99 protein-coding genes and 1 pseudogene (2 of these 100 only partly in view) are annotated in these 115,343 nt (G+C 72.5%); 48 read left to right on the plus strand and 52 right to left on the minus strand.

Features of this window, described 5'->3' with window-relative positions; all coding sequences use genetic code 11:
- The 3 genes from ACSMX9_RS19635 to ACSMX9_RS19645 all read right to left on the minus strand — a co-directional run.
- Positions 1-317: the 5' portion of a carbon-nitrogen hydrolase family protein gene (locus ACSMX9_RS19635; protein ID WP_445395623.1), read on the minus strand. The gene continues 394 nt to the left of window position 1, outside the view; only the first 317 of its 711 coding nucleotides appear in the window; its start codon is at positions 315-317; its stop codon lies beyond the left edge, outside the window.
- Between the two features lie 12 nt (positions 318-329).
- Positions 330-839, minus strand: a complete 510-nt coding sequence (locus ACSMX9_RS19640) for a hypothetical protein (RefSeq protein ID WP_445395625.1) — start codon at positions 837-839, stop codon at positions 330-332.
- Between the two features lie 294 nt (positions 840-1,133).
- A complete protein-coding gene (locus ACSMX9_RS19645; RefSeq protein ID WP_445395627.1) occupies positions 1,134-2,873 on the minus strand; it encodes a chitinase in 1,740 nt (579 codons plus the stop codon).
- Positions 2,874-3,584: 711 nt separating this feature from the next.
- On the opposite strand from ACSMX9_RS19645, the gene ACSMX9_RS19650 reads away from it, so the two are divergent.
- The 13 genes from ACSMX9_RS19650 to ACSMX9_RS19710 all read left to right on the plus strand — a co-directional run bounded on the left by ACSMX9_RS19650 (position 3,585) and on the right by ACSMX9_RS19710 (position 15,063).
- Complete coding sequence (locus ACSMX9_RS19650) at positions 3,585-4,586, plus strand: hypothetical protein (protein ID WP_445395629.1); 1,002 nt, start codon at positions 3,585-3,587, stop codon at positions 4,584-4,586.
- Positions 4,587-4,644: 58 nt separating this feature from the next.
- The gene (gene cpaB / locus ACSMX9_RS19655; RefSeq protein ID WP_445395631.1) at positions 4,645-5,367 is read left to right on the plus strand and encodes a Flp pilus assembly protein CpaB; all 723 of its coding nucleotides are present in this window, start codon (positions 4,645-4,647) and stop codon (positions 5,365-5,367) included.
- Positions 5,364-6,983 carry an AAA family ATPase gene (locus ACSMX9_RS19660; RefSeq protein ID WP_445395633.1) on the plus strand — a complete coding sequence of 540 codons (1,620 nt, stop codon included), beginning with the start codon at positions 5,364-5,366 and terminating at the stop codon, positions 6,981-6,983. The genes cpaB and ACSMX9_RS19660 overlap by 4 nt, the downstream gene beginning before the upstream one ends.
- Positions 6,980-7,363: a TadE/TadG family type IV pilus assembly protein gene (locus ACSMX9_RS19665; RefSeq protein WP_445395635.1), complete on the plus strand. Its 384-nt coding sequence runs from the start codon at positions 6,980-6,982 to the stop codon at positions 7,361-7,363. Before ACSMX9_RS19660 ends, ACSMX9_RS19665 begins: the two co-directional genes overlap by 4 nt.
- A gap of 46 nt (positions 7,364-7,409) precedes the next feature.
- Positions 7,410-8,756, plus strand: a complete 1,347-nt coding sequence (locus ACSMX9_RS19670; RefSeq protein WP_445395636.1) for a CpaF family protein — start codon at positions 7,410-7,412, stop codon at positions 8,754-8,756.
- 31 nt (positions 8,757-8,787) lie between these two features.
- Positions 8,788-9,726: a type II secretion system F family protein gene (locus ACSMX9_RS19675; protein ID WP_445395638.1), complete on the plus strand. Its 939-nt coding sequence runs from the start codon at positions 8,788-8,790 to the stop codon at positions 9,724-9,726.
- A gap of 13 nt (positions 9,727-9,739) precedes the next feature.
- A complete protein-coding gene (locus tag ACSMX9_RS19680; protein WP_351249358.1) occupies positions 9,740-10,636 on the plus strand; it encodes a DUF5936 domain-containing protein in 897 nt (298 codons plus the stop codon).
- The gene (locus tag ACSMX9_RS19685) at positions 10,636-11,982 is read left to right on the plus strand and encodes a sensor histidine kinase (RefSeq protein WP_445395640.1); all 1,347 of its coding nucleotides are present in this window, start codon (positions 10,636-10,638) and stop codon (positions 11,980-11,982) included. Before ACSMX9_RS19680 ends, ACSMX9_RS19685 begins: the two co-directional genes overlap by 1 nt.
- Positions 11,972-12,775 carry a response regulator gene (locus ACSMX9_RS19690; protein WP_445395642.1) on the plus strand — a complete coding sequence of 268 codons (804 nt, stop codon included), beginning with the start codon at positions 11,972-11,974 and terminating at the stop codon, positions 12,773-12,775. The genes ACSMX9_RS19685 and ACSMX9_RS19690 overlap by 11 nt, the downstream gene beginning before the upstream one ends.
- A 105-nt stretch (positions 12,776-12,880) precedes the next feature.
- Complete coding sequence (locus tag ACSMX9_RS19695) at positions 12,881-13,084, plus strand: hypothetical protein (protein WP_351249352.1); 204 nt, start codon at positions 12,881-12,883, stop codon at positions 13,082-13,084.
- Positions 13,081-13,683 (plus strand): pilus assembly protein TadG-related protein, encoded by a 603-nt coding sequence (locus ACSMX9_RS19700; RefSeq protein WP_445403036.1) that lies wholly within the window; start codon positions 13,081-13,083, stop codon positions 13,681-13,683. The genes ACSMX9_RS19695 and ACSMX9_RS19700 overlap by 4 nt, the downstream gene beginning before the upstream one ends.
- Before the next feature lie 15 nt (positions 13,684-13,698).
- Positions 13,699-14,310: a hypothetical protein gene (locus ACSMX9_RS19705; protein ID WP_445395644.1), complete on the plus strand. Its 612-nt coding sequence runs from the start codon at positions 13,699-13,701 to the stop codon at positions 14,308-14,310.
- Between the two features lie 3 nt (positions 14,311-14,313).
- Entirely contained in the window at positions 14,314-15,063 is a 750-nt protein-coding gene (locus tag ACSMX9_RS19710; RefSeq protein WP_445395646.1) for an OmpA family protein, read from the plus strand.
- 693 nt (positions 15,064-15,756) lie between these two features.
- Here ACSMX9_RS19710 and mgrA read toward each other — a convergent pair.
- Positions 15,757-16,794: an L-glyceraldehyde 3-phosphate reductase gene (gene mgrA, locus ACSMX9_RS19715; RefSeq protein WP_445395648.1), complete on the minus strand. Its 1,038-nt coding sequence runs from the start codon at positions 16,792-16,794 to the stop codon at positions 15,757-15,759.
- 111 nt (positions 16,795-16,905) lie between these two features.
- Between mgrA and ACSMX9_RS19720 the strand changes: the two genes are divergently transcribed.
- The 4 genes from ACSMX9_RS19720 (at position 16,906) to ACSMX9_RS19735 (ending at position 22,243) form a co-directional block, all read left to right on the plus strand.
- Entirely contained in the window at positions 16,906-17,667 is a 762-nt protein-coding gene (locus tag ACSMX9_RS19720; RefSeq protein WP_351249662.1) for an isoprenyl transferase, read from the plus strand.
- A 359-nt stretch (positions 17,668-18,026) separates the two neighbouring features.
- On the plus strand, positions 18,027-19,349 hold the full coding sequence (locus tag ACSMX9_RS19725) for a PhoH family protein (RefSeq protein ID WP_351249664.1): 1,323 nt from the start codon (positions 18,027-18,029) through the stop codon (positions 19,347-19,349).
- 509 nt (positions 19,350-19,858) lie between these two features.
- Positions 19,859-20,635: a lytic transglycosylase domain-containing protein gene (locus ACSMX9_RS19730; protein ID WP_445403037.1), complete on the plus strand. Its 777-nt coding sequence runs from the start codon at positions 19,859-19,861 to the stop codon at positions 20,633-20,635.
- Positions 20,636-20,833: 198 nt separating this feature from the next.
- Complete coding sequence (locus ACSMX9_RS19735; protein WP_445395650.1) at positions 20,834-22,243, plus strand: AI-2E family transporter; 1,410 nt, start codon at positions 20,834-20,836, stop codon at positions 22,241-22,243.
- A 62-nt stretch (positions 22,244-22,305) separates the two neighbouring features.
- On the opposite strand, the gene ACSMX9_RS19740 is transcribed toward ACSMX9_RS19735, so the two are convergent.
- The 4 genes from ACSMX9_RS19740 to ACSMX9_RS19755 form a co-directional block, all read right to left on the minus strand.
- The gene (locus ACSMX9_RS19740) at positions 22,306-22,839 is read right to left on the minus strand and encodes an alkyl hydroperoxide reductase (protein ID WP_351240675.1); all 534 of its coding nucleotides are present in this window, start codon (positions 22,837-22,839) and stop codon (positions 22,306-22,308) included.
- A 2-nt stretch (positions 22,840-22,841) separates the two neighbouring features.
- Positions 22,842-23,396 (minus strand): peroxiredoxin, encoded by a 555-nt coding sequence (locus ACSMX9_RS19745; protein ID WP_366117860.1) that lies wholly within the window; start codon positions 23,394-23,396, stop codon positions 22,842-22,844.
- 345 nt (positions 23,397-23,741) lie between these two features.
- Positions 23,742-26,276, minus strand: coding sequence for an ABC transporter permease (locus tag ACSMX9_RS19750; protein ID WP_445395652.1), 2,535 nt, complete (start codon positions 26,274-26,276; stop codon positions 23,742-23,744).
- Between the two features lie 106 nt (positions 26,277-26,382).
- Entirely contained in the window at positions 26,383-27,153 is a 771-nt protein-coding gene (locus ACSMX9_RS19755; protein WP_445395654.1) for an ABC transporter ATP-binding protein, read from the minus strand.
- A gap of 336 nt (positions 27,154-27,489) precedes the next feature.
- Between ACSMX9_RS19755 and ACSMX9_RS19760 the strand changes: the two genes are divergently transcribed.
- Positions 27,490-28,473, plus strand: a complete 984-nt coding sequence (locus ACSMX9_RS19760; protein WP_445395656.1) for a hydrogen peroxide-inducible genes activator — start codon at positions 27,490-27,492, stop codon at positions 28,471-28,473.
- Between the two features lie 86 nt (positions 28,474-28,559).
- Here ACSMX9_RS19760 and ACSMX9_RS19765 read toward each other — a convergent pair whose 3' ends face one another.
- The 5 genes from ACSMX9_RS19765 to ACSMX9_RS19785 form a co-directional block, all read right to left on the minus strand.
- Entirely contained in the window at positions 28,560-30,950 is a 2,391-nt protein-coding gene (locus ACSMX9_RS19765; protein ID WP_445395658.1) for an ABC transporter permease, read from the minus strand.
- Positions 30,947-31,633, minus strand: a complete 687-nt coding sequence (locus ACSMX9_RS19770) for an ABC transporter ATP-binding protein (protein WP_445395660.1) — start codon at positions 31,631-31,633, stop codon at positions 30,947-30,949. The genes ACSMX9_RS19765 and ACSMX9_RS19770 overlap by 4 nt, the downstream gene beginning before the upstream one ends.
- A complete protein-coding gene (locus tag ACSMX9_RS19775; RefSeq protein WP_351240689.1) occupies positions 31,630-32,154 on the minus strand; it encodes a PadR family transcriptional regulator in 525 nt (174 codons plus the stop codon). The genes ACSMX9_RS19770 and ACSMX9_RS19775 overlap by 4 nt, the downstream gene beginning before the upstream one ends.
- Before the next feature lie 131 nt (positions 32,155-32,285).
- Positions 32,286-32,609, minus strand: a complete 324-nt coding sequence (locus tag ACSMX9_RS19780; RefSeq protein ID WP_445395662.1) for a hypothetical protein — start codon at positions 32,607-32,609, stop codon at positions 32,286-32,288.
- Complete coding sequence (locus tag ACSMX9_RS19785; protein WP_445395664.1) at positions 32,606-33,550, minus strand: SPFH domain-containing protein; 945 nt, start codon at positions 33,548-33,550, stop codon at positions 32,606-32,608. Before ACSMX9_RS19785 ends, ACSMX9_RS19780 begins: the two co-directional genes overlap by 4 nt.
- 253 nt (positions 33,551-33,803) lie before the next feature.
- Between ACSMX9_RS19785 and ACSMX9_RS19790 the strand changes: the two genes are divergently transcribed.
- Complete coding sequence (locus ACSMX9_RS19790; protein WP_445395666.1) at positions 33,804-36,161, plus strand: transglycosylase domain-containing protein; 2,358 nt, start codon at positions 33,804-33,806, stop codon at positions 36,159-36,161.
- 59 nt (positions 36,162-36,220) lie between these two features.
- Here ACSMX9_RS19790 and ACSMX9_RS19795 read toward each other — a convergent pair whose 3' ends face one another.
- The 6 genes from ACSMX9_RS19795 to ACSMX9_RS19820 all read right to left on the minus strand — a co-directional run bounded on the left by ACSMX9_RS19795 (position 36,221) and on the right by ACSMX9_RS19820 (position 45,059).
- On the minus strand, positions 36,221-37,684 hold the full coding sequence (locus ACSMX9_RS19795; RefSeq protein WP_445395668.1) for a catalase: 1,464 nt from the start codon (positions 37,682-37,684) through the stop codon (positions 36,221-36,223).
- A 152-nt stretch (positions 37,685-37,836) separates the two neighbouring features.
- Complete coding sequence (locus ACSMX9_RS19800) at positions 37,837-40,056, minus strand: SpoIIE family protein phosphatase (protein ID WP_445395670.1); 2,220 nt, start codon at positions 40,054-40,056, stop codon at positions 37,837-37,839.
- 89 nt (positions 40,057-40,145) lie between these two features.
- Entirely contained in the window at positions 40,146-40,838 is a 693-nt protein-coding gene (locus tag ACSMX9_RS19805; protein WP_445395672.1) for a class I SAM-dependent DNA methyltransferase, read from the minus strand.
- A 117-nt stretch (positions 40,839-40,955) separates the two neighbouring features.
- Entirely contained in the window at positions 40,956-41,624 is a 669-nt protein-coding gene (fomD, locus tag ACSMX9_RS19810) for a cytidylyl-2-hydroxypropylphosphonate hydrolase (RefSeq protein ID WP_351240701.1), read from the minus strand.
- A 145-nt stretch (positions 41,625-41,769) separates the two neighbouring features.
- Positions 41,770-43,209, minus strand: coding sequence for a class II fumarate hydratase (locus tag ACSMX9_RS19815; RefSeq protein WP_445395674.1), 1,440 nt, complete (start codon positions 43,207-43,209; stop codon positions 41,770-41,772).
- A gap of 185 nt (positions 43,210-43,394) precedes the next feature.
- Positions 43,395-45,059, minus strand: a complete 1,665-nt coding sequence (locus ACSMX9_RS19820; RefSeq protein WP_445395676.1) for a fumarate hydratase — start codon at positions 45,057-45,059, stop codon at positions 43,395-43,397.
- A 210-nt stretch (positions 45,060-45,269) separates the two neighbouring features.
- Between ACSMX9_RS19820 and ACSMX9_RS19825 the strand changes: the two genes are divergently transcribed.
- The gene (locus tag ACSMX9_RS19825; protein WP_445395678.1) at positions 45,270-45,974 is read left to right on the plus strand and encodes a DUF1707 SHOCT-like domain-containing protein; all 705 of its coding nucleotides are present in this window, start codon (positions 45,270-45,272) and stop codon (positions 45,972-45,974) included.
- A gap of 187 nt (positions 45,975-46,161) precedes the next feature.
- Positions 46,162-46,533: a WhiB family transcriptional regulator gene (locus ACSMX9_RS19830; protein ID WP_351240709.1), complete on the plus strand. Its 372-nt coding sequence runs from the start codon at positions 46,162-46,164 to the stop codon at positions 46,531-46,533.
- Positions 46,534-46,657: 124 nt separating this feature from the next.
- On the opposite strand, the gene glpX is transcribed toward ACSMX9_RS19830, so the two are convergent.
- Positions 46,658-47,692: a class II fructose-bisphosphatase gene (glpX, locus tag ACSMX9_RS19835; RefSeq protein ID WP_366117333.1), complete on the minus strand. Its 1,035-nt coding sequence runs from the start codon at positions 47,690-47,692 to the stop codon at positions 46,658-46,660.
- 179 nt (positions 47,693-47,871) lie between these two features.
- On the opposite strand from glpX, the gene ACSMX9_RS19840 reads away from it, so the two are divergent.
- Positions 47,872-48,399, plus strand: a complete 528-nt coding sequence (locus ACSMX9_RS19840) for a DUF4245 domain-containing protein (RefSeq protein ID WP_445395680.1) — start codon at positions 47,872-47,874, stop codon at positions 48,397-48,399.
- An 86-nt stretch (positions 48,400-48,485) separates the two neighbouring features.
- Here ACSMX9_RS19840 and ACSMX9_RS19845 read toward each other — a convergent pair whose 3' ends face one another.
- The 4 genes from ACSMX9_RS19845 to ACSMX9_RS19860 all read right to left on the minus strand — a co-directional run bounded on the left by ACSMX9_RS19845 (position 48,486) and on the right by ACSMX9_RS19860 (position 52,276).
- Positions 48,486-49,073 carry a malonic semialdehyde reductase gene (locus ACSMX9_RS19845; protein WP_445395682.1) on the minus strand — a complete coding sequence of 196 codons (588 nt, stop codon included), beginning with the start codon at positions 49,071-49,073 and terminating at the stop codon, positions 48,486-48,488.
- A gap of 157 nt (positions 49,074-49,230) precedes the next feature.
- Positions 49,231-49,452, minus strand: a complete 222-nt coding sequence (locus ACSMX9_RS19850) for an exodeoxyribonuclease VII small subunit (protein ID WP_351240717.1) — start codon at positions 49,450-49,452, stop codon at positions 49,231-49,233.
- Positions 49,453-49,519: 67 nt separating this feature from the next.
- On the minus strand, positions 49,520-50,758 hold the full coding sequence (gene xseA / locus ACSMX9_RS19855; RefSeq protein WP_445395684.1) for an exodeoxyribonuclease VII large subunit: 1,239 nt from the start codon (positions 50,756-50,758) through the stop codon (positions 49,520-49,522).
- Positions 50,759-50,878: 120 nt separating this feature from the next.
- On the minus strand, positions 50,879-52,276 hold the full coding sequence (locus ACSMX9_RS19860) for an APC family permease (RefSeq protein ID WP_445395686.1): 1,398 nt from the start codon (positions 52,274-52,276) through the stop codon (positions 50,879-50,881).
- 120 nt (positions 52,277-52,396) lie between these two features.
- Between ACSMX9_RS19860 and ACSMX9_RS19865 the strand changes: the two genes are divergently transcribed.
- The 4 genes from ACSMX9_RS19865 to ychF all read left to right on the plus strand — a co-directional run bounded on the left by ACSMX9_RS19865 (position 52,397) and on the right by ychF (position 56,301).
- On the plus strand, positions 52,397-53,413 hold the full coding sequence (locus ACSMX9_RS19865) for a 4-hydroxy-3-methylbut-2-enyl diphosphate reductase (RefSeq protein ID WP_366117337.1): 1,017 nt from the start codon (positions 52,397-52,399) through the stop codon (positions 53,411-53,413).
- A gap of 70 nt (positions 53,414-53,483) precedes the next feature.
- Entirely contained in the window at positions 53,484-54,245 is a 762-nt protein-coding gene (ppgK, locus tag ACSMX9_RS19870) for a polyphosphate--glucose phosphotransferase (protein ID WP_351240725.1), read from the plus strand.
- Positions 54,246-54,388: 143 nt separating this feature from the next.
- Entirely contained in the window at positions 54,389-55,081 is a 693-nt protein-coding gene (locus tag ACSMX9_RS19875) for a DUF6542 domain-containing protein (RefSeq protein ID WP_445395688.1), read from the plus strand.
- Between the two features lie 131 nt (positions 55,082-55,212).
- Entirely contained in the window at positions 55,213-56,301 is a 1,089-nt protein-coding gene (ychF, locus tag ACSMX9_RS19880) for a redox-regulated ATPase YchF (protein ID WP_366117339.1), read from the plus strand.
- 133 nt (positions 56,302-56,434) lie between these two features.
- On the opposite strand, the gene ACSMX9_RS19885 is transcribed toward ychF, so the two are convergent.
- The 7 genes from ACSMX9_RS19885 to ACSMX9_RS19915 form a co-directional block, all read right to left on the minus strand.
- Positions 56,435-56,698, minus strand: coding sequence for a type II toxin-antitoxin system RelE family toxin (locus tag ACSMX9_RS19885; RefSeq protein ID WP_445395690.1), 264 nt, complete (start codon positions 56,696-56,698; stop codon positions 56,435-56,437).
- Positions 56,691-56,960 (minus strand): type II toxin-antitoxin system Phd/YefM family antitoxin, encoded by a 270-nt coding sequence (locus ACSMX9_RS19890; protein WP_007266282.1) that lies wholly within the window; start codon positions 56,958-56,960, stop codon positions 56,691-56,693. The genes ACSMX9_RS19885 and ACSMX9_RS19890 overlap by 8 nt, the downstream gene beginning before the upstream one ends.
- 368 nt (positions 56,961-57,328) lie before the next feature.
- On the minus strand, positions 57,329-58,615 hold the full coding sequence (locus tag ACSMX9_RS19895) for an IS701 family transposase (protein WP_445395692.1): 1,287 nt from the start codon (positions 58,613-58,615) through the stop codon (positions 57,329-57,331).
- Positions 58,616-59,961: 1,346 nt separating this feature from the next.
- Complete coding sequence (locus ACSMX9_RS19900) at positions 59,962-60,381, minus strand: isochorismatase family protein (RefSeq protein WP_445395694.1); 420 nt, start codon at positions 60,379-60,381, stop codon at positions 59,962-59,964.
- A 22-nt stretch (positions 60,382-60,403) separates the two neighbouring features.
- On the minus strand, positions 60,404-61,204 hold the full coding sequence (locus tag ACSMX9_RS19905; protein WP_445395696.1) for a 2,3-dihydro-2,3-dihydroxybenzoate dehydrogenase: 801 nt from the start codon (positions 61,202-61,204) through the stop codon (positions 60,404-60,406).
- Complete coding sequence (locus ACSMX9_RS19910; RefSeq protein WP_445395698.1) at positions 61,201-62,403, minus strand: 3-deoxy-7-phosphoheptulonate synthase; 1,203 nt, start codon at positions 62,401-62,403, stop codon at positions 61,201-61,203. The genes ACSMX9_RS19905 and ACSMX9_RS19910 overlap by 4 nt, the downstream gene beginning before the upstream one ends.
- Before the next feature lie 304 nt (positions 62,404-62,707).
- Positions 62,708-63,376 (minus strand): flavodoxin family protein, encoded by a 669-nt coding sequence (locus ACSMX9_RS19915; protein WP_445395700.1) that lies wholly within the window; start codon positions 63,374-63,376, stop codon positions 62,708-62,710.
- Between the two features lie 292 nt (positions 63,377-63,668).
- Here ACSMX9_RS19915 and ACSMX9_RS19920 point away from each other — a divergent pair, with 292 nt between their 5' ends.
- Complete coding sequence (locus ACSMX9_RS19920; RefSeq protein WP_445395702.1) at positions 63,669-64,064, plus strand: YybH family protein; 396 nt, start codon at positions 63,669-63,671, stop codon at positions 64,062-64,064.
- A gap of 53 nt (positions 64,065-64,117) precedes the next feature.
- Here ACSMX9_RS19920 and ACSMX9_RS19925 read toward each other — a convergent pair whose 3' ends face one another.
- Positions 64,118-64,918 carry an arylamine N-acetyltransferase family protein gene (locus ACSMX9_RS19925; RefSeq protein WP_445395704.1) on the minus strand — a complete coding sequence of 267 codons (801 nt, stop codon included), beginning with the start codon at positions 64,916-64,918 and terminating at the stop codon, positions 64,118-64,120.
- Between the two features lie 13 nt (positions 64,919-64,931).
- Positions 64,932-65,939, minus strand: coding sequence for an amidohydrolase family protein (locus tag ACSMX9_RS19930; protein ID WP_445395706.1), 1,008 nt, complete (start codon positions 65,937-65,939; stop codon positions 64,932-64,934).
- A 278-nt stretch (positions 65,940-66,217) separates the two neighbouring features.
- Between ACSMX9_RS19930 and ACSMX9_RS19935 the strand changes: the two genes are divergently transcribed.
- The 4 genes from ACSMX9_RS19935 (at position 66,218) to ACSMX9_RS19950 (ending at position 70,726) form a co-directional block, all read left to right on the plus strand.
- A complete protein-coding gene (locus ACSMX9_RS19935) occupies positions 66,218-67,225 on the plus strand; it encodes a 3-oxoacyl-ACP synthase III family protein (RefSeq protein WP_445395708.1) in 1,008 nt (335 codons plus the stop codon).
- Between the two features lie 97 nt (positions 67,226-67,322).
- A complete protein-coding gene (locus ACSMX9_RS19940; RefSeq protein ID WP_445395710.1) occupies positions 67,323-67,862 on the plus strand; it encodes an SRPBCC family protein in 540 nt (179 codons plus the stop codon).
- 48 nt (positions 67,863-67,910) lie between these two features.
- A complete protein-coding gene (locus ACSMX9_RS19945) occupies positions 67,911-69,488 on the plus strand; it encodes a class I adenylate-forming enzyme family protein (RefSeq protein WP_445395712.1) in 1,578 nt (525 codons plus the stop codon).
- Entirely contained in the window at positions 69,485-70,726 is a 1,242-nt protein-coding gene (locus ACSMX9_RS19950) for an FAD-dependent monooxygenase (RefSeq protein ID WP_445395714.1), read from the plus strand. The genes ACSMX9_RS19945 and ACSMX9_RS19950 overlap by 4 nt, the downstream gene beginning before the upstream one ends.
- A 105-nt stretch (positions 70,727-70,831) precedes the next feature.
- Here ACSMX9_RS19950 and ACSMX9_RS19955 read toward each other — a convergent pair whose 3' ends face one another.
- The 6 genes from ACSMX9_RS19955 to ACSMX9_RS19980 form a co-directional block, all read right to left on the minus strand.
- Entirely contained in the window at positions 70,832-71,899 is a 1,068-nt protein-coding gene (locus ACSMX9_RS19955; protein WP_445395716.1) for a hypothetical protein, read from the minus strand.
- Positions 71,900-72,112: 213 nt separating this feature from the next.
- Positions 72,113-72,841: an NAD(P)-dependent oxidoreductase gene (locus tag ACSMX9_RS19960; RefSeq protein WP_366114378.1), complete on the minus strand. Its 729-nt coding sequence runs from the start codon at positions 72,839-72,841 to the stop codon at positions 72,113-72,115.
- A 52-nt stretch (positions 72,842-72,893) separates the two neighbouring features.
- Entirely contained in the window at positions 72,894-73,655 is a 762-nt protein-coding gene (locus ACSMX9_RS19965) for a class I SAM-dependent methyltransferase (RefSeq protein WP_351240765.1), read from the minus strand.
- A gap of 62 nt (positions 73,656-73,717) precedes the next feature.
- Positions 73,718-74,716, minus strand: a complete 999-nt coding sequence (locus ACSMX9_RS19970) for an isopenicillin N synthase family dioxygenase (protein ID WP_445395718.1) — start codon at positions 74,714-74,716, stop codon at positions 73,718-73,720.
- A gap of 224 nt (positions 74,717-74,940) precedes the next feature.
- A complete protein-coding gene (locus ACSMX9_RS19975) occupies positions 74,941-75,954 on the minus strand; it encodes an isopenicillin N synthase family dioxygenase (protein ID WP_445395719.1) in 1,014 nt (337 codons plus the stop codon).
- 32 nt (positions 75,955-75,986) lie between these two features.
- Positions 75,987-77,477 carry an MFS transporter gene (locus ACSMX9_RS19980; RefSeq protein WP_445395721.1) on the minus strand — a complete coding sequence of 497 codons (1,491 nt, stop codon included), beginning with the start codon at positions 77,475-77,477 and terminating at the stop codon, positions 75,987-75,989.
- A 351-nt stretch (positions 77,478-77,828) separates the two neighbouring features.
- Between ACSMX9_RS19980 and ACSMX9_RS19985 the strand changes: the two genes are divergently transcribed.
- Entirely contained in the window at positions 77,829-78,524 is a 696-nt protein-coding gene (locus ACSMX9_RS19985; protein WP_445395723.1) for a TetR/AcrR family transcriptional regulator, read from the plus strand.
- A gap of 22 nt (positions 78,525-78,546) precedes the next feature.
- On the opposite strand, the gene ACSMX9_RS19990 is transcribed toward ACSMX9_RS19985, so the two are convergent.
- Both ACSMX9_RS19990 and ACSMX9_RS19995 read right to left on the minus strand, forming a co-directional pair.
- A complete protein-coding gene (locus tag ACSMX9_RS19990; protein ID WP_445395725.1) occupies positions 78,547-78,876 on the minus strand; it encodes a DUF4326 domain-containing protein in 330 nt (109 codons plus the stop codon).
- 51 nt (positions 78,877-78,927) lie between these two features.
- A complete protein-coding gene (locus ACSMX9_RS19995) occupies positions 78,928-80,163 on the minus strand; it encodes an MFS transporter (RefSeq protein ID WP_445395727.1) in 1,236 nt (411 codons plus the stop codon).
- Positions 80,164-80,333: 170 nt separating this feature from the next.
- Between ACSMX9_RS19995 and ACSMX9_RS20000 the strand changes: the two genes are divergently transcribed.
- The 8 genes from ACSMX9_RS20000 (at position 80,334) to ACSMX9_RS20035 (ending at position 89,718) form a co-directional block, all read left to right on the plus strand.
- A complete protein-coding gene (locus tag ACSMX9_RS20000; RefSeq protein ID WP_351240779.1) occupies positions 80,334-80,846 on the plus strand; it encodes a MarR family winged helix-turn-helix transcriptional regulator in 513 nt (170 codons plus the stop codon).
- A 296-nt stretch (positions 80,847-81,142) separates the two neighbouring features.
- Entirely contained in the window at positions 81,143-82,744 is a 1,602-nt protein-coding gene (locus ACSMX9_RS20005; protein ID WP_445395729.1) for a S8 family peptidase, read from the plus strand.
- A 394-nt stretch (positions 82,745-83,138) separates the two neighbouring features.
- Positions 83,139-84,206, plus strand: a complete 1,068-nt coding sequence (locus ACSMX9_RS20010; RefSeq protein WP_445395731.1) for a DUF4190 domain-containing protein — start codon at positions 83,139-83,141, stop codon at positions 84,204-84,206.
- 150 nt (positions 84,207-84,356) lie between these two features.
- Positions 84,357-85,109 (plus strand): GntR family transcriptional regulator, encoded by a 753-nt coding sequence (locus ACSMX9_RS20015; protein ID WP_366114369.1) that lies wholly within the window; start codon positions 84,357-84,359, stop codon positions 85,107-85,109.
- A gap of 343 nt (positions 85,110-85,452) precedes the next feature.
- On the plus strand, positions 85,453-85,623 hold the full coding sequence (locus ACSMX9_RS20020) for an SPOR domain-containing protein (protein ID WP_351240787.1): 171 nt from the start codon (positions 85,453-85,455) through the stop codon (positions 85,621-85,623).
- Between the two features lie 45 nt (positions 85,624-85,668).
- The gene (locus ACSMX9_RS20025; protein WP_445395732.1) at positions 85,669-86,058 is read left to right on the plus strand and encodes a (deoxy)nucleoside triphosphate pyrophosphohydrolase; all 390 of its coding nucleotides are present in this window, start codon (positions 85,669-85,671) and stop codon (positions 86,056-86,058) included.
- 299 nt (positions 86,059-86,357) lie between these two features.
- A complete protein-coding gene (locus ACSMX9_RS20030; protein WP_445395734.1) occupies positions 86,358-86,792 on the plus strand; it encodes an ATP-binding protein in 435 nt (144 codons plus the stop codon).
- A 163-nt stretch (positions 86,793-86,955) separates the two neighbouring features.
- The gene (locus ACSMX9_RS20035; RefSeq protein WP_445395736.1) at positions 86,956-89,718 is read left to right on the plus strand and encodes a SpoIIE family protein phosphatase; all 2,763 of its coding nucleotides are present in this window, start codon (positions 86,956-86,958) and stop codon (positions 89,716-89,718) included.
- A 24-nt stretch (positions 89,719-89,742) separates the two neighbouring features.
- On the opposite strand, the gene ACSMX9_RS20040 is transcribed toward ACSMX9_RS20035, so the two are convergent.
- Positions 89,743-91,827, minus strand: coding sequence for a TPM domain-containing protein (locus ACSMX9_RS20040; RefSeq protein ID WP_445395738.1), 2,085 nt, complete (start codon positions 91,825-91,827; stop codon positions 89,743-89,745).
- A gap of 436 nt (positions 91,828-92,263) precedes the next feature.
- Between ACSMX9_RS20040 and ACSMX9_RS20045 the strand changes: the two are divergent.
- A pseudogene (locus tag ACSMX9_RS20045) lies at positions 92,264-92,462 on the plus strand (hypothetical protein); the annotation flags it as partial.
- A gap of 61 nt (positions 92,463-92,523) precedes the next feature.
- On the opposite strand, the gene ACSMX9_RS20050 reads toward ACSMX9_RS20045, so the two are convergent.
- The 5 genes from ACSMX9_RS20050 to ACSMX9_RS20070 form a co-directional block, all read right to left on the minus strand.
- Positions 92,524-93,960: a glucoamylase family protein gene (locus tag ACSMX9_RS20050; protein WP_445403038.1), complete on the minus strand. Its 1,437-nt coding sequence runs from the start codon at positions 93,958-93,960 to the stop codon at positions 92,524-92,526.
- A 173-nt stretch (positions 93,961-94,133) separates the two neighbouring features.
- Positions 94,134-95,330 carry a glycoside hydrolase family 1 protein gene (locus ACSMX9_RS20055; protein WP_445395740.1) on the minus strand — a complete coding sequence of 399 codons (1,197 nt, stop codon included), beginning with the start codon at positions 95,328-95,330 and terminating at the stop codon, positions 94,134-94,136.
- Positions 95,331-95,374: 44 nt separating this feature from the next.
- The gene (locus tag ACSMX9_RS20060; RefSeq protein WP_351240801.1) at positions 95,375-96,259 is read right to left on the minus strand and encodes a carbohydrate ABC transporter permease; all 885 of its coding nucleotides are present in this window, start codon (positions 96,257-96,259) and stop codon (positions 95,375-95,377) included.
- Positions 96,256-97,236 (minus strand): carbohydrate ABC transporter permease, encoded by a 981-nt coding sequence (locus ACSMX9_RS20065; protein ID WP_445395742.1) that lies wholly within the window; start codon positions 97,234-97,236, stop codon positions 96,256-96,258. Before ACSMX9_RS20065 ends, ACSMX9_RS20060 begins: the two co-directional genes overlap by 4 nt.
- A gap of 5 nt (positions 97,237-97,241) precedes the next feature.
- Positions 97,242-98,486: a sugar ABC transporter substrate-binding protein gene (locus ACSMX9_RS20070; protein WP_445403039.1), complete on the minus strand. Its 1,245-nt coding sequence runs from the start codon at positions 98,484-98,486 to the stop codon at positions 97,242-97,244.
- 401 nt (positions 98,487-98,887) lie between these two features.
- Between ACSMX9_RS20070 and ACSMX9_RS20075 the strand changes: the two genes are divergently transcribed.
- A complete protein-coding gene (locus tag ACSMX9_RS20075; protein WP_445395744.1) occupies positions 98,888-99,925 on the plus strand; it encodes an acetylxylan esterase in 1,038 nt (345 codons plus the stop codon).
- Between the two features lie 12 nt (positions 99,926-99,937).
- Here ACSMX9_RS20075 and ACSMX9_RS20080 read toward each other — a convergent pair whose 3' ends face one another.
- The 5 genes from ACSMX9_RS20080 to ACSMX9_RS20100 form a co-directional block, all read right to left on the minus strand.
- Positions 99,938-101,050, minus strand: coding sequence for a LacI family DNA-binding transcriptional regulator (locus ACSMX9_RS20080; RefSeq protein WP_445395746.1), 1,113 nt, complete (start codon positions 101,048-101,050; stop codon positions 99,938-99,940).
- Between the two features lie 170 nt (positions 101,051-101,220).
- Positions 101,221-102,006, minus strand: a complete 786-nt coding sequence (locus ACSMX9_RS20085; protein WP_445395748.1) for a succinate dehydrogenase/fumarate reductase iron-sulfur subunit — start codon at positions 102,004-102,006, stop codon at positions 101,221-101,223.
- Complete coding sequence (locus tag ACSMX9_RS20090; protein WP_445395750.1) at positions 102,003-103,934, minus strand: fumarate reductase/succinate dehydrogenase flavoprotein subunit; 1,932 nt, start codon at positions 103,932-103,934, stop codon at positions 102,003-102,005. The genes ACSMX9_RS20085 and ACSMX9_RS20090 overlap by 4 nt, the downstream gene beginning before the upstream one ends.
- Entirely contained in the window at positions 103,934-104,755 is an 822-nt protein-coding gene (locus tag ACSMX9_RS20095; protein ID WP_445395752.1) for a hypothetical protein, read from the minus strand. The genes ACSMX9_RS20090 and ACSMX9_RS20095 overlap by 1 nt, the downstream gene beginning before the upstream one ends.
- A 60-nt stretch (positions 104,756-104,815) precedes the next feature.
- Positions 104,816-105,160, minus strand: coding sequence for a hypothetical protein (locus ACSMX9_RS20100; RefSeq protein ID WP_445403040.1), 345 nt, complete (start codon positions 105,158-105,160; stop codon positions 104,816-104,818).
- A 494-nt stretch (positions 105,161-105,654) separates the two neighbouring features.
- On the opposite strand from ACSMX9_RS20100, the gene ACSMX9_RS20105 reads away from it, so the two are divergent.
- The 6 genes from ACSMX9_RS20105 to ACSMX9_RS20130 all read left to right on the plus strand — a co-directional run.
- Entirely contained in the window at positions 105,655-107,967 is a 2,313-nt protein-coding gene (locus tag ACSMX9_RS20105; RefSeq protein ID WP_445395754.1) for an ABC transporter family substrate-binding protein, read from the plus strand.
- Positions 107,968-108,305: 338 nt separating this feature from the next.
- The gene (typA, locus tag ACSMX9_RS20110) at positions 108,306-110,213 is read left to right on the plus strand and encodes a translational GTPase TypA (protein ID WP_445395756.1); all 1,908 of its coding nucleotides are present in this window, start codon (positions 108,306-108,308) and stop codon (positions 110,211-110,213) included.
- Between the two features lie 653 nt (positions 110,214-110,866).
- A complete protein-coding gene (locus tag ACSMX9_RS20115; RefSeq protein ID WP_445395758.1) occupies positions 110,867-112,483 on the plus strand; it encodes a peptide ABC transporter substrate-binding protein in 1,617 nt (538 codons plus the stop codon).
- Positions 112,484-112,636: 153 nt separating this feature from the next.
- Positions 112,637-113,569 (plus strand): ABC transporter permease, encoded by a 933-nt coding sequence (locus tag ACSMX9_RS20120; RefSeq protein ID WP_351240839.1) that lies wholly within the window; start codon positions 112,637-112,639, stop codon positions 113,567-113,569.
- Positions 113,562-114,506 carry an ABC transporter permease gene (locus ACSMX9_RS20125; protein WP_351240841.1) on the plus strand — a complete coding sequence of 315 codons (945 nt, stop codon included), beginning with the start codon at positions 113,562-113,564 and terminating at the stop codon, positions 114,504-114,506. The genes ACSMX9_RS20120 and ACSMX9_RS20125 overlap by 8 nt, the downstream gene beginning before the upstream one ends.
- Positions 114,507-114,517: 11 nt before the next feature.
- Positions 114,518-115,343, plus strand: the 5' portion of a protein-coding gene (locus ACSMX9_RS20130) for an ABC transporter ATP-binding protein (RefSeq protein WP_445395760.1). 230 nt of this gene lie beyond the right edge of the window; only the first 826 of its 1,056 coding nucleotides appear in the window; the start codon lies at positions 114,518-114,520; the stop codon falls past the right edge of the window.

Genomic DNA, 115,343 nt, shown 5'->3' on the forward strand with positions numbered 1-115,343 from the left:
ACGGTCAACAGGGCCCCGTCCGGGCCGTGGACCAGGGTGCCCAGGGCGGGCCGGGGGCCGCCGGTGGGCAGGGCGCCGCCGACGACGGTGGCGATGCCGACGGAGCGAAGCGGGTCGAGGCGGGGGTCGTCGGGCGCGGTCCACAGGGCCGGGTCGGCGGCCAGGGCGTCCGGGACGTACCCGGTGAGGGCCAGTTCGGGCAGCACCAGCAGCGCGGCGCCCTGCGCGCGGGCCGAGGCGGCGAGCGCGGTGATCCGGCGGACGTTGCCGGGCACGTCACCGGGAAGGCAGGTCAGTTGGGCCGCGGCGATCCTCATGGGCCGAGCCTGTCACACCGCCCGCGGCGGTTCGTCGTCGCCGGCCGCGGCCGCGTGGACGAGCGCGAACGCCCGGGTGGACTCCAGGACGGTCCCGTCCGGGTGCCGTCCGAAGGCGGCGGCGAGGACGACGGGGAGGTCGGCCGCGGGCACGACGGCGCGGACCTCGGCGAGGACGGCGGGGAAGTCGGCGTCCGAGACGATGCCCGAGTGCTCCCCGCGCAGCCGGTGGACGACCGCCACCAGGTCGGGGCGCAGCCGCATCCAGGTGCGGGAGGTCCGGATCTCCTCGTCCACGTGGTGCAGGAACCACCGCAGCACCTCGTACGGCACGTCCAGGTGCCGTCCCCGGGGGTCGAAGCACACCGTGGGCTCCCGTGCCGGGTCCTCGTCCGGGACGATCGCGGTCACCAGGGCCCGCTGCCCCCGGACGACGTCGAGTTCCAGGTACCAGGCGTCGTCCGGAACGGAGTGCAGCACGGTGATCGCGTAACCGAGGGTCGGGTGCCTCAGGGGCGTCATCGGACCCGCCCGTCGGCCGGGGGCGCGGTTGTGGACTCGGCGTCCTTCCCGGGGTTCTCGGGGGCGGGGCGGGTGTCGTCGTCGGGCATCCGTCGATGCTCGCACGTCCGGCCCGCCACGGGCACCGGTGCCGCGGCCGGTCGACGGGGCCGGAACGCACCGCTGCGCCGCCCGGGGACGGGCGGCGCAGCGGGGGGTGAGCGTCGTGCGCGTGGGGGTGCACGGTTCACCCGGAGGGGCGGTTTCCCGGGCGGTCACCGGTGTGGGGCCCGATGACCGCCGACGGTGAGCCCGTTAGGGCAGGGTGCGGATGTGCGGACCGACCGCGTTGGACCAGGCGTTGCCCGCCGTGGCGTCCCAGTTGGTCGACCAGGTCATCGCGCCCCGCAGCGCCGGGTAGGCCCGGGCGGGCTTGAAGGAACCGCAGTTGGTGAGCTTGGTCAGGCAGTCCAGGGCGTTGTTGACCACCGAGGGGGCCACGTAGCCGCCGCCCGCCGCGCGGGTGGAGGCCGGCAGGCCGATGCCCACCTGCGAGGGGTCGAGGCCGTTCTCGACCTGGATGCAGGTCAGGGCGGTGATGAAGTCGACCGTGCCCTGGCTGTAGACCTTGCCGTCGCAGCCGAGCATGGCGCCGCTGTTGTAGTACTGGGTGTTGACGACGGTGAGGATGTCCTTCACGTTCAGCGCCGTCTTGAAGTACTCGCCCGCGGTGGACTGCATGTCGATCGTCTGCGGGGCCATGGTGAGGACGAGCGAGGGGCCCGCCTTCGCCGACAGCTGGCGCAGCGCCTGGGTCATGTAGGTGGCGTTGAGGCCGTTCTCCAGGTCGATGTCCACGCCGTCGAAGCCGTACGACTGCATCAGCGCGTGCACGGAGTTCGCGAAGTTGGTCGCGGAGGCGGCGTCGTTGACGCGGACGGTGCCGAGTTCGCCGCCGACCGAGATGATGACCTTCTTGCCCGCGGCCTGCTTGGCCTTGACGTCGGCGCGGAACTGCGCGTCGGTGTAGCCGCCGAGCTGGGCCGAGTTCAGGGTGAAGGACACCGCGCCCGGGGTGCTGGTGGCGTCCGCGAAGGAGACGGCGATGATGTCGTAGGCGTCCTGGACCTGGGCGAGCGTCTGGACGGTGGCCTGGTTGTTGAAGTTCTGCCAGTAGCCGGTGATGGCGTGCTTGGGCACGCCGCCCCCGTTGCCGCCCTCCTTGAGGGTCCGACCGCGCACCACGGGCGTGGACTTGACCGACTCGCCGGCCGCGTTGGCCGCCGAGACCTGGAAGCCGTACTCGGTGTCCGGGGCGAGCCCGGTGACGACCGCCGAGGCGCCCGACACGGTCTGCACCTTGGTGCCGTCCTCGCGGTAGACGTGGTAGCTCGCGGCGTTCGGCACGGGCTTCCAGGACACGTCGAGGGAGGTCTTGGTGGCGCCGCCGACCGCGACGCCGGTGGGCGGCACCGGGATGACCGGCTCCTCGCCGTTGCCGCCCCCGCCGTCCGGGCCGAACACGGAGACGTCGTCGACGAGGTAGGCCGCGGCGCCGTACCAGCCGTGCGTGTACACGGTGACGGACGTGGTGGTGGCGCCGGTGGTGAAGGTGGTGGTCAGCTGCTTCCAGCCGGCGGAGTCGGCGGTCCAGGTCGACACGTCGGTGGTGCCGGTCCCGCTGGCCCCGAGGTAGGCCAGTCCGCCCTGCACCCAGGCGCTCAGGGTGTAGGTCGAGTTGGGCTTCACGGCGACGGCCTGGGTACAGCGGGCGTTGTCGTGCCCGGCGGGGGACGCCTTCAGGGCGCCGGTGCCGGTGCGGACCGGGGAGGACACGGCGGAGCCGGTGGTCGAGGAGCAGGCCCAGTTGGCCAGGCCCGACTCGAAGCCGGGGTTCTTGGCGTTGTTGACGTCGGCCGCGGCGGCCTCGGTGGCCAGGCCGGTCAGGGTCAGCGTGGACGCGGCGAGCGCCGCGGACAGGGCACCGGCCCAGGCCCGGCGGGGGATGCGGGAGCCTCTGCCCGCGGACGCGGCGAGGGGGGAGCGACGGATCACTGGCTGCCTCCGGTGGGGGTGGTGGCGAAACGAGTAAGCCGGGTGGGCACGGGTCACTCGACGCCGGGTGTGGGGGCGTGCTGCGGACGGTCGGAGCTTGTGGGACGGCGGAACCTGGTACGACGCGTGACGTGCGCGGTGCGAACGTGCGAACGACGGGTGGGGCCCGGACGGGTGGGTGTCCGTCCGGCGGTCGGCGCTGCGGAGCGGTCGCCGTTCCCGTCCAAGTTGGTCCAGACCAATCGGAGTTGTCAATACCTCCGACATGGCCCCGTGCCAGCTGAGAATGTCCCAAAAGCCGTAGGGGTAAGGGGTGTTATGCCTGGCTTGAACTTCTCTTATGGCTCGCTTATGGATGCCGGGTGCGCTGGGTGGTGCCCCGGTCCGGGCGCGCCGACGGTAGCGGGCCGGGGCCGCCCCGCGGCGGCCTTCGGCGGCGTGCTGGATTCCGCTTCCGGGTACCGTCGGACGCGGTGGTGCCGTACGGCCCGGCAGGGCGGGGTCGGCGCGCTGGAACAATGAATTCCGCTTCACCCTGCGTCAAGGCGGTCCCACCGGTCGTGAACTCATCTGGTGAGATCGGGTGTTGAGTGGGCCGTGCCGTGGATATGGTGCAGAAGCAGTCGGGATAGTGGGTAGGGGAGTGGCGTCACAGTGGTGCGTGAGAGCGGCCGGGCGACCACGCCGCCGGGCGGAAACGGGGGTGTGCGGGTGCCGACCGCGATAGCCGTCACCAGCCCTGACCTGGTGCTGCCCGCCCCGGACCGACACACGCCCGCCGCCGTCGTCCTCCCGTGCGCGGCCCGGCCCGACCGGCGCCGCGGCGAACGGGCCGTGGGGCGGGTCGCCCGACGGGCCCGCGCCGCGGCCGGGCACGACCTCGAACGCTCCCTGACCGAACTGCACGCCCTGATCGAGCACCACGGCCACGTCATCGTGCTGTGCCCGGCCTCCGCGCCGGCCGCCGTGGTCCACCGGCTGCACACCGTGCGCTCCGTCCTGGAGACCGACCGGGTCGCCCTGCTCCGTCCCGACCTGCCGCCGCTCGGCCTCGCCGCGCTCGCCCTCCAACTCCGTCAACTCTCGCTGTGCGACTTCAGCCCCGGAGTGCTCGCCTCCGCCGCCCGGTTACTCGCGCACTACATCTACGCCGGTGCGCTGCTCGGCTCCGTCGCCCGGCTCGACCGGGTGCCCGTCGACCTCACCTCCCACACCAGGTCCTGGGTGCCCGGCTCCCAGTTCGCGGTCCTCGCCACCCCCCAGGCCGAACTCGTCCGGCTGGGCGCCGCCCCGACCGCCGGCGACGCCCCCGCCCTCACCGGGCCCGCCTTCGGCACCCGCATGGTGACCGCCGCCGGCCAACTCGCCTCCGACTGGGTCTCCGGCACGCTCGCCCCCTCCTGGCGCGTCCAGGGACTCACCGAGACCCGGCTGCCCGCCGACTCCGCCCGCTGGTGGGGCACCGGCAAGGTCGTCGAGTTCGCCGCCGCCATCGGGGACGTCTCCGTCCTCCACCAACTCGTCTCCTCCGTCCGCCGCGAACGGTGCCACTGGTGCGGGCTGGAGCTCATCGGCGACCGCTGCGGCTTCTGCTCCGCGCCCCTCGTCCCCCCGCCCGACCCACGCCCCCGGGCCGTCCGCGGCGCCCCCCGGGCCCCCGCCCTGGGCACTCCGGCCGCCGCCCGGGCGGCCCTCACCGGCCGCCCCGGCTGAACCGCCCCGCCCGCCCCGTCGTCCGCTCGCCCCCGTCCCCGATCGAGGTAGTCCGGCCATGAACTCACGCCAGCGCCGCGGCGTCATCCTGCTGGTCCTCTCGGTGCTGTGCGCCCTCGGCGCCTTCGCCGGGGTGCTGGCCGTGATCCGCGACGTGCAGACCAAGGTCGGACCCGAGCTCACCGCCTACCGCCTCAAGGACGACATCGCCCCGTACAAGACGCTCACCGACGACCAGTTCGAACGGATCAGCATGCCGGAGCGGTGGCTGTCCAAGAACGCCGTCACCAACCTCGCCGCCATCCGCGGCAAGATCGCCGTCACCCGACTGAAGGCCGGCTCCCTGCTGCAGAGCGACATGATCGTCGACCGGCCGGCGCTGGCCCGCGGACAGCAGGAGATCGCCATCCTGATCGACGCGGCCACCGGGGTCGCCGGCAAGATCACCCCCGGCGCCAGCGTCAACATCTACGCCACCTTCGAGGGCGAGGACGACAAGACCCCCGACCAGTCCCGGCTCATCGTCGAGAAGGCCAAGGTCATCGACGTCGGCAAGCTCACCGCCCTCGACCCGGACGCCCGCGACCGCACCCGGCGCACCGCCGAGGCCGTGCCCATCACCTTCGCCCTCGACACCGCCGACGCCCAACGCGTCGCCTACGCCGAATCCTTCGCCACCCACGTCCGACTCGCCCTCGTCGCCCCCGGCGGCGGCACCGACGCGGCACCCGGCGACCGCAGGTACGTCCTCGACGAGGAACTCCAGGAGCCTTCGCGATGAGCATCCGTGTGCTGCCCGCCGTGGGCGACCTGGAATCCGCCCGCGCCCTGACCTCGCTGCTCGGCCAACTCCCCGACACCGACGCCGCGCTGCCCGTCGGCGACACGGCCGCCCTCCTCGACACCCTCGGCCGGCTCGCCGCGGAATCCCTCGACGAACTCCCCGAGGTCGTCCTCGTCCACGAACGCATCGGCCCCGCGCCCGTCCCCCAACTGATCCGCGAGATCGTCGGACGCTACCCGTCCGTCGGCGTCCTCCTCGTCACCGCCGACACCTCTCCCGGCGTGCTGACCGCCGCCATGGACTCCGGGGTCCGCGGGATCGTCGGCCTCCCCCTCGACCACGACGCCCTCGCCGAACGCGTCCAGGCCGCCGCCGCCTGGGCCAGCGGAATGCGGCGCCACCTCGGCACCGGCGACACCCCCCACGGCGGCCCCGGCGGCACCGTCGTCAGCGTCACCGGCGCCAAGGGCGGCGTCGGCACCACCCTCACCGCCGTCCAACTCGCCCTCGCCGCCCGCTCCGGCGGACGCTCCGTCGCCCTCGTCGACCTCGACCTCCAGGCCGGCGACGTCGCCGCCTACCTCGACGTCCAGTTCCGCCGCTCCATCGCCGACCTGGCCGCCATCAAGGACATCAACGCCCGCGTCCTCCACGAGGCCGTCTTCACCCACGAGAGCGGGCTCGCCCTGCTGCTCGCCCCCGCCGAAGGGGAACGCGGCGAAGAGGTCACCGACCGGGTCGCCCGCCAGGTCGTCGCGGCCCTGCGCAGCCGCTACGACCTGGTCGTCATCGACTGCGGCACCCAGATGAGCGCCGCCGGCGCCGCTGCCGTCGAACTCTCCGACCGGGCCCTGCTGCTGGTCACCCCCGACGTCATCGCCGTCCGCGCCGCCAAACGCATGGTCCGCCTCTGGGACCGGCTCCAGATCCGCAAGGCCGAGGACACCACCACCGTCATCAACCGCCACGGCCGCGGCACCGAGATCCAGGCGTCCCTGGTCGCCCGCGTCACCGACACCCGGGTCGCCCGCACCACCGTCCCCGCCCAGTTCAAGGAACTCCACGCGGTGGTGGACGCCGGCCGGGTGCACGACCTCGACCACAAGTCCACCGTCAAACAGGCGCTGTGGACCCTCGCCGCCGAACTCGACCTGATCGCCGCCGACACCCCCGGACCCGGCCACCGCAGACGCCGCCCCGGCGGCGACCGCGGTGCACTCGCCCTGCGCCGCCGCGGCGCCGCCGGCGACCGGGGCGCGGTCACCCTGGAGTTCGCCGGCACCTTCCCGCTGCTCCTCGCCGTCCTCGCCCTGCTCTGGCAGTGCGCGCTGTACGGGTACACGTTCTCCCTCGCCGGCAACGCCGCCGACGAGGCCGCCCGGGCCGCGACCGCCGCCGCCGCGTTCGGCGACGGCGGCCAGGACGCCTGCGTCGCCGCCGGCAAACAGCACCTCCCCGCCGCCTGGCAGGACGCCGACGTGTCCTGCTCCCGCGACGGGCTGGTGTGGCGGGCCGACGTCACCGCCCCCGTCCCCGTCCTCTTCCCCGGCGTCGCCACCGGCTGGACCGTCGACGCCGAAGCCGGCGCGGCGGCCGAGGACGGCACCCGGTGACCGCGCCCGGCCGCCCCGCCGCCCCGCCGCGCCCACCCGCGGGCGACCGGGGCGTCAGCACCCTGGAGTTCGCCGGGTTCCTGCCGATCCTGCTCCTCGTCGGCCTCGCCGCCGTCCAACTCGGCCTCGTCGGCTACGCGGCCGGCCAGGCCGGCTCCGGCGCCCGCGCCGCCGCCCGGGTCACCGCCCAGGAGGGCAGCGCCGCCGGCGAGGCCGCCGGACACGCCGCCATGGACGACGGCCTCGACGCCGACGTCGCCCCCAGCGAGGAGGGCGAGCTCTCCCGGGCCACCGTCACCGTGAGCGTCCCCCTGCTCGTCCCGTTCGCCGGCGACGGCTGGCACGTCACCCGCACGGTCACCATGCCCACCGACGAGTGACCCGCACCCCACCCGCCACGCACCCGAACGGAAGGAGGAACAGCCCATGAGCCTGAGGTCCCGCCTGGCGATCACCCCCAGGGAACCCGGCACCCCGCGCGAGGACGGCCACCTCGTCGCCGTCTACCGGGCCAAACTCCTCGAAGAGATCGACCTCGCCGAGATGTCCTCGCTGACCGCGGCGGACCGCCGGCTCCGCCTCGAACGCGTCCTCGGCCACCTCATCAGCCGCGAGGGGCCCGTCCTCTCCACCGCCGAACGCACCCAGCTCATCCGCCGCGTCGTCGACGAAGCCCTCGGCCTCGGCGTCCTCGAACCCCTCCTCGCCGACGCCACCATCACCGAGATCATGGTCAACGGGCCCGACGCGGTGTTCGTGGAACGGGGCGGACGCGTCGAACAGCTCCCGCTGCGCTTCGCCTCCGAGGAACAGCTCATGCAGACCATCGAGCGCATCGTCTCCACCGTCAACCGACGCGTCGACGAGTCCCACCCCATGGTCGACGCCCGCCTCCCCACCGGCGAACGCGTCAACGTCATCATCCCCCCGCTCTCCCTCACCGGCCCCACCCTCACCATCCGCCGCTTCCCCCGCGCCTACGCACTCCCCGAACTCATCGGCCTCGGCTCCCTCGACGAACCGATGCTGATGCTGCTCTCCGCGTTCGTCCGCGCCCGCTTCAACCTCATCGTCAGCGGCGGCACCGGCTCCGGGAAGACCACCCTGCTCAACGCGCTCTCCGGCCTCATCCCCAGCCACGAACGCATCATCACCATCGAGGACTCCGCCGAACTCCAACTCCAACAGGACCACGTCATCCGACTGGAGTCCCGCCCCCCGAACGTCGAGGGCAAGGGCCACATCACCATCCGCGACCTGGTCCGCAACAGCCTCCGCATGCGCCCCGACCGCATCATCGTCGGCGAGGTCCGCGGCGGCGAGACCCTCGACATGCTCCAGGCCATGTCCACCGGCCACGACGGCTCCCTGGCCACCGTCCACGCCAACAGCGCCGAAGACGCCCTCATGCGCCTCCAGACCCTCGGCTCCATGTCCGAGGTGAGCATCCCCTTCGAAGCGCTCAAGGACCAGATCAACTCCGCCGTCGACGTCGTCGTCCAACTCGCCCGACACGCCGACGGCTCCCGCCGCATCGTCGAGATCGCCCTCCTCGTCTCCCACGGCCGCGAAGCCTTCCGCACCGCCACCGTCTCCCGGTTCGTCCCCCGACCACCCGGCCCCGACCGCACCGTGCACGGCCACTTCGAACATCTCCCGCTGCCCCGCGCCGTCGCCGAGAAGCTCTACGTCGCCAGCGAACCCGTCCCGCCCGCCTTCGGCGTCGCCTCCGACGGCCTCGCCACCCCCCACACCCGGCAGGCCCTCGCATGAACCACGCCCCGCACACCCCGGGGAGGCCGGCGTGACCGACCCCGCCCTCCTCGCCCTCGGCGCCACCCTCCTCGGCTGCGCCCTCGCCACCGCCGGACTCCACAGCTGGGCCACCGGCCGCGCCCAACGCCGCGCCCTCGTCGACCGGCTCTCCGGCGGCCCCGTCCACGGCACCGGCAGCCGCGCCCGCCGCTTCGCCGCCGTCGACCGCCGACTGCGCCGCACCCGCCTCGGCCGCTCCGTGGGCCACCGGCTCTCCGCCACCGGACTCGACCTCACCCCCGGCGAGTTCCTCAGCCACGCCCTCGCCGCCACCACCGCCCTCTGGCTGATCGCCGCCTCCGCCCTCGCGCCCTTCTTCGGCCCGATCGCCGCCGCCGTCGGAGTGTGGGGCGCCGCCCTCTTCCTCAACTGGCAGCGCCAGAAGCGCATCGAAGCCTTCATCAACCAACTCCCCGACGTCGCCCGACTGCTCGCCAACGCCACCGCCGCCGGACTCGCCCTGCGCACCTCCCTGGCCATGGCCGCCGAGGAACTCGAAGCGCCCGCCGGCGAGGAACTCTCCCGCGTCGCCGACCAACTCGCCCTCGGCCGCTCCGTCGACGACGCCCTCGGCGAACTCGCCCGCCGCCTGCCCTCCCGCGAACTCGTCGTCCTGGTCACCACCCTCGTGCTGTCCAACAAGGCCGGCGGCGCCGTCGTCAGCTCCCTGCGCAACCTCACCCAGACCCTGGAGGACCGCAAGGAGACCCGACGCGAAGTGCGCACCATGCTCTCCGAGGTCAACGCCACCGCCTTCACCGTCCCGCTGCTCGGCCTCGGCTCCCTCCTCCTCGTCAACTCCTCCAACGAGGGCGCCCTCACCCGGGTGACCTCCTCCCCGGTCGGCCAGGTCCTGGTGCTGATCGCCCTCGGCCTCTACGCCGTCGGCTTCTTCGCCATCCGCCGCCTCGGCAAGATCGAAGTGTGAGGTACCCGCCCCGATGCCGCTGACGGCCCTGCTCCTCGCCGCCCTCGCGGGCACCGCCGTGCTCGGCGCCCTCCTCGGCCTGCGCATGTACCGCAGCGAGACCGAACTCCCCGGCGACCTCGCCCTCGCCCTGGAGGTCGGCGGCAGCCGGGTCTCCACCCCCGACGCCGCCGTCGACCGGCTCGGCATGCGCCTCGCCCCGCTGGTGCTGCGCCTGATGGGCCCCAAACGCGTCGCCGCCAAACGCCGCCGCATCGACATGGCCGGCAACCCCGGCGGCCTCACCCTCGACCGCTACGCGGCCCGCCGCGCCGTCTACGGCGTCTTCGGCGTCGTCCTCGGCACCGTCTTCCTCACCAACGGCCAGACCCTCTTCGCCGCCCTCACCCTCGCCTTCGGCGTCCTCGCCGCCGACCTCCTCATCTGGCAGGCCGTCCGCGACCGGCGCGCCGTCATCGACCGCACCCTGCCCGACTTCCTCGACGTCCTCGCCGTGGTCGTCTCCGCCGGACTCGGCTTCCGTCAGGCCCTCGACCGGGTCGCCGAACGCTACGAGGGCCCCTGGGCCGACGAACTGCGCATCGCCCTGCGTCAGATGGACATGGGCGTCAGCCGCCGCCAGGCGTTCGACGAACTGCGCCGCCGCAACGACTCCGAACAGGTCGCCCAGTTCGTCTCCGCCCTCCAGCAGGGCGAGGAACTCGGCTCCCCGATCGCCGAGACCCTCATCCAGATCGCCGCGGACATGCGCCGCACCGACGCCCAGAACGCCCGCCGGCGGGCCGCCAAGACGATCCCCAAGGCCACCGTCGTCACCCTGGTCTTCATGCTCCCCGCCACCATGATCCTCATCGCCGCCGGCATGTTCCTCGGCTCCGGCACCGACTTCGGCTCCCTCCTGGGCCCCTGATGCCGCCCGCCCGGCCCCCGCGCCCCCTCCGCCGCCCCGGATCCCCCCTCGCCACCCGGCCCGGCCCCTGGCCGTCCGCCATAGAGGACGACGCCCCGCCGCCCAGTCTCCGCATCCAACTCAGCGCCCTCCAGGCCCTGTGCCGCCAGGTCTTCGGCGCCCGCCTCGCCGTCATCGCGCTCGGGGTGCCCTTCGCCATGAGCGGGGCCGCCGACGGCGCCCCCCGGTACGCCGTCCTCGCCGCCGGCGTCCTCGGCTTCATGGGCTCCTACGCCATGCTCCGCGACTGGGAACGCTTCGGCCCCCGCGTCCTCGCCCACCCCACCCTCATGGGCCTCGACCTGCTCGTCGGCTCGATCCTCCTGCTCACCGCCTCACCCGCCTCGCCCCTCGGCTACGTCGCCGTGTGCACCCCGCTGCTCGCCGGCCTGCTCTACGGCTGGCGCGGCGCCGGCGTCTTCACCGGCCTCCAGATCGTCGCCCTGCTCACCGCCTACCGCGCCTGGGAGACCCGCCCCGGCAGCGCCTCCAGCACCGCCCTGCTCGCCGGCTTCTGCGTCGCCGCCGGCATCATCGGGGTGACCCTGCGCAACCTGATGTTCCGGTTCGGCTCCGCCACCCGGGCCCTCGCCGAGGCCCACGCCGACCTCGCCGTCCGCGACGCCGTCGAATCCGAACGCGCGCGCCTCGCGCGCGAGATGCACGACTCCGTCGCCAAGACGCTGCACGGCCTCGCCCTGTCCGCCGAAGCCCTCGCGGCCACCGCCGACCGCACCGACCCGCAGACCCTGCGCCACCGCGCCGAGGAGGTCGCCCGCGCCGCCCGCCGCGCCGCCGCCGAGTCCCGCACCCTCCTGCACGACCTGCGCGGCACCACCGGTCCCGGAACCGACCTCGTGGCCGAACTGGGCGCCGTCGTCGAGGACTTCCGCACCCGCACCGGGCTGGCCGCCACCCTGCGCACCGACCCCGACCCCCTGCGGCGCCCCGCCTTGGCCGACCGGGTCGTCCACGAGACGGCGACCATCGTCGCGGAGGCCCTGGAGAACGCCCACCGGCACGCCCGCGCCACCCGCGTCACGGTCACCGTCACCCTCGCCGTCGAGGCCCTCGCCGTCTCCGTCACCGACGACGGTTCCGGGCTGGGTACCGGCCCCGTCACCCCGGACAGCGCCCGCCTCGCCGCGCTCCGGGCCCGCGGCAGGTTCGGCCTGTTGGGCATGGCCGAGCGCGCCGCCGCGCTCGGCGCCGCCCTGCGCATCGCCCCGGCCCCCGCCGGGGCGCCCGGCACCACCGTGCACCTGACCCTTCCCCGTCCGCTCCCGGAGGCCGACCATGCCCGTTGAGCAGCAGCCCGCCGTACGGGTCGTCGTCACCGACGACAACCCCGTGGTCCGGGCGGGGCTCGCCGCCCTCCTCGGCGCCCACCCGGACGTCACCGTGGTCGCCGAGGCCACCAACGGCGCCGAGGTCCTCACCGTGGTCTGCCGGCACCGCCCCGACGTCGTCCTGTTGGACGTCCGCATGCCCGACACGGACGGGCTGGCCGCCTTACCGGACCTGGCCCGGCTGGCCCCGGTCCTGATGCTCACCTACAGCGCGGAGCCGGAGACCATCCGGGCGGCCCGCCACCTGGGTGCCCGCGGCTACCTGGTGCACGGGGAGTTCACCACCGAGGAACTCCTCACCGCGGTCCGGGAGGTGCGGCACGGCCGGGGCACCTGCACCCGGTCGGCGCGGGACGTGTGGTCCGGGACCGGGGCCCCCACGGGGCCGGACGTCTCGAATGCGCCGCCCCCGCCCACCCGGCCGTCCGGAACCTCCCAACTCCCTTCGCGCCTGCAACGCTTTGTGGGACAGTCATGGCGGGCCCGGGGCAGCCACGGACCCGGGCCCCGCGGTGACGGGCCCGCCCCGTTCGCCTTCGGTCTCAGCTCCAGGGAGGTGGAGGTCATGGACCTCATCGCGTCCGGCATGAACAACCGCCAGATCGCCGCCGCCTGTTTCATCAGCGAGAAGACCGTCAAGAACCACATCAACCGCATCTTCGCGAAGCTGCACAGCACGAGCCGCAGCGAGGCCATCGCCCGTTGGCTCGGCATCGCTCCCGCCACCCCGGGCGAGGGGTGGTCCCGTTGACCCGCCCACCCGCGAGTTGGGCCCCAGGGCCCACGAGCCGCACCGCCCCCGTCCCGTACCTTTCCGTGGTCGGCCGTGCACAGCACCCGGAGGGAAGGACCCACCATGAAGACCCGCCTGGCCACCTGGCGCCACCTCGCCCCGTCCCGCCTCCGCGGCCCCCTGCACGACCGCGGCGCGGGCTTCGTGGAGTACGCGGGCCTGCTGATCATCATCGCGGGCATCTTCACGCTGATCGACGGACTGGGACTGGACGGGAAGATCTCCGACCGCATCCTGAAAGCAGTGAGCGACGTCCTGGGAGGCTGACGAGCAGCGACCGCAGTGACCGGGGGCAGACGCTACCGATCTACATGTGGTTGACGGTGATCGTGTTGTTCGCCGCGCTCGCGTTCTTCGCCTTCGCGCAAGCGGCGGCTGCTCGCAACGGCGCACAATCGGCGGCCGACGCGGCGGCCCTGGCCGCCGCCCAGGAGGCGCGGGAGGAACTCCTCGTCGGCCTTGAGGAATCAATTGGCCAGGACGAGAACTGGCTGGAGTGGTTGAACGGAGCACCCCTTCGCGGTGCGGGAGCTCAGGCAGCAGCGGATCGGCTGGCAGCTCAGAACGATGCCACTGTCACAGGATTCGGGCACGTGATGGTCAACGGGTTCTCCGGATACCAGGTGGAGATCGAGACGAACTACGCGGCAGGGGACTCCATCGTTCCCGGTACGGAATCACTGCACGCCAAGGCTCGGGCGACTGCCGTACTGAAGCCCCGTTGCGATGTCGATCCAGATGCCGAGCCCGCGCAGTTGGTTGAGCTCAACTGTGACGGCGAACTGTTCGCTGTTGATCCAGACCAGTTTCACGTTGGCGATTTGCCGGATGCCTCTCTCTTCTTCTCCGTGCATCTGGCCGAATGAAAGGGAACTCCACTCATGAACCTCCGGTGTAATGGGACCGGCGGAAGAGTCGTGGCCACGATTGTGGCCACGACTCTGCTGACCTTCGCTGTGAGTGGCTGCGGTGGAGGAGACGGGGGTGAGAAGACCGGGGACGGAAAGGGGCCGGCGAGCCAGCCCGCTGCCAGCCCGCGGCAGGGGGACGACCCCGACGAGGGCGGAACCCCCACCCCGGGGCGATCCGCGAGGGAGGACCTGGCTGAAGTCAAGGGAGGAGGGCTGACGCTCACCGTCACTTCCGCGGTCCGTGGCCAGGGCGGATTCGTCACCGTGCAAGGCAGGGTGGTGAATGGCTCCGGCGAGCCTTGGTCGGCTGGCGAGTGGCGAGGAGATGAGAGCGAGTTGGTCAAGAACGGAGGCTCCATCGCCGGAGCCAGTCTGGTGGACAACAAAGGAAAGAAGAAGTACCTGGTCCTCCGTGACACGGAGGGCCGCTGCCTGTGCACCCGGTTCACCGGCGGCGTCGGATCCGGTGAGACCGTGGACTGGTTCGCCCAGTTCCCCGCCCCGCCCGAAGGCACCACCGAGGTCGACTTCCAGGTGGGCTCCATGCCCCCCGCCGCCATCGAGATCAGCGGGGGAGAATAGCCGATGACCGACTCCGCCCCCACCTCCGAAGCCACCGACCGGGCCCCCGGAGGCCCTCCCCGCCGCACACCCGGCCGACGTGCGGGCACGGGCTCAGCGGCCCTCACCGCCCTGCTGGCCCTGCTGCTCACCGGCACCCCCGCCGAGGCCGCCCCGGAGGATCCGAGCGCCCCGCCCGGCAGCGTCTCCGAGGCGGCTCCGCCGCCGGAGGTGGACGCCGGCAGTCCGGGGCTGCGCCTGGCCGGCGGAGCGAGTCTGGCGCCGGTCAAGGTGTTGGACATCAAGTCGGTGGTCGAGGAACTCGGCGGCCAGGAGCGTCGCGAGGACACCAACACCGACGTGAAGTTCGCGCTCCAGGCGGAGGTGCTGTTCCCCAAGAACAGCCCGAAGCTCAACCCGGAGGCGTTGTCCCGGATCGAGGCGATCGCCGACGAGGTCGAGGCGCAGAAGGCGACGACCGTCCGGGTCTTCGGTTTCACCGACGACCTCGGTTCCTACGAGCACGGCAAGCTGTTGAGCAAGCGACGCGCGGACTCCGTCCACGACGCCCTCGCCTCCCACCTGGGCCCCGAGGTGACCTACGAGGTGCGCGGCTACAGCGAGGACTACCCGATCGCGGACAACTCCTCCGAACAGGGCCGCCGGAAGAACCGCCGGGTCGAGGTGTCCTTCCCCCGCCCCGGTGCGGACCCGGCCGAGACGGGCAAGGGCACGGAGAGCGGGAACAAGCCCGCCGGTTCGGCCTCGCCCTGAGGGCCCGCCGGTCCACGGCTCACCGGCGGTCACCCGTCAGGTGAGCCGTGGGCGCGGCCGGCCGGCCCCGCCCCCGCTTCGACGCCCGTGCGAGGTCCCGGGCCCGGCAGGTTCTCCACATCGTTATCGACGTCGGCTCGCCCTGAAGATAAAATTCACGTAAGTTCAGACCAAGGTAAATTCGCGTGAGCAAAGCTGCGCGGGGCGGTACCGCGCAGTGGAGGGGGCTGCGCGGCACCGGGCCCCCGCGGGTGCGCCCCGCCCCCGGAGGGCGTCAACGCGCGTCGAGGGCGCCCCTCACCCACCCGGGGGATGCGGGGTGGGGAACCCCGGGAGGGGCCGCCGAGGCCCGGAGGGTCCAGGGTCCTTCGAATGTGGCCGCAAACCCCTGCGTACCAGCTGTTTCCGGCCCCAGCTCCGGGCTCTCCGGGCCGTCAGGGGCGTGTGGGGGTAGGGCAGGGGTGGACCCCAGAGGACTGCGGAGAGTAGCGATCGGCGCGTGATGCACGCAGGAGCGCATACGAAGGGTTATGGTGGAGGCCCCCCCTCGGGCCGGTCCGTATCCCCCCCCCACGGACCGGCCCGTTTTCCGTACCGGCCCGGCCTGAGGAAGCGCCTCGGCGGACCGGCGGCGGTCCCGGTGCGCCCCCTCCCCGAGGAGGTGGCGGGGGAACCGCCGTCGGACCCGGCGGCTCAGCTCCGGGCGGCCCAGATGTTCGCGCCGGGCGTCGACACCGCGTACGTGTCGATCTCCGCCAACTCCTCCGCGGTCAACGGGGGGCCGTCCAGGGCGGCCACGTTCTCCTCCAGTTGCCGCACGCTCGACGCGCCGATCAGCGCGGACGTCATCCGCGGGTCGCGCAGCACCCAGCTCAGGGCGAGCTGTGCCAGGCTCTGGCCCCGCCGCCGGGCGATGGCGTCGAGGGCGTGCAGCCGGTGCAGCACCTCCTCGCTGAGCAGGCCCGGGTCCAGGGACTTGCCCTGGGCGGCCCGGGAGTCCGTGGGCACGCCGTTCAGGTACCGGTCCGTCAGCAGGCCCTGGGCCAGCGGTACGTACGCGATGCAGCCCATGCCCTCCCGCTCCAGGGCGTCCAGGAGCCGGTCGTCCTCGGTCCAGCGGTTGATCATCGAGTACGAGGGCTGGTGGATCAGCGGGCGCACCCCCATCTCCCGCAGCAACCGGGCGGCCTCGGCGGTCTGCTCGCTGCTGTACGAGGACACACCGACGTACAGGGCCTTGCCCTGCTGGACCGCGGACGCCAGGGCGCCCATGGTCTCCTCCAGCGGGGTGTCCGGGTCGAACCGGTGCGAGTAGAAGACGTCGACGTAGTCCAGCCCCATCCGGCTCAGGGAGGCGTCCAGGGAGGACAGCAGGTACTTGCGGGAGCCCCACTCGCCGTACGGGCCGGGGTGCATCAGGTAGCCGGCCTTGGTGGAGATCACCAGCTCGTCGCGGTACGGGGCGAAGTCCTGCCGCAGCAGCTTGCCGAAGTTCAGCTCGGCCGAGCCGGGCGGGGGGCCGTAGTTGTTGGCCAGGTCGAAGTGGGTGACGCCCAGGTCGAAGGCGCGGCGCAGGATCGCCCGCTGGGAGTCCAGCGTGCGGTCGTCGCCGAAGTTGTGCCACAGCCCCAGGGAGATCGCGGGCAGTTTCAGCCCGCTCCGGCCGGAACGCCGGTACTCCATGGAGTCGTAACGGTCCGGTCGCGCTCGGTAGAAAGTGGTGTCGTTCATGCACCCGAAACTACTTCAGCCGGGCATCGCCCCCGGCTCGGCGCATCCCACGCACACCGGTAGGGTGGCGCCCCTCGGGGACGGCTATTTCCACCTAGGGGCTGAACAGACGTGAACCTGCGCGACCTGGTGTACCGACTCTACGCACGCCGGGTGGAGGGACGCCTCGACCACGCTCAGGTGCCCAAGCACATCGGGGTCATCCTGGACGGGAACCGGCGCTGGGCGAAGGCTTCGGGGGAGACCACCGCGCAGGGCCACCGGGCCGGGGCCGACAAGATCTCCGAGTTCCTCGGGTGGTGCGCCGAGACCGAGGTCGAGGTGGTCACCCTGTGGATGCTGTCCACGGACAACTTCGACCGTCCGCAGGAGGAACTGGTCCCGCTGCTCGGGATCATCGAGGACGCGGTGCGCGGTCTGGCCCGGGACGGCCGCTGGCGGGTCCACCACGTGGGCACGATGGACCTGCTGCCCGACCGGACCCAGCTGGTGCTGAAGGAGGCGGAACAGGCCACCGCCGACAACCCGGGCATACTCGTGAACGTGGCCGTGGGGTACGGGGGGCGGCAGGAGATCGCCGACGCGGTGCGCTCCCTGCTGCTGGACCACGCCCGACGGGGCACCAGCTTCGAGGAACTCGCCGAACTGGTCGACATCGACGTGATCTCCGAGCACCTCTACACGCGCGGCCAGCCCGACCCGGACCTGGTCATCAGGACCAGCGGTGAGCAGCGGCTCTCCGGGTTCATGCTCTGGCAGTCGGCGCACTCCGAGTACTACTTCTGCGAGGTCTTCTGGCCCGCGTTCCGCAAGGTCGACTTCCTGCGCGCGCTGCGCGACTACGCGGCCCGGCACCGGCGCTACGGCGGCTGACGCAGGGCCCCGTACCCCGACCGTCCCCCCGGTCGTCATCGGCCGTTCCGCCACGCGCCGTCAACTGGTGTGGCATGACGGTGGGTTTTGGAGGGAATAAGCCACCCAGGTCGGCATCCGAACGGTATCGGTCGGCGGTACCGGGAGGGATGCCGGATCGCAGCGGACGGCATGCCCGTCCGCCCGGGAGGCTCTTTGCACCAGGTGCACCGCACGTGTCGTGCGGACGAGGCGGAGGGCCGGAGTCCGGCCCGCGCCCCGCGGCCCGAACCCGGTTCGTTCCTTCCCTGTGGGGTGGTGGCCGGGGCCTCCTGCCGCCCGGTCGCCCCCCGACCTCATCCGAGGGGGTACGTCCTTCCGTGGTGACCAGCTCGAAGCGCCGCACGCCAGACCGGCGCACTTACGTCCTCGACACCAGCGTCCTGCTGGCCGACCCCAACGCGATGACCCGCTTCGACGAACACGAAGTCGTCCTGCCGGTCGTCGTGGTCACGGAACTGGAGGCCAAGCGGAACCATCCGGAGCTGGGCTACTTCGCCCGGCAGGCCCTGCGGCTGCTGGACGACTACCGCGTCCGGCACGGGCGGTTGGACGCCCCGCTCCCGGTGGGGGAGCTGGGGGGCACGCTGCGGGTCGAGCTGAACCACTCCGACCCGGGCGTCCTGCCGGTGGGGTACCGGCTGGGGGACAACGACTCGCGCATCCTGGCGGTCGCCCGCAACCTCCAGGCCGAGGGGTACGACGTCACCGTCGTCTCCAAGGACCTGCCGCTGCGGATCAAGGCGTCCTCCGTCGGTCTGCTCGCGGAGGAGTACCGGGCGGAGCTGGCGATCACGGACTCCGGGTGGACCGGGATGACGGAGCTGTCGCTCCCCGCGGAGCAGGTGGACCTGCTCTTCGAGGAGGACGCGCTGTACGTCCCCGAGGCGGCCGAGCTGCCGGTGCACACGGGGCTGACCATCCAGTCGGAGCGGGGCCGGGCCCTGGGCCGGGTCGCCGCCGACGGTCGGGTGCGGTTGGTGCGCGGGGACCGGGAGGCGTTCGGGCTCAAGGGGCGCAGCGCGGAGCAGCGGGTGGCCCTGGACCTGTTGCTCGACCCGGAGGTGGGCATCGTCTCGATGGGGGGCCGGGCCGGCACCGGCAAGTCGGCGCTGGCGCTCTGCGCCGGCCTGGAGGCGGTCCTGGAGCGCCGGCAGCACCAGAAGGTGATGGTGTTCCGACCGCTGTACGCGGTGGGCGGCCAGGAGTTGGGCTACCTGCCCGGCACCGAGGCCGAGAAGATGAGCCCGTGGGCGCAGGCGGTGTTCGACACGCTGTCGGCGGTGACCAGTCGTGAGGTGATCGAGGAGATCACCGCGCGGGGCATGCTGGAGGTGTTGCCGCTCACCCACATCCGGGGGCGTTCGCTGCACGACGCGTTCGTCATCGTGGACGAGGCCCAGTCGTTGGAACGCAACGTCCTGCTGACGGTGTTGTCCCGGATCGGCGCGGGCTCCCGGGTGGTGCTCACCCACGACGTGGCGCAGCGGGACAACCTGCGGGTCGGGCGGTACGACGGGGTGGTGGCGGTGGTGGAGAAGCTGAAGGGGCATCCCCTCTTCGCACACGTCACGTTGACCCGTTCGGAGCGTTCGCCGATCGCCGCGCTGGTGACCGAGTTGCTGGAGGACGCCGTGGTGTAGGGCGGCGCGCGTTCTCCCGGTATGACCGGTGTAGGTGGAATGGGCCGGTGGGGGAACGTTCGTCCGTCAAGCGGGTGAAGCGCTGGACGGTGCACCTTTCGGGGGGTGTTGGGCGTCGCCCGGCCGGGTTCCTGGTCCGAAGGGGCCGGGAATCCTAGCCGGGCGACGCCGCCGTGTGGGGGAGTTCGACGGGAAGCACGGGAACGGGCGAGGTGTGACCTATCCCACTCAACCCGGAATTGCCTTGCGGTGCACGGCTGCGGCAGAGTCTCTGTCCTGTCAGGCCCTGCATACGACACACCGTGCCGCACGGTCGCCAAGCCTCCATCGGTGCCGTGGCACACTGCCGTACACGAGAATTCCATAACGCCCGTCGTATGCCGCCCGAGCGCCACCGGGCCCTCCCGTCAGGGGAGTTGCCCATCGGGTCCGTGCCTCCCGTGACGTCGCAGTACCGGAGGCCAGCGCCAGGGGCACGATCGCGTCCGCGAGGGTCACCCGTGCGGGCGATGCTGGAAGGAAAACGTGTGAGCCGGATCTCCGTCCGCGGGTTCGCGGTGGCCTCTGCCACTGCGGTCACCACCGTCGGCGCCGTCGTGGGCGTCGCCTCGGGCACCCCGCAGGAGTCCTCGAACGACTTCGAGGCGACGGCGGGTGACTCGACGCTCCTCGCGGACATTCCCGCGGGCCAGCAGGCCCAGGTCATGACCGCCTCGTTGACGCAGCAGGCCGACGCCCAGGCGATCGCCGCCGACTCCGTGGCGAAGAAGAGCGCCGAGGAGACGGCCCGCATCCAGGCCGCCAAGGACGCCGTCGCCAAGCAGCAGGAGGCGAAGGCAGCCAAGGAGGCCGAGGCGAAGGCCAAGGCCAAGGCCGAGCAGGAGGCCAAGGAGCGCGCGGAGAAGAAGGAGAAGGAGGAGGCCGCCAGCCGGTCCGCCACCCGTACCGCCTCCGCCTCCGGCAGTCTCCCCACCACCCCCGCCAAGGGCTCGTACACCATCGCCGAGATCCAGGCGATGGCCCGGGCCGTGGTCCCCGCCGACCAGTTCCAGTGCTTCAGCAACATCGTGGACCACGAGTCCGACTGGAACTACAAGGCCGTCAACCCGTCCTCGGGCGCGTACGGCCTCTTCCAGGCGCTGCCCGCCTCCAAGATGTCCTCCGCGGGCTCCGACTGGCAGACCAACCCGGCCACCCAGATCAAGTGGGGCCTCAGCTACATGGAGGGCCGCTACGGCAGCCCCTGCGGCGCCTGGGACTTCTGGCAGGCCAACCGCTGGTACTGAGCCGTCCCGCCGGCCGGCGCAACTCCGCCCCGCACCGGGGCAGCTCAACCTTTCCGAGCCCCTCACCGTCCTTCGGCGAGGGGCCTTCGGCATGTACCGTTGGGGGGCTCCGGGACACCGGGGGGAGTCGTGAGCGGCGAACGCGAGGCACCCGTCGGACGCGAGCGGCACGGCGGACGGCGGAAAAGGGTACGGATCATGTCGCGAGTACCGGGCTGGCTGGGCCGGTGGGGAGCCGGGCTGACCCGCCTGGGCGAGAGTTGGGAGGCGCGGCGCGCCGCGGCGGAACGACGCCGCGACCCCGACGACCCGCCGCCCCGCGAACCCCCGCGCGACCGGCCCGCGTTCACGACACCGCCCCCCGCACCGGAACCCGTGGCGGAGGGCCCCGCCACCCCCGTCACCTACCTGCCCGCCGTGTCCGCCCGGCCCGACCCGGCCCGGGCCGTGCCCTGGGGGCTGCGGGTCGCCGCCGAGGCGGGATGGCGGCTGCTGGTGCTCGCCGGCACGGTCTGGGTGCTGATGCGGGTCATCAGCGCCGTCCGGCTGGTGGTGCTCGCCTTCGTCGCCTCGCTGCTCATCACCGCACTGCTGCAACCCACGGTGGCCAAGCTCAAGCGCCACGGAGTGCCCCGGGGACTGGCCACCGCGCTCACCGCGGTCCTCGGCTTCGTCTTCCTCGGGCTCGTCGGCTGGTTCGTGGTGTGGCAGGTGTTGGAGAACGTCGACCACCTGTCCAGCCAGGTGCAGGACGGCATCGAGGAACTGCGCAAGTGGCTCCTCAACAGCCCCTTCCACGTCACCGAGGACCAGATCAACGACATCGCCAAGACCCTGCGGGACGCGATCGGCGCCAACACCGACTCGATAACGTCCGCGGGCCTGGCCGGGGTCACCGTCATCGTGGAGGTCCTCACCGGTGTGCTGCTGACCGTGTTCTCCACCCTGTTCCTGCTCTACGACGGCCGACGGATCTGGGAGTGGCTGTTGCGACTGGTGCCCGGCGCCGCCCGCGAGGGCATCGCCGGCGCCGGGCCGCGCGCCTGGCGGACGCTCACCGCCTACGTGCGGGGCACGGTGGTGGTCGCCCTGATCGACGCCGTCTTCATCGGCCTCGGCATCTACTTCCTCGGGGTGCCGATGGCGGTGCCGCTCGCCGTGTTCATCTTCCTGTTCGCGTTCATCCCCCTGGTCGGCGCGGTGGTGTCGGGAGCGCTCGCGGTGGTCGTCGCCCTGGTCACCCAGGGCGTGTTCACCGCCGTGATGACGCTGGTGGTGGTGCTCGCGGTGCAGCAGATCGAGGGGCACGTGCTGCAACCCTTCATCCTGGGCCGCGCCGTGCGGGTGCACCCCCTGGCGGTGGTGCTCGCGGTGGCCACCGGCGGACTGTTCGCCGGGATCGGCGGTGCGGTGGTCGCGGTGCCGCTGGTCGCCGTCACCAATACGGTCGTCGGCTATCTGCGCGCCTACTCGGGGGAGTACGCCCTGCGCGGCTCGCCCGCTCCGCACGGCGCCACCGCGCACGGCGTCGCCCCGGTGCTCCCGACGACCGCCGAACCCGCCCCGCCGCCGGCGCGGGACCCCGAGGCCCCCGACGGGCGGGGCTGAACCGCAGGCACGACGAAGGGCCCGTACGGCAGTGCGGTACGGGCCCTCGTGTGGGTGCGGGATCAGCCGGCCAGAACGGCCTCGGAGTCCAGCGTGACGCCGACCGCCTGGATCACCGCGGCGATCTTGAACGCCTCCTGGATCACGTCGCGCTCGACGCCGGCCTTGCGCAGCACCTGCTCGTGCGAGTCGAGGCACTGGCCGCAGCCGTTGATCGCGGAGACCGCGAGGGACCACAGCTCGAAGTCGGTCTTCTCGACCCCGGGGTTGCCGATGACGTTCATCCGCAACCCGGCGCGCAGCGTGCCGTACTCCGGGTCCGACAGCAGGTGCCGGGTGCGGTAGAAGACGTTGTTCATCGCCATCACCGCGGCGGCCGACTTGGCCGCCGTGTACGCCTCGGGAGAGAGGTTGGCCTTCGCCTCGGGCTCCAGCTCGCGCAGCACGATCGGCGAGCGGGACGCGATCGCGCAGGCCAGCACCGTGCCCCACAGCTGCTGCTGCGGCAGGTCGCTGTTGCCGATCACCGAACCGAGGTTCAGCTTCAGGTCCTTGGCGTAGTCCGGTATCGCGGACTTCAGCTCATCGAGGGCCACGGTCACTCACCGGCCAGGAGCTGGACCGGGTCGAGGGTGTTCTCGCCCTTGTTCCAGTTGCACGGGCAGAGCTCGTCCGTCTGGAGGGCGTCGAGGACCCGCAGGACCTCCTTGGGGTTCCGGCCCACGGAACCCGCGGTCACCATGGTGAACTGGATCTCGTTGTTCGGGTCGACGATGAACACCGCGCGCTGGGCGAAGCCGTCCTCGCCCTGGACGCCGCAGTCCTTCATCAGCTCGTGCTTGGAGTCGGCCAGCATCGGGAAGGGCAGGTCACGCAGGTCGGCGTGGTCCTTGCGCCAGGCGTGGTGCACGAACTCGGAGTCGCCGGAGACGCCGAGGACCTGCGCGTCGCGGTCGGCGAACTCGTCGTTCAGCTTGCCGAACGCGGCGATCTCGGTCGGGCAGACGAAGGTGAAGTCCTTCGGCCAGAAGAACACCACGCGCCACTTGCCCTCGTAGGACTTGTGGTCGACCTGGGCGAACTCCTTGCCGCTCTCCAGCGAGACGCAGGCGGTCAGGTCGTAGGTGGGGAACTGGTCACCGACAGTGAGCACGGTGCTACTCCATGGTGCTGAGAGGGTTGGACGAGTGCACCCTGTCACACGGCGCGACCCCCGGTGAAATCGATCAGTGCGGTCAATGTGATCCGGTTGCCCGATCAATGCGCTCGGGTGGTGCATCTGGGGGAACGGCCTGTTCAGGGGCGGTCCGGAAGTGTTCGAACACTGGCTGGATCGGTCAGGATCGGTCGGTGAACGAGACGGGCGTGGCGGAAGGGGCACGGCGCGCGGTCGGTAGGGCGGGCGGCGCCGGACCCGGTTGCCCGAGGGCCGGCCGGGGCGGGTACCTCGGCCTCTCCGACTCCGTTCCTGGCCCCTCCGTCGCCCCCCGGGCCCGGGCTACTCCGTCTTGACGGCCGTGAGCACGTCGAGTCCGGCGGCGCTGCGGGCGGGCCACAGGGCGGCGAGGACGCCCACCGCTCCGGCCAGCAGCAGGAAGAGTCCGATCCGGTCCCAGGGGAGGGTCAACGCGTAGTCGGGGATGTTGTTCCTGAACGTCTCGCCGATGGCCCAGCCGAGGAAGGTGCCCAGCACGATTCCGACGGCCGCGCCGAACACGGAGATCACGAGGGCCTCCAGCCGGATCATCCGTGTGACCCCGCGGCGGTCCAGGCCGACGGCCCGCAGCATGCCGATCTCCTGCTGACGTTCGAACACGGACATGGCCAGGGTGTTGACGACGCCGAGGACCGCGATGACCAAGGCCATGCCCAGCAGTCCGTACATGATGTACAGCATGGTGTTGATCATGCCGCCGAGCTTGGTGCGGATGTCCTGCTTGTCGGAGACGGTGATGCCGGGATCGTTGCCGAGGGCGTCGATCAGGACCTGCTCGTTGGCGGGGGTCGCGCCGCCGTCCATCGTGACCCAGACCTCTCGGATGTCGGGCTTCTCCTCGTAGGGGGCGAGCATCTCGCGGGGCAGGACGACCCCGGAGACGAACTCGTTGTCCTCGACGACCGCTCCGACCGTCAGCTGTTTCGTGTCCTTCTGCCCCCTTCCCTCGAAGGTGACGGCGAGCGTGTCGCCCGTCTGCCAGCCGTTCTCGTCGGCGCTGGTGCGCGTGAGCGCGATCCGGCCCCGGCCGAGGGCGTCGAGGGAGCCGGAGACGACCGGCAGGTCGAGCACCCGGTGCACGTCGTCGGCGGAGACGCCGGAGACGGTGCGCACCTCGCCCTCGATCCGCAGCTCCGCCGCCTGCTGCGGGGAGAGCGCGGCGACGCCCTCGGTCCGCTCCAACGCGGTCAGCACCGACTCGTCCACCGGGTTGCCGCTGGCCGTGGCCACCGCGTAGTGGCCCAGGACGTTGTCGGTCGTCGCCCGTTCGATGGACGCGCCGAGGGTGGCGCCGATCACGGTCAGGCCGGTGATCAGGGTCAGGCCGATGGCGAGCGCCGAGGCGGTGGCCCCGGTGCGGCGCGGGTTGCGGACGGCGTTCCGTCCGGCGAGCTCTCCGGCCACCCCGAAACCGCCCCGGAGCAGGGGACGGACCAGTGCGACCACCGGCCGCGCCAGCTGCGGGATCAGCACGATGACGCCGATCAGGGCCAGGAACGCGCCCACCGCGATGGCCGTCCGCCCGTCGTCGCCGTCCTCGAAGGAGGCGCCGGTGGCGATCGCCGCGGCGCCGGCCGCGGTGAGGGCGGCACCGGTGAGCGTGCGGACCAGCAGGGACCCGCTGGTCGCCGGCGCGTGGACGCTGCTCATGGCGGCGACCGGCGGGATCTTCGCGGCGCGGCGGGCGGGTAGCCAGGCGGTGAGGACGGTGACGGCGATGCCGACGCCGAGTGCGGCGAGGACTGCGGTGGGGGAGATCACCAGGGGGCCGGCGGGGATCTTGACGCCCCAGGAGTCCATCGCGGTGCGCAGCCCGGTGGCGAGGCCGAGGCCGACGCCGAAGCCGATGGCGGAGGCCAGGGCGCCGACGAAGAGGGCCTCCAGGATGATGGACCGCTTGACCTGGCGGCGGGAGGCGCCCACGGCCCGCATCAGGGCCAGTTCCCGGGTGCGCTGGGCGACCAGCATGGTGAAGGTGTTGGCGATCAGGAAGATGCCGACGAAGAGCGCGATCCCGGCGAAGGCCAGCAGCACCGTGTTCAGACCCTCCACGCTGGACTCGATCGCTTCGGCTTCCCGGTCCGCCCATTCGCCGGCGGTCCTGGCGATCGCCTCCTCGGGCAGCAGCGGCCTGACCCCCTCCAGGACCTGCTGGGCCGTGGTCGTCGGGTGGGCCGCCACGGTGACGTGGTGGTAGTGGCCGGGGCGCAGGTACTGCCGCTGGGCCACGGCGGTGTCGAACAGGACGAGGCTGCCGCCCGCGTTGACCGCGCCGTCCTCGGTGGTGAAGATCCCCGCGAGGGAGAACTCGCGCACCGGTCCGTCGGTGGAGACGCGCACGGTGTCGCCGACCCGGTAGTCGCCCCGGTCCGCGGTGGCCTTGTCGAGGGCGATCCGGTCGGCCGTCAGCGGGCCGGTCCCCTCGACGAAGTCGTAGGCGGCGTCCTCGCCGTGCTCGTCGGGGGCGAAGTTGCCGCCCTTGTTGGACCAGCCCACCCCGATGAGCTTGCCGTCCTGGTCGGCGACCCCGGCGAAGCCGGAGACCCGGCCGGTGACCCCGGCGACCCCGTCCAGGCCCTCGATCCGCTTCAGTGCGGACGCCGGTATGCCGACCTCCCGACCGTCCTTGACGGGAGCCTCGACGGCGACGGCGATGTTGTCGTAGCTCTTGGCGGATTGGTTGCGGAAGGCGTTGCCGAGGGTGTCGGTGAAGACCAGGGTGCCGGAGACGAAGGCGACGCCGAGCATGACGGCGAGTACGGTCATCAGCAGCCTGGCCTTGTGCGCGAGGACGTTGCGCAAGGCGGTACGGAGCATGGGTGTGGTGTCCTGGGGTGTGGGCCGGGTGGCGGTGGTGTGGTGGGGGTGGTGGCCGGGCTGCGGGGGCGGGCCGTGGGGGTGGGCCGTGGGGTGGCTGGTGGGGTCAGCTGGTGCGGCCCTTGGCGTCGAAGGCCTTCATCCGGTCCAGTACGGCGTCGGCGGTGGGGGTGTGGAGTTCGTCGACGATGTGTCCGTCGGCGAGGAAGATGACGCGGTCTGCGTAGGAGGCGGCGACGGGGTCGTGGGTGACCATGACGACGGTTTGGCCGAGTTCGCGGACGGAGTTGCGGAGGAAGCCGAGGACTTCGGCGCCGGAGCGGGAGTCGAGGTTGCCGGTGGGTTCGTCGCCGAAGATGATGTCGGGGCGGGAGGCGAGGGCGCGGGCGACGGCGACGCGTTGTTGTTGGCCGCCGGAGAGTTGGGTGGGGCGGTGGCCGAGTCGGGCCCGGAGTCCGATCATGTCGATCACGGTGTCGAGCCACTGTCGGTCGGGCTTGCGGCCGGCGATGTCCATGGGGAGGGTGATGTTCTCCAGGGCGGTCAGGGTCGGCAGTAGGTTGAACGCCTGGAAGATGAAGCCGATCTTGTCGCGGCGGAGCTGGGTGAGCTGCTTGTCCTTGAGGCTGCCCAGCTCGGTCTCGCCGATCGTGACGGAGCCGCCGGTGAAGGTGTCGAGGCCGGCGACGCAGTGCATCAGCGTCGACTTGCCGGAGCCCGAGGGGCCCATGATCGCGGTGAACCGGGCCTGGTGGAAATCGACGCTGACCCGGTCCAACGCGACCACCTTGGTCTCGTCCTGGCCGTAAACCTTGCTGAGCTCGGTGGCACGCGCGGCCACGCCGGTGGCCCGGTCGGCGATGGAGTAGGTGGTCACGGGAGGAGGCTCCTGTCGGGATCGGCGGGGGATGCCTCCATCGTGGTCGTCCTCGCGCCGCCCGTGGTCAGCCGCAGTTCCCGTCCTGTGGGTGCCCATCGACAGGGGTCGCACGACCCTCCGTCATACCTGAGGCTGACACCGCCCGGCCCCGCGGCGGCCCCCTCGTGGGGCCGAACGGTCGGCAAGGTGATCGGGTTGGCCGATCAATGCGCTCGGGTGGTACATCTGGGGGAACGGCCTGTTCACGGGCGGTCCGGGAGGGTGCGAACACCGGCTGGACCCGCTCGGGACCGGTCCGCGAACAGAGCAGGCGCGACAGGAGGAGCACGGCACGTGGCGGGCAGGACGGGCAGCACCGGACGCAGCACCCCGACGACCGGCCGGAACAGACAGCCCAGCCTCGCCCAACTCCGCGCCTTCGCCGCGGTGGCCGAGCACCTGCACTTCCGGGACGCCGCCGCGGCCATCGGCACCAGCCAGCCCGCCCTGTCCGGTGCGCTCTCCGCCCTGGAGGAGACCCTCGGCGTCCGGCTGGTCGAACGCACCACCCGCAAGGTGCTGCTCTCGCCCGCCGGGGAACGGCTCGCCGCCCGCACCCGGGCCGTGCTCGACGCGATGGGCGAGTTGCTGGAGGAGGCGGCCGCCGTCCGCGCCCCGTTCACCGGCACCCTGCGCCTCGGGGTGATCCCCACCGTCGCGCCCTACCTGCTGCCCGCCGTGCTGCGACTCGCCCATGACGCCTACCCGGAGCTGGACCTCCAGGTGCACGAGGAGCAGACCGCCTCGCTGCTCGACGGGCTCGCCGCCGGCCGGCTGGACCTGCTGCTGATCGCCGTTCCCCTGGGCGTCCCCCAGGTCACCGAACTCCCCCTCTTCGACGAGGACTTCGTCCTGGTCGCGCCGCGCGGCCACGAGCTGGGCGGTCGGGAGGGCATCCCCCGGGAGGTGCTGCGCGGGCTGGACCTGCTGCTGCTGGACGAGGGGCACTGCCTACGGGACCAGGCGCTGGACGTGTGCCGGGACGCCGGCCGCGAGGAGGGTCCGGTGTCGATGACCGCGGCCGGGCTGCCCACCCTGGTGCAACTGGTCGCCGGCGGACTCGGGGTGACCCTGCTGCCGCGGACCGCGGTGGCGGTGGAGACCGCGCGGGACGGTCGGCTGGTCACCGGCGGCTTCGCCGCCCCCGCACCCAGCCGGCGGATCGCCCTCGCCATGCGCACCGGCGCCGCCCGCTCGGCGGAGTACGCCGCCCTGGCGCGGGCGCTGCGCACCAGCCTCGCCGAACTTCCGGTGCGGCTGCTCGACGACCCCGAGTGACGGCGGGGGTCTACGACGATCGAGGACGACAAAGGGGGTGTTCCGGTCTCGGCCGGAACACCCCCCTTCCCCCCGCAGACGGGCCGCTACTCGGTGCGCAGCCCCTCCGGCCGCATCAGCCTCAGCAGTACCGGCATGGTCAGTGCCGTCACCAGCAGGACCACCAGGCCCGCCACTCCGGTCATCGCCCCGACCACCGCCCAGGGCACCGCGGGCGTCGTCTGCACCACGAACAGCAGCACGGTGCCCAACAGCAGGCCGACGCCGAGCGCCAGCACCAGGGCCAGGACCACCGGGATCGCCGTCTGCCACAGCACCGACCAGACCAGCGTGCGGCGCCGGGTGCCGAAGGCGACCAACGAGGCCAGCAGCTTCTTCCGCTCCCTGAGCCGTTCGACCTGCGAGACCAACAGGCTTGCCCCGATCAGCAGCAGCACGCAGGTCGCGCCGACGAACAGCCCCTTGCGGACGTCTGCGAACTGGTCGTTGACCGCCACGCCGTAGTGGTCCGACGTCTGGTGGAACGGGCTCAGGGCGGCCACCGTGGTGCGCACCCGGTCCCGGGCGTCCGGAACCCCCTCGTCCACTCCGACGAAGACCTGACCGCCCAGCTGCCGGGTCCGCTCCTCGGGGAAGGCGCCCGGGGTGGCGAGCAGGCCGTCCCGCTCGTACCCGACGGGGTCGGGCAGCGGCCGGGCGTCCTTCACCTCGGCGGGCAGCCGCCACCTCGTGTCCGCAGCCGCCGCTCCGGCGCCCCCCGCGTCGACGTACAGGGTGGCGTGGGGCTCGGCGTGCTTGCGGGGCGCGTTGCTGGCCTGGCGGTCGCTGAGCAACCGGAACACGTCCCCGTCCCGGCAGGAGGGCAGGTCGGCGACCTTGCGCAGGGTCGCGCAGTCACCCACGGCCAACTCCATCGGGTTCTCCCCGTCCGCGGCCGGGCGGGGGGTGACCAGGCCGGTGCCGATCGCGGAGGCGAACCGAACCCCGGGCAGGCCCGCCAGCGCCTCCCGCACCTCGGCGGGCGGGACCGAACGGGGCGTGCGCACGTCCATCTCGGCGCGCCGGAGGTCCTTCTCGGCGACCTGGACGTAGTCGTTGTCGACCCCGGCGAACAGCATCTGGAGGGCGACGGCACCGGCGACGGCGACCGCGACGCCGTTCATCGCCTGGGCGGCGGCCCCTCCGCTGAGCTGGAGCCGGCGGACGGCCAGCTGCCAGGACACCGGGCCGCCGCCGAGCCGGCCCACCACGGACTCCACGACCCAGGGCAGCAGCGAGGTGACTCCGAGGAGCAGCAGCACCGCGCCGCACACCACCACGTACGTGTTGAAGTAGTCGGCGGTGCCCTGCGCGATCAGCGGGGCGAGCAGCGCCACGCCACCGATCAGGGGCAGCAGTCGCCACAGCAGCCGCCGGCGCCGGGGCCGGGCCGTGCGCACCACGCCGAGCGGTTCGATGACCACGCCGCGCAGCGCCAGCAGGGTGACCGCGACCGAGGCGAGCGGCACGGCGAGGACGACCAGCGCGGCCAGCAGCGGGCCGGGGGCGAGGTCCTCGGGGAAGACGGACACCTGCTCGATGGTCATCACGTTCGCGAGCTGCCGGCCGAGGAAGAACATGACGGCCCCGACGGCCAGTCCCAGCAGGGAGCCGGCCACCGCTTCGCCGGCGGCGACCCGGCGGGTCATCCGGGCGTCCGCGCCGACCAGGCGGAGCGCGGCGAGCCTACGATCCCGGCGCTCGCCGCCGAAGCGGACCGAGGCGGCGACGAACACCGCCACGGGCATCAGCAGCACCACCAGGATGATGAGCACCAGCAGCATCAGGACCGGGTCGAGGGGGTCCGCCGTCGCCTGGGTGCCGAACCCGTCGATGCGCATGGCGTGACCCGCGCCCCCGTCGGTGTTGAGCCGGTCGTGGCCCGCGTAGAAGACCAGTTCGCCCGGGCCGGACAGCCCCTCCGTGCCCACGGTGGCGGTGATCTCGTAGGGGATGCGCCCGGGCAGCAGCTTGGTCCCGTCGGAGTCGAGCAGCTCGCGCAGCGCGGGCGAGACGGCCATCTCGCCGTGGGCGGGGAAGGCGTCCAGACCGGGCGGCAGCGGGGCCCGGGGGCCCTCCGGCTTGAGCAGTCGGCCGCGCACCTCCATGTCGCGGAAGGTGGTGTCGGCGGCCCTCACCAGCAGGGAGCGGTCGGTGGGGCGTCCGCCGTCCACGGCGTGGTTGAACTCCGAGCGCGCTTCGTTGCGGACGTCACGGCGGTCCATGGCGCCCGGGACGGAGGAGGCCAGCAGCAGCACGCTGACGCCCAGGCCGACGCCGACCGCGGTCAGCACCGTGCGGACCCATGCCTCCCGTCCGCCGGTGAGGGCGAACCGGACGCCCATCAGGAGGTCGCGCAGGGCGCTCCCGTTCGGGGCGGGCAGGGGGCTGTCGGTGGCGGCCCGCCGGTGTGCGGGCCGGGTGTCGGTGGCGGTCACGCTATCCGCTCCATGTCGCGTGACTTGCCGTCGCGGACGACGACCTCGCGGTCGGAGTAGGCGGCGACCCGGGCCTCGTGGGTGACCAGGACGACGGCGGCGTTGGTGGACCGGGCGGCCTCCGTCAGCAGCTCCATGACGCGCTCGCCGTTGTAGGAGTCGAGGGCGCCGGTGGGCTCGTCGGCGAAGAGCACCCGCGGGCCGGTGACCAGGGAGCGCGCGACGGCGACCCGCTGGCCCTGGCCGCCGGAGACCTCGCCGGGCCGCTGGTCGCGGACGTCGTCCACCTCCAGCCGGGCCAGCCACTCCAGCGCGGTGGCCTCGGCGGCCCTGCGCCCGGTGCCGGCCAGCCGCAGCGGCAGGGCCACGTTCTCCACGCAGGTCAGTTCCGGCACCAGCTGCCCGAACTGGAAGACGAAGCCGAACTCGGTGCGGCGCAGCGCGCTGCGCCCGGCGTCGGAGAGGGTGGTCAGCTCGTGGCCCCGGTACCGGATGGAGCCGGAGTCGGGGGTGACGATCCCGGCGAGGCAGTGCAGCAGGGTCGACTTGCCGGAGCCGGAGGGGCCCATCACGGCGACGACCTCGCCGGCGTGGATGGAGAAGTGGGCGCCGTCGAGGGCGGGGGTGGGACCGTACGCCTTGCGCAGGTCCGTGGCGACCAGCAGGGAGCCGGCGGGGGTCATGGACGCACCTCCTGGGCGAGCTTGTCGAGACGGGCGGCGGTGAGTTCCAGCCAGCGCAGGTCGGCTTCGAGGTGGAACAGGGCGTGGTCGCAGATGAGCTGGTCGGCGAGGTCGCCGCGCCGCTTGCGATCGGTGAGGGTGCGCATCATCCGCAGGTGTTCGGAGCGCTGGGTGTCGAGGATCTCGCTGGCGTCGCGTTCGGTGAGCAGCGCGAGGACGACCTTGGTGTAGAGGGTCGACTGGAGGTACGGCTCGGGCTTCTCGGGGGTGGCGAGCCAGCGCCGGACGTCGGTGACGCCGGCGTCGGTGATCGCGTACCGCTTGCGCTCGGGGCCGTCGCCCGCCTCTATCCCGTCGACCTCGACGAGGCCGTTCTTCAGGAGGCGGGACATGGTCGAGTAGACCTGCCCGTAGTGCAGCGGACGGTCGTGCCCGAACTTCTCGTCGAAGGCCCGCTTCAGGTCGTAGCCGTGGCGGGGGCCGGACTCCAGGAGTCCCAGCAGGGTGTGGCCGATGGACATGGCGAGAACTGTACACAGTGCGTATACACACGACGTATACCTGTGGTGTATAGCTGGCTGTGTGAGTGGTGTCCGTGCAGGTCAGGGCCGTTCATCACGGTTTAGTGACAGGGTCGGGCGGGAGGCGGGGGTCAGTTCTCGGGCCGCTCCCCGGGTGGTTGCGGGCCCCGTGGCGGACGCCCGCGGCGGGCGATCGGGCCGGCCGATCCGGGGAGCCGACCGGCGTCCCCGAGGGCCCGGCGCAACAGGAACTCGATCTGCGCGTTGGCGCTGCGCAGCTCCTCGCCGGCCCAGCGCGCCAGTGCGTCGTAGACCAGGGGGTCCAGCCGGAGCAGGACCTGCTTGCGGGCGGCGGCGGGCCGGCGCCGCGGGGCGCCGGAGGCGTCCGGCGCGCCCCCCGAGGGGGCGGCCCCGTGCTCGCCGCCCGCCGGGGGGCCCTGTGCGTCGGGGGTCACTGGTAGAGGGACCCCGTGTTCAGCACCGGCTGCGCGGCGCGTTCCCCGCACAGGACGACCAGCAGGTTGGACACCATGGCGGCCTTGCGCTCCTGGTCCAGTTCGACCAGGTCCTGCTCGGTGATCCGCCCGATCGCGTCCTCGACCATCCCCACCGCCCCGTCCACGATCAGCCGGCGGGCGGCGACGACCGCCCCGGCCTGCTGGCGCTGGAGCATCGCCGAGGCGATCTCCGGCGCGTAGGCGAGGTGGGTGAAGCGGGACTCGATGATCTGCACCCCCGCGGCCTCGACCCGGGCCCGCAGTTCGACGGCGAGCTTCTCGGTGATCTCCTCGGAGTTGCCGCGCAGCGAGAGCCCGTCCTCGTCGTGCGCGTCGTAGGGGTACTCGATGGCGATGTGCCGGACGGCCGCCTCGGTCTGGGTGGAGACGAACTCCAGGAAGTCGTCCACCTCGAACACGGCCTGCGCGGTGTCCTCGACCCGCCACACCACGACCGCGGCCAGTTCGACCGGGTTGCCGTAGGCGTCGTTGACCTTGAGCACCGCCGTCTCGTGGTTGCGGACCCGGGTGGAGACCTTCTCCCGGCTGGTCAACGGGTTGACCCAGCGCAGGCCGTCGGTGCGGATGGTGCCCCGGTACCGGCCGAAGAGCTGCACCACCCGGGCCTCGCCGGGGGCGACCGTGTTCAGCCCGCCCAGGGTGAACAGCGAGCCGACCACCGTCAGGACGCCGAGGGGCAGGAGCACGGCGAGGCCCGCGCCGCCGAGGAGGCCGGCCAGCACGATCAGCACCGTGCCCAGGGCGATGCCGAGCAGGCCGAGCGAGAGGGCGAGCCCGCCGCTGACGCTGTGCGCCGGGAACTCCGTCACCCGGGGTTCGGGCATCTCGGGCAGCTCGCCCGGGTCGGTCGGGCCGGTGCGGGTGTGCTCTTCGGGCATGGGTGACCCCCCGTTCGTCGATCCGGGCCGGTTCGGAGCCCGGAAGTTTCTAGCAAAGTGATATCACTTTAACGCGGGTGGCAACCATCCGACCTCTCCGACCGTCGACTTCCTAGGGGACGGGTGCTCATTGTCACGTCAGGAAATCGCCTGATCTGCCGGAATCTGTCACGAGGTGCGGTGTTAGCTTGCAGAGCCGACCGCGGACGCGCGGCAGGACACGAGAGACGAGAAGCGGAGCGAACGGGAACCCATGGGGCGAGCGGAGGAACGACGGGCCCGTCAGCGGGCCGCCGGGCGGCGCGCGCGGCGCGGGAACGCCGGCAAGACCCGTACCGGCATACGCCGGTTCTTCACCTGGCGGAAGCTGCTCGGGGCCGCCTTCGGCACCGTCCTGCTCGGCATGCTCGGCTTCGTGGGCCTCTACCTGTACGTGGACGTGCCCGAAGGCAACGCCGAGGCCGAGCTCCAGGGCAACGTCTTCAAGTACAGCGACGGATCCCCCCTCGCCCGCACCGGCTTCAACCGGGAGAAGGTGGACCTGGACCAGGTGCCGCTGGACGTCCAGCGCACCTTCGTCGCCATCGAGAACAAGTCCTTCTACTCGGACCGGGGCGTCGACCTGAAGGGCATGACCCGCGGCGTCCTCAACACCCTCGCCGGCAAGGGCAAGCAGGGCGGCTCGACGATCACCCAGCAGTACGTCAAGAACTACTACCTGACCCAGGACCAGACCGTCAGCCGCAAGCTCCAGGAACTGGTCATCTCCCTCAAGGTCGATCGTCAGAGCACCAAGGAGGAGATCCTCGCCGGCTACCTCAACACCAGCTACTTCGGACGCAACGCCTACGGCATCCAGGCCGCCGCCCAGGCGTACTACCGGGTGGACGCGAAGGACCTCACGGTCGCTCAGGGCGCCTACCTCGCCGCACTGCTCCAGGCCCCCAGCCAGTACGACTGGGCGGTGGCCGGACCGCGCGGCAAGAAGCTGGTCACCGACCGCTGGAACAAGTCCCTCAACAACATGGTCGAGAAGGGCTGGCTGGAGCAGGCCGAGCGGGAGGCCACCGAGTTCCCGGTGCCCAAGGCGCCGCGCCCCGCCCCCGGGCAGAAGGGCCAGGGCGGCTACCTGGTGGAGGCCGCCAAGCGCGAGCTGGAGCAGCAGTTCCGCAGCGAGGGCATGAGCCAGGCCGAGGCCGAGGCCCTGGTGCAGGCCGGCGGCTGGACGTTCACCCTGAACATCGACAAGAAGAAGCAGGAGCTGCTGGAGAAGGCGGTCAGGACCGAGGTCACCGACAAGCTCGATCCGAAGGAGCGCACCGTGGACGGCGACGTCCAGGTCGGTGCCGCCTCCGTCGACCCCGAGACGGGCGCCGTCCTCGCCATGTACGGCGGCGTCGACTACCTCAAGCACTACACCAACAACGCCACCCGGCGTGACTACCAGCCCGCCTCCACCTTCAAGCCGCTGATCTACGCCGCCGCCCTGGAGCGCGGCGCCACCACCCAGGACGACGAGGAGATATCCGCCGCCACGGTCTACGACGGCGACAGCAAGCGCCCGGTGGAGGGCAGCGACATCGCGTTCGCCCCGCCCAACGAGGACGACGTCGACTACGGCCCCGTCACCGTCCAGAAGGCCATGAACAAGTCCGTGAACTCGGTCTTCGCGCAGATGGGCGTCGACGTGGGCATGGACGCGGTGATGAGCACCGCCGGCTCCCTCGGCATGGACGTCGAGGGGCTTCAGCCGGTGCCCGCGCAGACCCTCGGCACCATGGGCGCGAGCCCGCTGGAGATGGCCGGGGTGTACGCCACCCTGGACAACCACGGCAAGCAGGTGCGGCCCGCCGTCCTGAAGTCGGCCACCCACAAGGACCGCACGGTCGACCTCCCGAACCCGATCGGCGGCCAGGTGGTCAAGCGCTCCACCGCCGACGCCGTCACCTCGGTGCTCACCGGAGTCGTCGACGACGGCACCGGCAGCGCCGTGCGCAACGCCGAACAGGACGTGGCCGGCAAGACCGGCACCTCCGACGAGAACCGCTCGGCCTGGTTCACCGGCTACACCCCCGACCTGGTGACCTCGGTCGGCCTGTTCGGCGAGGTCCCCAAGGACCGCACCGACGAGGACGGCAAGAAGCTCGCCAGCGGCGCGCAGACCACCCTCCAAGGCGCGGCCGGCGGCGGCCGGGTCAACGGCGGCGGCTTCCCGGCCCGGATCTGGGCGGCCTACACCTTCGCCGCCATGGGCGAGCCCTCCGAGTTCGACCTGGAGACCGACCAGGGCGCGGCCGTCTCCCCGCCCGTCGAGCCCAGCCCCTCGCAGTCCGCCCCCGAGCCGTCCGCCTCCGCCTCGCCCTCCGAGTCCGAGGAGCCGACGCAGGAGCCCACGACCGAGGAGCCCGAGGAGCCGACGCCGTCCACGAGCGCACCCGAGTCGCCGGAGCCCACCGAGGGCGAGAGCCCGCCGGCCACCGGCACCCAGAGCCCCGACCCGGGCGACGGCGGCGAGGAGCCCGGACCGGGGACCTCCACGCCGGCGACCCCGACGCCCTCGGGCAGCCAGAGCGAGGAACCCCCCGCCCTCGGCGCCCCCGACCCGGGCTGAGCGACCGCCGGCGCCCCCCGACCCGCCACGGGTCGGGGGGCGCCGGCGTGCGTCCCGGGTCAGCCGCCGTTGACGTTGGCGGCGATCCGGTCGCCGAGGTCCTTGTCGACGTTGCGCCAGTACTGCACCGCTCGGTCCAGGACCGGACGGCTCACCCCGGCCAGCAGGTGCCCGCTCACGTTGGACACCAGCCGGTCGCGCGCCGCGTCGTCGAGGACCTGCCGCACCAGGGTGCCCGCCTGCCCCCAGTCGTCGTCCTCGCGGTGCAGCGAGTACGCCTCGCGCACCATCTCGCCGGCCGCCTCCCAGCCGGCGACCTCCCCGAACCGCCCGGTGTCCGCCGCCGGCCCGCCGTACGAGTTCGGCGCGTACACCGCCGAGACGTTCGCCGGCTCGTACCGCATCGGTCCGTCCTTCGCGTACGAACCGAGCGGGGAGTGCGGCCGGTTCGGCGGCAGCTGGGCGTAGTTCGGCCCGATCCGGTACCGGTGCGTGTCCGGGTACGAGAACAGCCGGCCGAGCAGCATCTTGTCCGGCGACGGGCCGATGCCCGGCACCAGGTTCGACGGCTCGAACGCGGCCTGCTCGATGTGGACGAAGAAGTCCTCCGGATTGCGGTCCAGCGTCATCCGGCCCACCTCGACCAGCGGGTAGTCGCCGTGCGGCCACACCTTCGTCAGGTCGAACGGGTTGAACCGGTAGTCCGGGGCGTCCGCGAACGGCATCACCTGCACGTACATCGTCCACGACGGGGCCTCGCCCGCCTCGATGGCCTCGTACAGGTCGCGGCGGTGCAGATCCGCGTCGCTGCCCGCGAGCTCGTCGGCGTCCGCCTGGGTGAGGAAGTCGATGCCCTGGTCCGTCTTCAGGTGGTACTTGATCCAGAACCGCTCGCCGCCGCCGTTCACCCACAGGTAGGTGTGCGAGCCGTACCCGTTCATGAACCGGTACGACTTGGGGATGCCCCGGTCGCCCATCAGCCAGGTCACCTGGTGCGCGGACTCCGGGGAGAGGGTCCAGAAGTCCCACTGCATGTCGTTGTTGCGCAGCCCGGTGCGCGGATGCCGCTTCTGCGAGCGGATGAAGTCCTGGAACTTCTGCGCGTCGCGCACGAAGAAGACGGGCGTGTTGTTGCCGACCAGGTCGTAGTTGCCGTGGTCGGTGTAGAACTTCAACGCGAAGCCGCGCGGGTCGCGCCAGGTGTCGGGGGAGCCCTGCTCGCCCGCGACCGTGGAGAACCGGGCCAGCATCTCGGTGCGCCGCCCCGGCTGGAACAGGTCGGCCTTGGTGAACTGGCTGACGTCGTTGGTGACCTCGAAGAAGCCGTAGGCGCCGCTGCCCTTGGCGTGCACCACCCGCTCCGGGACCCGTTCCCGGTTGAACTGGGCCATCTTCTCGATCAGGTAGTGGTCCTGGAGCAGGACCGGCCCGTCGCGGCCGACGGTCAGGGAATGTTCGTCGCTCTCGACGGGGATGCCGGCGTTGTTCGTCGTGTACGGGGCGGGTTTCCGGGCCTCGGTCACGAGCGTCCTCCCATGCGTGAGGGTGCCGGGGGACACGGGGGGATGTCCCCCGGGGCGTGGCCTCGGGCCACCACGCCAGTCAACTCCGCCGACGGACGGTCGGCAACATTTGTCCGGTCGGTCGGGGCACCACCCCGACCGACCGGCGCACCCTACCCCGCGTGGTTGCGGTTCAGCTCGAACCACACCACCTTGCCGGTGCTCAGGCGGGTCGCACCCCAGCGCCGGGCCAGCTTGTTCACCAGGTACAGGCCCCGGCCGCCCTCGTCGGTGGCCCGCGCCTGCCGCAGCCGCGGCAACTGCGGCACGTCGTCACCGACCTCGCAGCGCAGCACGTCCGTGCGCAGCAGCCGCAGCGTCACCGGCCGCGAGGCGTAGCGCACCGCATTGGTCACGACCTCGCTGACCAGCAGCTCCACCGAATCGGTCAACTCCTCCAGGTCCCAGCGCCTGAGCGCCACCCGGGCCAGCCGGCGGGCCCGGCTCGGCGCCTTCTCGTCCGGTTCCAGGAACCAGTACGCGACGTCGCTGGGAGCGATCCCATCGAAGCGGGCGGCCAGCAGGGCGATGTCGTCGTCCCGGTCGCCGGGGCCCAACATGTCCAGGACCTCGTCGCACAGGGCCTCCAGCGGCGGCGGGTGGTCCGGCCCGGTGAGCTGCGCGGTGGCCTCCAACCGGGTGCGCAACTGCTCGATCCCGGCGACCACGTCCCGCAGCCGCGACTCGACCAGCCCGTCCGTGTACAGCAACAGGGTCGCCCCGGCCGGCGCGTCCAGCTCCACCGCCTCGAAGTCGACCCCGCCGACCCCGATCGGGGCACCGGCGGGCACCCGCAGGACCTCTGCCCGGCCGCCCAGGTGCAGCAGCACCGGCGGCGGATGGCCCGCGTTGGCGATGGTGATGCGGTGCGAGACCGGGTCGTACACCGCGTAGAGGCAGGTCGCCATCCGGTCGTGGCCGAGCCGTTGAGCCTGCTCGTCCAGGTGGTGCAGCACCTCCTGCGGCGGCAGGTCCAGCCCGGCCAGCGTCTGCGCGGTGGTCCGCAGCTGCCCCATGATCGCGGCGGAGGTCATCGAGTGGCCCATCACGTCGCCGACGACCAGGGCGACCCGACTGCCGGGCAACGGGATCGCGTCGTACCAGTCGCCGCCCACCCGTGCGGTCTCCGCCGCCGGCAGGTACCGGGAGGCGAGTCGCACCCCGGTCGCCTGCGGCAGGGTCTCCGGCAGCATGGTGCGCTGCAACTCGTCGGCGATGTACGCCTCCCGCCCGTACAGCACGGCCTTGTCGATGCCGAGCGCGCTGTGCGTGGCCAGCTGCGCCGCCACCAGCAGGTCCTCGCTGTCGAACGGCATCCGGTCGCGGTCCGGGCGGCGCAGGAAGATCGCCGCGCCGATCACCCGGCGCCGGCCGCGCAGCGGGGCGAGGATGGTGTGCCGCCCGCCCGGCACCGTCCGGCTCTGCCCGAGCAGCTCCGGCAGGGCGTCCACCGCGTCCTCGGCGAACACCGGCCGCACCCCGCGCAACACCTCCGCGAGCGCCCCGCCGGGCCGTACCGTGCACAGCTCCGTCGTCCCGGTGGCGTCCAGGTCGGCGGGGAGCGCGGCCAGCGGGCCCGCCGCCTCGACGTCCCGCTCGTCGGGGATGCGGTCGGCGCGCCGCAACCGCAGCACCACCGGCCCCATCGGCCGCTCGTCGCCGACCGGCAGCGGATCGCGCAGGTACACCAGGATCGCGTCCGAGAAGGTCGGCACGGTCGCCCGGCACAGCCCCATCACGATCTCGTCCAGGTCCAGGCCGCGGGCGATCCGCCGGGTGGCCGCACCCACGAACCGCAGTCGGTCGCCGTCCCGCCGCATGTGGGTCACCCCCGGCTGACCGGCGGCCGGCCCGGCACCCCGGCGCTCGACACCGCCGGGCGGACCGGGAGGGCCCGGGGACGGGTCGGCCGACTCGTCCTGACGCGTCCCGCTCCCGCCGTGTTCCGTGGGGCCCTCCGTGGTGCTGCGGGTGTCGCCGCGCGGCTCGTCCTCGCCCTCCGGCGCGTCGGTGCGGCCGTCGTGGCCCCCGGTGCCGCCGGGCGGGGCGGGCACCCCGGTCGGCGCCGGACGGGCGCGGTGCCCGGGCTGGCCGGTCGCCCCGCCGGGTTCCGGCTGTGCGTGCTCGGCGCCCGGCGGGGCGTCGGAGCCGCGGGCCCCGCCGGGGCGGGGCTGGGACGGCATCGCGTTCGCCGTCCCCGGACCGCCGGCCGGAGTGGCGGCCTCCGGGGAGGTCTGGGCGCGCAGCAGCGCCCCGCGGGGATCCGCGGGGGCCGTGGGAGGGCCGGCCGTGCCGTACTGGCGGCCCTCAGGGGGGAGGGAGTGCTCCGTCACGCGTGTCGAATCCGTCCGTCCGGGGCTGCGCGCCCCGCGGTCGGCCGGTCACCCGCAGGTGCCGGACCCGGCCGCGCGGCACACGGTGATCAGGTGCGTCGGCAGTTGAGGAACAGTTGGTGCTCGGGTGGTGCGTCGGCCCTCGCGGGCGCGTACGAGTGCAGGTCCTCGGCGAGGATCTCGAATCCGGCCTCCCTGACCACCTGCGACAACTCCTCCCGCAGATAGCCGGAGACCCGGATGAAGTGGCTCATGAACGGGATCTCCGCGTCGTCCAGGTCGGCCTCCACCATGGACAGGGCCAGGGCCCCGCCCGGCTTCAGCAGCTGGTGGAACTGCCGCAACGCATAGGGTATTTCGGAACGGGGCAGCATCAACAGTGTGAAGAAGCAGGTGATCCCGTCGAAGTGGCCGAGCCCCTCGGGCCCGCCCACCCGCAGCGTGGCCAGATCCCGCTGGTGGAATTCCGCTTCCGGAACGTTGACGCGGGCGAGTTCCAGCATCCCCTCGGAGAGGTCGACGCCGACCACGCGGTGTCCGGCGGCCACCAACTGACGGGCCGTGGGCACTCCGGTGCCGCAGCCCACGTCCAGCACCCGGGCCTTCGGCGGGAGCTCCGCCAACAGCCGGGTCACGGCGGTGACCTGACCCTCCTTGTGGGGGAACGCCTCGTCGTACCGCCCGCCGATGGCGTCGAACGCCTCCGCCTGACCCGTGCGGTCGGAGATGCCCCCGCCGTCCGGGCCGCGGTAGGCCGCGTACGCCTCGTCCCAGTCGCTCACCCTGTGGCCACCCCTCGATGACATCCTGTCAGACCTCGCACGAGCACCAGGAGTTGCCGTGGTGCGCACTTGCGGAGGACGATCCTACGGTTGACCCATGGGGGCGTATCAAGGGCCTCATGAGGACACATGCGCGGACGTGCGGTCCCAGTCGTCCGGCAAGACCGGAATCGGCCATGCCGGATCAGGGCGCCATGCGGGCCAGCCGTCCGAGAACGGTGCCCCCCACATCCTGATGGCCTCGACCGCCGCCGCGCCCGCCTCCCGTACTCGACGCGCCTGCCGCGGGCCCATCAGCCCGGCCCGCTGGGCCTGCGCGAACTCGTCCTCGTCGTGCCACTGCCAGCTGCGGTCCGGGTGGACCGAGATGTCCAGGAAGTGGTCCTCCGAGTCCACCCCGCCGTCCCACCTGTGTCGTGGCTCCTCCAGGTTCACGTACCAGTTCTTGAAGCGCCAGTCGGGGTGCCAGAACAACCACACCGACCAGGGCTCGCCGGGGCGGGCCAGCTTCAGCACGCCCGTGCCCGTCCAGTGGTCCCGCAGGGCGGTGCGGGGCTTGGTGTAGCGGGTCGCCAGCGGCTCCGCGTGCGGAGGGGTGCCGTCTGCGAGGACCGGGCGGACGCACTCGGTGCCCGGGGCCATCCAGACGGCGAGCACCTCGGGGTCGTCCCGCACCACGGTCACCGGGCGGCAGACGTGGAAGCCCGGGCCGTCCACCGCCCGGTACCGCCACAGGATCTGGTCGCCCGCCGCCCACGGCACGCGCACTCCGTTCTCGCCCGTCATGCCCAGATAGTAGGTTCCCGGGCCCGGCGACGCGCCGAATACGTCATCCCGGTGGGCTACGGGCGGCGGAGGTCACGCGTGTGAGGGACCCGGGACGGCGCGTTCCGCTCCGCCCGGGGCGCACGGGACCCGCCGGGCGCTGGGGTCAGGGACGGGTCATCCGCAGCACGTCCAGCGCGGCGTCCAACTCCGCCAGGCTGAGCAGCCCCCGGTCCACGTACCCGGCGTCCAGGACCACCTCGCGGATGGTCCGGCGCTCGGCGAGCGCCCGCTTGGCGACCTTCGCGGCCTCCTCGTACCCCAGGTACTTGTTGAGCGGGGTCACCACCGAGGGGGAGGACTCCGCGTACTCCAGGGCGCGCTCCCGGTTGGCGGTGACGCCGTCCACGGTGCGGTCGGCGAGCAGCCGGGAGGCGTTGGCCAGCAGCCGCACCGACTCCAGCACGTTCTTGCCGATCACCGGCAGCATCACGTTCAGCTCGAAGTTGCCCGCGGCGCCCGCCACCGTGATCGTGGTGTCGTTCCCGACGACCTGCGCGGCGACCATCAGCACCGCCTCCGGGACCACCGGGTTCACCTTGCCCGGCATGATCGACGAGCCGGGCTGGAGGTCGGGCAGGTTGATCTCCGCGAGCCCGGTGCGCGGCCCGCTCGCCATCCACCGCAGATCGTTGGCGATCTTCGTGAGGCCCACCGCGACCGTCTTCAGCTGCCCGCTGGTCTCGACGATCCCGTCCCGCGCGCCCTGCGCCTCGAAGTGGTCGCGCGCCTCGGTCAGCGGCAGCCCGGTGGCGGCGGCGACCTCGGCGATCACGGCCGCCGAGAACCCGGGCGGGGTGTTGATCCCGGTGCCCACCGCGGTGCCCCCCAGCGGCAGCTCGGCCAGCCGCGGCAGCGAGGCCCGCAGCCGCTCCACCCCGTACCGGACCTGCGCCGCGTACCCCGCGAACTCCTGGCCGAGGGTGACCGGGGTGGCGTCCATCAGATGGGTGCGTCCGGACTTCACCACGTCCGCGAACTCCGTCGCCTTGCGCTCCAGCGCGGCGGCCAGGTGCTCCAGCGCCGGGACCAGGTCCCGGGTGACGGCCGCGGTCGCCGCGATGTGGATGGACGAGGGGAACACGTCGTTGGACGACTGGGAGGCGTTCACGTGGTCGTTGGGGTGCACCGGCCGCCCCAGCCGCTCGCTCGCCAGGGTCGCCAGCACCTCGTTGGCGTTCATGTTGGACGAGGTGCCGGACCCGGTCTGGAACACGTCCACCGGGAAGTGCTCGTCCCAGCGACCCGCCGCCACCTCCTCGGCCGCCGCCGCGATCGCCCCGGCCACGTCCCGCTCCACCACGCCCAGCTCGGCGTTCACCTTCGCGGCGGCACCCTTGATCCGGGCCAGCGCCTCGATGTGGGCGCGCTCCAGGCGCTGCCCCGAGACGGGGAAGTTCTCCACCGCCCGCTGGGTCTGGGCCCGCCACTTCGCGTGCGCGGGCACCCGTACCTCGCCCATCGAGTCGTGCTCCACCCGGTAGCCGCCGGCGGCGGGGTCGGGGGAGGGGGTGCCGTTCGCGGTGTCCTCGTGCGCGGTCGCCATCTCGTCGTGCCTCCAGAACGGATCGGTCAGCGGATGCGGGGGTTCTCCCGTTGGGTGAGCGGCTGCTCGTCCCCCGCTATTCCCCTCCTGGCGCGTTCCGTCCCTTACGTCCCGGCCGTCAGGGTGTCCGCGCACCGCCCCCGGCGCGGGGCGCGTCGGGGGCGGTGCGGACGGCGGGGATCCGGCTACAGCCCGGGGCCCCGGACCGGGATGCTGGTGAAGGTGGGGGCGGGGGCGGGGTCCTTGAAGAAGTCGTTGCCCTTGTCGTCCACCACGATGAAGGCGGGGAAGTCCTCGACCTCGATGCGCCAGACCGCCTCCATGCCCAGCTCCTCGTACTCCACCACCTCGACCTTCTTGATGCAGTCCTGGGCGAGGCGGGCGGCCGGGCCGCCGATGGAGCCGAGGTAGAAGCCGCCGTGGGCGCCGCAGGCGTCGGTGACCTGCTGCGAGCGGTTGCCCTTGGCCAGCATGACCTTGGAGCCGCCCGCGGCCTGGAACTGCTCGACGTAGCTGTCCATGCGGCCGGCGGTGGTGGGGCCGAAGGAGCCGGAGGCGTAGCCCTCGGGGGTCTTGGCGGGGCCCGCGTAGTAGACGGGGTGGTCGCGCAGGTACTGCGGCACGCCCTCGCCCGCGTCCAGCCGCTCCTTGATCTTGGCGTGGGCGATGTCCCGGGCCACGACCAGCGGGCCGGAGAGCGACAGCCGGGTCTTGACCGGGTACTTGGTCAGCTCGGCGAGGATGTCGTCCATCGGCTGGTTGAGGTCGATGCGGACCACGTCACCGGACTCCGCCAGGTGCGCCTCGGTGGTGTCGGGCAGGAACCGCGCCGGGTCGGTCTCCAGCTGCTCCAGGAACACGCCCTCCGCGGTGATCTTCGCGACGGCCTGTCGGTCGGCCGAGCAGGAGACGGCGATGGCGACCGGCAGCGAGGCGCCGTGCCGCGGCAGCCGCACCACGCGCACGTCGTGGCAGAAGTACTTGCCGCCGAACTGCGCGCCGATGCCGATGCGCTGGGTCAGCTCGAAGACCTTCTGCTCCAGCTCCTCGTCCCGGAAGCCGTGGCCCAGCGGCGAGCCCTCGGAGGGCAGCTCGTCCAGGTAGTGGGCGGAGGCGTACTTGGCGGTCTTCAGCGCGAACTCGGCGGAGGTGCCGCCGACCACGATGGCCAGGTGGTAGGGCGGGCAGGCGGCCGTACCGAGGGAACGGATCTTCTCCTCCAGGAACTTCATCATGGAGGTCTCGTTCAGGACGGCCTTGGTCTCCTGGTACAGGAACGACTTGTTGGCCGAGCCGCCGCCCTTCGCCATGAACAGGAACTTGTACGCCCCGCCGTCGGTCGCGTACAGCTCGATCTGCGCGGGCAGGTTGGAGCCGGTGTTCTTCTCCTCCCACATGGTCAGCGGGGCCATCTGGGAGTACCGCAGGTTCAGCTTGGTGTACGCGTCGTAGATGCCCCGGGAGAGGGCCTCCTCGTCGCGGCCCCCGGTGAGGACGTTCTGCCCGCGCTTGCCCATGACGATGGCCGTGCCGGTGTCCTGGCACATGGGGAGCACCCCGGCGGCGGCGATGTTCGCGTTCTTCAGCAGGTCCAGCGCCACGAACTTGTCGTTGGCGGAGGCGGCCGGGTCGTCGATGATCCGCCGGAGCTGGGCGAGGTGCGCGGGGCGCAGGTAGTGCTGGATGTCGTGGATCGCCTCGGCGGCCAGCTTGCGCAGCGCCTCCGGCTCCACCTTCAGGAACGTGCGCCCGTCCGCCTCGAAGGTGGACACCCCCTCGGCGGTCACCAGGCGGTACGGCGTGGTGTCCTCTCCCAGGGGGAGCAGATCGGAGTACGCAAACTCTGGCATGGCGCCCATTCCTCACTCAGCGGCTCTGAGCGCCCCCTTCCGTCGGCGGCGCACCGTTCAGCGTAATCCGCGGCCCCGGGCAACCCGTCCGGGGGTGGAGGCGTCCGTGTCCTTGCCGGTGCACGTCCTCCGCGGTCTCCGCAGGTCCGTGCCGTTCCGGGCACGTCACCCCCCTGGTCGCGATCTATCGCGTCTGGGTAACCTGGCGTGGTGGACCTCGAAAAGCGCCCCGCCGCCCAGGAAACGACCCCGTCGACGCCCGTGGGCCTGCGCGCCTCGGACGCCGATCGCGACCGGGTCGCCGACATCCTCCGGGAGGCGCTCGCGGAGGGGCGCCTGACCGCCGAGGAGCACGCGGAGCGCGTGGAGGGGGTGTACCGGGCCAAGACGGTGGCAGAACTGGAGCCCTACGTCCGGGACCTGCCCGCGGCCCCGGACGCACCGTTCGCCCCCGGGACGCCGGTGCACCCGGTTCCCTCCCGGCCCGCCGCGGGTTCGATCCCGCCCGCCCCGGACGAGAACCTCGTGGCGGTGTTCAGCAGCAGCAGTCGGCGCGGCCGTTGGCGGGTCTCGCTGCGGACGCACGCCTACGCGATCTTCGGGACCGTCGAGATCGATCTGAGCGAGGCGGTGTTCGAGCACCCGCACATCGCGATCAAAGCGGTCAGCATCTTCGGCAACGTCGAGATCCTCGTGCCGGAGAACGTCTCCCTGCGCGGCAACGGGGGCGGCGTGCTGGGCAACTTCGAGGTGGACACCCTCGACTCCACGGAGGCGGGCGCGCCCGTGGTCTACGTGGACGGCATCTCCGTGCTCGGCAACATCGAGGCGAAGGCCCGCAAGGGGAAGCGCCTGGTCAACGCCCTGAAGTCGGTCGGCGCTTCGGATCGGTTGCGCAAGCACCTCGGTCTCTGACGCCCCGCCCCGGCGGCGCGGACCCGGGAGCGCGACCCGGCTGGAAACGGCGGCGACCGATGGCTGGAAACAGGGTGGAGGTGTCCGAGAACGGCCCTCGGCGGGGACTCAGTGCATAGGAGCACGCACAGCGGGTAGGGCTTGCTGCATCGCCGCTCCCTCGCGAAGTCGTCGTCAGGAGTAGATCGTGCTGCATCCGCCGCATCAGAACCTGCAGGTCGCCGACGTTCCACCGCAGCGGCAGCCAGCACAGGATCGGGATCAGGACTCCCCGTGGCACACGGAGGCGGTGTGTCGGCGGGACGAGGCGGGGCTCTTCTTCGCGCCGTCCAAGGAGCCCACGGCGGCCAGGCTCGCCCGGGAGGAAGCCGCGAAGCGGGTGTGCGCGCGGTGTCCGGTGATGATCGAGTGCCGTGATCACGCACTGCTCCAGCCCGAGCCGTACGGGGTGTGGGGCGGGCTGACCGCCGCCGAGCGCCGGGTGGTGCTCGCCCGCAAGCGGCGGCGCGAGATGGAGTTGCAGAAGACGGCCCGGGGCCCCGTCGCGGCGGCCGGCTGACCGTGCGGCCCCGCTCCTGACCTCGTACACGTGTACGTACGAACGACGGGGGTGCCCTTCCGCACAGCAGGGCGCCCCCGTCGTCGTACCGGGAGCCACGGCCGTAGCCGTGGTGGTACGGGGGTTACTTCGCGCGGTCGAAGTCGATGGCGCTGTACGCGCGCAGCTTCGCCAACCGGTGCACCGAGTCGATCTGACGGATGGTGCCGGACTTGGAGCGCATCACCAGGGACGAGGTCGTCGCCGTCTCGGAGCGGTAGCGCACCCCGCGCAGCAGTTCGCCGTCGGTGATGCCGGTGGCCACGAAGAACACGTTGTCGCCGGAGACCAGGTCGTCGGTGTACAGCACCCGGTCGAGGTCGTGCCCGGCGGCGATCGCCCGCTCGCGCTCCTCCTCGTCGCGGGGCCACAACTTGCCCTGGATGGTGCCGCCCAGGCACTTCATCGCACAGGCCGAGATGATGCCCTCGGGGGTGCCGCCGATGCCGAGCAGCAGGTCCACCCCGGTGCCCTCGCGGACGGCGAGCACCGAGCCCGCCACGTCACCGTCCGAGATCAGCTTGATCCGGGCGCCCGTCTCCCGGATCTCCTTGATGATGCCCTCGTGGCGCGGCCGGTCCAGGATGACCACGGTCACGTCCTCGGGCGAGGAGCGCTTGGCCTTGGCGACCCGGCGGACGTTCACGGCCACCGGGGCGTCGATGTCCACGAAGTCGGCGGCCTCGGGGCCGGTCACCAGCTTGTCCATGTAGAACACGGCGGACGGGTCGAACATCGCGCCCCGGTCCGCGGCGGCGAGCACCGCCACCGCGTTGGGCATGCCCTTGGCGGTGAGCGAGGTCCCGTCGATCGGGTCGACGGCGATGTCGCACTCGGCGCCGGTGCCGTCGCCGACCCGCTCGCCGTTGAAGAGCATCGGGGCCTCGTCCTTCTCGCCCTCCCCGATGACGACGACGCCGTCCATCGAGACGGTGGAGACGAGGGCCCGCATGGCCCGCACGGCCGCGCCGTCGGCGCCGTTCTTGTCGCCGCGCCCGACCCAGCGGCCCGCGGCCATGGCCGCGGCCTCGGTCACCCGGACGAGTTCCAGGGCCAGGTTGCGGTCCGGAGCCTCGGCGGGGACTTCGAGTTCGGTCGGAAGTTGGTGGTGTTCGGTCATCGAGGCGCACCTTTCTGATACGACGACGGCCGGATGAGGGTGGTCCGACTCTATCCGCAGGTCACCACTAATGAGCAGGGGGGTCCACGCATGAGCACCCGAGCGCCCTCGGGAGGCCTGCTCGCCACCGGTGCGGGGTCGGTGCCGTGACCGGGGAGGGCACCTGCGACGATGGGCGGGTGGCAGGAAACAGCCGGCTCGGCAAGCAGAACGTACGGAACATGATGCTGTCCCTCTCGGTGACGGTGCTCCTCGCGGGATTCGTGTGGCTGTTCCTCCCCCACGACGGGGACCGGGACCCGGTGCTCAAGCCGGTCGACTACCGCGTCGAGCTGATCACCGCCCGCCGGGCCGCGCCCTATCCGGTGGTCGCGCCGCAGGGGCTCTCCGAGGAGTGGAAGCCCACCTCCGTGCGCTACCGGGGGGCCGAGTCCGCCCACTGGCACCTCGGCTTCCGCACGCCGGACGAGAAGTACGTGGCCGTGGAGCAGTCCACCGAGAAGCCGAGCGCCTTCGTGGACCGGGTCACCCGCGGCGCGAGGGACACCGGCGCCGCCCAGGACGTCGACGGCCGGGCCTGGCAGAAGTTCGAGGGCGAGCGGTACGACGCCCTGGTGCGCACCGAGGACGGGGCCACCACGGTGGTCATGGGCTCCGCCTCCTTCACCCGGCTGACGATGATGGCGCAGGCGCTCGGCACCGGCTGAGTGCCTCACCCCAGCATGCGCGAACGGGGCCCGGCGGACATCCGCCGGGCCCCGTTCGGGTGGTGCGGGGCGAGCCCCGACCCTGCTCAGACCGTGGTGACGACCTGTGCGAAGTCGAGTCGCGGGGAGCGCGGGTACCAGGCGTCCGGGCCGGGGCGGCCGATGTTGACCACCATCAGCGGGGTGTGGTCGGCGTCCAGGAACTCCTGCTGCACGCCTGCGGGGTCGAAGCCCGTCATCGGGCCGGCGGCGAGGCCGGCGGCGCGGACGCCGATGATGAAGTACGCGGCCTGGAGCGCGGCGTTGATCCCCGCGCTGCCCTCGCGGACCGGACGGTCCGCGAAGAAGTCCTTCGCCTGCGGGAAGTGGGGGAGCAGTGCCGGCAACTCCTCGTGGAACTCGTTGTCCGCGGCGAGGACCGCGACCAGCGGGGCGGTACCGGTCTTCGCGCGGTTGCCCTCCGACATGTGGGGGAGCAGCCGGGCGCGGGCCTCGGCGGAGCGGACCAGGACCACCCGCAGCGGGGACTGGTTGAAGGCGGTCGGGCCGAACTTGACCAGGTCGTAGATCGCCTGCACCTGCTCCTCGGTCACCGGGTCGTCGGTGAAGGTGTTCGCGGTGCGGGCCTCGCGGAAGAGGAGGTCCTGGGCAGTGGGGTCCAGTACGAGAGACATGTAAACCTTCGCAAACGGGGTGGAGGGTCAGCGTGGGGCGACCCTCCCGGAATCGGGGACAGCTTAGCCCGTTGAGATTGAACTTTCAACAATCATCGGACCGTGACGACCCGCGACCCTCCGTCCCCGCGCCCGTGCGCCCGCCCCCGCGCGGCGGTCAGGACCCGCCCGGGCCGTCCTCCTCGGCCAGCGCCGCGTCCAGTCGGGCCCGTGCGCCCTCCAGCCAGCGGCGACACACCCGGGCCAGCTCCTCGCCCCGCTCCCACAGGGCGAGCGACTCCTCCAGGGGGATGCCGCCGGTCTCCAACCGGCGCACCACCTCGATCAACTCGTCCCTGGCCTGCTCGTACCCGAGCCCGCTCCCGTCCGTCCCGCTCATCGCCCCACCTCGTGCTCCCGTGTCGTCCGCATCATCCGCCCGTCCGTCCTCCCGGCCCGTGCCCGTCTCACCCGTCGGCATCCGCCGTCCCGTCCGGCCCGGAGGTGACCCGCACCGACAGCTCGCCCTCGGCGACCCGGGCCCGCAGCACCGCCCCGTCCGGCGCCTCGCGCGGCGTCCGCACCACCTGGCCGTCCGCCCGCTGGAGCACCGCGTACCCCCGCTCCAGCGTCGCGGCGGGGGAGAGGGACACCACCCGTGCGTGGGTGTGCGTCACCTCCGACAGACCGCGGTCCAACAGATGCCCCAGGGTCCGCCGTGACCGGTCCAGCAGGGCCGTGACCTGCGCCTCCCGCTCCTCGACCATCCGGTGCGGATCCTCCATCACCGGGCGTCGCAGGGCATGGGCGAGCCCCCGCTCCTCCCGCTCGACGAACGCCCCGACCGCCCGCCTGGCCCGGTCCCGCAACATCCGGACCCGCTCCGCCTCCTCGCCCACGTCCGGCACCACCTTCTTCGCCGCGTCCGTGGGCGTGGACGCCCGCAGATCGGCCACCAGGTCCAACAGCGGCCGGTCCGGCTCGTGCCCGATCGCCGACACCACCGGCGTCCGGCACGCGGCCACCGCCCGGACCAGCTCCTCGTCCGAGAACGGCAACAGGTCCTCCACGCTGCCGCCGCCCCGGGCCACCACGATCACGTCGACCTCGTCCCGCGCGTCCAGCTCCTGGACCGCCCGCACCACCTGGGGCACCGCGTGCACCCCCTGCACCGGGACGTTGCGCACCTCGAAGCGCACCGCCGGCCAACGGTGCCGGGCGTTCTCCAACACGTCCCGCTCGGCCGCCGACGCCCGCCCGCACACCAGCCCGATCAGCTGCGGCAGGAACGGCAGCGGCCGCTTGCGGTCCGCCGCGAACAGCCCCTCCGCGGCCAGCGACTTCCGCAACCGCTCCAGCCGCACCAGCAACTCGCCCGTGCCGACCGGGCGCAGCTCCGTCGCCCGCAGCGAGAGCTGACCCCGCGGCGCGTACCACTCCGGCTTGGCCAGCACCACCACCCGCGCCCCCTCCGCGACCACGTCCGCCACCGCGTCGAAGACCTGACGGAAGCAGGTGACCCCGACCGACACGTCGTGCGAGGGGTCCCGCAGGGTCAGGAACACCACCCCGGCCCCCGGCCGGCGCGAGATCTGGGTGATCTGGCCCTCCACCCAGACCGCGCCCAAGCGGTCGATCCACCCGCCGATCAGACGGGACACATCGCCGACGGGCAGCGGGTTCTCCGCGGACGTGGTGACAGCCATGCGCCGAGCGTATCGGCACCCGCCGACACCGGCCGCGCCCCGCTCCGGGTCGGGTCGGGTCGGTCCCGGGCCCAGCGCCCGGAAGCGGTCGACGGAGGCGGGAGCCCGCGCCCACCGGTGCTACCCGACGACCCCCGGGCCGGCTCCGGACCCCGCACCGTCCGGGCGCCCCCGCTGCACCCACAGCACCACCAGGCCCACCGCCAACCACACCGCGCCCACCAGCTGCGCGACGCCCGAGGCCTCCACGATCACCGCGACCGTCACCGCCGCCCCCAGCACCGGCACCAGCAGGTGCCGCCACCACACCACCGGCCCGCCGTGCCGTCGCACCACGAACCAGCCGACGACACTGGCGTGCAGCAGGGTGAACGCCGCCAACGCCCCCACGTCCACCACCGACACCAGCCGGTCCAGCCCGTCGTCCCGCCGCGCCGCCCACACCGCGGCGACCAAGGTGATCACCGCCGCCACCACCAGGGCCACCCGCGGCGTCCCGCCCCCGGTGCGGGCCAAGCCCCGCGGCAGCCGACGGTCCCGGGCCATCGCGAACAGCAGCCGCCCCGCCGCCGCCTGCCCGGCCAGGGCCGCGAACGCCGCACCGATCGCCTTGCTCACCGCCACCAGATCGTGCAGCCACGTCCCCACCGACGCGTCCACCGCGTCGTAGAAGGCCGCCCCCTGACGCCCCGGCTCCGCCGCCAGCTCCGCCGAGGAGACCGGCTGGAGCAGCGCCGCCAGGTACGTCTGCGCCACGAACAGCGTCCCCGCCACCACCAGGCACACCAGCACCGCCCGCGCCACCTTCGCCGAACCCCCGGTGACCTCCTCCGCGAACGAGGCGATCGCATCGAACCCCAGGTACGACAGCACCGCCACCGACACCGCGCCCAGCACCGCCGAGAACGCGAAACCGGTGTCCCCCGCGAACGGCGACCACCACCCCCGTTGCGCCCCGTCCCGGACCAGCACCACCACCGCGGCCACCACGAACACCGCGAGGACCACGATCTCCATCGCCAGCACCGCGAACCCCACCCGGGCCGCCGCCCGCACCCCCCACAGGTTCAACAGGGTGGTCACCACCACCGCGAGCGCCGTCCACACCCACTGCGACACCTCCGGGACCAACGCGTTCATCGCGATTCCGGAGAACAGGTACGCCACCGCGGGGATCAACAGGTAGTCGAGCATCGCCATCCACCCGGCGACGAACCCGGCCCCCGGCCCGAGCCCCGCCCGTGCGTACGCGAACACCGAACCCGCCTGCGGCACCACCCGCACCATCTGCGCGTAGCTGTACGCCGTGAACGCCATGGCCACCGTCGCCACCGCGTAGACCAGCGCGACCGCCCCGTGCGACCGGGCGTCCAGGGCCCCGAACACCCCGACCGGAGCCATCGGGGCGATGAACAGCAGCCCGTACACCACCAGGTCCCGGAAGCCGAGGGTCCGCCGCAGTCCATGCTCCGCGCCCGGCGCCTCCCGTCCTCCGCCCGCCGCACCGTCCGTGGCCATCGCACCGCCTCCGTCGCACCGAACGCCCGGAGCGGTCGACCCCCGTGCGCGCGGGGCCGTGCTCCGGCACGCCCAGTCTCCCGAAGCGGGCGCTCCGCGACCTGTCGGACGGGCCGTACGATGGTCCACATGACTGCTTCGCCAGCCCGCCGGGTCCTGCTCGCCGCCCCCCGTGGGTACTGCGCCGGTGTGGACCGGGCCGTGATCGCCGTCGAGAAGGCCCTGGAGCAGTACGGGGCCCCGATCTACGTCCGGCACGAAATCGTCCACAACAAGTACGTCGTCCAGACCCTGGAGCGGAAGGGCGCCATCTTCGTCGAGAAGACGGCCGAGGTACCTCCGGGCTCGATCGTCATGTTCTCGGCGCACGGCGTCGCCCCCGTGGTGCACGACGAGGCCGCCCAGGGCCGACTCGCCACCATCGACGCCACCTGCCCCCTGGTGACCAAGGTCCACAAGGAGGCGATCCGGTTCGCCCAGGAGGACTACGACATCCTCCTCATCGGACACGAGGGCCACGAGGAGGTCATCGGCACCTCCGGCGAGGCGCCCGACCACATCACCCTGGTCGACGGCCCCGAGGACGTCGCCAAGGTCGAGGTGCGCGACCCGTCCAAGGTGGTCTGGCTCTCCCAGACCACCCTCTCGGTCGACGAGACCATGGAGACCGTGGACGCCCTGAAGGACAAGTTCCCGCAGCTCATCTCGCCGCCCAGCGACGACATCTGCTACGCCACCCAGAACCGTCAGGTCGCCGTCAAGCAGATGGGCGCCGAATCCGACCTGGTCATCGTGGTCGGCTCGCGCAACTCCTCCAACTCCAAGCGGCTCGTCGAGGTGGCCCTCCAGGCCGGCGCCCGTGCCTCGTACCTGGTCGACTTCGCCAGCGAGATCGAGGAGGCGTGGCTGGACGGCGTCACCACGGTCGGCCTCACCTCCGGCGCCTCGGTGCCCGAGGTCCTGGTCGAGGAAGTGCTCGCCTGGCTCGCGGTGCGCGGCTTCGAGGACGTGGAACTGGTCAAGACCGCTGACGAATCGATCACCTTCTCCCTGCCGAAGGAACTCCGCCGGGACCTGCGTGCGGAGGCCGCTTCCCTGGTCAACGAGGGTGCGGAGGCCCGGCGACCCACCGTGTGACGGACGAGTCGGTGGCCGGGAGCAGTCATTCGGTGAGTGGCCCGCGCCCGCGGGCCGTACCGTAGGCCGCATGGAGATCTTCGGTGTGGACATCGGCGGCTCGGGCATCAAGGGCGCGCCCGTGGACCTGGACCGTGGCGACCTCGCGACCGAGCGGCACAAGGTCCTGACCCCGCAGCCCGCGACCCCGGACGCGGTGGCGGACGGCGTACGCGAGGTGGTGCAGCAGTTCGACTGGAAGGGCCCCGTCGGCATCACCTACCCCGGGGTGATCACCGACGGAGCCACCGTCCGCACGGCCGCCAACGTCGACAAGGGCTGGATCGGCGTCGACGCGCGGGCCCTGCTCTCCGAGCGGCTCGGCCTGCCGGTGACCGTGCTGAACGACGCGGACGCCGCCGGGGTCGCCGAGATGCGCTTCGGCGCCGGCCGGGGACGGGGCGGCACCGTGCTGCTGCTCACCTTCGGCACCGGCATCGGCAGCGCCCTGTTCCACGACGGGGTCCTCATCCCCAACTCCGAGCTGGGCCACCTGGAACTGCGCGGCCAGATCGCCGAGAAGCACACCTCCACCAAGGCCAAGGACGACCACGACCTGAGCTGGGAGCACTGGGCCCGCCGGGTCCAGCGGTACCTGTCCCACCTGGAGCTGCTGTTCTCGCCGGAGCTGTTCATCATCGGCGGCGGGGTCAGCCGCAAGGCCCACAAGTTCCTGCCGCTGATCGAGGGCATCCGCGCGGAGGTCGTCCCCGCGCACCTGGAGAACAACGCGGGCATCGTCGGAGCGGCCATGCGGGCCGCCGAGGTGGAAGCTGAACGGCGCACCGGTTGATTCCGCCCCGGCCCGGCGGGTGCACCCGCCGGGCCGGCACCGCGTCGGACGTGATGCCGCGCACCCTCGAACACACCCTCAAGGTCGACTCAAGGGCGTGTCCCGCTGGCCTCTCAGCACATAACCCGACCTAAGTTGGACCAGTGGAACAACCCAGGACGCGTCCCCCGCAGAACCGCTCGCGGCGCCCCGCGCCGCTCCCGCCCCAGGCGGGTCCGCACGGCCGCGGGGCCACCGCCCGCGGGCGGACCGGCGGCGGGCCGCCCCGTCGCCCCGTGCCCCTGGTCCGCCGGGTGCGCGCCCTGCCCAACCCGCGGCTGACCGGACTCGGCGGCGGCCTGTTCTGCATCGTCTCGATGGCCCTGTTGGGCGGCCTCGCCCAGGTCCTGTTCGACGGCTCCACGACCGTGTACGGGGTGCTGTTCCTCCTGCTCAGCGCGCTCACCGCGGTGTGGGTGCGCCCGGCGGAGCTGATCGCCGCACCGGTCTGCGTGCCCATCGCGTTCGCCGTGGGCGCCGTTCCCCTCGCCGAGGGCTCGGGCCCCGCGGCCCGGGCCATGGGGGTCTTCACCGTCCTCGCCCTGCACGCGGACTGGCTGTACGGGGGCACCCTGCTCGCGGGGCTGGTCGTGACCGTGCGCAAGGCCCGGCAGCTGGCCCGCCGGGCCGCGGCGGTCCGCGCCGCGAGGGCCGAACGCTCCGCCGCCCCGCCCGCCGGCAGGGCCCCGGCACCGCCGCGCTCCGCCGCTCCGCCGAGGGCCCGCCGCACCCCGGCGGGCCGGGGCGGCCGGCCCGCCCCGCAGCGCGCCCCCGGCCCCCGGCGCCGCACGGTCTGAGCCGGCGCCCGCCACCCCGTCGGCCGGGCGCGACACCCCGTAGACTGTGGGATCGGCCCGCGCACCGGGACCCCGCCGGGGACCGGGAGACCAGGCCCTCCACCCACGCCTCTCGTACGGGAAGTCGCAACGTGTCGCTCACGATCGGAATCGTCGGTCTGCCCAACGTCGGCAAGTCGACCCTGTTCAACGCCCTGACCAAGAACGACGTGCTGGCGGCCAACTACCCGTTCGCCACGATCGAGCCGAACGTCGGCGTGGTCGGCGTCCCCGACCCCCGGCTCGGCAAGCTGGCCGAGGTCTTCTCCTCGCAGCGCCAGCTCCCGGCGACCGTCGACTTCGTCGACATCGCGGGCATCGTCCGCGGCGCCAGCGAGGGCGAGGGCCTGGGCAACAAGTTCCTCGCCAACATCCGCGAGTCCGACGCGATCTGCCAGGTCATCCGGGCGTTCAAGGACGAGAACGTCGTGCACGTCGACGGCAAGGTCTCGCCGAAGGACGACATCGAGACGATCAACACCGAGCTGATCCTCGCCGACCTCCAGACCATCGAGAAGGTCCTGCCCCGGCTCCAGAAGGAGTCCCGGATCAAGAAGGACGTCCTGCCGAAGGTCAAGGCCGTCGAGGCCGCCCAGGAGATCCTGGAGTCGGGGCAGACCCTGTTCGCCGCGGGCATCCGCCAGGGCACCGAGGCCGCCGAGCCGCTGCACGACCTGCACCTGCTCACCACCAAGCCGTTCCTGTACGTCTTCAACGTGGACGAGGACGAGCTGACCGACGAGGCCTTCAAGGACGAGCAGCGCGCCCTGGTCGCCCCCGCCGAGGCGATCTTCCTGAACGCCAAGCTGGAGGCGGACCTCGCGGAGCTGGACGAGGAGGAGGCCCTCGAACTCCTCCAGTCCGTCGGCCAGGAGGAGCCCGGCCTGGCCACCCTCGCCCGGGTCGGCTTCGCCACCCTGGGCCTCCAGACCTATCTGACGGCCGGCCCGAAGGAGGCCCGCGCCTGGACCATCAAGAAGGGCGCGACCGCTCCCGAGGCCGCCGGGGTGATCCACACGGACTTCCAGAAGGGCTTCATCAAGGCCGAGGTCATCTCCTTCGAGGACCTGGTCGAGACCGGCTCGGTCGCCGAGGCCCGCGCGAAGGGCAAGGCCCGCATGGAGGGCAAGGAGTACGTGATGCAGGACGGGGACGTGGTGGAGTTCCGTTTCAATGTGTGATCGCGCGCATACTGCACGTTAGGCGTTGAGTCAAACGCGCAAGTCAGAAGGGGTCGGGCTCTGTCGAGTCCGACCCCTTCGTCATCACCGTGCTGGATGGATGCTGGATATTCTGACGTGTGGTCAGCAGCAATCAGGTGTCGTAAACGGTGGACCGGTGGCCCACGTGAACGACCCAGACCACCAGTTCCCCGTTGTCGATCGCGTAGACGACGCGGTAGTCGCCGACCCGCAGTCGGCGGCGATCTGGCTGGGAAACGAGTGCGGTGGTGTTGAAGCCGAGCGGGTCGCTTTCCAGTTCGGTCAGTTTGGCCAGGATGCGCAGCGCCATGTCGCGAGGGATCTTCCGAAGTTCGGCCTGCGCCTCGGGGCGGAAGACGGTTCGGTACTCACTCACTGCGCGCCAGCGTCTCCCTCATGATGTCCTCGATCGGGATGCCGGGTGCGGGGTTTGCCATGCGCTCGTCGATGATCCGATTGATTTCGCGCTCTTCCCACTCCTGGTACTTGCGCAGCACCTCGATGGAGACGACTGCGGCGACTTCCTTGCCGCGGCGCGTGATCACCGTGGGTACATCGTCGCGGTCCGCGCGCTCCACGACCTCCGCCAGGTGGGCGCGCACGTCACGGATGGACTCTATGGGCAGCGGCTGCGTCATGCGCTCAAGCGTACCGAGTGTCCTATGTGTACACAATGGTGGGGGCGGAGCGGGCCTCTGTGTTGTGGCTGCGCGTGCTGGATGTGCTGGATGAACCCACACTGTGTTGGATCGGTGCTGGATACTCTCTCCCAGAGGAGCGTTTCCACAGGTCAGAGCGTTGCGTATGACGTTCCGGTCCAACGTGTAGCCGGTCCGTGCCGTACGTGCGGAACCGAGGCGGACGTGCACGTCGGAAGGGGTCGGGCTCCAGGGGAGTCCGGCCCCTTCGGGGTCTGCTCCCCTCGGGCCGGTGCGCGTGCCGGGTGGCCCGCCCCGTCGGAGGGCGGGCACCCGAAGGGGAGGTGCCCGCGCTCGTCGCGGGCGGGTCAGCCCGGGGAGACCGAGCGCTGCGCGGGGGTGCGGGGGAGGGTGCGGGCGCGGGCGGGTCGGGGGGCATCGAGGCCGCGTTCGGCCCGTTCGGCGGCCAGGTAGGCCACCGAGGCCAGGGTGACGTGGCGATGCCACCCCGCGAACGAACGGCCGACGAAGTCCCGGATGCCCACGCGATCGGCGCGCGCGACGCCGTGCCGCTCCACCTGACGGCTGAGCCCGATGAGGTGCACCAGGGCGGCATGGTCAGCCGTCGTCATATCGGAGAGCCAGAGTTCGTCCGGCCACCGGATGCCGCCGCGGCCCACCCCGAGTAGGAGCAGGTCCCGACTGTCGCGGGCCCGTTCGGCGGTGTCGAACGCGACCGGAAGGCGGACCCGTACGGCGGCGACGAGTTCGACGGTGCCCGGGTCGGAGGGGGCGATCCGCGGCACCTGCCTGCGGTGGCTCTTGGCGAACTGGGCGATCTGCGCCGCCTGGAGCGGGTTCTCGCCCCAACCGGGCAGCGCCGGATCGTCGGGCAGCAGCCAGGTGTCACTCGCGATCCGGGTGAGGTGGGGCAGGCCCGCCGCGGTGAGTCGGCTCACCATCTTGATGCCGTCGAGTCGTTCCGCGTTCAGGATCACCGGCCGTTGCGGGAGGCGCATCCGGGCGGCGGTCTCCCGGTAGGCGCTCACCATCGAGTCCTCCGGGGCCGGGTCCGGTGCGGCCGCGCGGACGGAGGACGGCAGGGCGTCCGGGCGACCGGTGCGGTGCAGTCGCGAGGGCAGGTGCAGCCACCAGTTCAGCGGACTCGCGGAGTGCGGGGACACCCCCCAGACCCCGATCGCCTGCTGTGCGGTGACGGCCTGGCCGTGCTCCGAGGAGAACGTGCGGGTCACGCCGACGGAGTGGGTCCCCGACTTGGGGATGACCATGGGGTGCAGGACACAGGCCCGGGGCGGCTGCCGGCGAACCAGGTGGCGGCCCAGCGCCTCCCGCATCGGGTTCCACTCCCAGGTGGAGTCGTTGATGAAGTGGTGCAGCCCCTGGTCGTTGACCTCGTCGCCGAGGTAGGCGGCGATGTTCCGCACCGACTTCCTGCCGGAGGCGCCCAGGAGCCCGCGCAGGTACATCAGGCACTTGCGCCGCTGGTCCGCTCGGGGGAGTGCGCTGAACACCACCGGTGACAACTCCGCCAGGGCCCGGTCGATGGCGACCTGACGCGTCGGGTCGGGAACGGACCGGTGCACGGTGCCGTGCTGCGCGCGGAGTTGCGTGGACTCTTCTTTCGTCAGATGCATACCACTCCTCCTGTCATGCGGTGCACTGAATTCCAGGGGCGGTCGGCCGCGGGTTTCTGCGGCGGGCCGTGCGGACGCGGCCCGTTGGTGAAGGGCTGGGGTGAAGGGCTGGGGATTCCGGGGGCGTGCGGGGGTGGGAATTGCGGCACTCGGAAAGGGGAATCGGGCGACTTCCCCGCAGGGGGATTCCGGGCGGGGAACGGGTGGGCGCCCCGCGGCGGCGCCGCGGGGCGCCGTGGCGTGCAGCGGGCCCGTACGGACGGGAGGGCGGTCGCTCGACGGCGCGCCCCCGGTCGGGGGGCGGCGGTCGGTGAGCGCGCCGTCCCCCCGACCGCGGGCGCGGGGTGCCGTGCTCGGGTGCGGGTGGGCGCCGGACGGGCGGGGGCGTCCGCCGGGCGGGCACGGGGGCTTGCCGGACCGGCGGGTGGGGGTGGTGGTCGGGTCACCCCGGCAGGGGATTCCTAGGGGGTGGGGGGTGATCCCCGCCGGTGGCCGGGGCGCGGACCGGAAGGGGGGCGGCGTCCCTCGACGGTCGAGGGCAGGAGGGACTCCGGGCCTCGCCCGGGAACGTCGCCACGAGCTCTCGGGCGAAACGTTTCCGCTCGGTCCGTTCCCGTCGTGTGCCGTGCTCCTGCATGAATCCCCCAGTGTTCCGATCCCGCACGGAGTGGTCGAAGTGCGGGGTGCGGGATCGGTGCCCGTCGCGGGAAATGCGCGGGTGGCTTCGATTTCGGTCGGGTAGATGTATGACTTCTTGAAGTCAAACGCACGGGCCATATGCGGCGCAAGTGGGGTCGCCGGTCAGCTGGTCATGAGCAAGGTCAGACCTGTCATCTGCGCAGCATTTTCTGCGGAACCGGTAATGAACTCGGAGAACGACGAGGTGGGGCGCCCTTTCCGCAGCGCCGGTTCCCGCACCGGCACGGCGCGGACGTGGGCGGACGGGGCGGCGGGGGCGGTGCGGTGCGTCCGGCGCTCCGAGGGCCGCTCCCGGGAAGGGCGGGGCCGGCCGAGCGCCACGGAGCGGCCGTGGGCGCGTCCCCCGCAGCGGGCCGCGCCCACGGCCGCTGACCTCATCAGTCAGCTTCGGTCATCACTGGTCATCTCCGGTTGGCGAGATGACCGGAGGAGTGACCGGAACATCAGGACCTGACCCGGGGCGTGTCGGACCGCGAGGACGCCTCCGCCCGGCTGAGCCCGTTCCCCCGGCGACCTCCGTGACCGGGCCCGCGGCAGCTCAGCCGTGCGCGACCTGACCGGCCGTCGTACCGGCCGCCCCCCCCGGGAGGCGTCGGGGGCGGGGCCGGGTGGTGCTGACGACCGACGGGGTGCCGCGGCCCGTCCGGTCAGGCCCGGGCGGGCCGCGGCACGCCGGTGAGGACGTCGGCCAACAGGGTGTCGAGGACCCGCACGCCGCCGCGGGTGAGCACCGACTCGGGATGGAACTGCACTCCGGCGAAGTGCGTTCCCCGCAGGGCGTGCACGTCGCCGGTGTTCAGCAGACCCCGCTGCTGCGGGGTCATGCTGCCGGGCTGGGCGGTGAACGCGACGGGCATGCCGAGGCGTGCGCAGCCGTCCCGGAGCAGGGCGACGTTCTCCACCGGCTCCCGGCGCTGGGCGGGGGCGAAGGGCCGCAGGAAGTACTCCTGCACGTCGTGCACGAGGAGCGCCGCACGGTCCGGACGCACCGTCCACCGGGCGGTGTTGGGGGGCAGGTCGGCTTCGCCGGGCAGTGGGTAGCCGGCGATCCGGGGAATCCCGGACATGGTTGGTCCTCTCAGGTCGGGCTCAGGCGCCCAGGGCGGCGCCGCCGTCCACGGTCAGGTGGTGCAGGGTGATGTGCCCGGCCCGGTCGGAGAGCAGGAACAGCACCGCGTCCGCGACGTCCTCGGGCTGTGCCGTCCTGCCGAGCGGGACTCCCACCCGGAAGGCGTCGGGGTCGCCGCGCAGGGTCCGGGTGCGCCCCTCCTCGTCCCGCCACATCGACCAGAGCATCGGGGTCTCGGTCGACCCGGGTGCCACCACGTTGCACCGGATGCCGTACCGGGCGACCTCCAGGCCGAGCGACTTGGTGAACATGGCCGCCGCAGCCTTGGACGCGCCGTAGCCGGCCATCTCCGCCCGCGGGGTCGTGGCCGCGTTCGAGGCGATGGTGACCAGCGCGCCCCGGCGGCGCGGCACCATCCGGTCCACCACGGCGCGGGACACGTGGAACACCCCGCCCGCGTTCACCGCGAACATGTCCGCCCAGTCGCGGGCGCTGGTCTCGCGCACCGGCCCGGTCCGCAGCAGCCCGGCGGAGTTGACCAGGTACCCGATGGGCCCCACCCGCTCCTCCACCGCCGCCACGACCGCCCCCACCGAGGCGGGGTCCGTAACGTCGGCCGGGTGGGCCGTCACCGGAAGGCCGGCGCGGCGCAGCCCGTCGACGCGTGCGTGCAGCACGTCGGCCTCGCGGTCCACGGCGGCGACCCGGGTGCCCCGGCCGGCCAGGGCGCGGACCACGGCGAGTCCGATGCCGCCGGCGGCCCCGGTCACGAGGGCCACCTCCTCGCCCCCCGGGTCGGTGTCCGGTCCCCGCGGTGTCACCGCGGTCGTCCTTCCGCCGCGCGGTGCGGCGCGGACGGGTCGCCCTCGCCCCAGACGCTCAGCACCTCGACCGCCTGCTCGACGGTGAGCCGGGGGTCGCACAGGCTCGTGTAGTCCTTCTCGACCAGGTCGACCTCCCGCTCGTCGCGCACGCACTCGGTGACCCGGTCCGGAGTGGTCTCCAGGTGGACGCCGCCGGGGAAGGCCCCGGCGGCGAGCAGCACCGCACGGAACTCGCGCACCTCGCTCCGGAGGGTCCGCAGGTAACGGGTCTTGCGCCCGCCGGGCGTGACGACGGTGTTGCCGTGCATGGGGTCGGTCATCCACACCACCGGGTGTCCCGCGGAACGCACCGCGGCCACCAGCCCGGGGAGCCTCTGCGACACCGTTCCGGCGCCCATCCGGACGATCAGGGTCAGACGCCCCGGGCGGCGGTCGGGGTCGAGGACGGCGCACAGCCGCAGGAGTTCGGCGGCCTCGATGCGCGGGCCGATCTTGACGGCCACCGGGTTGACCACCTGCGCCAGCAACCGCACGTGGGGGCCGTCCGGTTGCCGGGTGCGCTCCCCGATCCACGGCCAGTGGGTGGAGGCGAGCAGCAGTTCGCCGTCGCCGGTGGCCCGGACCAGCGGGAGTTCGTAGTCCAGCACCAGGGCCTCGTGGCTCGTCCACACCGGGCGTTCCACGCGGGTCGGGTGCCCCCAGCCGAGCCCGGTCAGGATGTCGCCGGCAGCCCGGTACCCGCTCATCAGGCGCAGGGGGTCCGGGGCCCGTTCCTCCGGGCCCGGGCCGTTGACCAGGTGGCCGCGGAAGACCGCGAGTTCCGTGCCGTTCCGGGTCTCCGTCGGCCGGGAGCGGGGCTTGGCGAACTGGCCCGCGATCCGCCCCACCCGCACCACCGGCCGGCGTCCCCCCAGCTTGAGGGTGCCGGCGAGGACGTCCAGCACCGCGGCCTTCCGGGCCACCGCCGCGGTGCCGCACTCCGCCGGGTCCTCGGCGCAGTCCCCGGCCTGCACGACCTCGGCGGCCCCGGCACTGACCAGGGCCAACTGCGCGTGCAGGACGCGCACGTCGGCGGCGTGGACGAGGCCGGGGCGGGCGGCCAGGAGACCCCGCACCCGCCGCACCTGTTCCCGGTCCTCCCAGGCGGGCTGTTGTCGTGCTTCTTCCATCGGGACCGATAGCAATTCCCTGGTCAATTCCTGCTCCAGTTTTTTCGCGTGGCGCTCCACGGGCGGCGGTGGCGTTTTTTCGCCCCTACCGGATTCGGGCGATCGACGTGCTCGGGTGACGTGGGAGACGAGCGGGTGACGACGGCCCAACCCTGACGCGGGGAAGCGGGGTCGAACAGGGTGCGGTGGTCCGGTTCGTCAGGTCAGCGAATGTCTGTCAATTCCACGCGACCGGCCGAAAGCGGCCGACGTCGAGGGCGGTGGACCACGGAGAAGGGAATTGCGCGGCGCGGTCGTGACGGCGACGGGAACGATGCGTCGCCGCCCCGGCTCAGACGTCCAGGCCGAAGGTGCGCAGCCGTTCGTCGCTCACCATGGCGATCTTCGGTTCGGGGCGCAGGCCCCGGACCAGCGCGCCGGCCACCTGGAGCGTGCGCAGGGTCTGGTACTCGATCGCGTCCAGGTTGTCCTCGGTGACGCTGTTCGCCTCGTGCCGGGAGATGGTGCCGGTGCCGTACGGCGCGCCGTTCCCCGGTTGGTGCAGCACGGCGGCGGCCGAGCCGTTCGGCACGATCACCGCGCCCCAGTGGCAGAAGGCGTTGTGCAGGGCGAGGATCGCGGCCTGTTGGCCCGCGTGCGGCATCGAGCCGGAGGCGAAGGCGGACACCGCCTTGTTCATCAGCCGGCCCGGGATGGCCACCGGCCCGGTGTGGTCGATGAAGTTCATGATCTGTGGGGCGGGCAGGCCGTAGTGGACCGGCGTCCCGACCATGATGGCGTCGGCCCACACCAGGTCCTCCAGCGCGGCCTGAGGGACGTCGGCCGTGTCCGCGTTCAGCGCGTCGTAGGCCGGGCGGTCCAGGACCATCGGGTCGGGCAGTTCGGCTGCCTTGCGCACCCGGACCTCGGCGCCCGCCTCCAGTGCCGTCTTCGCGGCCTTCTCCACGAGCTGGTAGGTGTTTCCGCTACGGGAATGGAAGAGCAGCGTGAGATGGGTCAAGGGAAACACTCCTTGTCGACCTGTGCGGACGGGACGGCGTGCCACGAGCAACAGCAGCATGCAGGTTCCGGAATGGTGCAAACAGTTCCGTTCCGATGATCTGTCAGGTCCGTTCGGCTTCACCCGCACCCCGTCGGCGGAAACGCGTCGGGGAATCCGGTCGAGGAAATGCGGAAGAAGGGCGGGGGCGCGCCGATCGCCTTCCGGGCCGGCTCCGAGCGCGACCGCGGAAGCTGACAGACATTCCTTCTCCGGGATGTGGGGACGCCCTTTCCGGTGCTCTACTCTCCCCATGTCCGACATGCGAAAGAGCCATGGCCTCCCGGTCGATCCGGCCGACCTCCCCTACGCGTTCGCCGACGCCTTCAACGCCCGGGACGTCGCCCTGCTCGACCAACTCTTCGTCCCCGAGGGGATGCACGTGCGGCAGCCGGGCAGCACCTCGTCCGGGGCGGAACGGCGCGCCGCGCTCCCGGTGGTGGTCCGCGACCGGGTACCCATCAGGGTGGAGCTGCGCCACGTCTACGTGGTGGGCGACACGGCCCTGTTGATCAACGACTACGTCCACGACGGCCCCGGGGCCGACGGCCACCACGTGCACGTCGAGGGCACCGCCACGGACATCGCCCGCCGGGGCGGCGACGGGGTCTGGCGCTACGTGATCTCCAACCCCTCCGGCACCTCCTGACCGGACCCCGCGCACGGGGGCGGGCCGGCCCCGCGGCCGGGGCCGGCCCGAGCTCACTCGAACGACATCCGGACGGTGCCGTTGCCGACGTCCGTCGCGGGGAGCCGTTCCAGCGTGATGCCGAACCGCTTCCCGTAGACCTCGCGCACCTCCGCCTCGTCGAGGAGGCGGCGGGTGTACCGCTCGTCGCCCACCACCTCGGTGAACCGGTCGCCCTTCAGCGTGACGCGTCCCCCGTCCGTCGGCAGCGAGCAGAACAGGTTCTGGAGGAACGGGGAGTCCGGTGCCGTCCGGTACCACCACAGCGTGGGGCCGAAGTCCGCCACGGAGCAGGGCACGTCGTACACCCGGTACTGGAGCGCGCCGTTCGCGCTCACGTCCGAGCCGCCGTCGGCGGCCGGCACGATCCGGTACTCGCCGTGCGGGTCGGTCTGCGGGTCCCGCGTCCCCAGGTCCAGCGGGAAGCGGCTGTTGCGTCCGAAGCCGACGTCCACCAGCCAAGCGCGCCCCTCCAAACGCACCTTCAGCGCCAGGTGGCACAGCGGGGCCGTCAACTCGCCCTTGATCCAGACCCGGCCTGGCATCAGGGAGACCTCGTAGCCGAGCGCCGTCAGCAAGTGGGAGAGCGCCGGGTTGAGCTCGTAGCACCCCCCTCCGCGGCGCTCGATCACGACCTTGTCGACGGAGCGTTCGTCCATGTGGATCTCTTCGCCGAGGTGGTACCCGAGGTTCTCGAAGGGCACCGAGTACAGGTGGCGCGACTGGATTCCGCGCAGCCCCTCCAGGTCGGCGGTGGCGGGGCGCTGCGCGGCGATGCGGTCGAGATAGGCCGTGACCATGGAATCGGCGAGCATGTGGACGGTCCTCCTACGGGTGAGTGGCGAATCGGGGGAAGAGCGCGGCGGCGTTGCCGAACTCGATGCACTCCCGTTCCCGCGCGGTGAACCCGCCGCGGTCGACGACGTGACGACTGCCCGCGGCGGAGAACGACTCGGGCATGAACGGGAAGTCCGAGCCGACGAGCAGCCGCTCGACCCCGGCGAAGGCGCGCACCGAGGGGAAGGCGTGCGGATCGCCGATCATGGCCGTGTCGCCGTAGAGGCGCCGCAGGTAGCCGACGGGGTCCTCGGGCAGCCGCTCGGCGAGGTCGGCGCGGATCAACGGACCGCAGGCCAGCCGGGCCGCGTAGTAGGCGATGCCGCCGCCTCCGTGGGAGAGGATGACGCGCAGCCCGGGATGGCGGTCCAGGGTGCGGTGGTAGAGGAGCTGCGCGGCCAGCCGCACCGTCTCGAACGGGAACTCGCAGAGCGACAGGGGCAGGTCGAACGAGGGCTGCGCCACGGGGGGAGCCGTCGGGTGGACGAAGAGCGGCGTGCCGCGACGGGCGGCCTCCGCGTGGAAGGCGTCCAGCGCGGGATCACCGACGTACACCCCGCCGTAGTTGGTCACCAGCGCGGCGCCGTCCAGCCCCAACACGTCAGCACTGTAGGTGAGTTCCGCGATCGATTCGTCCACGTGCGGCAGCGGCAGCACGGCGAAGGCCCCCAGCCGACCGGGGTGCGCGGCGACCAGTTCGGCGAGGAACTCGTTGACCCGCCGGGCGAACCGGGCGCCGATGGCCGGGTCCACGGCGGGCACTCCGGGCCAGACGTTGACCACCGCGGCCCGGATGCCCTGGCGGTCCATCATGTCGAGGCTGGTCCCGATGTGCCACGCCGGCCGGTCGACGCCCGGCAGCGTGGACGCGAACCCGAGTCTCCTCAGCTCCGAGACGTAGAATTCCGGAAGGACGTGGTGGTGCACGTCGATGGCCCGCGCCCAGGCCGGACCCGGATCCGTCGAATCCCCGGAAACCGCCATGTCGTTCGTCTCCATGACATCCCCTGAAAGGCATTGCCCGGTTCGACCGGGCACTTCGGCGCAACGCTACGCATTCCGTCGAAGGGCGTCACAGGGCAAGCGGTGAGTTTGTCACCTCGTTCTTCCCCGAGCCGCATTTTCGATTGCCGGTGCCACGGAGTTGACACTTGTTCCGGAGACGTGTGGATGTCCTCCTTCGGGCCGCATACCTTTCGATCGGAGCTGTCGTATCCGAACGCCGTGCGCCGCTCCGCCCGGAACGTTCGCGCGGCGAGGACCTGAAATGAGTCACCATGGACAGTCGTGCAGTCGCAGCAGTCCGTGCCGGTGGCGCGGTCGGAATCCTCGGCACCGGTTCCTGCGTGCCCGGCAACGTCGTGACCAACGACGACGTCGGAGCCCGGGCCGGAGTGACGGACGCATGGATACGGGAGCGGACCGCCATCCGCGAACGCCGGTGGGCCAAGGCGGACGAGGCCACCTCCGACCTGGCGGTGGTGGCCGGCCGTAGGGCGCTGGACCGGGCCGGGGTGAGCGCCGCCGACGTCTGCCTCGTGCTCGTCGCGACCTCCACGCCGGACTCGCCGCAGCCCCCGACCGCCGTGGCGGTGGCCGCCGAACTGGGCGTGCCGGCCGGTGTCCCCGCCTTCGACCTGAACGCGGTGTGCAGCGGCTTCGTCTTCGCCCTGACCACGGCCGAACGACTGATCAGGAACACCAGGGGCCACGCCCTCGTCATCGGCGCCGACATCTACTCCCGCACGCTCGACCCCACCGACCGGCGCACCGTGGTGCTCTTCGGCGACGGCGCCGGAGCGGTGGTCCTCGGACCGGTCCGGGGCGGCGGGGTCCTCGCGACCCGGCTCGCCAGCTTCCCCGAGCAACGGGACCTGATCCGGGTGCCCGCCGGCGGCTCCCGGACGCCCGCCACCACGGCCACCCTCGCACAGGGGCTCCACTACTTCGCGATGGACGGGCGGGCGGTGCGCCGCTTCGTCGAGACACGGGTCGGCCCCCTGCTGCGGACCTTCCTGGACACCCACCTCGGGACGTCCGGCGCGGCGCCCGTGCACTTCGTGCCGCACCAGGCCAACGGCAGGCTCACGGCGGCGCTCGCCGCGGAACTCGGCTTCCCGCCCGAGCGGACCCACTCCACGGTCGAGCAGTACGGCAACACCGGCGCGGCCTCCGTGGCGGTCACCCTGGACCGCGCCGCCGCCCGCCTGCGCCCGGGGGACCGGGTCGTCCTCGCGGGATTCGGCGGCGGCATGTCCGCCGCATTCGCCCTCGTCGAATGGTGAGCCCACGGACACCGGAACGCACCGCCGCACCACGCGACCTGACGAATCCACCGGCCGTTTCCTTGTGGGCCCGAAGCGCTCCGGAGAGGATTTCGCCATGACTCCAGGAAAAGGAAAGTCCCCCCTCTTCGAAGTGAGCGTCACCTCCCGCGTCGCCCGGTCGGCCGATTTCGCCTATTCCGTGGTGAGTGATCTCCCGCGCTGCCACGAATGGAGCGCGGAATGCACCGGCGGCACCTGGATCCGCGGTGAACCCGCGGCCATCGGCTCGGTATTCCTCGGCCACAACTTCCGGAACACCGACGTGGTTTCCTGGGCTCCGGTGGTCCGGGGGACGTGGACCACGACGGCCCGGGTGGTGGCGGCCGAGCCGGCCCGCCGCTTCGCCTGGGCGATGTGCACCCGGGACGGCCGCGTCCAGGACAGCGTCTGGAGCTACGCCCTGCGCCCCGCCGAGGGCGGGACCGCACTCACCCACCACTTCCGGATGGGCGAACCGACCGAGGGCATCCGGGGCATCACCGCCGGCATGACCGATGACGAGCGCACCAGGTTCTCCGCGGAGTGGCACGAGAAGCTCCGCGCCGACATGACCGCCACGCTCGACCGCCTCACCACGGTGATCGAAGGCGCCTGACGCACCGCCCGAACCGTCCACCCGCCACCGGCAGATCGAGGTCGACGCATGTTCCTCCAGCGCATGGGAAACCGTGGCATCAGGCTGGGCACCCTCTTCGAGCGCGCAGCCTCCCGGCACCCGGCGAACGTCCTGCTCCTCGACCGGGAACTGGACATCGCCCCGGGCCGCGGGCGCATCATGACCGTGACCGAGGTCGCCGACCTCGTGGACGACTTCGGCTCCCGGTTGTGGCGGGCGGGCGCGCGGCCGGGCGACCACGTCGTGGTCCACAAGCGCAACGCGTTCGACATCACCCTCCTCGCGATCGCCGCCGCGCGGATCGGCGCCGTGCCCGTCCTGCTCTCCCCGCACCTCGACGGCGGGACCGTCACCGCGCTGCTGCGCCGGGTCGAGCGCCCGTTCCTGATCACCGACGCGGAGAAGCTGACCGGGGAACTCCCCCCGGAGGTGCACGCGCTCAGCCGCCGGGTGCTGCTGGCCTCCGGCACCGCCGAACACGCCACCCCGCTCGCCGAACTGGCCGGCGCGCCGCGGATACCTGCCATGGCGATGCCGCCCGAGCACCCGACCCTGGTCACCCACACCTCGGGGACCACCGGACTGCCCAAGCTCGCCGTGCACAGCTCCTTCGGCCTGGAGGCCCGCTACCGGCCGCAGTCCCTGGCCACCGCCTTCCTGCGCCGGCGCGAACCCGTCGCCATCCACGTGTCGTTCGTGCACTCGCGGCTGTTCACCGCGCTCGCCATCGCCCTGCTCAGGGGCTTCCCCGTGCTGCTGCTCGCCGACGCCGAGCCGCGCCGCACCGCCGCGCTGTTCGCCACGCTGCGGCCGGCCGTCCTGGAGGCCCATCCCAACACCTACCTGAGCTGGGAGGAGATGGCGGACGACCCGCTGCAACCCCTGGCCAACGTCAAGCTCTTCAGCAGCACCTTCGACGCGCTGCACCCGCGCACGGTGCGGACCCTGATCGGGGCCTCCCGCCGACGCTCGGCCCGCTTCGGCCAGATCTACGGGCAGAGCGAGATCGGCCCCAGCGTGGCCCGGTCCTACGGCAGGCACCGCTCGCCCGACGCCGACGGGCGCTGCGTCGGCATGCCCTTCCCGGGCATGACCAGGGTGCGGGTGGTCAGCCGCGACGGCCGGCGGCCCACCGCCGCCTCCCCGGGACACATCGAGATCAGCAGCGACGGACGCATCCGCACCTACCTGGGCGAGCAACAGCGCTTCGACGGACAGGCCGCCGAGGAGTGGTGGCGGATGGGCGACCTGGGCTACCGCACCCGCTGGGGCTGTCTGCACCTCACGGACCGCGAAGTGGACGAGATCCCGGGCTTCGGCAGCACCCTCACGGTGGAGGACCGGCTGCTGACCCGGCTCCCGGAGCTGTCCGAGGTGGTGATCGTCCCCGTCGACGGGGGTCCGCCCCGCCCGGTCGTGTGCACCGCGGACGACCGGCCGCTGGACGGGGCCGCCTGGCGCGCCGCCGTGGTGGACCTGCCACGGATGACCGCTCCGGTGCACTGGCGACGGGCGGACCTCCCGAAGACCGGCACGACCAAGGTCAGGCGGCTGGAACTGGCCCGCCTCCTCGCCGACCGCGACCCCGGGCAGGACCCGCGATGACGGAGATCGTGGTCGCGGGCGCCGGCATCGGCGGCCTCGCCGCGGCCCTCGGCCTCGCCGCCGCGGGGCACCGGGTGGTCGTCTGCGAGCGCAACGCGGACTTCACCGAACTCGGCGCCGGCATCCAGCTCGCCCCCAACGGACTGCACGCCCTCGCCGCCCTGGGGCTCTCCGACGAGGTCCGCCGGATCGCCGTGCCCGTCGGGGAACTCCGCTTCATGGACGGGGTGTCCGGCGCGCACGTCGTCAGCATGCCCCTGGACGAGCGCTACCGCGCCCGCTTCGGCAACCCCTACGTCGTGGTGCACCGGGGGGAGCTCTACCGGCTGTTGTTGGACGCCTGCCGGGGCGAGCGCCGGATCGTGCTGCGGCCGGCGAGCCCGGTGCACGGCTACGCACCGGAGGGCGACCGGGTACGGGTGCGGCTGGGGACGGGGCGGGAACTGGTGGCGGACGCGCTCATCGGCGCCGACGGACTGCACTCGACGGTGCGCGCACAACTCGTCGGTGACGGGGAACCGCGCACCGCCGGCATCACGGTCTACCGCTCGATCGTGCCCGTGGAGCGCGTGCCCGGGGAGCTGCGCAGCCGCTCCGTCACCTGGTGGGCGGGGCCGGGCCGGCACTTCGTGCACTATCCGATCGCCGGCGGGCGCTACCTCAACCTGGCCCCCAGCGCGGAGAACCGGCCGGCCGGGACCTTCTCCGGACGCCCGGTGGCGGCCTCCGAGGTCCAGGAGGAGTTCGCCGCCCTGTGCCCCGGGGCCCGCCGGTTGCTCCGCCTCGGGACCGAGTGGCGGGCCTGGGTCCTGGTCGACCGGGAACCCGTGGCGGTCTGGACCGACGGCCGGGTGGCCCTGCTCGGCGACGCGGCCCACCCGATGCTGCACTACGCGGCGCAGGGGGCCTGTCTGGCCCTGGAGGACGCCGTGGTCCTCGCCGGGCTGTTGCGCTGCGCGCCCGAGCGGATCGGCGCCCGCCTGCTCCGCTACAACGCGGTGCGCCGGGGGCGCACCGCGCGGGTGCACCGGCTGGCACGTGCCAGCATCGGGCTCTGGCACGCCCGGGACGAGGCGGCGAGGGCCCGCAACGCGGCGCTGGGCGCGATGTCGGCGGGCGACCTCCACACGTACGTGGCCTGGTTGCACGGGGAACGGGACTTCGACACCGGGGGAGGAGGCGAACCGGAACCCGGGGGAGCGGCGCGCCGCGCGGTCGCGGCCGCCGACGCCGAGTGACCGGCCCGCCGGGCCGCACCCCGGCGGGCCGGTGGGGACCGCGCGCCGGACCGTCGTCCGACGCGCGGAAGCCACTACGGGCCCGGAACGTGCGGTGCGCCCCGCTCAGGCCGTCCGTCCGCGCCCCTGCCCCACCGGCTCGGGACGCACGGGGGACGGGTGTTCGCCCTCGCTCCGGTCCCCCCGGGAGGGGGCGCCGCCGCGGCGCACCCCGCCGGCCGCTTTGAGGGTCGGGAACTGTCTGCGCAACTGCTCGTTGAGGCCGTGCAGTCGGGTGGCGTCGCAGCTGGGCGGCGAGTGGAGGACCCGGGGCGCCCCGTCGTCCGTGCCGAAGTCCACGAGCTTGAGGAGCCGCAGGGCCTCCCGCTCGTTGCCGTACTTGGCCAGGTGGTAGCCGAGGCAGGACAGGACGCGCCCGCCCAGACAGCGGTCGTCCGCGAGGGCGGAGGCGCGCAGGGCGCCCAGCAGGTAGCGCTGGGCGCGGGCGTACTGGTCCTGCTCCTCCGCCAACCACCCGGCGAGCTGGGCGAGTTCGGCGATGGCCCGGTACAGGCGACGCCCGGACGGCACGTCGTAGGCGGTCTTCGCGGCGAGTTGGAGCGCCCACCGCAGTTCGTGCACCACGAGGTTCAGCGCCAGGGAGCGGTTCCGCGTGATGTCCAGGGTCGGCAACCGGCCGATGCGGTCCGTGAACACGTCGAGGATCTCGGCCGTGAGCTCGACCCCTTCGGTTCGGGCGGAGCCGGGATGGACCTCCGCGGTCAGCCATCCCACGGCGAGGGAGACCAGCACGGAGCCGGGCACCGGTTCGCCGGGCGAGGGGGCGGTGCCGTCGGGGATGCCCACGTCCTGTTCGACCAGCGGCGCGAGGATGCGGTCCACGTGCTCACCCCGCCACGGCGGCCCCAGCCCGGGATCGTCGAACCCGACGGGCGCCGGGGATTCGTGCTCCGGCCATATCTGGCTGACAACGATCACCCTGCCCAGGTGTTCCGACAGCACTATGGCGACGAACTCGGACACCTGGCCCCGGGGAAACGCCCCCTTGGTCCAGCCGTAGGGCGCCTTGAGACTGACGGTTCCCCTGCCGTAGCGCCGGTTGATTTCACGTGCCAGACGCTCGGGCGACCAATGCAGGCTCTTGAGGAGAACCGCGAGCTCGGATCTTTGCACACTGATTCCTCTTTCCCTGTGAATTCCTGCCGAACACCTGTGCCAATGCCGCTGCCCTTCGACATCGCTGTACACGTCCAGTATTGCTGTTGGGCTTCGACGACAGGTTCGGATCAAGCCGTTCACCGAGCGGGCGACCGCGGGGTGGGGGAAGTGCGCCCACAGCGATACCACCCTCCGAGGAGGGTGGTATCGCCCTTCATGGCCGGGAGCCTACTTGTGACCCCAGGAACCCATGTGCAGCACTTCCTTCTTCCAGACGTCCTTGAAGTTCGGCACTCCCTCGGTGGTGAAAACCGAGATGACGGAGCGCTGATAGCTGTTCTCCGTCACTGCCCGCAGCAGTGAGTGCGCGAGGTCGATGCGCGCGGTGTAGAGGCCGGGGGACTCGGGGGGCGCGAAGCGGTAATTGCTGACCGTGTCGGTGTTGTAGAGCGCGGACGGCCGGATGACGGTCCACTCCAGGTCCGTCGCCGCGACGATCCGCTCCATGCGGACCATGTCCTCGTACAGGGTCCGCCCCAGGGTGGTCAGGATCGGGAAGACCAGCCTGCGGTAGGCGAACCGCTCGTACAGCGGCTTCTCGCCGCCCGCCCGACCGGAGTAGGCGCCCAGCATGCGCGAGGTCACGCAGACCAGTCGCTTGACCCCGTGCTCGGCCATCCCGTCCGTGATGTGGGTGATGCCCTGGGACATGACCGTCACCGGGCGCTGGGTGTACGCCACGCCGAGGATCGAGGCCACCGCGTCCTGGCCGGCCACCGCCGCCCGTACGGCCTCCCGGTCGTAGGCGTCCGCCTCCACGACGCGCAACTGGGGGTCCGCCAGGGGGAAGGCGTCCGGGCGCCGCACGGCGGCGGTCACCGTGTGGCCTGCGTCGAGCGCCATCTGCACGAGGTGGCGTCCGGTCGAGCTGTTCGCTCCGAATACAGCGAGCTTCACGTGGTTCTCCGACTTGGATGAGGTGCTGGCTGGGCGTGCGGGTGCCGTCGGGTCAGGGCTTGACGGCGGTGTAGAGGGCGAACGGCGGGTTGGCGACGAAGGGGGCCCAGTACCCCTTCTCGGACATGCCGGCCAGGTGGCCGGGGGCGCGGTTGGGCAGCCGCTGCACGTCCACGAAGCCCGCCTTCTCCAGCGCCGTCTCGGTGGTTCCGGCGGGCCAGAAGAAGCCGTCGAAGCCCACGTGGGGCTCGACGTCCATCTCGATGTGGACCACCTGGCGGTCGCCGTGCTTCTCCTTGGGGGTGAGGGAGAGGCCGTAGCGCGGGTAGACGGACATGCCCTCCAGGTCGATGTCCGGGTTGGCGCACAGGGCCACCAGGGTCCCGCCGGAGACCAGGTTCTGGGCGCAGCGGGCGGCCATCTCCCGGTACTCGTCGGCGTCCTTGGCGTGGACGAAGGCCCAGATGGGCGCGACCACGTCGAACTCGCCGAGGACCGGCAACTCGGCCGCGTCGACCGCCTGGTAGGTGATCCCGAGGGGCTGCTCCTCCTCGATCGTCCGGGCCACGTCGACCATGCTCTGTTCCAGGTCGACCCCGACGACCCGGGAGGCCCCCAGGCGCTTGAATATGCGCGAGTAGTAGCCGGTGCCGCAGGCCACGTCCAGCACCCGCTTGCCGGTCAGGTCGGGCAGGCCGGAGAGCAGGGTCTCCCGCTCGGCGAAGGCGTAGGGGAGGTTCTTGACGTTGTCGTACTGACTGCTCGACGCCTGGTACTGCTCGCTGATCCGGTCGTGGTGGGCGCTCTTCTGCATGGGGACTGCCTTCCTGGGTAGCGGATGTCGTCCGGTGTGCCGGAAACGGAACGGACGGGGGCTCAGCTGAGGATCTTCCGGACCTTGCGCGACACCCAGTCGCCGACGGTCACGGTGTCGAACCGCTCGATCGAGGACGAGTCGGTGAACGGCCGCATGGGTTGGATGGTGGCGTCGTGGTTGGGGAGGTAGAAGAAGGGGATGGTGAGGCGGGAGGTGGTGTCGTGGGTGGGTGGGTTGGTGACGCGGTGCATGGTGGAGACCCAGCGTCCGCCGGTCCAGAGGGCCATGAGGTCGCCGATGTTGACGACGAGGCTGTGGGGGACGGCGGGGATGTCGCGCCAGGTGTTGGTTCCTTGGCGGACTTGGAGTCCGGTGCGGTCGTGTTGTTGGTGGAGGATGGTGAGGCTGCCGAAGTCGGTGTGGGGGCCTCGGCGGAGTTGGCCGGGGAGGGGCGGTCGGTGTTGTGGGGGGTAGTAGTTGGCGGCGATGGATGAGCCGTGGTGGTCGAACTTGTCTTCGAAGTGGTTTTCGGGGAGGTCGAGGGCGCGGGCGAACAGGCGCATGAGGTCGGCGGCGAGTTCGGTCATGGCGGCGAGGTAGGCGTGCCAGGTCTCGCGGAACCCCTCCGGCCGCCGCGGCCAGGTGTTCCGGTGCGTCCAACTGGCCCACTCGCCGCCGAGTCGGCTGCGTTGTTCCTCGTCGAGTTCGCCGGTGACGTGTGCGGCGAAGGTCTCGCACAGGTCCGGCGGAGTCTCCTGGTCCAGGCTGCGGGCCAGGGTCCCGCCCGCCCGGCGGTAGCCGGACACGCCAGGTCGAGCGGCGACCGCGTCCTTTTCCGCGTCGGGAAGCTCGAAGAAGTCGTTGGTCGAGGTGAACATGCGGTCGACGAGTTCCTGCTCCACGCCGTGGTCGACGACGACGAAGAACCCGGACGTGCGCAGTGCGTTGCCGATGGCCTCGGCGAGCGACGCGCGCCCGCGGGGGGTGCCTTTGGAGGAAAGGTCGATGACCGGAACGAATCCATCGGTCACGGTGACGGTCGATCGGTCACTGCTCACGATTTCCCTTTCTGTCGGGCGACCCATTTCGACACTAGGTCGTCCATGGGTCGCTCGCCACGCTCCGTTGCTGAATCTGTCAACTCATGTGGTGGGAGGGTGAATTAATCTCTTGATTTCTTGATGCTTTTGACCGGCGGCGGCATCGGGAATTCGTTCCGGCGGGCCGCCGCGGCACGGGCTGCGAATTGCAGGGGCGGGCGGGTGGTGCCGGTCTTCTTTTGTCAGGAGGCCCCGGAGAACAGCTTCCGCAGCTTGCGGGACATCCACTCGCCGGCGATGACCCCGCCGCCGCCCTCCGCTCCGAGGAGGTCGCCCGCCACGGACGTGTACATGGGTTGGATGGTGGCGTCGTGGTTGGGGAGGTAGAAGAAGGGGATGGTGAGGCGGGAGGTGGTGTCGTGGGTGGGTGGGTTGGTGACGCGGTGCATGGTGGAGACCCAGCGTCCGCCGGTCCAGAGGGCCATGAGGTCGCCGATGTTGACGACGAGGCTGTGGGGGACGGCGGGGATGTCGCGCCAGGTGTTGGTTCCTTGGCGGACTTGGAGTCCGGTGCGGTCGTGTTGTTGGTGGAGGATGGTGAGGCTGCCGAAGTCGGTGTGGGGGCCTCGGCGGAGTTGGCCGGGGAGGGGCGGTCGGTGTTGTGGGGGGTAGTAGTTGGCGGCGATGGATGAGCCGTGGTGGTCGAACTTGTCTTCGAAGTGGATTTCGGGGAGGTCGAGGGCGCGGGCGAACAGGCGCATGAGGTCGGCGGCGAGTTCGGTCATGGCGGCGAGGTAGGCGTGCCAGGTCTCGCGGAACCCCTCCGGCCGCCGCGGCCAGACGTTCGCCAGGGTCCAGGTGGCCCACCGGTCGCCGAGTCGGCTGCGTTGTTCCTCGTCGAGTTCGCCGGTGACGTGGGCGGCGAAGGTCTCGCACAGGTCCGGCGGGGCCTGCTGGTCCAGGCTGCGCGCGGTGCTGTCGGCCTGCCGACGGAAGCCGGAGACGCCCGGCCGGTGCGCCGACCGGTCCTTCTCCTGCGCGGGCAGTTCGAAGAACTCGCGGGTCACCGCGAACATGCGGTCGACGAGTTCCTGCTCCACGCCGTGGCCGACGACCACGAAGAACCCGGAACCGACGCACGCCCGGTCGATCGCCGCGGCGATCGCCCGCCGCCCCGGTTCGGTCCGCCTGGTGGACAGGTCGATGACGGGGACGAAGCCGTCGGAGACCTCGGTGGTCACCCCGGTGCCGGACATTCCCGTGCTCCTCTCCTCGTTGCCGGGTGCGGCTAGTTCGACGTCTGGGCGGCCGGAGTGGACCGGGGTGTGCGTCCGCTGTTGCGGGAGAGCAGTCCGACCAGGACCGCGCCGCCGACCAGGATGCCGAAGGCGACCCAGAGGGCCACCGCGTATCCGTGCACGGTGGCGGCGTGGACGTCCTCGGTCCGGTTCCCCCGGTCGGCGAGGTAGGCGGTCGTGACGGTGGTGGCGATGGAGTTGAGCAGGGCGGTGCCGAAGGCGGCGCCCACCTGCTGCACCGTGTTGTAGGCCGCGGAGGCGACCCCCGCCTCGTCGCGGTCCAGCTCCGCGGTCGCCCGGTTGGTGGCCACCGCGAGCAGGCAGCCCAGGCCGATCCCCGTCAGGACCATGGCGGGGATCAGGTACAGCGGGAGCACCCCGGTGCTGTCCACCTCCAGTTGGGTGAGCACCAGCATGCCGAGGGCGGAGGAGAGCAGGCTCCCCGAGATCAGCGTGCTCGGGGCGAGTCGGCGCTGGAGCGCCGCGGCGATCACCATCGCGCCCACGGTGGTGCTGACGGCGTTGACGAGCAGCGTCAGGCTCGCCTTCACCGGCGAGTAGCCGAGGACGGTCTGGGTGTAGTAGCTGACGAAGAGGTAGAAGCCGAACATCGCCAGGTACATCACGAAGACGGAGAGGAAGGCCACCGCCCGCGTCCGGTGCAGGACGATGTGGAGCGGCAGCAGTGCGCGGGGCGACCTGGCCTCCGTCAGCACGAACAGGACGAGCAGCACGGTGCCGACCGCGAGCAGGGCCAGCACCCGGGGGTCGCCCCAACCGTGCGGCTCGGCCTGGGAGAAGCCGTAGACGAGGGCGACCAGGCCGGACGCGCTCAGCAGCACCCCCGGGATGTCCAGGTGGCGCAGGTCCCCGGTGGGCCGGTCGCGCATCAGGAACGGCACCCCGGCCAGGGCGATCAGGGCCAGGGGGACGTTGATGTAGAGGCACCAGCGCCAGTTCGCGTACTCGGTGAGCAGCCCGCCGGCGAAGACCCCGAGCGCCGCCCCGCCGGCGCCGACCCCGGCGAAGACGCCGAAGGCCCTCCCGCGTTCCTTGGGGTCGGTGAAGGTGAGGATCAGCAGGGACAGCGCTGCCGGTGCCAGCAGCGCGGCGAAGACGCCCTGTCCGGCCCGGGCGGCGAACAGGACGGCCGCGCTGTCGGTCGCGCCGCCGAGCCCCGAGGCGATGGCGAAGCCGATCAGGCCGATGACGAAGGAACGGTGGTGGCTCAGGGCGCTGCTGACCCGTCCGCCGAGGAGGAGGAGGCCGCCGAAGGCCAGGGCGTACGCCGTGATCGCCCAGTGCCGGTCGGTGTCCGTCACGCCGAGGTCGTGCTGGATCGAGGGCAGGGCGATGTTCACGATGGTCGCGTCCAGGACGACCGTCAGTTGGGCGAGGCTGATGACGGAGAGGGCCCACCAGCGCTTCGAGGGCCGTTTCGCCGTCGCGGGGACGTCCTGCCGGGTTTGTGTCACGATCACTCACACTATGGTCGGGAGACTCGAACGTTGGTCTAGTGAGTGCCCGACTCTACTACAGCTCCCCGCCCGGGGCCGGGGAACCGAGGGCCGGGAATGAGCCGTCTTGCGCGACAAGTAGGGCTGTGACGAGGGGAGTTGGTGAATGCCCGGGAACGGCGCGCGGCGCGGGCCAGGGGGGCGGAGGGCTTGGGAGGGGGAGCGCACGGTGCCCGTGCGCCGGTGTGAACGCCGGCCCTCGGGGCGGAGGCCGGGGCGGAGACCGGGTCCGGTCGTGCAAGACTCGCAGGGTTCGATGAGGCGTCGGCGGGCCACCTGCACCCGCGGACGACCGGGATGCGGAGGTGGCCGGAGATGAGCACGGAGAGTCGAGCGGGGGCGAGGGGCCGGAACGTGTGGCTCAGACCCTCGCGCAGCGCGGGCCAGGAGCCGCCGCTCACCCGGGAGCGCATCGTCGCGGCGGCCGTCGCCCTGCTGGACGAGGAGGGCATGGGCCGTCTGACGATGCGTCGCCTGGCCGAGCGGCTCCAGGCGGGCGCCACCACCCTCTACTGGCACGTGGCGACGAAGGACGACGTCATCGACCTCGCGATCGACGAGATCTTCGGCGAGTCCAGGGTGCCGGACCGGCACTCCGACGACCCGCGGGCCGACATCACCGTGCTGGTCAACGACTGGCGCCGGGCGATGCTGCGGCACCCCTGGGCGGCCGAGGTGCCCTCGCGGCAGCGACCGCTCATGGGCCCGAACTTCCTCGCCTGGATGGAGTTCCTCCAGTCGGCCCTGGTGCGCGCGGGATTGAGGGGAAAGCGACTCAACGCCGCGACCTGGGCGCTGTACAACCACGTCATGGGGGCCACCGCCACCCAGTCCAGCATGCAGTTCTCCGCCGAGGAGACCCGTCTGGGCCAGGAGTACCTGCGGAGCCGGCGGGACCGGTTCCCCACCGTCGCGGCCAACAACTACATCGCCGACGACGACTGGGACACCAACTTCGAGATCGGGTTGAACTTCCTGCTCGACGGCATGGAGGCGGCCGCACGGGGCTGAGGCGCCCCCGTCCCCGACCGCCCTACGCGCCGCCCCCGCCCGAGGGCCCCGCGTCCGCCAGTTCGGCGATGACCTGGGCGTGGCAGGGCAGCGGGAGGCACCAGCAGCCGAGGCGGTGACCGCGCAGGTCCGGGAGGAGGGCCAGCAGGTCGGGGCGGGACAGCAGGTGCGCCCGGTACTTGACGAGCATCTCCTCGCGGGTGAGGTCCGGACCGGGGTGGTAGGGGCTGGCCAGCGGGGAGGCGGCCAGGTGCCAGCCGCCCCGGTGCACGGCCCGGCCCACGTAGACGACGTCCTCGTACCCGGGGTCGTCCCGGTGGCCCTTCAGGTTCACGACCGTGGTGCGCTTCACGTACGCCATGGTGCCGCGCCGGCGTGCGGTCGGCATCCGCACGGGCGCGGGTCAGCCGAGCACCAGGACGGTGGCGATCCCCGGTCCGATCGCCCCGCCCAACTGGTACACCAGGGTGAACAGGCCGATCGCGGTGGGGCGCAACGACTCGGGGGCGGAGTGCGCGGCGTGCACCGACAGGGCCGCGTTGGCGGAGGTCGCGGTGCAGACGGAGGCACCGGCCACCACCAGCAGCAGCCACGCGGAGCCGCTGAGCGTCGCCGTGGTCAGGGCGGCGGCGGTCACCGCGAGCAGTGCCAGCCGGATCGCGGTGCGGCTCGCCCGGTGGGCCACCGCGGTCAGCGCCCAGGTCAGCGCCGACCCCGTGACCAGGGCGACGAGTTGGCCGGTGCCGATCGACGGGGTCGACCAACCGGCCCGGTCGGAGATCAGGCGGGGCACCGCGAACAGCAGCACGAAGTACTGGACCGAGCAGAGCGCGATCAGGGCGCAGGAGGCGACGAAGGTCCGGCTGCGCAGCACCGCCCGCGGTACGAAGCCGTCCGGGCGCCGTCGGACGTGGTGGGCGAGCAGGGCCAGGAACGCCGCCCCGGCGCCCAGGGCGGGGGCCGGGGCCACCGGCACCAGGGCCAGCGAGGAGGCCAACGCGGCCAACAGCAGCGCCCCGCGCCCGTCGAACGGGTCGGTCGCCGTCGGTGCGGGGCGGGCGTACCGGAGGACGGCGGGCACGGCGAGCAGGGGGAGGGCCGAGACGGCGAGCGCCAGTCGCCAGGAGACGGCGTCCGACAGATGGGCGCCGGCCAGCGGTCCGGCCGCGCCGAGCGCCCCGAAGCCGGCGGTGAGCGCGCCCATGCGCCGGGTGGTGCCGGCGAGGCCCATCGCCACGGTGACCATGCCGGCGCCGCCGGCGCCCTGGGCGGCCCGTCCGACGAGGGCGAGCGGCAGCCAGGGGGCCACCGCGAGCAGCGCCGTGCCGGCGGCCAGGAGCGCGGTGCTCAGGAACAGCGCGGTGCGCATCCCGCGGCGCCGCAGCAGTCCGGCGATCAGGGGGGTGCCGACCGCCATCGCCACCGCGAAGGTGGTGGCGAGCCAGGCGGCGGACCGGACGTCGGTGTCGAAGGCGGCGGCGATGTCGGGGAGCGTCAGCACCAGGACGTTGGCGCCGACGGCGGTGGGGGCGGCGAGGAGGACGAGCCAGAGGACGGGGGCCGGGCCGCGGGGCTGGGGCGCGGCGGGCGGCAGGAGGCGGGCGGCCCGTCGTGCGGGCGGGCGGGTCTGCCTGGACATGGTCAGCGGCCCCATTCTCTTAAGATTGGGAATCTCAATATTAAGAGAAAACCGGTTTCGCTTTCCCGGTGTCAAGCCGTCGTGTTGGGATGACCCGTGCGCCCCGTCGATCGACGGGGGCGGGAGCGGCGGTCGGGCCCGGGCGGGCCGGGCGGGCGGAAGGGACGGGCATGACGGACTGGGTCGACGGGGTCATCGGGCAGTGGGGGCGGGAGCGTCCCGACCTGGAGGGGGCCCTCGATCCGATCGAGGTCCTGGTGCGCGTACAGCGCCTGCACCGCCTGCTGGAGCGGGAGCTCAAGTCCTTCTTCGCCGAACACGACCTGGAGCCCGGCGAGTTCGACGTACTGGCCTCGCTGCGCCGGTCCGGCCCGCCCTACGCGCTGACCGCCGGGGCGTTCCTCAAGGTGTCCATGGTGACCTCGGGGGCGATCACCAACCGGATCGACCGGATGGAGGCCAAGGGGCTGGTGGAGCGGGTCCGGGACGTCGGCGACCGACGCACCGTCCGCATCCGGCTCACCGACCGCGGGCTCCGGCTGACCGACCGGGTGCTGCCCGCGCACCTCGACAACTACGCGCGGCTGCTCGCGCCGTTGGAGCCGGCCGAGCGGGACCGGGTGGCCGCCGCGCTGCGCACCCTCCTGGAGGCCCACGGGGACACCGCGCCGCCCCTGGGGTGACCCCGCTCGGACGGCGGCGCCGTTGCGTGTGCTGCACGTGACGCGGGCGTGACGACTGACGGTTCGTCATGTCGGGAGTGTGGCCGCCGCGTGAAAAGCGTGCAGGGCCCTTGTGGGACACCGGGCGGGCGAACAATCATTCCTCGGGCAGCCGTTTGACATGACCCTGTCGCGTCTGTCCCGTCCCTCCGGACGGTTCGTCGTCCCCGTCCCGCGCACCCCGGTGCCGGCGGCGCGGCCGGCCGACCGCACGCGCACCACCCCACTCGGCTCCATCGATGAGGAGGAACCCTCGGATGGCACTGCACCACGATGCCGGGCACCGCACCCCCGACCCCGCGCGGCGCAGAACGCTCGGCACCCTGGGAGCCGTCGCCGCGGCGGCCCTCGCCCTCGGCGGCCTCACCGCACCCGCGGCCACCGCGGCACCCGAACCGGCGCAAGGGCGCATCCTGAACGCCGGCGCTCCCGGCACGATCGACGACAGCTACCTGGTGACCCTGCGGCCCGGTGAGGCCCGCGCCGGTTCGGCGGCCGGCAAGGCGCTCGCCCGCGAGTACGGGGCGACGATCGAACGCACCTACTCCAAGGCGCTCAACGGCTACGCGGTCAACCTGACCGAGGCCCAGGCCAAGCGGTTCGCCGCCGACCCGGCGGTGGCCAGCGTCTCGCAGAACCGCACCTTCACCACCACCGCGACCCAGGTCAACCCGCCCTCCTGGGGCCTGGACCGGATCGACCAGCGCAACCTGCCGCTGGACGGCAAGTACACCTATCCGGACGCGGCCGGACAGGGCGTCACCGTGTACGTCGTCGACACCGGCGTGCGCGTCTCGCACAGCGACTTCGGCGGCCGGGCCGCCGACGGCTACGACGCCATCGACAACGACAACGTCGCCCAGGACGGTCACGGCCACGGCACCCACGTCGCCGGCACCGTCGCGGGAACCGCGCACGGGGTCGCCAAGAAGGCCAAGGTCGTGGGCGTCCGGGTGCTCAACAACTCCGGCTCCGGCACCACCGCACAGGTCGTCGCGGGCATCGACTGGGTCGCCCGCAACGCCGTCAAGCCCGCGGTGGCCAACCTGAGCCTCGGCGGCGGCCCGGACGCCACCCTCGACGCGGCGGTGCGCGGCGCCATCGCCTCCGGCGTGACCTTCGCGGTGGCGGCCGGCAACTCCAACGCCAACGCCTCGAACTACTCCCCGGCCCGGGTCGGCGAGGCCCTCACCGTGGGCTCCACCACCAACACCGACGCCCGCTCCTCCTTCTCCAACTACGGCTCGGTGGTGGACCTGTTCGCGCCGGGCAGCTCGATCACCTCCGCCTGGAACACCAACGACACGGCCACCAGCACCATCTCGGGCACCTCGATGGCCAGCCCGCACGTGGCGGGCGCCGCCGCGCTGTACCTCCAGGCCAACCCGACGGCCACGCCCGCCCAGGTCTCCGCCGCCCTGGTCTCCGCCGCCACCCCCGGGGTGGTCACCAACCCGGGCACCGGCTCGCCCAACCGCCTGCTGTACGTGGGCGGCGGCACCACCAACCCGCCCGGCCCGCGGTTCCAGAACCTCGACGACCACCCGATCGCGGACCACGCCACCGCCGAGTCGCCGATCGCGGTCAGCGGGGTGAGCGGCAACGCACCGGCCTCCCTCGGGGTCGAGGTGGCCGTCCAGCACACCTACATCGGCGACCTCCAGGTCCAGTTGGTCGCGCCGGACGGCACCGCCTACACCCTGAAGGCGTACGGGGACGGCGGTTCCGCCGACAACATCAACACCACCTACGCGGTGAACGCCTCCGCCGAGGTCGCCAACGGCACCTGGAAGCTCCGGGTCAGCGACAACGCCTCCGCGGACGTCGGCAAGATCGACTCCTGGGCGCTCCAGTTCTGACGCCCGGCCAGCCGGGCGGGCCCGCCCGCTGAACCGTCACCACCCCGGCCCCGTCGCCGGCCCCCGAGGCCGACGGCGGGGCCGGGGCACGCCGCCGACCGGGCGCCACCACGGCCCGCATACGATGCGTGGTCCGTGCACCGTCACGGCAACCCCCGGCGTCCGTCCCACCCCAGGAGCCCCGTTGTCGATACCTCCGCCGCCCGGCCCGGGCGCTCCCGAGCCCGGGAACCAGGGCGGCAACCCGTTCGCGCCCCCGGGGCCCCCGCACCCCGCACAGGGACCCACCGGGCCGTACGGTCCGCCGGGGCAGGCGCCCGGCGGACCGTACGGAGCCCACCCCCCGGTGCCCGGCGGGGGGTACGGGACCTGGCCCCCGCCGCACGTTCCGTACGTGCGTCCGCCGGTCAACGGGTTCGCGATCGCGGCGCTGGTCCTCGGCATCCTGTGCGTCCCCCTCGTCGGCCTGGTGTTCGGCGTCCTCGCCCTGCTCCGCATCCACCGGACCGGCGAACGCGGCAAGGGGATGGCGGTCTGGGGCGTCGTGCTGTCCGGCGGGAGCCTGGTCCTCTGGGGGCTCGCCGTCCTCGGGGCCCTCTCGGAGGGGTGGGACGCGGCGTCGGACGCCGCCCGACCGGTGTTCACCGTCGCCACCGGCGAGTGCTTCACGGTCCGGGACGGGGACCTGATCGGCGTCGCCGAGGACGTCGACGAGGAACCGTGCGGCGGCCCGCACGACGGCGAGGCGTTCAGCACCTTCCGGATGGACGACGCCCCCGGGGACCCGTACCCCGGGGAGGAGGCGATCGTCGACCGGGCCGACGCCGAGTGCACCGCGCTGCGCCCCGCGTACGCCATGGACTCCTGGGCGCTCCCCCCGCACGTCGAGGTCTACTACTTCACGCCCACCCGGGAGGGTTGGGAGCTCGGCGACCGTCAGATCACCTGCATGTTCGGGCACGAGGACGCCGGGCAGCAGTTGACCGGGTCGCTGCGCAACGACGGGACGGTGCTCGACCGCGGCCAGCGCGCGTTCCTGGAGGTGGCCCGTCCGGTGGAGGAGGCGTTGTTGGCGCCCCCCGAGGAGACCTACGTCGAGGACGACCTGCCGGGGCACCGGAAGTGGGCCGCCGAGGTCGCCCGGGCCATGGGCCGCCAGGTGACACGGCTGTCCGAAGCGGGGTGGTCGAAGGAGGGGGCCGGGCCCGTGACCGCCTACGCGGAACGGGTCGACGCGGCGCGCTCGGAGTGGGACCGCGCGGCCCGGGCCGAGGACGCGGAGACCTTCTACGTGCACCTCGACACCGCCCTGGAGCTGAGCGACCCCGCCCTGGCGGTGCCCTCCCGGGCGGCCCTGGGGCTCGACACGACCCCGCCCCGGGAGTTGGTCGACGTGCTGGGCGATCCCGAGGGGGCGGCCAGTTCCGACGGTGCGGGCCCGGGGGCCGGGGCCGCGGTCTGAGCCCTCCCCGGCCGGAGTCCTCCGCCATACCCGGGTGAAGCGCTGAGTAACGGCATGTCATCACTTCGAGTGATTCCCTGGCCTTCACTTGCCCCCGGGCACCCACGGTTGCGAACCTGTCGCCGTGCGTGAACCCGATGGGAGGGCCCAGTGGTGTTCGGTGACCAGCCCGCGTACCTGCGGGTCGCGGGTGAGCTGCGCAAGAAGATCGTCGACGGTGTGCTGCCGCCGCACACCCGGCTCCCCTCGCAGGCCAAGATCCGCGAGGAGTACGGGGTGTCCGACACCGTCGCCCTGGAGGCCCGCAAGGTGCTGATGGCGGAGGGCCTGGTCGAGGGGCGGTCCGGCTCGGGGACGTACGTGCGCGAGCGGCCCCGACCCCGGCGCATCGCCCGCTCCGGCTACCGGGCGGCGGACGGGGCGACCTCCTTCACCCAGGAGCAGGCGGACGGTTCCCCGTACGGGGCGTGGGAGTCCCGCAGCGAGCAGTCCGCCGCCGAGGCGGACGTGGCCGGCCGGCTGGGCATCGACCCCGGCGACCGGGTGATGCGCACCCGGTACGTCTACCGCGACGGCTGCGAGCCGCTGATGCTCGCCACCTCCTGGGAGCCGTTGGCCCTCACCGGACGGACGCCCGTGATGCTGCCCGAGGCGGGGCCGCTCCGGGGCACGGGGGTGGTGCGTCGGATGTCGGCGATCGACGTGGTGGTGGACAACGTGACGGAGGAGGTCGGGGCCCGGCCGGGGCAGGCGGACGAACTGCTCGCCCTCGGCGGGGTCCCCGGGCACGTGGTGCTGGAGATCCGCCGGACCTTCTACGCCTCCGGCCGGGCCGTGGAGACGGCTGATCTGGTGGTCCCCGCCGACCGCTACCGGGTGGCCTACCACCTGCCGGTGCGTTAGGTCCCGTCCGCCGTTCGGTTCCGGCCGATCTGACGGCGCGTGGGTGCGGTGCGGGGTGCGGGGAGTTGTGCGCTGATGCGTCGGGGGTGGGGAGTTTTGTGTGGACGCAGGGTGCGGAGCGGCGGCTCCAGGGGTCGTCCAGGACGTTCCGCGGGCGCACCCGGGGGGACGGAGGGTGCGTGCGCCGGCTCGTGCAACGGTCCCCATGGCCGGTTGCACCCCTCTTTGGGGAAAGTCATCACCGCTCGGTGAAGGTCGGGCGTAGGCTCGGGCATATGCGGATTGCGGTTTCCTCGGTGGCCGGGGTACGGAACGGGCCACGGGGAGAAGGGGGAGGGGCGCCATGACCGAGAGCGCGGCCACGATGCCCTGGCTCGTCATACGGGAGGACGACAACGGCAACCGCTATCGCGTGGGCCGGTACGCCACGCGGGCGGAGGCCCAACAGGTCGCCGACCGCCTGCACGCCCGGGAGCAACGCCAGCTCTACTGGGTGGAACGCGTGGCCCCGTAGCCGCCGCCACCGGCTCGATCCCCCGAGTCCCGTAGGCTCCGGGGCGTGGAAGAGCGCGTGGTGGTCGTCGCGGGGGCCCTGTACGACGGTGAGCGGTTGCTGGCCGCGCGGCGCAGCGCTCCGGCGGAGCTGGCGGGCCGCTGGGAGTTGCCCGGAGGCAAGGTCGAACCGGGGGAGCCGCCCGCCGCGGCCCTGGTCCGCGAACTGCGCGAGGAACTCGGCGTGGAGGCCGGGGAGCTGGAGAGGGTGCCCGGCGAGTGGCCGCTGACCCCCGGATACGTCCTTCGGGTGTGGACCGCCCGCCTCCTCGCCGGTGAGCCCCGACCGCTCCAGGACCACGACGAGGTGCGCTGGCTGGGGCCGGACGAGGTGTGGTCCGTCGACTGGCTGGATCAGGACGTGCCCGCGGTGCGGGAAGTGCTCCGGGGGCGCTGAGCGCGGGGCCGTGCACCACATCGCCCTCTTGACGGTATCTTTGCCTGCTCGTTCCGTTCGTCCCCGACACCGGTCGGACGCGGTCGCCGAGGGCGCGTTTCCTCTGGTCCCGGCGTTGTGACAGGGCGCGCAGAACAGCGCAGGGGACATTGCTGTGCGCCCCGGGCGGGCGCCTTTCGCGCTCCCAAGCCATCTGTGCGCCCTGGCCGGGATACTCCCTACCGCATATGGGGTATGTGACCACTAAGCGTGCAAATGCGGACATCCGTGTGCAGGTGGTCAGGGGAGTGTGATGCGGTGTGATCGGGATCGACCGTGAACGGGACTCCCGGGTCCAGGGCGAGCGGGCCGAATGGACCTTCCCCGCCGACCCGGGAGCCGTGCGGGACGCGCGGTCCGCGGTCCGCGACCAACTCGGGCGCTGGGGACTGGAATCCCTCGGTGACCTCACCGTCCTCCTCGTCAGCGAGCTGGTGACCAACTCCCTGCGCCACGCCTCCGGTCCCATCCGGGTGCGGTTGGTCCGGCCGCCGAGGCCTCCCGGCGCCCTGCTGGTCGAGGTCTTCGACCCCCAGCCCGGGGCGCTCCCCGAGCCGCCCCGCGGCCACCACGCCGACGTCGAGGACGAGGGCGGCAGGGGGCTGCGCCTGGTCGCCTCCGCCTCCAGCCGTTGGGGCACGCGTCCCGGCAGATCGGGCAAGACGGTGTGGTTCGAGCTGGCGCTGCCCGGTTAGAAGGGAGAGAGGGCGCCGGCCGGTCCTGGCCGGGCCGAAAACTGTCGGGATCGACCTGTGATCGTGAACACCGTGTTGCGCGGGGCCGTTGTGCTGGATACTGCGGGGCAGCCGTCACCGGTGTCCGGTACCGGGGCGCGGTGAGCTGGAGGGGACGGTTCGCGTGAGCGAGATACCAGCGCAGGCCACGGTGTCCGGTCGTTCGTCGGAGGGTGCGGTGAGTGAGACGCGCGGCGACGCGATGTCGCAGGGCACCCCGCCCGGTTCCCTGTACGACCACCTCAAGGTGGCGTCCTTCTCCGTCGGCCCGGACGGACTGATCGACCAGTGGAGCACCCGCGCCGAACGGCTCTTCGGGGTGCCCGCGTCGGTCGCCGTCGGCAAGGACCCCGTCGAGGCGTTCGTCCCCCCCGAGTTGCGGACCCGTGGGCAACGCGCGATGGCGGAGGTGCTCGACGGCCGCGAGTGGACCGGCACGGTGCCCTTCCGCCTGCCGCCCGCGCCGGAGGACGTCCCTTCCCCGTCCGCACCGGCCCCCCCGGCCCCGTACGCCCGGTACGGGCAACCCGGCCGGGACGGCAGCGGGGTCCGGGGCTCCGGCACCGCCCCGCCGCGGACCCCCGGCGCCGTGCACCGGCCCGCCGCCCCGCCGCGACCGGCCGCCCCCGCCCCCCGCTTCACCGGTGACCACGGCGATCCCCGCAGCGTCGGCATCGCCGAGCTGTACGTCATGCCCACCGAGAACGCCAAGGGCGAACGCACCGCCGTCTGCATCGTCGTCGACGTCCGGGCACTGCGCCGCATCGAGACCGACATCGCCGCCTCGCAGGCGATTTTCGGTCAATCTCCCTTCGGCTTCGTGCTGTTCGGCCCCGATCTGCGGGTGCAGCACGCCAACCAGCCCTTCGCCGCCGCCTTCGGCGGCCGGGCCCCGGACCACCGCGGTCGCACCGTCCACGACTACCTGCCCCGCCGGGAGGCCGACCGGCTGGCCGCCGCCCTGCGCCGCGTCCTGGAGACCGGGGACCCCGTCACCGACATGCAGATCGTCGGACTCGTGCCCGGCTCCAGCGAACGCCGCCACTGGTCCGTCAACCTCTACCGCGTCCACAGCGGCAGCGGCCGACCCATCGGCGTCGCGGGACTCGGCAGCGACGTCACCCGCCGTCACGCCGCGGCCCGCGAGGCCGCCCAGTCCCGCCGCAACCTCGCCCTCCTCAACGAGGCCGGGGCCCGCATCGGCAACTCCCTCGACATCGAGGCCACCGCCCGCGAACTCCTCACCGTCACCGTCCCCGGCTTCTGCGACCTGGCCGCCGTCGACCTCTACCAGGGACTCCTCGACGGCGACGGCACCACCTCCGGACGGCTCAGCGCCACCGACACCGGCAGCGGCAGCGGAGTGCTGCGCCGGGTGGCCTACGCCAGCGCCGTCGCCGACGCCCCGTTCACCGACGGACGCGCCCCGGTCAAGGTGGGCACCACCCACCACTTCGACTTCGCCTCCCCGTTCGCCGACGCGCTGCGCGCCGGCCGCCCCCGCCTGATCGACGGCGAGCCCGGCGGACTCATCCGCTCCACCCTCGCCGTGCCGATGCTCGCCCACGACACCGTCGTCGGGCTGGTGCAGTTCACCCGCGCCAAGGGCAGCGAGCCGTTCACCGAACGGGACCGGGCCGTCGCCGTCGAACTCGCCGCCCGCACCGCCGTGTCCATGGACAACGCCCGGCTGTACCACCGCGAGCACCAGCGCGCCCTGCTCCTCCAACGCTCCCTGCTGCCGCCCGACAAGCCGGTGGCCGCCGGACTCGACATCGCCTGCCGCTACCTGCCCGGCAACGCTTCCAACGAGGTCGGCGGCGACTGGTTCGACGTCATCGAACTGCCCGGCCACCGCACCGCCCTGGTCGTCGGGGACGTGATGGGCCGGGGGCTGCGCGCCGCCGTCGCCATGGGCGAACTGCGCACCGCCGTGCGCACCCTGGCCCTGCTCGACCTCGAACCCGCCGAGGTGCTCGCCGCCCTCGACGAGGTGGCCCGCGGCCTCGGCACGCCCGGCGGGGTCCGCCAGGCCACCCGCACCCCCCGCGACGCCGACCTCTCCGAGGTCTACCTCGCCACCTGCGTCTACGCCGTGTACGACTCGGTCACCCGCCGCTGCACCTTCGCCAACGCCGGCCACCTGCCGCCCGTCATCGTGGAACCCGGCGAGTCCGCGCTGATGCTGGACGTACCGCCCGGCATGCCGCTGGGCGTCGGCGGGGAACCCTTCGAGGAGGTCGAGGTCCAACTCGCCGACGGCGCCCTCCTCGCCCTCTACACCGACGGGCTCGTGGAATCCCGGGACCAGTCGCTCGACGAGGGCCTGCACCACCTCCTCGGCACCCTCACCGAACCGGGCCGCCCCCTGGAGGACGTGTGCGACCACGTCCTCGGCACCCTCGACACCCGGCACGGCGAGGACGACATCGCCCTCGTCATGGCCCGGGTGCAGGGACTGCCCGCCGCCTCCGTGGGCGACTGGTCGCTGCCCCGCGAACCCCAGAGCGTCGGCCGGGCCCGCGAGTACGCCCGCGCCCAACTCGGCTCCTGGGACCTCGACCCGCTGGTCGACACCACCGAACTCCTCGTCAGCGAACTCGTCACCAACGCCCTGCGCTACGGCGAGGGCGAGATCAGACTCCGGCTGCTGCTCGACCGGACCCTGGTCTGCGAGGTGTGGGACGCGGGGCTGGTCCAGCCCCGCCGCCGCCGGGCCCGGGCCACCGACGAGGGCGGCCGGGGGCTGCAACTGGTCGGCCTGCTCTCCGCCGGGTGGGGCGCCCGACGCACCCACCGCGGCAAGACCGTGTGGTTCGAACTCGCGCTGCCCGACGGCGAGGGCACCCAGATCGACGTGGCGGAAGCGCTCATGAGCATGTTCTGACCGGGCCGCCCCCGGACCGGGCGTTCAGAACCGTCCGCCGCCGCGGCGCCGCCGGGTGGCACCGCCGCCGAAGCCGCCCGGGCCCTGACGTCCCGCCGCCCGGCTGCCGGAGGCTCCGACCAGGACGATCCCGCCGAGCACCGCACCACCCGTGCCCGCCCCTTCGCCGCCCGGGCGGGCACCGTACGGGTTCCCGTGCGCACGCACGTCGAGCGCGGCCGACCGCCGGGCCTCCCGCGCCAGGGCGTCCGCCCGCAGCGCGTCGGCGAGCGCCGCCGCCGTGCCGCCGTCCCCCCGCTCCGCGCGGTCGAGGCGGCGCTCGGCCTCGGCCAGCCGGGTGCGCGCCGCGCTGCCGACCGCTCCCCGGTGCGTGGTGACGTAGTCCGCCGCCGCGCCGACCGCGCTCCGGCCCGCGAGCAGCGCCTGACCGAGCAACGAACGGGCCCGGACCTCCGCCGCCGCCCGCTCCCGGACCCCCGCCAACACCTCGTCCAACGCCCCGTCCGCCGCCGTCAGCCGGCGCAGGGCACCGATCGGGTCGTACGGCCCCGCCGCCCGCTGCGCCCGCACCTCGCCCAGCACCGCCTCCGCCCGGGCGGCCGGACCCCGCAGCGCGGCCGAGGGCCCGTCCGGGGTGGTGCCGTCGAGGATTCCGCGGGCCTCGGCGAGGTCCGCCCCGGCGCCGGAGAGGGCCGCCGGCAGGGCCCGGTCGGCCGCGGCGAGCTCCCCGGCGAGCCGCTCCACCGAGGCCGCGAAGGTGCCGGCCTGCTCCAGCGCCCCCTCCGCGAGCCGCAACCGGACCGCGGCCCGCTCGCCGTCCCCGGCGGCTTCCGCCTCCCGGGCCGCGGTCAGGCACCCGGCCGCGAACGCCAGCCGGTCCCGGGCCTGCTCGACGTGGCCGGCCACCGGCAGCGAGGCGGCCGGGGCGTACGCGGCGGCGAGCCGTTCCCGGGCGCGGTGCGCGGCCGTCGTCCGCTCGTCCACCCGCCGGTACACGGCGTCGGCGTGCTCCAGCGCCCGCGGCGCGGACCGCTCCAGGGAACGCAGCCGGTCGAAGGCCGCGGACTCCGCGTCCAGGCGCCGGTTCGCCGCGGTGCAGCGCGCCACGATCTCGTCCAGCATCCGCCGCTCGGCGTCCTCGTCCTTCGGGGAGGCGTCGTCGAGCCGACGGCGCAGCCGGAACGCGGCGGTCAGCTCGGCCCGGGCGTACTCCCACGCCTCTCTGAACGGCCGGGTGGCCGCCTCGCCGCACTGGGCGGTCGCGTACCCCAACTCCTCGGCGCTGGTGCGCACCGCGTCGTCCGTGGTCACCAGCAGCCGCCGGGCCCGGGCGTCCCACTCGGGCAGCGGGGCGGGCCCCGGCGCGCCCGGAGGACGACCCGCGGGCGCGGCGGCTCGTGCCGCGGTGGCCCGGCGGCGCTTGCGGGCGACCGCGTACACCGCGACCGCGCCGGCGGCTCCCACCGCGACCACCGGCAGGACGAAGTCCCCGGCACCGGTGCCGGGGCCGACGAGCGCACCGGGGTCGGGCTCGCCCGGGACGGGCGACCGGGTGGGCACCGGCCGGCCGGCCAGCACCGCGGCCATGCCGTCGGCGGCGCCGATCGCCGTCCCCGCCCAGTCGCCGGCCCGCAGCGCCGGCTCGACCGCGGTGCGGGCCACCGCGGCGAGCTGGGCGCCGTCGAGCGGGACACCCCGGTCCACCGCGTACGCGTACCGGCGGTCGTGGGTGGCCACGGCGAGGAGGAGCTCCTTCGGCCCGAGCCCGCCGCGCTCCGCGGTGGCCTCGGCCCAGTCCGTGGGGGACCGGCCGGAGAAGTCGCGCACGTAGACCACGTGCAGGCCCAGGCCCTGCTCGCGGTCGAGCCGGTCCAACGCCGCGACGACCTGGGGGCGTCGGGCGTCGAGGGCACCCACGGTGTCGGTGATCCGCCCGGTGCGGGAGAGCGGGACCGGGTCGTCCGCGCGGGCCGTCACCCCGGTGACCAGGACCAGCCCGATGCCGCCCGCCGCCACCAGGGCCAGTGCCCACGCCGGGACGGCCGGGTGCGCCGCCCTCCGGGCCGGCCCCGCACCCGGACCCCGCGGGCACCGACTCCTGGGCGACATCACATTCCGGAGCGTAGGGGGAGGAGACGGGCGCCGCGACTCCGGGCCCGGCGGGGCGGCGCCGGGCGCCCGGCCGAATCCGCTCGGGTCCGGGCGGCACGGAAGGGATGCTCGGCACCGATCGCGGGACCGGCCCGGGGGACCGGGCGGCCTTCGGACACGGGGGACGGGGGAGGCCATGACCGGGACCGTAGGGGCGGGCGACGGTGGGCGGGCCGGCGGTGGCCCCCGGTCGACGTGGCCGAAGCGCCTGGCCCTGGCGCTGGCCCTGCTCGTCCTGGTGCCCGTGTTGACCGCGGGCGCCGCCCTGCGGATCGCCTACGCAGGTGAACGTGCGGCTGGAGCTGCCGCGGACCCGCGACCGGATCGTGCGGTCCACCCGGCAGGTCCTGGACGCCGGCTTCGACGGCGTCCACTACGACCTGGAGCCCCTGCACTGGGGGTGCCGTTCTTCCGGGCCGACGACCCCGGGCACCGGGGGTCCGCCGAGACGGTGGCCGCGGCGGTCCGGGGCACCCGGCTCGGGCTGTCCCGCACGGACCGGGACCGCGAGCGCTTCGGGCTCGCCCTCCACGTCGACTTCGCCGCCCGGGACGGGGGACCGGGCCGCCTACCGGGCGGGCTGGTCGCCCTGAGCGGGCCGCGGGATGCGCACCGGAAGGGGGCCGGTGCGCACCCCGCGGGGTCGGGGTCGGCTCAGATGCTGAACCGCTCCCGGGCCAGCAGGGGCTTGACCCGGGTGGCGAAGCCACCGGTGCGGAACGGCCGTTGGAGCAGCCCGGGGCGCAGCTCCTGGGCCAGCGCCGCGGCGATCATGCCCTGGTCCAGGGCGAGGACGAAGTCGCTGACCCGTCCGGTGCGCACGTCCACCGAATCCCGGAAGCCGTAGCCCTCGTGGTAGGCGCCGAAGTCCCGGGCGAGCGCGGTGAGGTTGGCCAGCGCCTCGTCCCGGGCCTGGGGCAGGGCGAGGAAGGAGGCGTGCGGGGTGACCACCCCGTCCGAGCGGTACCCCTCGGTCTGCATGCCGAGCGCGTCCACGCCGTACTCGCGGTAGCCGCCGCTGGGCACGTTGGACGGGGAGAAGCCCCAGTAGCCGTACCCCTCCTCCACCAGCCCGTGCTCGATCTGGCCGCGCACGTACCGCCGGTGGCTCGGGCCCCAGGCGTGCGGGGACCACTCGGGCTCGGGGACGAACAGCGGCACCATCAGCGCCTCGAACATCGAGCCGCCCCAACTGGGGACCACCTTGCGGCCCCGGTGCAGGTAGTGGCCGTTCCACACCCGGACGCCGTCGACCTGCACGTACGCACCGCCCGGGGTCTGCTCCTGCTCCCACTCGGGCAGCATCGTGCGGTACAGGCACCAGTAGTGCTGCGGGGGCAGCGAGCCGTCCGCGATGCCGAGGTAACTCGCCATCCGCGGTTCGGTGTTGAGGGCGCCGTAGTGGTGGCCGGTCGGCTCGCCGGTGTCGGTCCAGTAGCCGCCGCGCAGCTGTCCCGGGCGGGCCGCGGGATCGGTCGGGTCGTAGGGGGTGTGGAAGAACGACCAGTCGGCGGCGGCGAGGACGCGGGTGATGCGGCGGCGCAGCGCGGGGTCGGCGTCGGCCGCGATGCGCAGCCCCGCGACCAGCCAGGCGTTGTCGACGGAGGAGAGGAAGGGGCGGACCTCCTCGCCGGTTTCGGGCCAGCGCTCCAAGGTCGAACCGTCGTAGGCGTCGTACCAGTTGAGCCAGAAGCCGTGGTGCCGCTCCAGTTCCTCGACGGCGGCGACGGTGCGGGCGAGCGAGCGGTGCATGGCGCCCCGGCTGATGACGCCGAGTCCGGCGGCGGCGACGGTGGACCACAGCCCGCACCCGATGTTGGTGGGGGAGGTCTGCCGGGACGGCACGGGCCGGCCGGGGCCGCTGAGGTCGACCTTGTCCGCGGTGAGGCCGAAGTCGGTCGTCATGACCTCGATCGAGCGGAAGGTGTCGCGGAACCAGCGGTGCAGCGTCGGGGCGGTGGCGGCGGGCGGAGGGGAGGGGGGACGGTGCGGGGCGGCGACCGGGGCGGCCGCGTTCGCGGCGGGAGCGCCGGCCAGGGTGAGGGCGGCGGCCCCGGTCCCGGCAGCGGTGAGGAACGATCGACGGTCCAAGCGGATGCGGTCCATGCGGGTCCGGCTCCTGGAGGAAGGCGACGGTGTGGAGTCGTGCGGTGGCGCGTCGTTGATCGGTGCGGTGGGGGACGCCGCCGGCCCGGGGCGGGGCTGTGACGGGGCCGGCGGCGTCGTTCGGGGGCGCGGGTCGTCCCGGGACGACCCGCGCGGGCTCACTCCCCGCCGGGCAGTTCCCGGGTGCGGCCCAGGGCGCCGAGCCAGACGGCGGACGGCTTGGCGGTCCGTTCGAAGGTGACGGGGTCGTAGGAGATCAGCCCGAAGGTGGGCGCGAAGGAGCCCCACTCGTAGTTGTCCAGGGCGCTCCAGTGCAGGTAGCCGCGGATGTCGAGGCCGTCGTGCAGGGCCGCGGCGACCTCCGCCAGGGCGCCCCGGAGGTAGGCCAGGCGCCGCTCGTCGTCATCGGTGGCGATGCCGTTCTCGGTGACGATCAGCGGGACGTCGCCGACCACCTCGGCGGTGTGCCGCAGCGCGTGGCCGACCGCGGCCGGGTAGTACTCCCACTGGGTGAGGGTGCGCTCGGCGTCCGCCGGTGCCGGGATCGGACCTTCGGGGCCGATCCTGGTCCGGGTGTAGGACTGGACGCCGATCCAGTCGTCCCCGCGGGCGGCCTCGATGAAGACGTCCTCGCGGGGGTGGCGGTAGGCGGCGGTGACCTCCTCGGCCCCGGGCAGCGCCTGGTAGACCTGGTTGGCGACGGTCCACCCCACCTTGATGTCCGGGTTGATGCCCCGCACGGCCCGCACCGCGGCGTGGTGGACCTCGACGATCGCGCGGGTGGTCTCCTCGTCGGGCGTCGGCAGGCCGGCGGGCGGGAAGCCGACGTTCCCGGCCTTGGCGGCCCCGGCCATCACGGCGATCATGTTCGGCTCGTTGATGGTGCAGACGTACTCCACCCCCTCGGCGATGACGGGCGCGGTGGCCTCGACGTAGCGGGTGAAGAGCTCCACGGCCCCTTCGGCGGTCCAGCCGCCGAGGTCCTCGAACCACTGCGGCACGGTGAAGTGGTGCAGGGTGACCATCGGGCGCAGTCCGCGGGCCAGGGCGCCGTCCACCATGCGGCGGTAGTGGGCGAGTTCGGCGCGGGAGAAGTGGCCGCGGGCCGGCTCGATCCGGGCCCACTCGATGCTGAAGCGGTAGTCGGTGAAGCCGAGTTCCGCGAGCAGGTCCATGTCCTCGGGCCAGCGGTGGTAGCTGTCGGCCGCGTCGAGGCTGGGCTCTTGGACGTGGGAGGTGCCGCTGTGCTCCTTGCGCCACCAGTCGCTGTTGGTGTTGTTGCCCTCGATCTGGTGGGCGGCGGTGGAGGCCCCCCAGAGGAAGCCTTCGGGGAACGGGGTCGGGGCGTGCGTCATCGTCGTGTCTCTCTGGTGGGTGAGGGGGGAACGGAGGTGGGGCGCTACTTCATGCCGGCGGTGGCGATGCCCTGGGTGAAGTGGCGTTGCAGCACCGCGAAGACCAGCAGCACCGGCAGCACGATCAGGAAGGAGCCGGCCATCAGCATCCCGTTGGAGCCCGCCGACTGGTTGGGGTCGGTGGCGAAGGTGGCCAGTGCCACCGGGAGCGTGTACTTGTCGGGGTCGTTGGTCGCGATCAGCGGCCAGACGAAGTTGTTCCAGGAACCGAGGAAGGTGAAGATCGTCAGCGTCGCGAGGGCCGGCTTGACCAGCGGCATCACGATCCGCCAGAAGATGAACCACTCGCCGGCGCCGTCCATCCGGGCCGCTTCCAACAGCTCGTCCGGGATCGACTGCATGAACTGCCGCATGAGGAACACCCCGAAGGCGCCCGCCGCGAACGGCAGCACCAGCCCGGCGTAGGAGTCGATCAGCTGCAACTTGCTCATCAGCACGAACAGCGGCAGCAGCATCAGGTTGCCGGGCACCATCAGCGCGCCCAGGACCAGCCCGAAGACCTTGTTGCGGCCGGCGAACCGGAGCTTGGCGAGCGCGTAGCCCAGCATCGAGCAGAAGACCAGGTTGGAGACGGTGACCAGGGTGGCCACGATCACCGAGTTGAGGAAGTAGCGCGGCAGGTCCAGCCGGTCCAGCAGCCGTTCGAAGTGCCCGAGGGTCCACTCGGTCGGGATCCACACCGGCGGCGAGGCGGTGAGCTCCCGGTCGGTCTTGAAGGCGGACAGCGCCATCCACAGGAAGGGCGCCGCCATGACCAGCAGGCCGAGGGAGACCAGCACGTACAGCAGCGGCTTGCGCAGTCGGGAGCCGGCGGACCGGCCGGGACCCGGGACCTCGGTCGGGGCGGGGGCGGGCTTCACGGTGCTCATTTCGTGTTGTCCTTCAGCAGTCTGAGCTGGAGCACGGTGATGCCCATGATCACCACGAAGAGGACGTACGCCATCGCGCTCGCATAGCCCATGTGGAAGAAGTTGAAGCCCTCGCGGTACATGTTCAGCGAGACGGTGAGGGTGCTGTCCGAGGGGCCGCCCTGGGTCATCACGAACGGCTCCTCGAAGACGTTGAGGTAGCCGATGGTGGTGATCACCGTGGCGTACAGCATGGTCGGGCGCAGCAGGGGCACGGTGACGTGCCGGAACTCGCCCCAGGTGCCCGCGCCGTCCAGCCGGGCGGCCTCCCGCACCTCGGTGGGGATGGCCTGGAGTCCGGCGATGAACAGCACCATGACCGTGCCCATGTTCCGCCACACCGCCATGAGGATCAGCGAGGGCATCGCGAGGTTCTCGTCCCCGAGGAAGTCCGGGGCGGTGAGCCCCACTTCGGCGGCGAGCCCGGCGATCAGTCCGTCGGACGGGTCGAGGACGAACCGCCACACCACGGCGACGGCCACGATGGAGGTCACCACGGGGGCGTAGAAGCCGACCCGGAAGAAGGTGCGGGCGCGGTCGATGCCATTGTTGAGGAGCACCGCGACCAGCAGCCCGAGGCCGATGGTCAGGGGCACGCCGACGACGACGAAGTAGGCCGTGTTGAAGAGGGAGGTGAGGAACTTCTCGTCGTTGAACAGCTTGACGTAGTTCTCGAACCCGACGAAGTCGGCTTCCAGCGGGTTGGTGACGTCGCGCAGCCCGAAGTCGGTGAAGCTCATGAGGAGCGTCGCCAGGATCGGGAAGGCCATGAAGACCGCGAACAGCACCAGGAACGGGGTGGAGAACAACCACCCGGCGAGGTTCTGCCGGCCCAGGCGCGGCCCGCGGCGCTTGTCGCGCCCCTCGTTCCTGCCGTCCTCCTCCGCGGGGCGGCGCGCCGGGCGGGCCGGCGCGCCCGGCGGGGTCGTGGTGCTCATCGCGACTACCTCAGGAGGCTTTCGACCTCGGACTGCGCCTTCTTCGCGGCCTCCTCGGCGGACGCCTTGCCCTGGGTGACCGACTCGACGGCGCGGTCGACCTTGGAGGTGATCTCCGACCACTGGGCGAGCGTCGGCGTGTTCTTCGCGGTCTCCATCTGCTCGCGGAAGACCTGGAGGTTCGGGTCCGTCGCCAGCTCGCCGGATTCCCAGGCGGCGGTGGCGGCGGGCAGGTCGCTGGTGCGCTCGTACCAGTCGGCCTGGCCCTTGGTGTCGGTGAGGTGGCTGATGAACTCCTTGGCGGCGGCCTTGTGGTCGCTGTCCTTGGAGATCACCAGGCTGGATCCGCCGGCCATGGACACGGACTGCTCACCGGTGGGCACCTTGGCGACGGCCCACTTGCCGTCCAGGTCCGGGTACTGGTCCTTGAGGATCGACATGATCCACGGGCCGGAGAAGAACATCGGCACGTCGCCGGTGTTGAAGTCCTTGGTCACGTCGTAGCCCGGCGTGACGCTCTTCTTGGCCAGGCCCTCGGCGAAGTACTTCCCGTACTCCTCGAACGCCTTGACCGCGGCGGGGCTGCCGATGGCCGCCTTGCCGTCGCCGTCGACGATCTCGCCACCGGCGGAGTACAGGAACGGATAGAAGCTCTGCACCGTGTCCAGGCCGCTCGGCTGGATCGACAGGCCCCACTTGGTGCCCGCCCCGTCCTGGTAGGCGGCGGCGGCCTCGCGGAGTTCGGCCCAGGTGGCGGGCGCCTTGTCGATGCCGGCCTGCTCGGCGAGGTCGGTGCGGTAGTAGAGCACCCGGGTGTCGACGTACCAGGGAACCCCGTACGCGGTGCCGTCCACGATGCCCTGTTCCCAGGCCGCCGGGAAGAAGTCCTTCTCGTCGAAGACCTCGGTGTCGACCGGCTCCAGCGCGCCCAGCTCGGCGAACTCGCCCATGTAGGTCCCGCCCATCTGCGCGATGTCCGGGAGGTTGCCGGCGGCGGCGGCCGAGACCAGCTTCTGGTGGGCGACGTCCCAGCCGACCGGGGTGACCTTCACGGTCACGTTCGGGTTCGCCTTGGTGTACTCCTCGGCGACGGCGCCGAGCTTCTCGCCCTCGGCACCCATGGCCCACACGGTGAGGGTCTGCTTCTCGTCGGCGGCGACGCCGCCGCCCCCCGAACTCCCGCAAGCGGTGATTCCGAACGCCGTCGCGAGGGCGACGGCGACCGTGGCGGTTCTGGCGGCGCGGTGCATGGACGGCTCCTCCTTGAGCTCTTCCGGGCCCTGCTGGCGTTCCGGCCGTGTACTGCCGTTCACCCCGCAAGACCCCTGATCGTCTTCGGGTACCCGGAACGCCCGCCCGGATGTATGCGCTGTCTGTAAGCGCATACATCACTTTGCGGCAGTCGTTCCGCAATGTGCAAGAGGGTTGGAGATCACACTCCGGTAACGGTGTCGGCGCGCTGCGGAGGGCGGGCGGAGCGGTCGCGGACGCGACCGCTCGGGCGTGAATGTCGCATGGTGGGGGGTGTGGGGTTGGGGGTAAAACGGTTGATAAGTGCACCTTGCAGGCTAGAACGGTTGTTTGCGCGAGGAAAGGGAATGTGGCGTACGCCGCTCCGCCGGCCCGGGCCACGGCGCCTACGCTCCCCGGCATGCCCCCGACGCACCCCGCCCCCGCCGTCCCGGCCCCGCCGGACCGTGCGCCGGACCTGGCGCACCCGTTCCCCTTCGACCCCGCCCACGGCTACGCCCCGACCCGGCTGCTCGCCGTCGCACCGCCCCCGGGACCCGAGGGCTTCGACGCCTTCTGGCGCGCCCGGTACGCGGCGGCCCGCGCCGTCGACCCCGACCCGGTGGTGGGCCCCGCCGAGGGGGAGCGCGGCGGCGTCCGGCTCCACCCGGTGACGTACGCCTCCACCGGGGGCGTGCGCACCGGCGGCTGGCTGGCGCTGCCCGTCGACGGCCGCCCGGCCCGCTACGGCTTCGTGATCGGGCACGGCTACGGGGGCCGGGGCTCCGCGGCCCCCGACCTGCCGCTGCCCCTGCCGGACGCCGCGGCCCTGCTGCCCTGCGTCCGGGGAATGGGCGAGCGGGGTCGCCGCCCCGGAGTGCCCGACACCGCCGACGCCCACGTACTGCACGGCATCGACGACCGGGACGGCTACGTGATCGGGGGCTGCGTCGACGACCTGTGGTGCGCCGCCTCCGCGCTGCTGCGACTGGTCCCCGAACTGGCCGCCCCCGGGGCGGCCCGGCTCGGCTACGCGGGCGAGAGCCTCGGCGGCGGCCTCGGGGCGCTGGCCCTGCCCTGGGACGACCGCTTCGGGGCCGCCCGGCTCACCGTCCCCACCTTCGGCCACCACCCGCTGCGGCTCACCCTGCGCTGCACCGGCAGCGGCGAGGCGGTGCGCGCGCACCACGCCCGGCACCCGGAGGTGACCGAGGTGCTGGCCCACTACGACGCGGCGACCGCGGCCACCCGACTGCGCACCCCGACCCTGGTCGCCCCCGCGCTGTTCGACCCGGCGGTACCGCCGCCCGGGCAGTTCGCGGTGCGCAACGCACTGGCCGGGCCGCGCACCACCCGGGTGCTGACGGCCGGGCACTTCACGCACCGGGGCGAGCGGGCCGAGCGGGCGTCGTTGGACGCCCTCGGGCGGCGGTTCTTCGCCCGCTGGCTGGGGACGTGAGCGGGGGAGGGCCTAACAGCCGCAGCTCGCCCGGCGGGCCACCGACACCGGAAGCACCAGCGAGACCGGCTCGCCGGGCACCAGTTCGGGCACGTCCGGCATCCGCTCGGCGCCGTTGCCGCCGCCCAACCGGCGCACCAGCAGTTCCACCGCGACCTCGCCCATCCGTCGCATCGGCTGGCGGACGGTGGTGAGCGCGGGCCGCACCAGCCGGCTGAGCGCGATGCCGTCGAAGCCGACCACCGTGATGTCGGCGGGCACCCGCAGCCCCCGGCGCTCCAGGGCGTGCAGGGCTCCCACGGCCATCTGGTCGTTGGCGAACAGCAGCCCCTGCGGGGGCGGCTCGCCGGCCGCCGCCGCCCGGTCCACCAGGGCGTCCGCGGCCCGGGCGCCCTCCGCACGGGTCATCATCGGCGCCCGCAGATCGGGCGCGTCGGGCACCGGGAGGCCGGCCTCGGCGCACGCGGCACGGTAGCCGCGGAAGCGGGCCGCGGCGTCCGGGGAGTCCTCGGCGGTGCCGACGAACGCGAGCCGGGTCAGCCCGTGGTCCACCACGAGGTGCCGGGCGAGCGCCCGCTCGCCGTCCTCGTTGGCCGCCTCCACGTGGTCGAGGTGGTCCAACTGCTCGGACTCCCGGGGCCCGGCCAGCATCACCACCGGCAACCGCCGGGAGATGACCTCCAGGTCCTCGGTGGGCACCGTGCGCGCCAGCACCGCGAAGCCGTCCACCCGCCCGGCGACCTTGGCCACCCAGCTCTCCGGGCCGCCCTTCAGCGAGGCCGCGATCAGCAGGGCGTACCCGTGGCGGCGGGCCGCCCGTTCCATGCCCCGGATGATCTGGTCGGAGTACAGCATGGCGGCGTCGTCCTCGTCGGACTCGTCCGCCTCGTGCTCCGCCTCGGGGTCCGAGTAGTCAGGGAAGCACAGGCCCAGCACGCCCGTGGAGCGGCTGGCCAACCCCCGCGCACTGCCGCTGGGCACGTAACCCAGCTCCCGTGCGGCGGCGAGCACCCGGTCGCGCGTCTGCTGCCGTACGGAGTCGGGGGTGCGGTACACCCGCGACACCGTCGCGATGGACACCCCGGACCGCTCCGCGACGTCGTACACCGTGGGGGCTGTGCTCACCCGACCGACCGCCTGCCTGTTCGTTGACCGTGTCCGCCCGCCGGGTGCGCGCACGCCCACGGCAACGGAATGAAAGCGCATTCACAGTAGGTCGCGGAGCACGGCGGGGGCAAGACGGTACCGCCCGCGCCGCCGTGCGCGGGGGCACGACGGCGCGGGACGGAGGAGGTTCAGCGCCCCCGGCGGCGGATCTTGTCGCCGAGCCAGACCAACGGGTCGTACTTCCGGTCGGCGACGCGTTCCTTCAGCGGGATCAGCGCGTTGTCGGTGATGCGGATGCCCTCCGGGCAGACCTCGGTGCAGCACTTGGTGATGTTGCAGTACCCGAGCCCGTGCTCGTCCTGGGCGGTGGCCTTGCGGTCGAGGCCCGAGGCGGCGGCGTCGTCCAGCGGGTGCATGTCGAGTTCGGCGACCCGCATCAGGAACCGGGGGCCCGCGAAGGCCGTCTTGTTCTCCTCGTGGTCCCGCACCACGTGGCAGGTGTCCTGGCACAGGAAGCACTCGATGCACTTGCGGAACTCCTGCGAGCGGTCCACGTCCTCCTGCTGCATCCGGTACTCGCCGGGTGCGAGGTCCGGCGGGGGGACGAAGGCCGGGACCTCGCGGGCCTTGACGTAGTTGAAGCCCACGTCGGTCACCAGGTCGCGGACCACGGGGAAGGCGCGGAGCGGGGTCACCGTGACGGTCTCGGCGGGGTCGAAGACCGACATCCGGGTCATGCACAGCAACCGGGGCCGCCCGTTGATCTCCGCGCTGCACGAACCGCACTTGCCGGCCTTGCAGTTCCAGCGCACCGCGAGGTCGGGCGCCTGGGTGGCCTGGAGCCGGTGGATGACGTCGAGGACCACCTCCCCCTCGTTCACCTCCACCCGGAAGTCGCCCAGCGCACCGCCCCCGGCGTCCCCGCGCCAGATCCGGAAGTGCGCCTCGTAGCTGGTGGATGCGGAGGTCGTCACTCGTACAACTCCTCTTCGGCGAGGTACTTGACCAGCTCCTCCTTGTCGAAGAGGGCCAGTAGGTCGGAGCGGACGGGCTCGGTCTCGACCCGGGTGAGGGCGATCCCGGGGGCGCCCGGGTCCCCGTCCTCGGGCGCCGGGGCCAGCGCGCAGAGCAGGTTCACCCGGCGCCAGGCCCGGTCCATCTCCGGCCGGTCCTCGCGGGTGTGGCCGCCGCGGCTCTCCGTGCGCTCCAGCGCCGCCCGGGCCACGCACTCGCTGACCAGCAGCATGTTCCGCAGGTCGAGGGCGAGGTGCCAGCCCGGGTTGAACTGCCGGTGCCCCTCGACGGCGACCTGCCCGGCACGCCGCCGCAGCGCGGCGAGGCGTTCCAGGGCCTCGGCCATCTCGCCCTCCCGCCGGATGATGCCCACCAGGTCGTTCATCGTCTGCTGGAGCTCCTGGTGCAGGGCGTACGGGTTCTCCGGGACCGCCCCGGGGCGGGACCCGTCCTCGGGGACGGCGCCGAAGGGGCGCAGCGCCTCCGCACCGGCCCGGTCGACCGCCTCCGCGGAGGGGACCGGGCGGTCCTCCTCGGCCAGCCCGGCCGCGTACCGGGCCGCGTGCAGCCCGGCCCGGCGGCCGAACACCAGCAGGTCGGAGAGCGAGTTGCCGCCGAGCCGGTTGGAGCCGTGCATCCCGCCGGCGACCTCGCCCGCGGCGAACAGCCCGGGCACCCCGCGGGCCGCGGCGGTGTCCGAGTCGACGGCGACCCCGCCCATCACGTAGTGGCAGGTGGGCCCGACCTCCATGGCCTCGGCGGTGATGTCCACGTCCGCGAGTTCCTTGAACTGGTGGTACATGGAGGGCAGTCGACGTTTGATCACCTCCGGGGACATCCGGGTGGACACGTCGAGGAACACCCCGCCGTGCGGGGAGCCGCGACCGGCCTTGACCTCGGAGTTGATCGCCCGGGCGACCTCGTCGCGGGGGAGCAGCTCCGGGGGGCGGCGGTGGTGGTCGGGGTCCTCGTACCAGCCGTCCGCCTCCTCCTCGGTGCGGGCGTACTTGTCCTTGAAGACCTCGGGCACGTAGTCGAACATGAACCGTTCGCCGCGTGCGTTGCGCAGCACCCCGCCGTCGCCGCGGACCGACTCGGTGACCAGGATGCCCTTCACCGAGGGCGGCCAGACCATGCCGGTCGGGTGGAACTGCACGAACTCCATGTTCAGCAGCGGCGCCCCGGCCAGCAGCGCCAGCGCGTGCCCGTCGCCGGTGTACTCCCAGGAGTTGGAGGTCACCTTGAAGGACTTGCCGATGCCGCCGGTGGCGAGGACCACCGCGGGGGCCTCGACGACGAAGAAGCGGCCGGTCTCGCGTTCGTAGCAGAACACGCCCGCCACCCGCCCGTCCGGGGCCTTGAGGATGCGGGTGGCCGTGCACTCCTGGAAGACCTTCAGGGTGCCCTCGTGGTCGCCGGACTCCTTCGCCGCCTCCTGCTGGAGGGAGACCACCTTCTGCTGGAGGGTGCGGATCAGCTCCAGCCCGGTGCGGTCGCCGACGTGCGCCAGGCGCGGGTACTCGTGGCCGCCGAAGTTCCGCTGCGAGATGCGGCCGTCGCCGGTGCGGTCGAAGAGGGCGCCCCAGGTCTCCAGCTCCCACACCCGCTCGGGCGCCTCGCGGGCGTGCAGCTCGGCCATCCGCCACTGGTTGAGGAACTTGCCGCCGCGCATGGTGTCGCGGAAGTGGACCCGCCAGCCGTCGCCCGCGTTGACGTTGCCCATCGCCGCGGCGATGCCGCCCTCGGCCATCACGGTGTGCGCCTTGCCGAACAGGGACTTGCAGATCACCGCGGTGCGCAGGCCCTGGGCGGCGGACTCGATCGCCGCCCGCAGCCCGGCGCCGCCGGCACCGACCACGACGACGTCCCACTGCTGTCGTTCCACCATCAGAAGAACCTCGGATCGTCGAACGCGCCGCTGGCCAGGAGATACACGTAGAAGTCGGCGAGTCCCACGCTCAGCAGGGACGCCCAGGCGAGCTGCATGTGGCGCGCGTTGAGCTTGCCGACCCAGCCCCACAGCCGGTAGCGGACGGGGTGGCGGGAGAAGTGCTTGAGCCGTCCGCCCACGACGTGGCGGCAGGAGTGGCAGGAGAGGGTGTACGCCCAGATCAACACGATGTTGACGAGGAAGACGAGGCTGCCGAGACCCATGTGGCCCCAGGCGTACTCCGCGTTCCGGAAGGTGAGCACCGTGTCCCAGGTGAGCAGGACCGCCACCAGCAGCGCCGCGTAGAAGAAGTAGCGGTGCAGGTTCTGGAGGACCAGGGGGAAGCGGCTCTCCCCGGTGTACTTGCGGTGCGGCTCGGCCACCGCGCAGGCGGGCGGCGAGGCCCAGAAGCCCCGGTAGTACGCCTTGCGGTAGTAGTAGCAGGTGAGCCGGAAGCCCAACGGGAAGACGAGCACGATCAGTGCGGGGGAGAGGCCCCACCAGCCGCCCACCAGCTCCCAGTTGGGCCCGCCGCGCATGGGGGCGCAGTTCTCGGCCAGACAGGGGGAGTAGAACGGGGAGACGTAGGGGGCGGCGTAGTAGTCGGTGTTCGCGAACGCCCGCCACGTCGAGTAGACGATGAAGGCGAGCAGCCCGGCCGCGGTCGCCGCGGACGGGAGCCACCAGCGGTCGGTGCGCAGGTGGGGGGCGTCGATGGCGGCGCGGTCGGACGTGCGGACGCCGCCGGGCGGGGCGGGGGGTCGGGTGCCAGGGGCCAACGGGACTCCACTCGGTCGGGACTCGGGCCGGGGTCGGGTCCCCCCGGCCGCGGGGGCGACTCAGGGGGCGTGACGGTGCAGCGCGCCGAGTCCCTCGTCGTCCGCATCCGTCCACAGGGAGCTGTCGTACGGGGTGTCGGGAACCCATACGACCTCGTCCGGCCGGGGGGCCGGTTGGTGCCGGGGGGCGGGGCTCGGGTGCGCACCCCGCGGGGTGCGCGGTTCCTCGCCCGACGCGGTCCTCCCGTGCAGGAGGTCCACGCTCTGGTGCAGTTGAGCCAGGTCGGTACGGAGCCGTCGGATCTCCCTCACGTCGTGCCCGACGTGCTCGACGAGCCGGTCCACGGTGCGGGTGAGGTCGTCGATGCGATGTCGTACGGCGGTCAACTCGTCGTGGTGAGACAGGGCTTGCCCTCGCTTTCGAAGGAGCGGGCGGCAACGTCCGTGCGCCAGTGAGTGTTCCGTGTCACATCGAGAGTTGGGAAGACGCCGGTCGCGCTTTCTTGACACTGGCCGGTAGTCGTGGTGGGCGTGGGGTGAGAGGGGCCTCACATGCGCAGGTGACGGCCGGGGCGGAGCGTCGCCCGGTCGTGGCCCGTCCGGGCGGTCGTTGACCGGATCACTTCCGGTCAACCGGGAGCGGAGGTCGCCCGGCCGCCCCGCACCGGCCGCCGGCGGCGCCGGCGCACCCCTCGGTCCTCCCCGCGCGCCCCGCGAGGGTCGGACGGCCAGCCGGGTGAGGTTCACGGCCCCCGTCGCCGTGTCGCATCCGGGACCCGGTACGGGTCGGGTTCCGTGGGGCCGTAGATCAGATCACCACACATATCACCGCACGTGATCACACCGACCCCCTCCGCGAGGCCCGGCCCTCCGGGGCGGGCGACCCCGGAGGTACACGGATGTCCCACGACGGCCCCAGACTGCGCACGGTCCTGCGCTCGGTCGCCTTCCTGACCGCGGGCGCCCTCGCGCTCCCGGTGCTGACGGCGTGCGGATCGGACGAGGAGCACGGCCCCGCCCCCGCCGCGGCGCAGGACGTCGCGGCGGCCGAGCGCGCCCGGGTGGCGGACGGCGGCACCCTCACCTGGGCGGTCGACGCCTTCCCGGAGACCCTCAACGCCTTCCAGGCCGACGCCGGCCCCGCCACAGCCAAGGTGGCCCAGGCGACCCTGCCCTCGATGTTCCGGCTGGACGACCGGGGCCGCCCCGCCCGCAACGCCGACTACCTGGAGTCCGCCCGGGTCGTGGCCACCGCCCCCCAGCAGGTCGTCCTGTACAAGCTGAACCAGCAGGCCGTGTGGAGCGACGGCCGGGAGATCGGCGCAGACGACTTCGTGGCCCAGTGGCGCGCCCTGTCCGGCAAGGACAGCGCCTACTGGACCGCCCGCAACGCCGGGTACGAGCGCATCGGGAAGATCGAACGCGGGGCGAACAACCTGGAGGTCCGGGTCACCTTCGCCGAGCGCTACGCCGACTGGCGCTCCCTGTTCTCCCCGCTGTACCCGAAGGACGTCATGGGGTCGCCGGACGGCTTCAACGACGGAGCCCGCGGCAAGCTGAAGGTCTCCGCGGGCCCGTTCGCCGTGGACCGCGTCGACGAGAAGGCGGGCGAGGTCACCCTGCGGCGCAGCGCCCGCTGGTGGGGGCGGCCGGCGAAGCTCGACGCCGTCGTGCTGAGGGCCGTGCCGCGCGAGAAGCGGTCCGCCGCCCTCGCCGCCGGCACCGTGGACCTCGCCGAGGTCGCCCCCGGTGACACCCGCCGCATCGGCCTCGCCGAACGGGACCGGGGAGGCTCGGGGCCGCTGGCCCACGGGCCGGGCGCGGCGACCGGCCCCGGCCAGGCACTGCGCTCCTGGGCCATCGCCCACGGCGACGACGAGGAGGCCGCGGAGGCGGAGCAACTCGCCCGGGCCAAGGCCCGCAAGGCCGTCGAGAAGTACGCCGACGAGCAGGCGGGCCTGCGCGACTTCGTGGTCCGCAAGTCGCTGGAGCCCGCGTACACCCAACTCGCCCTGAACGGGTCGACCGGCCCCCTCGCCGACGAGCGGGTGCGCCGGGCGGTGGCCCGCGCCCTGGACCGGCAGGAACTGGCGTCGGTGGTGCTGACCCCGCTCGGGCTCCCCGCCGAGCCGGTCGGCAGCCACCTGGCGCTCGCCGGTCAGGACGCGTACGCCGACAACAGCGGGGCGCTCGGCGAGCAGGACGCCGCCGAGGCCCGGGCCCTGCTGGCCGACGCGGGCTGGGTGCCGGGCGCCGCGCCCAAGGGCACCGGGGACGAACAGGACGCCAAGGACGCCGCGAAGGAGAAGGAGGCGGACGCCGACGCGGGGAAGGACGACGACGGAACGTACATCGTCGGCCGGGACGACCAGAAGCCCGGTGACCGCGCCCCCGGGGCGACGGGGTCCCTGAGGGCCCCCGGGACGGTGAGCACGGTCCTCGCCGCGGTCTCCGGCGCGGTCGCGCACCCGTGGTCCGCGGTGGAGCGGCAGGCCGAGCGGATCGCGCTCACCGCGGAGGAGGGCGGTGACCAGGCGCGTCGCCAGCAGGTGGGGCAGGGCGGAGCGCCCGGGGCGTACGCCCCGAAGGGCACTGCCGCGCCGGGCGCCCCCGCCCCCGGGGCCACCTCGGCGGCCGGCCCGGCGGCCGCGCCGCTCGCCAAGGACGGCAAGCCGCTGGCCCTGCGGTTCGTGCTGCCGTCCGGACCGGGGTCGGAGGCGCTGCGGACGGTCGGCGAACGGATCTCCCGGATGCTGGAGGGCATCGGCATCCGCACCGAGACCACCAAGGTCGCGGACGACAGCTACTTCCGCGACCACGTGGCCGCCGGCGGCTACGACCTCGCCCTCTACTCCTGGCCGGCCACCGCCTACCCCGCCACCGACGCCCGTCCCGTCTACGCCAAGCCCGTGCCGGCGGCCGACGGCACGCTCAACGTGGAGCAGAACTACACCCGGGTGGGCACCGACCAGATCGACCAGATGTTCGACCGGGCGGCCGCCGAGCTGAACGAGAAGGAGGCCCGGGAGCTGATCCGCCAGACGGACGCCCGGATCTGGGCCGCCGCCGGCTCCATCCCCCTCTACCAGCGCCCCGAACTGGTCGCCGCCCGCCGCAACCTGGTCAACGTCGGTGCCTTCGGCTTCGAGACCCCGCGCTTCGAGGACATCGGCTTCGCCAAGCCGCCGGCCGGTCCGACCCGGCAGCCCTGACGCCGGTGGTTCCGGGCCGGTGACCCGGCCGGCCCGGAACCTCAGATGATCCTCAAATCCCTTGCCGTCCCCCGGGCGCGACCTGCACTGTCTGACCATCCCATTGGCCCCGGATGCTCCCGGATCGCCGGTGGTAACCCCCTGTGCCAGCGGATTACCCCCAGATCCGCTTCCCCGCTCCGCGGGGCGGGCGGCCCCGTCCCCCACGCACTCCGCGGAGGCCGCCCCCCGCGGAGCCACGTACGATGGGGTATGGCCGTGGCGTGTCAAGCCCGGCAGGGCGCCGTACAACAGTCGTACGCGCAGCCGTCCACTCACCCCGGGAGAAGCGCCGCACTATGGCTGTGACCTCTACGCGTCACGACATCCGCAACGTCGCCATCGTCGCCCACGTCGACCACGGCAAGACCACCCTGGTCGACGCCATGCTGAAGCAGGCGGGCGCGTTCGCCGCTCACCAGCAGGTCGACGACCGCGTCATGGACTCGAACGACCTGGAGCGTGAGAAGGGCATCACGATCCTCGCCAAGAACACGGCGGTGAAGTACCACCCCAAGGACGGCGGCGAGCCGATCACCATCAACATCATCGACACCCCCGGCCACGCCGACTTCGGTGGCGAGGTCGAGCGCGGCCTGTCGATGGTCGACGCGGTCGTCCTGCTGGTCGACGCGTCCGAGGGCCCCCTCCCGCAGACCCGGTTCGTGCTGCGCAAGGCGCTCAGCGCCCGGCTGCCGGTGATCCTGTGCATCAACAAGACGGACCGGCCCGACTCGCGCATCGACGAGGTCGTCAACGAGACGTACGACCTCTTCCTCGACCTCGACGCCGACGAGGACCAGATCGAGTTCCCGATCGTCTACGCCTGCGCCCGGGACGGCATCGCCTCGCTGACCAAGCCGGAGAACGGCACGGTCCCCTCGGACAGCACCAGCCTGGAACCGTTCTTCTCCACCCTCCTGCAGACCGTGCCGGCGCCCTCGTTCGAGGAGGGCGCCCCGCTCCAGGCCCACGTCACCAACCTGGACGCGGACAACTTCCTGGGCCGCATCGCCCTGCTGCGCGTCGCCCAGGGCGAGCTGCGCAAGGGCCAGACGGTCGCCTGGATCAAGCGCGACGGTTCGGTCTCCAACGTCCGCATCAGCGAGCTGCTGATGACCGAGGCGCTGACCCGCAAGCCCGCGGAGGTGGCCGGCCCCGGCGACATCTGCGCGGTCGCGGGCATCCCGGAGATCATGATCGGCGAGACCCTGGCCGACCCGGAGAACCCGGTGGCGCTGCCGCTGATCACGGTGGACGAGCCCGCGATCTCGATGACCATCGGCACCAACACCTCGCCGCTGGTCGGCCGGGGCGCGACCGGCAAGGGCGCGTCCACCTCCTCGGTCAAGGACCGCAAGGTCACCGCCCGGCTGGTCAAGGACCGCCTGGAGCGCGAGCTGATCGGCAACGTCAGCCTCCGGGTGCTGCCCACCGAGCGTCCGGACGCCTGGGAGGTGCAGGGCCGCGGCGAGTTGGCGCTGGCGATCCTGGTGGAGACCATGCGCCGGGAGGGCTTCGAGCTGACGATCGGCAAGCCGCAGGTCGTCACCAAGGAGGTCGACGGCAAGGTCCACGAGCCGATCGAGCGCATCACCATCGACGTGCCCGAGGAGCACATGGGCGCGGTCACGCAGCTCATGGGCACCCGCAAGGGCCGGATGGACAACATGTCCAACCACGGCTCGGGCTGGGTCCGCATGGAGTTCATCGTGCCCTCCCGCGGCCTCATCGGCTTCCGCACCGAGTTCCTGACCAACACCCGCGGCACCGGCATCGCCCACTCCATCCACGAGGGCCACGAGCCCTGGTTCGGCGAGCTGAAGACCCGCAACAACGGTTCGCTGGTCGCGGACCGCTCCGGTGCGGTGACCGCCTTCGCGATGACCAACCTCCAGGAGCGCGGCGTGCTGTTCGTCGAGCCCGGCACCGAGGTGTACGAGGGCATGATCGTCGGCGAGAACTCCCGTGCCGACGACATGGACGTCAACATCACCAAGGAGAAGAAGCTCACCAACATGCGGTCGTCCACGGCCGACGTGTCCGAGTCGATCGTCCCGCCGCGCAAGCTCTCCCTGGAGCAGTCCCTGGAGTTCTGCCGCGACGACGAGTGCGTGGAGGTGACCCCGGAGGCGGTGCGCATCCGCAAGGTCAACCTGGACGCACGGGAGCGCGCCCGCGCCGCCAGCCGGGCGAAGCACTCCTGAGCCACCCCGCCGGGCCCGGGACGGGCCCGGCGGAACCGGACCGGCCCCCGTCGCACGCGACGGGGGCCGGTTTGCTGTGGGTGACGGCCTGCTGACCCGCCGGTCAGCACCGCAGTGGGCGCCGGGGACACCCTGGTCGCCCCAACGCCCGCGGAACCGGACGGAGTTGCCGACGGAAAGGGTCGGATTCCGGACCGGAGTCGAGTCGGCGTGTGTGCCGAAGGGCGGGCGGGGTACGGTTCTACGCGCGGGGACCGCGACCCCATGCCCGGCCCGAAGGGCGACTGTTGGCTATGTCACGCGCGGCCCGATCACGCAACTGACTTTCCCCCCGATGCTGTCCGAAATGCGGACAGGATTGACCGATAGATATGTAACACGTCCGTTTCGCGGCCATCTATATCGGATCGGTTTGTCCGGATTTTGGGAGAAGTAGCCATCAGGTGTGATCTAACCGAGACCAAAAGGGTGTGGTCGGGCCGGACCCCATGGCTAATAGTTGACCGCGTAGAGCTCGGGTCAATGGGTCATGCGCTGTGGGGAGCGCCGACTCACGAGCACACTGGGGCACACGATCATCGCCGTCAGGGGTGTCGGCGTGGTTGGAGGTGCCCCCTTTCGCAGTGAACAAGTGGACTCATGAGGAGGAACCCATGCGCGGTGCCAAGAGCGCCAAGTGGGTCGCCATAGCAGCGGTTGTGGCGCTGGGTGCTACCGCCTGTGGCGGCGGCGAGAGCGGAGACAAGGGCGGCGACAAGAGCGGCGCCATCGACCCGAACGGCAAGTTCTCCGTCGAGGTGGGCGAGCCGGAGAACCCGCTCCAGCCGGCCAACACCATGGAGTCCAACGGCAGCATCGTGACCCGCGCGCTGTTCTCGCAGCTCGTGAACTACGACGCCAAGGGCAACATCAAGATGGTCAACGCCGAGTCGGTGGAGACCAAGGACAACAAGACCTACACGGTCAAGCTCAAGGCCGGCTGGAAGTTCCACGACGGCACCCCCGTCACCGCCGACTCCTACGTCAAGGCGTGGAACTGGGCCGCGGACCCGAAGAACAAGCAGACCAACGGTTCCTGGTTCGCGGACATCGAGGGCTACGACAAGGTCTCGACCTCGAAGGCCAAGGAGATGACGGGCCTGAAGGTGGTCGACGAGACCTCCTTCACCATCAAGCTCACCACCCCGCTCCCGTACTACGTGTACAAGCTGGGCTACGAGGTCTTCTCGCCGCTGCCCGAGTCCTTCTACGCGGACCCGGCCGCCGCGGGCCAGAAGCCGGTCGGCAACGGCCCCTACAAGTTCGTCAGCTGGCAGCACAAGAAGCAGATCGAGGTCGCCCGCAACGACGACTACCAGGGCGAGGACAAGGCCAAGAACGGTGGTGTGCTCTTCAAGAACTACACCAACCTGGAGACGGCCTACGAGGACCTGAAGTCGGGCAACGTCGACGTCCTGCGTCAGATCGCCCCGAAGGACCTGCCGGTCTACAAGCAGGACCTCGGTGACCGTGCGGTCGACAGCGCCAACTCGGCGATCCAGACCATCGCGCCGGCGTTCTACACCAAGCAGTTCAAGGACATCGACCCCAAGGTCGTCCAGGGCCTGTCGATGGCGATCGACCGCGAGACCATCACCAAGACGGTCCTCCGCGACACCCGTGAGCCCGCCACCGGCTGGGTCGCCCAGGGCGTGCTCGGCTACCAGCCCAACGCGGCCGGCGACGTCGTGAAGTACGACCCGGCGAAGGCCAAGGCGCTCATCAAGGAGGGCGGCGGCGTTCCCGGCAACGCGGTCGTCATCCAGTTCAACGCCGACGGCGGCCACAAGCAGTGGGTCGAGGCGGTCTGCAACTCGATCACCAACGCCACCGGCGTGAAGTGCACCACCGACTCCAAGCCCGACTTCCAGGCCGACCTCAAGGCCCGTGAGGCCGAGGAGGTCAAGTCCCTGTACCGCAGTGGCTGGAACCTGGACTTCCCGATGAACGCCAACTTCATCCGGGACCTCTTCGGCACCACCTCCTCCGGCAACCAGAGCGGCTTCTCCAACAAGGAGATCGACCGCCTGATCAAGGAGGCCGACGGCGCCAAGACGCTGGAGGAGTCGACCAAGCTGTACCAGGAGCTGGAGAAGAAGCTCCCCGAGTACATGCCGAGCATCCCGCTCTGGTACTACAAGGTCAACGCGGGCTACTCGGAGAACGTCACCGGTGTCGCGTACAACCAGAAGGGCGACCCCGTCCTGACGGGCGTCCAGGTCAAGAAGTAAATCGCAAACAGCCCGTAACCCCAGGGACCGGCCCGAGCAGGGCCGGTCCCGCCGGGACGGACGCGCGGTCGGGGGGCCCTTTCCCCGCGAACTCCAGCAGGTTCGCGGGGGAAGGGCCCGTACGGCTGCCGCTGTGACTGACATGGAGGCACGATGGGGCGTTATGTCGCACGACGACTGCTCCAGATGATCCCGGTGTTCATCGGGACGACCCTGCTGATCTTCCTCATGGTCTACGCCCTGCCCGGTGACCCCGTGCGAGGGCTGTTCGGCGACAAGGGCGGCAACGAGGCCACGATCGCCGCCCTGAGGAAGGAGTACGGGCTGGACCAACCGATCATGGTCCAGTACTTCAACTACATGAAGGACATGGTCCTTCACTTCGACTTCGGCACGCAGATCGCCAGCGGCCGTCCGGTGACCGACATCCTGGGCGAGGCGTTCCCCGTGACGGTGCGCCTGGCGCTCGTCGCGTTCGCCATCGAGGTCGTCCTCGGCATCGGCCTCGGCATCGCCGCGGGCCTGCGGGCCGGCAAGGCCGCCGACACCCTGATCCTGGTGTTCACGCTGCTGCTGATCTCGGTCCCGGCGTTCGTGCTCGGCTTCATCTTCAAGACGGTGTTCGCCTTCCAACTCGGCTGGCTGGAACCCAACGTCACCGACTCCACGAACCTCGGCGAACTCTTCATGCCCGCCTGCGTGTTGGCCGCGCTCTCCCTCGCCTACGTGGGACGCCTCACGCGCACCTCCATCGCGGAGAACCTGCGCGCCGACTACATCCGCACCGCGGTGGCCAAGGGCCTGCCCAAGCGCCGGGTGGTCGGGGTGCACCTGATGCGCAACTCGCTGATCCCCGTGGTCACCTTCCTCGGCACCGACATCGGCGCCCTGATGGGCGGCGCGGTCGTCACCGAGGGCCTCTTCAACATCCAGGGCGTCGGCGGCACCATCTTCGAGTCCATCCAGCGCCGCGAGGGCACGACCCTGGTCGGCCTGGTGACCATCCTGGTCCTCGTCTACCTCGCCGCCAGCCTGATCGTCGACCTGCTCTACGCGGTCCTGGACCCGAGGATTCGCTATGCCTGACCTGACCAAGACGGCGGCCGACGCGGCCGCCGAGAGCACGGTGCCGCAGCCGGACCCGGCTCCGGAGCCGAAGTCGGAGAAGGCGCGCAGCCTCTGGGGCGACGCCTGGCAGGACCTGCGGCGCCGACCGATCTTCATCGCCTCCTCGCTGATGATCCTGCTGCTGCTGGCGATCACCGCCTTCCCGGGGTGGTTCACCAGCGCAAGCCCCACGGTCGGCGACCTCCAGAACCACTTCCTCCAGAAGCCCGAGCTCGGCAAGGTCTTCTCCCCGGAGTGGCTGGGTTACGACGCTCAGGGCCGCAGCGTCTACGCCCGCGCCATCCACGGCACGCGCGCCTCGGTGCTCGTCGGACTCGGCACCACCGTGGTGGTGACCCTGGTCGGCGGTCTGATGGGCATGCTGGCCGGCTACTTCGGCGGGGTGATCGACGCGATCCTGTCGCGGATCACCGACATCTTCTTCGGCATCCCGTTCCTGCTCGGCGCGATGGTCGTCCTGAACTCCTTCACGGACCGCACCATCGTGATCGTCATCGGCGCCCTGGCGTTCCTCGGCTGGACCCAGACCGCGCGCGTCATGCGCGGCTCGGTGATCACGATCAAGCAGTCGGACTACGTCCAGGCGGCCAAGGCGCTCGGCGCGGGCACCCGGCGGATCCTCTTCCGCCACATCCTGCCCAACGCCGTGGCCCCCGTGATCGTCGTGGCGACGATCTCGCTGGGCGTCTACATCTCCGCGGAGGCGACGCTGTCGTACCTGGGACTCGGCCTGGCCGGAGTCTCCTGGGGCAACGACATCTCGGCGGCCGGAGACCAGATCCGCGTGGCACAGCACCTCCTGCTGTACCCGTCGCTCATGCTCAGCATCACGGTGCTGTCGTTCATCATGCTCGGCGAGGCCGTCCGCAACGCCCTCGACCCGAAGACGCGCTGAGGGAGGCGTACGTGACCACCATCGAGAAGACCGCACCGGTCCCGGGCCCCCGGGGCGCCGCGGACGACGACCTGCTGCTCGACGTGCGGGACCTGCACGTCGAGTTCCACACCCGGGACGGCGTGGTCAAGGCCGTCAACGGCGTGAACTACAGCGTGGCCGCCGGGGAGACGCTGGCCGTGCTGGGCGAGTCGGGGTCCGGGAAGTCGGTGACCGCGCAGGCGATCATGGGCATCCTGGACATGCCCCCGGCGAAGATCCCGCACGGCGAGATCCGCTTCCGCGGCCAGGACATGCTGACCATGTCCGCCGAGGAGCGCCGCAAGATCCGCGGCCGGAAGATCGCCATGATCTTCCAGGACGCCCTGTCCTCGCTGAACCCGGTGCTGAGCGTGGGCTACCAGCTCGGCGAGATGTTCCGGGTGCACCAGGGGCTCTCCAAGAAGGAGGCCAAGGCCAAGGCCATCGAGCTGATGGACCGGGTGAAGATCCCGGCCGCGTCCTCCCGGGTGTCGGACTACCCGCACCAGTTCTCGGGCGGCATGCGGCAGCGCATCATGATCGCGATGGCGCTGGCCCTGGAGCCGGACCTGATCATCGCGGACGAGCCGACCACGGCGCTGGACGTGACGGTGCAGGCCCAGGTGATGGACCTGCTCGCGGAGCTCCAACGCGAGTTCAACATGGGCCTGATCCTGATCACCCACGACCTGGGCGTGGTGGCGGACGTGGCGGACAAGATCGCGGTGATGTACGCCGGCCGCATCGTGGAGACGGCGCCCGTGCACGACCTGTACAAGCGCCCCGCCCACCCCTACACCAAGGGGCTGCTGGACT

Source organism: Streptomyces sp. LE64 (assembly GCF_052606915.1).

Bases quoted from the DNA above. Each gene is read 5' to 3' on its own strand.
- ACSMX9_RS20000 (WP_351240779.1), top strand. From the start codon at position 80,334: ATGACGGACTGGGTCGACGGGGTCATCGGGCAGTGGGGGCGGGAGCGT.
- ACSMX9_RS19845 (WP_445395682.1), bottom strand. From the start codon at position 49,073: ATGTCTCTCGTACTGGACCCCACTGCCCAGGACCTCCTCTTCCGCGAG.
- ACSMX9_RS19735 (WP_445395650.1), top strand. From the start codon at position 20,834: ATGTCGCGAGTACCGGGCTGGCTGGGCCGGTGGGGAGCCGGGCTGACC.
- ACSMX9_RS20120 (WP_351240839.1), top strand. From the start codon at position 112,637: ATGGGGCGTTATGTCGCACGACGACTGCTCCAGATGATCCCGGTGTTC.
- ACSMX9_RS19965 (WP_351240765.1), bottom strand. From the start codon at position 73,655: ATGCAGAAGAGCGCCCACCACGACCGGATCAGCGAGCAGTACCAGGCG.
- ACSMX9_RS19730 (WP_445403037.1), top strand. From the start codon at position 19,859: ATGCTGGAAGGAAAACGTGTGAGCCGGATCTCCGTCCGCGGGTTCGCG.
- ACSMX9_RS19705 (WP_445395644.1), top strand. From the start codon at position 13,699: ATGAACCTCCGGTGTAATGGGACCGGCGGAAGAGTCGTGGCCACGATT.
- ACSMX9_RS19860 (WP_445395686.1), bottom strand. From the start codon at position 52,276: ATGGCCACGGACGGTGCGGCGGGCGGAGGACGGGAGGCGCCGGGCGCG.
- ACSMX9_RS19775 (WP_351240689.1), bottom strand. From the start codon at position 32,154: ATGTCCATCGGCCACACCCTGCTGGGACTCCTGGAGTCCGGCCCCCGC.
- ACSMX9_RS19690 (WP_445395642.1), top strand. From the start codon at position 11,972: ATGCCCGTTGAGCAGCAGCCCGCCGTACGGGTCGTCGTCACCGACGAC.
- ACSMX9_RS20090 (WP_445395750.1), bottom strand. From the start codon at position 103,934: ATGGTGGAACGACAGCAGTGGGACGTCGTCGTGGTCGGTGCCGGCGGC.
- ACSMX9_RS19900 (WP_445395694.1), bottom strand. From the start codon at position 60,381: ATGTCCGGGATTCCCCGGATCGCCGGCTACCCACTGCCCGGCGAAGCC.
- ACSMX9_RS20105 (WP_445395754.1), top strand. From the start codon at position 105,655: ATGTCCCACGACGGCCCCAGACTGCGCACGGTCCTGCGCTCGGTCGCC.
- ACSMX9_RS19950 (WP_445395714.1), top strand. From the start codon at position 69,485: ATGACGGAGATCGTGGTCGCGGGCGCCGGCATCGGCGGCCTCGCCGCG.
- ACSMX9_RS19930 (WP_445395706.1), bottom strand. From the start codon at position 65,939: ATGGAGACGAACGACATGGCGGTTTCCGGGGATTCGACGGATCCGGGT.
- ACSMX9_RS19670 (WP_445395636.1), top strand. From the start codon at position 7,410: ATGAGCCTGAGGTCCCGCCTGGCGATCACCCCCAGGGAACCCGGCACC.
- cpaB (WP_445395631.1), top strand. From the start codon at position 4,645: ATGAACTCACGCCAGCGCCGCGGCGTCATCCTGCTGGTCCTCTCGGTG.
- glpX (WP_366117333.1), bottom strand. From the start codon at position 47,692: ATGACCGAACACCACCAACTTCCGACCGAACTCGAAGTCCCCGCCGAG.
- ACSMX9_RS19975 (WP_445395719.1), bottom strand. From the start codon at position 75,954: ATGTCCGGCACCGGGGTGACCACCGAGGTCTCCGACGGCTTCGTCCCC.
- fomD (WP_351240701.1), bottom strand. From the start codon at position 41,624: ATGACGGGCGAGAACGGAGTGCGCGTGCCGTGGGCGGCGGGCGACCAG.
- ACSMX9_RS19865 (WP_366117337.1), top strand. From the start codon at position 52,397: ATGGTCCACATGACTGCTTCGCCAGCCCGCCGGGTCCTGCTCGCCGCC.
- mgrA (WP_445395648.1), bottom strand. From the start codon at position 16,794: ATGAACGACACCACTTTCTACCGAGCGCGACCGGACCGTTACGACTCC.
- ACSMX9_RS20065 (WP_445395742.1), bottom strand. From the start codon at position 97,236: ATGAGCACCACGACCCCGCCGGGCGCGCCGGCCCGCCCGGCGCGCCGC.
- ACSMX9_RS19710 (WP_445395646.1), top strand. From the start codon at position 14,314: ATGACCGACTCCGCCCCCACCTCCGAAGCCACCGACCGGGCCCCCGGA.
- ACSMX9_RS19940 (WP_445395710.1), top strand. From the start codon at position 67,323: ATGACTCCAGGAAAAGGAAAGTCCCCCCTCTTCGAAGTGAGCGTCACC.
- ACSMX9_RS19750 (WP_445395652.1), bottom strand. From the start codon at position 26,276: ATGCTCCGTACCGCCTTGCGCAACGTCCTCGCGCACAAGGCCAGGCTG.
- ppgK (WP_351240725.1), top strand. From the start codon at position 53,484: ATGGAGATCTTCGGTGTGGACATCGGCGGCTCGGGCATCAAGGGCGCG.
- ACSMX9_RS19985 (WP_445395723.1), top strand. From the start codon at position 77,829: ATGAGCACGGAGAGTCGAGCGGGGGCGAGGGGCCGGAACGTGTGGCTC.
- ACSMX9_RS19685 (WP_445395640.1), top strand. From the start codon at position 10,636: ATGCCGCCCGCCCGGCCCCCGCGCCCCCTCCGCCGCCCCGGATCCCCC.
- ACSMX9_RS19815 (WP_445395674.1), bottom strand. From the start codon at position 43,209: ATGGCGACCGCGCACGAGGACACCGCGAACGGCACCCCCTCCCCCGAC.
- ACSMX9_RS19945 (WP_445395712.1), top strand. From the start codon at position 67,911: ATGTTCCTCCAGCGCATGGGAAACCGTGGCATCAGGCTGGGCACCCTC.
- ACSMX9_RS19850 (WP_351240717.1), bottom strand. From the start codon at position 49,452: ATGAGCGGGACGGACGGGAGCGGGCTCGGGTACGAGCAGGCCAGGGAC.
- ACSMX9_RS19785 (WP_445395664.1), bottom strand. From the start codon at position 33,550: ATGCCCGAAGAGCACACCCGCACCGGCCCGACCGACCCGGGCGAGCTG.
- ACSMX9_RS20125 (WP_351240841.1), top strand. From the start codon at position 113,562: ATGCCTGACCTGACCAAGACGGCGGCCGACGCGGCCGCCGAGAGCACG.
- xseA (WP_445395684.1), bottom strand. From the start codon at position 50,758: ATGGCTGTCACCACGTCCGCGGAGAACCCGCTGCCCGTCGGCGATGTG.
- ACSMX9_RS19695 (WP_351249352.1), top strand. From the start codon at position 12,881: ATGAAGACCCGCCTGGCCACCTGGCGCCACCTCGCCCCGTCCCGCCTC.
- ACSMX9_RS20060 (WP_351240801.1), bottom strand. From the start codon at position 96,259: ATGAGCACCGTGAAGCCCGCCCCCGCCCCGACCGAGGTCCCGGGTCCC.
- ACSMX9_RS20005 (WP_445395729.1), top strand. From the start codon at position 81,143: ATGGCACTGCACCACGATGCCGGGCACCGCACCCCCGACCCCGCGCGG.
- ACSMX9_RS20020 (WP_351240787.1), top strand. From the start codon at position 85,453: ATGACCGAGAGCGCGGCCACGATGCCCTGGCTCGTCATACGGGAGGAC.
- ACSMX9_RS19680 (WP_351249358.1), top strand. From the start codon at position 9,740: ATGCCGCTGACGGCCCTGCTCCTCGCCGCCCTCGCGGGCACCGCCGTG.
- ACSMX9_RS20115 (WP_445395758.1), top strand. From the start codon at position 110,867: ATGCGCGGTGCCAAGAGCGCCAAGTGGGTCGCCATAGCAGCGGTTGTG.
- ACSMX9_RS19660 (WP_445395633.1), top strand. From the start codon at position 5,364: ATGAGCATCCGTGTGCTGCCCGCCGTGGGCGACCTGGAATCCGCCCGC.
- ACSMX9_RS19640 (WP_445395625.1), bottom strand. From the start codon at position 839: ATGACGCCCCTGAGGCACCCGACCCTCGGTTACGCGATCACCGTGCTG.
- ACSMX9_RS20075 (WP_445395744.1), top strand. From the start codon at position 98,888: ATGCCCCCGACGCACCCCGCCCCCGCCGTCCCGGCCCCGCCGGACCGT.
- ACSMX9_RS19790 (WP_445395666.1), top strand. From the start codon at position 33,804: ATGGGGCGAGCGGAGGAACGACGGGCCCGTCAGCGGGCCGCCGGGCGG.
- ACSMX9_RS20055 (WP_445395740.1), bottom strand. From the start codon at position 95,330: ATGACGCACGCCCCGACCCCGTTCCCCGAAGGCTTCCTCTGGGGGGCC.
- ACSMX9_RS19920 (WP_445395702.1), top strand. From the start codon at position 63,669: ATGTCCGACATGCGAAAGAGCCATGGCCTCCCGGTCGATCCGGCCGAC.
- ACSMX9_RS19995 (WP_445395727.1), bottom strand. From the start codon at position 80,163: ATGTCCAGGCAGACCCGCCCGCCCGCACGACGGGCCGCCCGCCTCCTG.
- ACSMX9_RS19895 (WP_445395692.1), bottom strand. From the start codon at position 58,615: ATGCATCTGACGAAAGAAGAGTCCACGCAACTCCGCGCGCAGCACGGC.
- ACSMX9_RS20070 (WP_445403039.1), bottom strand. From the start codon at position 98,486: ATGCACCGCGCCGCCAGAACCGCCACGGTCGCCGTCGCCCTCGCGACG.
- ACSMX9_RS20040 (WP_445395738.1), bottom strand. From the start codon at position 91,827: ATGTCGCCCAGGAGTCGGTGCCCGCGGGGTCCGGGTGCGGGGCCGGCC.
- ACSMX9_RS19925 (WP_445395704.1), bottom strand. From the start codon at position 64,918: ATGCTCGCCGATTCCATGGTCACGGCCTATCTCGACCGCATCGCCGCG.
- ACSMX9_RS19770 (WP_445395660.1), bottom strand. From the start codon at position 31,633: ATGACCCCCGCCGGCTCCCTGCTGGTCGCCACGGACCTGCGCAAGGCG.
- ACSMX9_RS19820 (WP_445395676.1), bottom strand. From the start codon at position 45,059: ATGCCAGAGTTTGCGTACTCCGATCTGCTCCCCCTGGGAGAGGACACC.
- typA (WP_445395756.1), top strand. From the start codon at position 108,306: ATGGCTGTGACCTCTACGCGTCACGACATCCGCAACGTCGCCATCGTC.
- ACSMX9_RS19935 (WP_445395708.1), top strand. From the start codon at position 66,218: ATGGACAGTCGTGCAGTCGCAGCAGTCCGTGCCGGTGGCGCGGTCGGA.
- ACSMX9_RS19890 (WP_007266282.1), bottom strand. From the start codon at position 56,960: ATGACGCAGCCGCTGCCCATAGAGTCCATCCGTGACGTGCGCGCCCAC.